This window comes from Legionella sp. D16C41 (assembly GCF_048541585.1).
Classification (GTDB): domain Bacteria; phylum Pseudomonadota; class Gammaproteobacteria; order Legionellales; family Legionellaceae; genus Legionella_C.
The window spans coordinates 843,700-959,042 of record NZ_CP183303.1 but is presented as its reverse complement, the minus strand read 5'-3'; the positions used below and the strand labels follow the sequence as shown (position 1 = coordinate 959,042).

The following is a 115,343-nucleotide window of genomic DNA, read 5'->3' as shown; positions in this document are numbered from 1 at the left end:
TTAAAATAGTATTAAATATTATAACGTTAATGCTCGAGAGCAGCGCACGCCAAAGTCTAAAAATTTATTAGTGCTAAATTGCAAACTACCACTGCTTGAAGCGAAGTTCTTAATCCAAGCAAGACCTTGTGGGCTGCCTGAGCCTTCCTCTATTTACCCTTAAAAATTCTTTTCTCTCATGCAAATTAGACTAATTAGATAAAGTTATTGAATGAGCACCAGTTCTGGTTATTGATCAATTTAAATCAAAGCATCTGCGTTGTGATGTTATTGATTTTACATGACTCAAATTATTTGTTCAGTTATCGTTATTAAATAATTAAAATTTGTATTAAATTTTAATTATTTAATAAAATGTTAATCTTTTTGATTTATACTTTAACTAATTGATTACTTATCAAAGGGAATTTATGAAATATCAAGAATTTAAAGATTGGTTAGAACGATTAAGGGATGAAAATTCAACGAAGCCACACATTTTAAAACTCATTTTGCCTATATTTGAAGAGTTAGATAAAATTTCTCCGAATAACCCTCCGGGCTTGACCACTTGTAATACATTAAAAGATTTATTATATAAATTAGCATATCACGGTCAAAATTGTGAACTTTCTCAACAAGAAATAGTATACCCTGGTATGAGAGGTCTGACCGTATATGCAGTCTTTAATAGTGATCAAGGAAGAGCTGAGTTTATTAATAGTATTACAGAAGAGCCTGAGTTCAATAAGGGTATGAAAAAAGCTGAAATAATAGTTAAGTTAGAGAACTATATTAAGAACTTCAAAGAAGAAGTCGCTAATGCACGTAGCAAACCAGAAAAATACTACAAAGGGTTTTGGGGTAGAGTTACTGGAATGAATGCTAAAGTAAAAATAGATGCGGCGCAAACCTTCTTAGATATTTTAGAAGGAAAGAAAGAACCTAGCGCTTTGACTCCTATAATGTTCCAAGCCCTAAAAGAAGGGAAGTTGGGAGATATTGTTAAGTGCTGTGAAGAGAATAATCTGTTCTCATGGAAGGACTTTACTGCGACACCTAATAGTATAATTGAAATGCTAGATAACCAACGACCAATTCCTATAGAGCGTCCAGGTACTAAATTGCAATAATTTTGGGCGCGTTGCAAATATTATTAAAGATAATATATACATGATTTCAAAACCCATAATTGTAATACAAGCAGTTTTATAGCATAAAATCCTAAAACAAATTGAATAGTGCTATTTGAAATTCTAATGAATTTTTAAAACTCATAGAAATAATCAGTAAAATCAGTAATAATTTTAATCAATTTTTTAAAAAATAGAACAAATAAGTATAAAAATTATTGCCTTACTTTTCATCTTATGTAAGTATTGCGCCAGTATGAATAAGAAGTTAATTTACACAATAAGCATTTTTATTTGCCTTACCTTTTTTCATGTAGGGCTTTACAGTAGAATAAAAGGTCAAACAAAGCCGATAAACATTAAAAATGTAGTGATTGAAGCTCAAGCAATAAAGATTGCTACAGACAGTATTCCAATCAAATTTTCGGCAAAAATTGATCCTGATTCTGCGCGAGCCCCAGACACGATAGTTGCAAAAAAAAGTGCCTTACTTAATCAACCTCCTAAAAAGGTCAAGGTAAAAAACAAAAATCTTTTTTTGACTTATGTGTCTTTTAAAGAGTTACCGGGCTGGGATCAGACGGATATGCAAAAATCTTTATTAGCATTTCAGACATCATGCAAGATGTTTCTAAAAAAATCGCCATTACATCCCATTGGAACTCAAGTTGTTAAGTTAAAAGTTCGTGATTGGTATCCTGCCTGTAGGGCCGCGTTAAAACTAAATGCTGTTTCAAAAGATTATGCAAAAAATTTTTTTGAAAACTGGTTTCGTCCCGTTGAATTTGAGCAAAAGAAAATTGGCCCTGTTTCTAGTGTATTTACCGGTTATTACCTGCCAAAAATACAAGGTAGTTTAAAACAAAATGATAAATACAATACTCCCATTTATGGTTTACCCAATCGGAAATACTTAACCTTATATACGCGAGAGCAAATTGATAAAGGAGCGTTGAAGAAAAAAGCACCCGTGATTGCCTGGGTCCAAAGCCCAGCAGAACGGCTTTTTCTAGAGATAGAAGGCTCTGGTGTAATTCAATTGCCTGATGGTAAAGACCTCTATTTAAGTTATGCTGGTGAGAATGGCGCCCCTTATACCTCTATTGCCGAAGTACTAATTAATAAAGGAATCTTAACACGTGATAAAGCTTCTAAAAATGCTATCTTGCATTATTTACAAAATCATCCTGAAAAGGCAAAAAAAATTATCCATACCAATAAATCTTTTGTTTTTTTCGAAAACACCAATAGACCTGTTGCGCTCGGCGTACAAAATATGACGCTTACACCAGGTTATTCCTTAGCTGTAGATAAAAAATGGATTCCGGTTGGTGCCCCTCTCTGGTTAGATACTACACGTCCTAATATAAAACAACCTAATGAAAAAAAACTACAACGCCTGATGATTGCGCAAGATATTGGTGGCGCCATTCGTGGCTTTATGCGTGGCGATATTTTTTGGGGGTCTGGAAAACTTGCAACATTTTTAGGGGAGCATATGAAAAGTGAAGGCCATTACTGGCTTTTACTGCCAAAGCATATTATATAACCAATGTAACAGCTCTATTATGCTATTAATTAGCAGCATGGCAAAACTATTGATTTACTTGTCTTACCGCAAAAATACAAACTCTGCCAAACATTATTAAACACTTTGAAATCATACTAAAGTTTAAACAAGACCACTTGGAAAGAGGATATATAGAGACATTATGGAAGTTTGTTTTATCAATAAACAAGTCGGGCTTTACCGTTGAGATTTACTCAAGATTTAAATTTTTAAGTTTAATCTTTTCGCAACAAAGCCCTATTCAAGTAGTAAACTAAAGCAAAACCTAGCCGTTTGGTGTGAGGTTACTTTTACCTTGAATTTCTGCCTTACTATCTGCTTTTGACCCACGGGAGAAAAATAAATTGTCACCAGAATGTGTTCTAGCTATAGATAACTGATCCATCTTTTCTTCCAAAGAAACCTCGCAACCTCCAAAAGATTGAGTAGTACGAATAGGAACTTCATAAAGTTTATTAGAATTATTATATACCGTAATTTCTACACCCTTTTTCTCAAAAAGCTCTCTAGCGGCATCAACAACATCTGAAGCACTACTATAAGCATTTACTGTTACTGTAGAGTCCTTAAAAATATCTAATATAGTATTATTTAATAAAAAATTAGGAAAAATTGTTTTAGATGGAAACGTTAAATTAACATCACCATCGTAAACCACTGTTCTAACATCTGAATATTTTTTTTGTATATTTTGTAATATATCTTTTATTAAATTATCCAACTCTTTTAAATAAGTTTCTAAGGCTTCTAAAAAAGACTTCTCTTCTGCTTTAAAATCAAGAGGCTTATCATCAGCATACTTAAAATCTTTTACTTCAATTTCCGCTGACTTAGCATCAAAATCTGCTAATTTTGCTTTTCTAGCTGAGGAAAGTTCAAGTTTCGCTTGACTAAGCAACCTTTTTTCATCAAGTTTAAGGTTGCCAAAGGCTTTTCCATGCGTGATTAGTATACCTAATTTTTTATCTGCTTCATTATAGTAAGTTGCCACAATAACTTTCATTCTTTACTCTAGTAATATACTGCATGATATAAGTATAAATAAGTTTTATTAACAAACTATTAACTAGTGTTTAATTGTTTAAATATTGAACAAATTTAAACATAATGGTACAATAAAAGAACTTTGCTTTCTTAAGGTTTTTTTATGTATCCGATGGAAAATAACAAATCCCTACCCCAAACACAACGCTACTTTATTAAAACAACTATTTACTTTATCACTGGCGAACCGGTACCTGAAGCAGCTTATCAAACCTATTTTACCAAGTCTAAAAATAAGAAGTTTAAAAACTATGTTGAAATTAATGGAGCACTTAGAAAAAACACAAACTAGCAATGAAAATGAGAGTGCGCCTAACCAATCAGACAAGCAAGCTTTACATACAGAGCAAAATATACCTGTACTTAAAATGAATTCTCAGCCTATTATTGCTCAAAAGCGAGCATTAGCCCAGGCATCAGGCACCCCCATCGCCTACTCTAGTCATGAAGTTAGACGTATTATCGATCAAGTCGCATCCGCATCACAGATTGGATTATTTGCACATCACCCAAGAGATAATCATAAGGATAATAGAAAAAGTAAAAAGGGTAAGCTTAATCCTTCTCTTTAATTAAAATACCACTTTTATGGCGAAGTCATTTAAAATAAAAGGCTTGCTAATTCTATAACACTTAAATAACGTAGTAATGGCCTAACTTAAATTGTAATGGTCAAGGAATTTTGGATACTTTTATTAACCTTAAGGAAAGTTATTAATTATTTTATTGTCTTTATTCAGGGAATGAGCTCATCTATTCCATTTGTACTAGTCACAACTACCTTACAAAGTTGGTACATTGCTATGGGTGCCTCCCTGACTACATTAGGATGGCTTGCATTAATAAACCAGGCTTATCTCTTTAAATTTTTATGGGCCAATTATTGTGATATTTATATTCCATTTGGTTACCAATTAAGGAAAAGCTGGATTATCAGTATGCAGCTAATGATTATACTCTTAACAAGTATAATCGCAGCTCTTTCTCCGGTTGAAAATACATTTTTATTAGGATTAATCGCTGCCTTGATTGCCTTATTTTCAGCAACTCAAGATTTAAATATTGATGCTTATCGTAGCGAATTGATTGCACATAAGGGAAGCCAAGAAAAGAGAATTAATACTTTTTACATTGTAGGTTTTCGTTTAGGTTATTTGTTGGCAGGCGCTGGAAGCTTACTCATTGCACAAGGTTATAGTTGGCAAATAGCTTATCAATCGATGGTAATTATTATGATAGTAATTTGCCTTATAACAGTTAAAAGTCATGAAAAGCCATACACTTATCAAGCAGGTAATTTTTCAAAAATTAACGCAATAAAATGCTTATGGTCAAAAAAGAACAGTGGCCTTTTGCTCAGTTTTATTTTCTTTTTTGAATTTGGCGACAGCCTTGTTAATTCAATTTACCCCGCTTATCTCTATCAGGTAAAAAAATACGATTTAGGACAAATTGCACTTTTAATAAAAGCAACCAATATTATGGCATTGAGCCTTAGCCCGCTAATAGCTATTCTTTTATTACGTTTAAATTCTTTTTTTAAAGCTATCTCGTTAGGCCTTATTGGCGAGGCAATTTGTTTAATATTGTTATCGGTAATGAGTGACACTATGTCCCATTTATTTTGGGTACAATTAAGTTTAGGATTATTTGAAGGTCTACTGGGTGTGTTTATTATCATACTTTACACGGATTTAGCTCAAGGCCCATTATGCGCATTTAATTATGCCTTTATTGCTGCTATAGGTGGTTTAAAATCTTTGTTTACACCCGCATTAGCTGTAGGAATGGTTCATTATTTTTCTTGGCAGACTTTATTTAATCTAGGAGCAGTATTAACGCTTCCTAGCTATTTAATAAGTAACTATTTAATAAAACAAGTAAAAAACAATAATTTCCAATATGCCGCAAATCATTTGGCTAAGTGACTTATATTACAAATTTAATTAAACGGAGTTAACTTAATTCAGCTCATCTATATATTTACTATCAGTTAATTATTTATTATTACTAAGTTAATTAACGAACTTACTAACTTACAAAATAGTTGATAAGAATCTCAAAAAACCACCCGGCCTGTTGCAAAAGGTAATTTATATTTAAGCAAGATTAGGAGATTAATAAAAAATAAAAAAACTATCCGTTTAATATTGATAACAATCGCTGCCATGTAAGCTTGTATTTGCACGTTATGAATGCCACGGAAACGTGCTTTTGCTAAGCAATGGTAGTTTTTTAACTCATTCATGACACTTTCAATTTTTGAGAGTCTTTCTACTAGTTTCTGTTTGAATAAGGCTGTCTGCATATCCAATGTAACCTGTTGAAATAAATCAAAATGGGTATGGCGTGCAATCACTCGAATCGCTCGATTTTTTTTCTTAGGCGCCTGACAACTGATAGTGCAGGTCTGACAATGCGTTACCCTAGAATGATAGAGTTTGTAGTCATTGTCTAATAATTTGCCAGGCTTAAGCGCATGATTGGCTGGACAACGGTAAATATCTTTCTCTGCGTCGTAATGAAAGCCAGGTGTTATTGTTCGTTGTGAGACGCCACTACGGGTACTAAATAAAGGAATGTAAGTGGTAATACCCATTGATTTGAGCGTTGAAATAATATGCCCTGAACCGTAAGCACGATCAGCAATGACTTCATTAATATCATGGTTTAAAAGAGATTTAATCGCATTGAGCTGCTCAAGGTAAGGTTGCGAATCATGGACGGCGCCTGTGGTGATTTTAATGTCTAAAATAACGCGACTTTGGCTAGTCGTGCAGACATGCGCTTTATATTTTAAGGCGCGAGGCGTGCCCTTTTTAAAGGCTAAGCTTGCATCTGGATCGGTTTTACTTTGATGAGTCTTGTTAGAGACAGCCCGCTTAGTAGGCTTAACACCGCGCTCGCCTTGTGCAGCCTCTTCATGACCGGATTTAGGTACCAGTGAACTCAGAGAAGCATTGGCTTGGAACAAGGTGCTATCTGTCATAACACTTTTATTGGTAAGCAAGCCTGCGTGTTTACATTGTTTAATGATTGCATTAAAAAAAGATTGAAATACACTAAATGATAAGCGCTTAAAGAAACGACTAAGCGAAGAATGGCTTGGTACAGGTGACTCCAACGCTAACCCGCAAAACCATCGATAACTAATATTGTATTTTACTTCTTCTATCAGACGTCGGTTTGAAGGTATTGAAAATAAATAACCAATAAGCAGCATGTGAAAACAGAGCTCCGGTGATATAGAGGGCCTACCATTATTGGGACTATAGCAAGGTGCAGTTAATTCATTAACAAAGGAAAAATCAACACACCGGTTAACTTTTTTTAATAAATGAGTCGGTGCAATAAGGCTGTTTATCATTGAGTTGTCTGAATTAATCAGTTCATTTCTAAATCGACCTTGCATAAGTTATTACAACTGCGTCAAAAGCCGCTGATTAGATCATGCCAAGCTTAATGGGTAAAGTTTTTTCACCTTTTGCAACAGCCCGGACCCTTTTAATAATAAGCAATATTCTATTTAATGATTATGCTGCACCTACTTATTGCAGGGCTTGCTGCATTAATAGCAGCAAACTGGAGAAAAAGTATAAAAATCTAATAGGTGTATTCAATGAATCCATTAGAGATAGTTAACAAGTACTTGCATAGCATAAGAATCTGGCAGAACACGTAGATTGTAATCACCCCAACCATGTCCTGATGACCAAATAGTCCATCCAGCGAAGCCATGATTTTTATTCTTGCTAGAGTTTTGCTGTAAATACTCCATAAATTGGTTAAGCGCTATAGCACAACTCGATGAATTTTTACCTACACCAAATTCCGTTACTATCGCTTTTAGTTGGTTTTTTTCCAAATATTCGACAAACGGCATTAAGTTAAAGCCTTGTTCACCTTGTGTGGTTAAATCGGTTAGACAATCATTATGGGTGCCGCTATAGTCGCTATCTAAATATTGATGCACATTAATTAAAATTTTATCTAAGTCGGTAATACCTTCTTTATTAAAATTCTCACGCGTAAATAAAGTGGCATTTGAATAAGTTTGGTTGTATTTCCCATTCCATTCTTGACTCCAGGAATGTAATCCTGACCAATTATTACCTTCAACTAGGATATAGCCAGTATAGTGATTAGCTCGTAATAGTTTAATAAGTGAGGTTTGAATGGTAAACACTTTATCATCAGGAACACCTACGGGCTCATTCATTAAATCTAGAAGAATATAATCCTGGTTAATTGCGGGATCATTCTGAATTAATTTAGCAAGCTCTCCCCATACCGCCTTATAAGTGTTTTCATCATCAATTAAAGTACCGTCAGGACAATTACCACTAGGTCCGCAACCTGAATATTGCTCGCCGAATTTAGAATAACGCATGTAAGCATGTAAATCGACAATAGTATGGACTTTTGCGCTAGTTAAGGTTTGTAGCAAAGGTTTAATATAATTGTCATAATAAGCTAAATTTAGCTTACCTTTGCCTGGTCCATCAAGTTGCAGAAAACCCCAACTTACTGGAACGCGAACGGTATTCATACCTGCTTGAATGAATGCTTCGGTATCCTTTAAGTCGGAATATTGTGAACTGCTATCTTCTTGGGATAGGTTAGGAATAACCACAGGATCAATTACCTTGCCAAATTCAAGTCCGGAAAGATTAATACCTGCAAAATCCCAGTATTTGGCAGCTTTAGCATGATTAAGTTGAGTATTAACACTAATAGGGGTATAGACTATTTTTCCCCTAACTTGCCCTAAAGCTGTGATACTCGAATCAATATAACTAATATGGACTCCCTCAGGAGGTGTGTAATTAGCAATAGAATTATTACCTTTGTTACTAATACTAAAGCCAATATATCCTAAATAGGGCTTATTGTTATCACAGCTGTCAAATCTTAGTGCACCACCCGCATAAGAAGGATTGCCAGATGCATCATTTGCGTCAACAGATTGGCCTGGCGCCAGCTTTAACTTAATATTGCCTGTTTTGTCTTGAATACAGATCCAAGGTTTAATTTTACCCTGCGGGCCCACACCTTCTATCTGATTAGTGAGATTAGCAGCAAAGGTTAAGCTAGGTAACATAAGGAACGCTGTAAAAATTTTCATAAAAACCCTTTAAGCTAAAAAATACTTATGATGTATAATATTTAATCTTTAGAGTGGCGAAAACCTGTCATTTCTACTAGGTTTTGAGGAAAATTGATGCAAGAACTGTTTCATCGCTTTGCAAAAGCACAAACAATGGCTGAACTATCGGGGCTTCTCAGCCAGTATTTTACTGAGCAAGGGATTAAGAGCTTGGCAGTTACTTATTATCAACAGCATACAAAATCGGGTAATAATTTAGTCTATGATTGGGCAACGCCGGCATTAGAACCCTGGCATCAATATTATTTAGAGCAGCAATATGCCGATATTGATCGAACCTTAGAATCATCAGAACAAGCTATGCTCCCTATTTTATGGCAAGTTAACGAGCAATTGAAACTCGCTAAAAATAAACGAGAAAAAAGAATGCGGGAAGAGTCCATCCAGTTTGGTATTGATAAAGGTTTAAATATTCCTATCAATGGGCCTAAAGGTGATTTTGTAGTACTAGTCTTGCATCAGCGAAGATATGAGAATGGATTGGAAGATTGGCAAAATAAACAGTATATTTGGTTATCCGTTGCGCATATTTATCTGCATTTTTTAAGACAGTTCTTGCTGCCTAAACAAATTAGCTTAGCTTCCTTAACCAAAAGAGAAAAAGAATGCCTTACTTTAACTGCTCAAGGCATGCGAATGGATTTAATTGCTAAACAATTGCATATTTCCAAACGTACGGTTAATTTTCATCTCCAGAATGCTAATAGAAAATTAGGTGTTAATAATAAGTATTTAGCTGTACTGGCTTGGAAAAGCGGAGTCTAATTATTTAAATTGAATAAAAAATGATTATATTGTACTATTAATAAACATAAATTTATAGGCTATTTATCATGTTCTCAAATAAACCTTTAAGGTATCAAGCATTAACTAGTCAGAAGAAAAAACAGGCAAATAAAGTTTGGGTTTATGCTAATACTTGTACTGCTTATGAAGGGTCATTGAGTCACATTCCTTTTGTAGAAGAAAAAATAAAATGCCAATTTTATAATGATAAATAAATTAATTGTATTAGAGAAGATTGGTCCTGTTGCTCGGGATAATCGAAAAGCACAGGGGTTATATTTTAAACCTATCGATGCTAGTACAGAAAGTCACCCATCAGACGCCTTAAGCTACGCTAGTTTAAGCACGCCTTCAATTAATGCTTTACCGGCCATTTTCGTTGATTCATTTGAAAATAATAACGATAGTAATAATTATGGCTATTCTTCAAACTATTCTGCTCAAACCCAGAGTACTTTTACTTCTGAAGTGGAAGATTATGAAGAAAATTGTCATTTCATAACACCTGCCTCTTCTTCTAACCTTCTTAGTTACAATTCTATTGCACCTTATGACTTTGAGGGCTCTCTTCCTGAAGATATGAATGTTATTTATAAAAATAAAGATGAGGAACCATTATTAACAGAATCAAAGGATTTATTTAATTTTCCTCAAGAAATGATTGACTGTTATGGACAAGATAGTAAAGAACAAGTAGCAAAAAATACTAACAATAACTTAAAACTTGAAAACAAGTCTAAATTAGTACAGGATATATCCCAAAACTCTGCTTCAATCTCTCAAAGCCCAATGTCGCTTTTTTCGAAAAAGAGTAAAAGGCCTAGTGATGAACAAATAGATTCAATTGCTCAATGCCAACTGATAAAACGTTAGAGGAAAATGAAATTAAGAGACCCAAAGTATAAAGCTCTAATACAATGAACGGCATCGATAGCAAGCGTAGGCTGGGCTGAAAAGCCCAGCAAATAAAGAAATAACGTTACAGCTAATTGAACAATAGCAACCCTACTGAATGTTTACATCATATTGCACGCCCTTAGAAATACCGGAAGTACAATTTGAGTAAAGGAAATAGGTAAATTTACCATTCTTGCCAGGCAGTGTTTTATCTATAAAGGTCAGTTGATTGCCTTTCCACATAAGTTTATTTTGCCAATCATTTACCTGGTAGGTTACTATAGTATCTGAATTGGCAGGTTTTGCCCAAGTGAGAGTAATTTGTTTTTTATCCGCCGTATAAGTAGATTTAATATTTGCTGGAGGTAAACAAGTTTTATCAGGGGGTGTATTGCCTGTTTTCACAGAATAAGTTTTTACACTTTGTATATACATACTGGCACTTTTTAAATGCGGACTGGGAGCTCCAGCATAACCACCACCTAATGCCAATGCAGTGATAAAATAAAAGCCACCATTTGGATCATGGAAACCACGAGCAAAAGCATTGGGACCATCTGCAGGCAAGCTATCAGTAGCAAGTGGACCCCAAATCTTCACATTATCGAAATAGCCATTAAGAATCATTCCGCCCTTAGCACTATTTGGATCGGGCTCCCATTCAAATCCCCAGGTATGAAAATTATTATAAAGAGGACCATTGCTAAAGGCAGAAGGTAAGTGGAAACCTACAAACTTACAATCACCATTGCCGCAACGTGGATCATTGCCATTAAAATGTAAAGTAGCTGTTCCTTCACTTAAAGATCTACCCTGTTGATAAGCCTCAAATACATCGATTTCGCCATTCATAGGCCAATCTGTATCATGCGTAGGAAGCAACCAAACTGAAGGCCACAAGCCACGATGATAGGATTCGGGTGCAGCATTATTTTGACATAATCCATCATCACTTACATCACATTTGGGTAATTTCACTCGTGCTTCAATGTAACCATGTTTTATATCATTAGTGGTAAATGGTGTAATTTTTGTTGGAGAATTATAAGGCGCCTGATCCAGGTTGACTCGTGTCATAATCTCCCCAGAATTAAACAAAGTGTTATTAACTCGATTGGCTGTTAATTTAATTTGCCCTGGTAAATTCACATTGTCTGTATAGGGGGTTACTAAATTTGCTTTAAAAACATTGATTTCACCTGAAAAGCGATGATCATAATTCGTTGGGCCATAATAATGCAGACCACTTGGTGATATATCATTTAATATATCTTTGTACAAAGTACAGGTTTTATTTTTATCAAATGTACAAGCTCCATCTAGATTGCCTCCTGTGTCTGATTTAAAGACAAATGGTCCAGTAGGTAAAGGTGTAGAAGGAGAAGATTCAAATTTAACTTTTAAAGGTCTCATACAACTTGGATCTGGTGGCAAGTCTGGAGTCGTTTCTGTTCCACCTATTAAAATAACAGACCCATTTGTTTGACTTGCAATCTGCCAATTTGCCCAGGGCTTACCCCAAATGGTTAAAGGCATAGGAGATGAATAATTAAAACTCAATTCAATATTATGCAAAGAAAGATTTTTTCCAGAAGTATTACAAATGGAAATTGTATTGGTCCAATTTGAGTTATTAGCGCTAATACTAACATTGACTGGAGTGGGGGCGGTATTCACCGTTAAACCACGTGGAGAAGACCGATTATCCGTTTGTAAAACCAACTTTACTGATTTTTTGGGTAACAATTTCTGATCCGTTCTGGATACATTAGCGGCATAAATAATGCTATCTGTATCAACGCCTCTTGGTCTATAGGAGAAATTTAGAACGCTATTATCTTCTGCGTTTTTTATTTCATAAATTTGGCCACTGTAATCAAACTGTAAGCTGATATCTTTTAGATTTAAAGGTTTATTGGAATTGTTGGTAAGAATGATATTATTACCTTGAAAATTTATACCGACATCAGGTATCGATTGCGCATAAACTAAGATGCTTTTTTGCAGTAACAAAAATCCGATAACACTATAGTTTATCGATTTTTTTTTCATAAACATTTCTCCTAAGTTCATCTTGTATTCCCTTCTACTTCAAAAGGTGCAATAGACCTCTTGCCTAACTTGTTTATTTGACGCGATTGCTGTGTCGCAAGGGTTTATCGGGGTTTACTTAATAAAATCGGAGGCTTATGCCTCCGATTTACTTGCATAAAATTGTTAATTACGATACTCCCCCTGTTTTACCGCCAGGACAGAAGGTAATCGTATAATCCACACTGTTTACTTGAGTACCTTGTCTGTCTTTCATTGATTTACACATGAAGGTACTGCTCATGTCATCAAAGGGATAAGTATAAGCAGTAGGACAAGCTTGTTTTATCCACTTCAGACCAGGCATTACATTGGAAACCCAATAATCGTTCTTATTAACACACTGTTTTGTGAAAGGCGCAGGCGGAACATTTACACCCACTTGATCCCAATTCACACAACCACAACAATTATTTTGGGCATTACCTTGATAGCAGGATGGAATGGGAGCACAACCTAGCAATTGAAATACTTTAAATGCATTATTAGGCGCAGGTAACTGTTGTTGGCAATTAAAAGGCGCTCCATAATTTGGTTGAACACCGCAGATTTGGTTTGCGTTCCAATAACCAAGTAACTTTCCGCATGTCTTTTGCAGCAAAGGCGTTTTACCTGGATTAAAACTTAAACCACAAACAGTACCGTTTTGACAATCAGAACTTGCTGTACAAGCAGAGCCACCCGCACGCACCCAATTATATTCGACCAAGTTAGGGTTTAAATTCCAAGTACATGCGCCGACATTTGTAATTGGAGTCGTAGCACCTGGTGCTCCGCAACTGTAAGGATCATTAGGATTGACAGGTGTATTAATCGGAGCCATAGCCACTGGTATATTCAATCCATTTACGGCTTCAATATCATAGTAATCAGAATCTGATACTTGAAATGTAAACTCCGCTTGTGTGGCAGGTTGTTTAAATCCTTTTCCTGCAGGACAGCCGCCCTCTCCACCACCACAATCCCCTGTTTCACATCCAGCAGCGGTGCAATTTGTTCGACCTGCAGCAGCACCACTCCATACTGCTCCATTTGGTAATGTAACAAATGGGATTACTACACTATTAGAGCCACCATTGGGAGCCAGCTTAAAGTTATTATCTGCTGGAACTGGATTAGTCCAGAAACAATGCTTTCCTCCAGCACCTCTGTCAACACACGTATTGTTAGGATGACAATCGGCATCCGTTACACAGGTCTCACCGCCCGCTTTATTTGGTGTTGCTCCGCTTATAAAGCCAAACCAAACAGAGAATGGGCATTGGTTCACAAAATTAATTTTGCGACTTCCAGCATCACCATTGTTAGTTGGCGTATAAGTAATATTTAGATCGGCAGTATTAGGTACTACTAACGGGTTAGGCATAGCTACAAAACTGTACCCCGTTATATTGGATGCAACCTGGTATGTATCTTTTGCCAAATTTAACACTGTACCATTCGTTACAGTTCGAGTAAGCGTTGAGTTTTTTCCTGTCAAGGTCAAAGGAACTTGAGCAGTAGGTGCATTAATAAGATGTACTGTGACTGCTGTCGTTGGTGTAACGTGATAGCTCACCGTAACATTTGTTGTTTGCTGGTTTTGTACTTGAACATTCAGAGGATCGGTTAAATAGGTTTGACCGCCGCCACTAACTGTAGAGCCAGAAACCGTATACGTACCCACAGGTAAGTTAGTAACATCCCAATTAGTTCCCCAATTAAGTGTTTTTTGGAGATTTGTATTGGAACCTGCAACGGTTATAACAGGCTTAGGTAAAGTCCCATCTGGAGCTGCGCCTAAACTAATATGTAGGTTGCCCACTAAAGAGGTATTACCTGTTTCTGCTTTAAAAACAAATGGGCCTGTAGGTGCAGGTGCAGAAGGAGAAGCATTAAATTTTATGGTAAGTGGATTCATACAACCGGGGTCAGATGGAAGCTCTGGAGTATAGGGTGTACCACCTATCAAAACCACTTGATTTCCTGTTTGACTAGCTACTTTCCAATCAGCCCATGGAGATCCCCAGATGTTTTTTGGCATAGGTAGGCTGTAATTGAAATCAAATTCAATATTATTTAGCGGTATACTCTTTCCTGATGTATTACAAATGGAGATGACTTCAACCCAATCTGTATTACGTACTGAAACAGTGACATTTACGGGCTCAGGAGCAAGGAATTGAAAATTGTTAGGAACATCTTTTTTATCAGTCACCAATTTTAATTTCAAAGAGGCGTTGGGAGGTAATATGTTCTTCTGGTTACTATCGAAGGAAATAGTATAAACTTTATTACCGCCACTTTGTCTCATGTCTTGTAATTCAAATTTAACTTCTGAGGCTTTTTGTTGCTCCGTCGTAATTTTAAATACTCGACCAAAATAATTAAACCGCAGTTTAGTCTTATTTAAGTTAATATCCTTATCGGATTTATTGTTAATCACAATTGAATTTTTCTCATATTTTATACTGACTGGAACCGCTTTTTGGGCTACGGCAGCATGTGAAAATGAAACAAGAAAAATACAAAGAGACAAAAGACGAGATATCCATCTATAAGTCATATCATTTCTCTCCCTAGAAAAAATTTAAATATAACTTCTCATCATAAAAAAATTAATTTTTATTTTCAATCACTTATTTTTTATGAATTGAGCACTTTTCCCCTTAGCTAGTTAATTTTAAGGTTTAATTTTATTTAGCCTACCATTAATATAGAAAGTTTCAGTTGAGTTAAAATTATAAAGATGTACTTATCCCTTTACTGGCTTTGGTTAGTGGTATTGTTTATAGTGGTAATAGGCAATGTATATAGCCTATTTAATCTTATTTACCTTTACCGTTCCACTGAGCGCTTAGAAAAGCGCTGTATTAACCATATGCATGTCTGGCCTAAAATATCTATTATTGTTCCTTTTCATAATGAGCAACAAAGTTTAAACAGTGCTATGATATCCTTGTGTTCCTTAGATTACCCTAATTATGAGGTTATTGCTGTAGATGACCGCTCCACAGATTTAAGTTATAAAATAGCAAATCAAATAGCTAACAAAAATCGACATTTAAAATTAATAAAAATAAAAACATTACCCTTTGATTGGTTAGGCAAGCCACATGCCTTGCATGAAGGTCTGAAACATGCAACAGGTGATTATATTGTGTTTACCGATGCTGATGTTAACTTTAAACCCTCTACGCTCAGTAAAGCTATAGATTATATGCTAACTGAAAAGTTAGAGCATTTAACGTTATCACCAAAAATTGAAATAACACATTTGAGCATGAAAATATTTATGCCTTTTTTACTCTATATCATGTTGCTTTCTATGATGCCTTGGCGAATTAAGAGTAAGAACTCTAAAGATGCGGTAGGAATTGGCGCTTTTAATTGTGTAAGTAGAGAGGCACTTAACCTAATTGGCGGAGTAGAGTCTTTAGCCTTAAATCCGATTGATGACGTTGGCCTAGCACGTCAGCTTAAACAGCACTTAATCAAACAAGGCATCGCAAACTCGGAAAGTTTATTAACTCTTCCGTGGTATGAAACAATTAGGGCGTGTAAATTTGGGTTTGAAAAAAATATTTTTGCTTTCTTTGATTTTAGCCTTGTTAAATCAGTGATGGCATTACTTAGTTTTCTGACCTTTATATTTATTCCATTATTGGGCTTAACTTTATCTAGTAATTTAAGTTTATTATTTAGTAGCCTATCGATTATAAGTATGGTTTTTGCAGTCATGCTAAGTTGTCACCAATTAAAGGTGTCAAAAGTCTATGCTCTTTGTTACCCGCTGGCTGCGCTGATAACTTTATATATAGGCATACGTTCTGTCAGTTTATGTATTTTAAGACAAGGGATATATTGGGGCGGAAAGTTTTTTCCATTAAAAAAACTCGTTACTTTTTATAGGTTGCATAAGTAGCAGCATTAGAGTTGAAACTGATACATTTTAACGAATTCCCATGGTCCATCTAAGTATCGCCATAAATTTAAACCAATAATACTTCCCCATAAAGGGGCATTCTGAGTATAAAGTGCTTGATTTAATAATTTAGCTTCTTCTATAGAAACTTTATTTTGTATTGTAACATGAGGTTGCCAAGTTTGTTTATCTTGCAAAATTAACCAACTATCCCATGCTTTACGCAGCTGTAAAAATAACGTTTGGTCAAAGTCTAGAGAATAAGCATTGCCCCTACCTAAAAATTTTATCCCTGATATAGTTACCGGCACACAAACATTAGTCGATGTAATTTCATTGAGCTTGGTATTAATTTTAGCAAAGTGTTTTTCCGGAAGTTGATGAAAAACACTCACATGAGCTGGAACTTTATTTAAATTAGAGGGATAGTACTGCCGGCGTTGTTGCTCAAAAAAATTTTGCAGCACTGAATCCAGTTCTAACGTTAAAATAAATGTCATAGTTATCTTATTAAATAAATGCGTATTTTAGACAGAAAAGTACACTACTTAAGGTAAGATTAGAACAAAAAATAGCACTGTTGCAACACGCCGGAATTTGTAGCGTCTATAAAGACAATCAAAAATACCCTGCAACTAAGATCCTATTTTTATCTGGCATTTATTTCCAATTTGTAAATTTATAATTTCCAAATCTCTAGGTTCCCACCAAACAACATTAGTATTAAAATAGTACTTATTGTTTAAATATTTAATTATTTTTAATGATTTTTTAAAAAGAGATTTTTCTTTATATGCGGTATATCAAAGGATAAAACAGGCTAATGAAAGTGCTCAAAATCACGCAAGGAAAACACACCACAGTATGTAATGTTTTTTTTAGTAATAAATCTAAAATTACTCTACAAAAAGCAGAGGTATCGCTATGAAGCAGTTTATTTTTAATAATTATTTTATTTTACAACAAGAAACTATTTTCGGACATGCCGTTGGGTCTAGAGTAGAATTAAAACCAAGTGGAATTGAGATTGCTATTCGCTTTTATAATCGAAAATATTCTACCAATTTAACTTATCACCACAATTTAGACCTTATAGAATTTGATATAAAACGTTTAAGAAAAAAAATTTTAAACCTTAGAGATTATCGTCAAGCTTTCATTATTAATGAAAAAAGCCTAGGACACCACTCTCTCACTCTTTTATATATTAAAGAAAACAATGAAGAAATACTGTTAGTTATTGACTCTCAAGGTACAGCTAGAAAAAATAAACAATTGAAATTTGTGAAATCATTTTTTAAAGATACGACTATTCCAACCTATGCGGTAGAAGATGCTTTTCAAAGCGATAACTACTCATGTCATACAGCCTCCCTTGTAGTAGCCAAAGATTGTACAGCCAAACATCCTGATGGCACCTATAGATTAGCCAATTTATTAAAATTAATAAAAGAACGCTCAGATTTGCCTAATGAGCAAGGAATGGCCTGGGCGATATTACCCAATGAATTATTAAAAGTACCTCACCTTACTGATTTTATAAGAAAACATACAGAAAATTCACCAAAACCAATTGATACGAAACAATCTAAATCATTGAAGCAATTTCGAACGCAATATAAAGTAAAATTAGAGATAGATGGTCACTCGGTTAAATTTAATGATTATTTAAGACGTAAAGGTATAAATATAAGCAAAAATATTGAAATACAATTTTATCTTGAACAACTTTTTTCAGCCTTTGAAGAACTACCTAACGAATTAAAAACACAATGGCCTATATACTGTGATGAATTTGTTCAAAGCGCCAAATGTATTTTGAAAACTCAAAAAGATGCATCTTTATATCAATTCGCGTCAACTTTTATAGATAGTAAATTTTCTAATAACGAAATATATAGAACTTACCTAGCTAATCTCACACCAGAGCAAGTAAAATTAAAATTAATAAAAGCAGCAGAAGAAGAGGATTTACTACAGGTACAATCACTTATCTCACTAACCACTGCAAACAAACTAGATAGTGAAATTATAGAAGAAGTCGCTAACAAGGCGTTAGCAAATAATCAATGGGACATCATAGAAATCCTAATTAGATTAACGAATGAAATTAAACTTAGCACTACGACAATTACAGCTATTTTAGATAAGGCAAATACTTTCTCTAACTATCAAGTACTGCAGTTTTTGATTCAGATGAAGACTGATAATAAGCCACCAAGAGAGGAATTAGTCAGATTATTATCGGATGCTTCTTTCTTAGGCAATGAAGAACTTGTTGAACTTATTTGTGCAATGACATCAGACAATAGGCCAACTAGCGAAGATATTAAAAAGCTTCTTAGAGAAGATCCTGATGATTTTTTTAATCTTCAACCTGCAATCAAGAATATATTAAAAGAAACATATAAGCGTTTTCTTTTATATGAACAAATTGAATCACTCCAAAATTATGGTGAAGAGCTGAAAGCACAAGGAAATGTAGTCGATGGCAATAAAATAATTATTGCTGCCATAAGACTAAAACAATCAGCAATAGATTACTTTTTAAACCCAACTCCAGCTATGCAGTTAGAGTTTAAGAAACATTTAAAAAGCTGCTTTGCAGAATTAACTATAATTAATAGCCCACAAATATCTATTGTAATAGACATTAAAATCCTAGCTATTAAAGCGGGTTTACTTGTTAAAGCGCCCAAAGTATTAAGACAATTATTTTTTAAAGAGGAAAAAGAGTGGGCAACTAATTTTTCTCCTAAAAGTGCTCTTAATGGTTTAAAATAAACTTTTGTTTTAAAAGACTTAGTACGACCAATAAGTTTTTTATAAATAGATCTAATGAAATAACAGCAAATAATATCCATATTGATAGTGGCGCTAAAATAAACCTAGCTAATGATGGCATCAAAGCGTTAGCAAATAATGTCATTTTGCAAAATATTCAAGTAGACGATAATAAAAATGTAAGTATTCTCCCGTAATATTTTTCAAGCGCTGATCAATAGACTTAGGTAGGCCGTTTAGCTTTAGTAGAAACAAATCTATATCATAGTAGAGAAATAGGTTTACCAACTAGGCTGCCTTCTTTGCTTCGGCTATGCTTGTCTAAGCATCACGTTGGAATCATTATCGTAATACCAGCCTGATTTCGTCCTTGAGAAAATAAAGTTATTTATAATCAATAAATTATCATTGACATTTATTAAATAAAAAGTAAGATGCTCACGTTTTTAATATAATACCAAGAGAAGTAGATGCAAAATAAATGGGAAAATAACTCTGAACAAAACGCCTTGATTTGGAAAGTTTCACATCCAAATACCACTAAAGTTAGCTATTTATTTGGTACAAACCATAAGCTAGACGTAAAGAAAACTAACCCTATAATTAAAAATATTGTAGATTCAAATATATTAAACTCAGTTGACTTAATTTTAACTGAAGTTGGTGATGTAGATAACGACTCTGATAAAATTTTTGAAGGTTCGTCTCTGCTACCAATGAAAGATAAGGTTATAAAAAAATATAAAAAAACGATGGATTACAATTTAACTTCTCTAGGAACTGAACTTGGAATACCTGTTCTTCCTTTAGAAAAAATTGATCAAGGTGTTAACGCATTAGCTGAAGCTCAAGCAAGCAGATTATTCAAACCAAAAAATATTGCAAAAGGTTTAGCAATTACGCTTACCTTTCCTATTGGAATTCCTATTTATGTGATTCAACGAGTAATTAAAAATAAAGCCATGCTACACAGGTCAGAAAAGCATTATTTACATCAAGATATAACGTACGATTACTTTAACCATAAAGAAGTAGATAGGAAACTTATTATAAATAATAGAAATCAATTTTGGTTTAATAATGGTGTAAATAACTTTAATTCTTCTAATAAAAAATTATGTGAGTTATTTAATCAGGAGGATCTTAATGAGAATTGCTTTGCAATAAAAAACTTACTTGATAAATATAATCTATTCATAGCCGTGGGTGCAGGACATTTAATATCAAATGGGTTTGGCCTTATAGAAATTTTAAAAGAAAATGGATATAGTGTTACACCAGTAAATATTATAGAACAACCCGAGCACCATCAGAGTTGTCAAGTTATTTAGCTTGTATTAATAAGATTGGGCTTTATCTTTCAAGATAAAATACAACTTTAAGTGAGAAATATTTTTGATTTTTACCAAATGATATACTTTATATTAAGTTAATCAAAAGGCAATTCTAATTAGCAAATGTTGGTTGCGTTAAAAGCAAATTTTTGACAGGAGCCAAACTAACTCTGGCTCCCAAAATCAATTTAAGTAGGTTATTTATCTCTAGCTAAGAGAATAGGAGTTTGCATAATAAGGATTTGTTGAGTTAGTCCTGAGGAATTTTAGGCAGGCATTAAACCAAATACAGATAATCCTTTTGCATGTTTTGCTATTGATAAATTATCTTCAAAACTTACAACAACTTCGCTAGGAATCTTATCGCCTTCAAGCCCGGCTTGTTTTCTTATAGTTAGCATACTAGATTCAAAATTAGTTATTAATTTTAAAACGTCTCCTAAAAGACATTTTCTGCTTCAAAGACAGTAACGTAAACTCTAGACTTTAAGTCTTCTACCCTCGTATTAGGTTTAGGAACAATGACACTTTCGTCCACTGGAAGTGATATAGGTGCTATCCAGGTTTCAATTGCCTTAGCTAAAGTCTCATCATTATAATGTTTTCTTATAGGGAACCAAGCATCGATCTAAAGATACATATTATCTGCTTTTCCATAAACACTATATGCAAGCGAGTAAGATTTTAACCTATAACTTTGAGACTTTAGCATAGGCTTTTGATTCAATTTCAATAATTGAATCAATGTTTTTATAACCTTCAGCTTTTAAATAATCTTCAATTGATTCAATTGTGACAACATTACTATTTAAATAAATTCTTACTTTCTTATTATCAAGTTTAATCGTGAATTTTAAGGTCATATCTTCACCAAAATTTTAAGATAGCTTGACTAACCAGTCCTTTCCATCAACGAGCCGAGCAATCATCAAGCTACTTACGCTATTACAGATTACATTGATCATAGTCGCTAATGGATCAATAATAATACTTATCGCAGCAATGGCGATTAACACAGATGGTGGAAATCCATAAGCACTTAGAATCAATAACTCTCCAATCATGCCTCCACTTGGAATGGCACCCATAACAGTACCAACCAGTATAGATATACCGATGGCTGTAAGTAACACTGACACACCCGAAAAGCTTATATGAAAAATTCCAAATAAAAAGGCAATTTTAAACATGCCTCCAATAACAGATCCATCTTTATGAATCATCATACCAAGAGGAACAGCTGTCTCATAGATTTCAGGTGAAACATGCATTTTTTTTGTTGCCAACAAATTAGCTGGAATACTGGCAGCACTGCTACAAGTTGCTATTGAGGTAACCATTGGAAGGAAAATGTTACGCCAAAATAACTTTACGCCTTGTTTTCTTCCTGCCAAATAAGCATAAAAGGTAAAAGCAATGAGAAAGTAGAGAAATGCAAAGACGTAATAAAGTATGGTAATTTTTAAGTAACTTTCCATGAGTTTTGGCCCTAGTTCATGGACTAAAACTGCAAAGTACGCAAAAAAACCAAGGGGGGCATAATACATAATGATAGAAAAAACACGCATGAAGACTTCTTCACCTGCTTGTAAAAAAATAGAAAAAGCCGAGCCTTTTTCCGTTGATTTTCCTGTAGCAAGACCTACTAAAATTGAAAATAAAATTAACGCTAAGATGTGTTCGTGTGACAATAATTGGCTAAAATTAGGTACAGTAAAAATTCCGACAATTTGACTTGAAAAACTCACGTTTGATGTTGGTGTAGATAGTGTTAATGGGAGTTGAACATCCTGTGCCGGCGGAAACATTTTTACAATAAATAGAGTGTAGAGAGCTGCTATTAGAGAAGTGAATATAAAAACAATAGCCATGTAAAAAATAATCTTACTTAGTTTTCCTGCGGCGCCACTACGTGAGATTGCAGATGAGATGCTAAAAAAAATGAGTGGAACAATAGCTGTGAAAATTAAATTAAGAAATATTTCCCCTATAGGTTTTAGATAAGATGTATATTCACCGAAGTAGTAGCCTGTTATGCCTCCAAAGACGATGGACATAATTAGGATTATAGGGAAAAAGTAAGCACCTCTCTTTTGCATAAATTGTAACCTTATTTTTGTATCTAAATCCTAGTAGCGCAATTGAAGGAACTATTAATAAATTCTAATTAAAACTTTATTCAACCTATAATAATTTCTTGCGCGGGAGGCCTTAAATTATAGTGTGAACTCATGCTATAACCATAAGCGCCAGCATTTGCAATTAAAAGGACATCGCCCTCATGGGTATAAGGTAATAAGCGGCCGTACCCTAGTGTATCGCCTGATTCACAAATTGGCCCAACAATATGAAATAGTTCTGTCTTAGCTTCCTTAAATCGACTTAAATTAACAATTTCATGATAAGCGCCATATAAAGAAGGCCTAATTAATGAATTCATTCCAGTTTCAATACCTATAAACTTAGTTTTACCTTTTACTTTACATTGAGTCACCTTAGCGAGCACAATGCCGCTTTCGGCCACATAAAATCGTCCCGGTTCCATCCAAAATTGTAGGTGAGGATAATATTTTTTTACTGTTAGCAGTAAAGTGTCTAGTTGAGTAAAATCCATTGGCAGCTGTTCTGGCTTTTCTACAATACCAAGGCCGCCGCCTAAATTAATAAATTGTACTTTTGGAAAGTGTTTGGAGAGCCCGGTAAGCATAGAAGCAGTTTGTTGCCATAATTTAGGAGTTAGAATGCCACTACCTGAATGCGAATGTAAACCCAGCACTTCAATATTATACTTTTTGGTTAAGGCAATAATTTGGCTAATATCATTTTGTGTAATACCAAATTTAGATTCATTGCCACCAGTATGAACGTGTTTATGATGTCCCGCACCTGCACCAGGATCAATACGAACAATAATTTGTCGATTTTTAAATAATTCAGGCCAGTGTTCTAAAGGATAGAGACTGTCGATAGTAATGTGACAATTAAGAGTTAAAGCATACTCATATTCTTGTTTTGGAGCAAAGTTCGGTGTAAATAATATGCGTTTTTGCTCTATATTAGGAAAAAGCTCTACTACTCTATTTAACTCTTGAATGGAAACACACTCAAAACCTATGCCCTTTTGTTCCAATGTCTTAAGAATTACTGGATGGGAATTGGCCTTAATGGCATAAAAAAGCCTATCAATAGCGTTTAAAGCTAATAATTGTTCAGCTTTAGCTTTTTGAATGGAACTATTATATACATAACAAGGAGAGTGCAATGCAGCGATTGTCAGTAAACGCTCACGATCTGCTGCCCACCATGGTGTTGCTTTTATCCTAGTTTCTTTAAGTTTATGGCGTTGCAGCATTTTTTTATCGCGTAAAAACCAATTTAAATCTAAAAAAGCATCATTTCGAACGCCAATTATAATTAAGAATAGCTATATTTGTCAAATTTTTTAACAAATTGTGTGATATATAACTCTAAGTAAACTAGATCTCTTTTTATTTAATTAAATTAAACATCTTAGTTGTTTCATTATTAGCAAATAACGAGTTACTATTTTTGCTTTTTTATCCTGCTTTATTGCTTTAGCCAAACGAAATATCTTAAAAGACGGATAATTTAAATTAACTCCCAATTATTAACAACTGGTAGAGATTCAAATCCTGGTTTTGCAAAATAAAAACCTTGCATTAGGAAGATTTCATTTTCTTTAAACCAACGCGCTTCCTCAGCTGTTTCTATACCTTCTGCAATAATTTTTATATTAAGTGAATTTGCGGTCAAAATAATTCCTTTTATCAACGCTTGTTTTACAGGACTCATATGGATATTACGCACCAATTTAATATCAATTTTGATAAAATCTGGTTGAAAATCGGCAAGCAAGCCTAAACCAGAATAACCTGCTCCAAAGTCATCAATGGCAGTACAAAAGCCTCGTTCTTTATAGTACTTAAAAATAGATAGTAACTTACTAGGGTCTTTAATTTGTTCATTCTCGGTTACTTCAAAAATAATTTTTTCGAGCGGAAAATTAGCGTTTTCGGCAGCAGCGATAGTAGTCCGTAAACAAAGTTCAGGGGAATAAACAGCATTAGGTAAGAAGTTAATCGAAATACATTCATTTATATTTAATTGTTGTGCCTTAGTAATACAGGTTATTCTGCACGCTTGGTCAAATTGGTAACGATTTTTATCATTAACCTTTGCAAGAATTTCCGGCGCACCTTCTCCGTGTAATCCTCTCACTAATGCTTCGTAGGCAAAAATTTCTTTCTTATTAATATCAACAATTGGTTGAAAAGCAAATGTAAAATCAAAATCAAGTTTGATATCACAAAGATTACATCCAATATTCTTTTCCAAGTAAAATCCTTTTCATTAACTTAAGCCTATTTTAAGGATAAATCCACATGACAAGATCGTCAATCATTAGGGCTATGGTACCAATTTCGAGTATAAAGTAGCGTGTATTTCCAATTTAATTATTTATATTAAATTATAAACAAATGTTGTTTTTATCACGCGGCCTCAAATATTATCGTAACATCCTTATGATTTGAAAGACTTTAATATTTTTAGCTTGAGTAAAAGCCTCAGAAGGATTTGATACTCAAGTCTAGCTGTGGAATACCACTTTTTTTCAAATATCTTAACAGGTTATTGTCCGAAAATTGGGACAAGATTAAAGGAGCTATGCTATCAAATCAGCTACTCTTAATCCTATTTAAAATTACTACATATTGCTGGCAATGTTGGCTCAATTTTGAATAATTCTTTAATTTGTTCTACTGAAAATACATTTGAGTCTGTTTCTTGTCCATCCCACAATAACATCGCGCCATCCTCATTACTTTCAGACCAAGCCCATATCCCACTTTTATAATTAGGATCTGGGGTTTCAGAAAACTCAAAGACCAGAGCATCATGAATGAAACTATTTTTTTCATTGCAAACTCCTGCCATAGCTAAAAATAATGAAATAGCAGGATCACTAAGAGGCAAGTTTTGAGTTTCAGAAAATTTAATAGCCTCTTTTCTGTGTTTGAATCGCTCTTTAGATATTATAATATAGATTTCTTTTTCTTGTCCTTCTTGAAATACTAAGTGAAGTTTTTGCTTATCATTTGTTATTACTTTAAACCCGTGTTGATTTAAATCTTCTTCATCTATGCTAAGCCTAGGTATATAGGCAAAAAAAGTATCATTTCTTGATTTCATAGCTTTCCTTATTATTATAATTTAAATCAACTATTTCGCGCCAAATTATATCTTGGAATCATAGTGCGAGAAAGTATTACATTATTGCCTCTCGATACTCATAACTGAATCTTGCTCCGTATAAACTCTTTTTTCCAAAATGGCAATTTTAAGTTTCCAAATTACTATCTTCACAATATTGTTATTTTTTCTAAAATATATCCAACTAGTATTAACTTTAAAAAATTAGATTAATAATTATTCTCTATATTTCAATAAAATTATTAAAATTTAGCCAAAGAATCTAGGCATGTATTAATTGCTATAAAAAATATTATTAATTCTAATTAAATTGTGTAGGAACTCTGATGCAAAGCAAGACTGATAAAAACCTAGCTATTCTTAAACAAATTAATGAGGAAATTAATCAACAGCTTATCTGGACACCTAATCGGTTTGATAGTTTAGAAGAGGTGATGAATTATGTAGAGCATGGCACAGAGCAGTATTTTTTATATCATCTTTATAAACATCTTAATCGATTATTTAAGCAATTTTTACACGACAATAACTGTACCACTACAAGCTTAACACCAGAGCTTAAAGAAACTTTTCAAAGTGAAGTACAACGTAGTGTCAAAAAATTACGGGATGACCTTATCATCCAAAAAAAGTATATTTTTTCAAGTGATAAATTGCCAAAGATGGAAGAAGGAACAGATAAAGATTTCTTTAAAAGAGATCAAGTCATTTTAGAAAAACAGATAGAACAGTACTTTAAGCTAAATTTGTCGACATTATTAGAGACACTCTATTTAGGCCAAGAGTTAGTAATTGAAGATAATGACTTAAATGAACGCTTTAAGCAACAAGAGGCTTTAGCTGATTACCGAGAGCAATATGGCAAGGACTTTCTATCACAACGTGCTTTGGTAAATAGCTTAGATGAGTCTGATATTACCAACCTCAATCGAAAGCTTGCTTATTTCTGCCAGGGTTTGTATTTAGAGCGGATGCATGTACGTGTTGGACAATGTGGTGAACATACAACACTGTCGCTAGTTAAGTTATTGAAAGAAAATCGTTTACCTTGGAACACTGTCATTGAGGCAATTCATAACGATTATTATAATCAAGGCCTTATTGATGACAATCATGTCTTTTTAGCTATTAATCGTGATCCAAACAGTGACTTAGCCGACATTTCAACCTGGGGTGAGGAAGCGATTGTCTTTGACTCCTGGAAAAAAGAAGTCTTTAAAGCAACTGACTATTTATCTCATCGCTATATGGATGGCGGTGAACAAAAAAATTATTCGGCTACAAAATTTAATATTGAAGATGCAGATTTACTACGTAATTTAACTGATAATGATGTTTATTTACAAACAACTGGTAATACGCAACTAGACAAGCTAGTACCGGCACTCATTGAAGAAAATCAATTAATTGCTATGGATGGGGACTACTTTACCCAAACAAACCAATTGCTAAATGATTTAGTGGAAGAAGTAAGGCCTGCTAACTTCGATTTGAAGGTTAGATTTTACCTAACTACAGCTGGAAATCAATTGATTCATACGATAGCAGGCTTTCCTGAACCAACCATTATTCTTCACCGTGAGTTTTTTAACCATACCAATGACAAAGCGTTAATCGCTGAATTACGGTTTGCAATAGCCCAACAATTATTGGTGATTAAACGGTATGGCGTGGGCATTAATAATAATCTAAGTGCTTCCATACACTATGAATTAGACCGCGAAGCCTTAAATCTAACCGGTAATGGTGAAACCGTCATTAACTATCTACGGCGGGCCCAACAATTTCGTGAATTGCATAAAGATGAGGAACCTTCGCAAACGTTACCAGAAATGATGGACCATGTACTAAGACAAAAAGCGTTACCCGCCACATTTGAGCAACGAATTAAAAACCTCATGACTTATTTTGCTTCTGAAACAGCTAACTTAAAGGAGCACGTTTTTTCTGGTACATTAACAGCAGTACGCAATGAATTATCATCTGTTAAGCCATCCTTTTTCTATCTAGATAAGTTTAATCAACAAGATTCTATCATTGCAAAACTTACCTATTTAACTAAGAAACTTGATTCACTTAAAGAACATGAATTATTGCCTTATGAATTAACACATACCCCTAGTGTTCGGGTACGCGAATTTTGTCAACTTTTATATAGCTTAACGATTGATTGGTCTGATGATGCGCAGGTTCAAGCCGTAGATGAACTCATTGCTCACGCTTTTGCATTAAAAGTCCCTGGCTTTGACCGGATTTATTTAGCCATTCAACAGATTCCCTTTCCAATGGTTTTCCGTACGCTTGAAAAAAAATTAAAAGCGTTAGGCCCTTTTAAAGACTTACAAGACAGTGTTAAGAATTTTGGCAATGCTACTAATCTAGCTGCAGCTAAACAACAAGCCAAAATTTTTATAAATCTTTTTAAACAATTGCACCCTCATCTAACTACAATCTGGGCTTCTAAATATATAAAAGCTTACAAAAAAAGTCATCAGGGTAGATTGCCACTCGGAGATGCACGCTTTTTTGGTTCGCAAATTGGACAAAAAATTAAGTGGCAAGGCTTTAATGAAGAACAAGCTTTAGGTATTGATAGGTTTCTACAATGGGCAACAGAAGATAAAGAAGGCGATATTGCTGAATGTTTATGGCATCTAGGGATTAAAACACATCCCCTTATTTTAGCAAATATTTCTGATAATATTAAAGAAGCGGCGCTATCAAAGAATAATATCAATTTAATTAAATTTTCTACGCCTAATCAGCTAAAGCAATATAATCCTCATGCGGGTGAACTAGCCATAGCGGTTATTCAAGACTCTGCAAAACACCATCACCTGGTAGACACCTTTCAGAGCACCGAGCCCTTTGAACAACAATTTATTCAATTTTATGATAATAATATTAAAGCACTGCGCGGTGCTGCTGATTGGTACAATAACAAAGTAAAAATTAATTTAAATAATGATAATCCTACTGTGCGCTGTTTATTAGCTAAATTTACGGAAATTGCTCTAACAGGGACATCAGAAGAGAAAGCCATCGTAAAAAGCTTCTTTTTAGGCCGGGAAGATAAACGTGATTTAAAATCGCTTAACATTTATATGACGTTTAGTGAATTAACGTTAAATTCGCTTTATTATCAGTTTTGTTTTTACCAACGTTATGAAAATCAAACTTTTTCTTTATTTAGCACTGATCAGTTAATTGCTTTAATTAATGAAAAGCGAATTTATGATTTTCCGCCGCATTTATTATGGCACTACCTTGGCTTTCCTGATAAAGAATTTACACTGACGTATTTAGCACCTTTTTTTGAAGAACTAAATAAAAAACAATTAAATGGAGTGGTATTAGGTGTTAATCAAATTATAAAACAGCATCTTCATAATTTCGGCCCCTACCATCTATTTAGTCATGAAACCGCGCAATTACTAGCACTTCAAACTATTAATTCCCGTGTAAATCAAAAAGAAATTTTTAAATCAAGTATTACTCAAACACCCTCTGACTTACTTTTTTCTAAATTAGATATTAACGAGCTAGTAACAATTTATAAAGCTTATGAAGCAAATTTCTTATTTACCTCCTTTACTGAGCAACAGCAATGGGGACAATTACTTTTAACCCAACTAAAAGCAAAGCCAAAGGAGCAACAACTCGAAGCAATTGATGCTTTGTTAAATAGCAAACAATATGGCCGACCATTAACGGATATTGCTTTACGTAATAGTCTCATTAAAATATGGGTGCGTATCCAAAGCGAATTACTAGGTCCTGATGACAATACAGAAATCTATCTCACCAAAATAAAAACTATTATTGTAAGTCTTTCAAAGAAGCTAACTAACGTTGAGTTAGAGCGCTTATTAGCCAAGCTAGCTAAGTCAATTCAATCTCAGCAACAAGTGAGTGAATTGATGGGGATGACACTTTGTCCCGAGCGTTATTCAAAAGATCATGAACAGGAAAATAATCAAATAAATGACCTCATTCTCGCTAATTTAGCGACGACTACTTCTTTTTTAGGTGAAGACAAGCTCACTAAAGAAAACGCACTAGATTTTATTTCAACACCATTGACCCCAGAGTCTGTAAGCAATTTTGCTACTTATTTAGTTGATCACGAAAAAGCAAGTAAGTTATGTGATCTCTATTATGGCTCAGATTATATATTGACAAATAAAGATAGAACTGAACAAATTAGTCAAACCAAGATAGCGCTTAGTCAATTTTATTATCACTTTTGGGATTGTAATTTAACTCAGCGTGCAGTCTTATTGGATCAATTAACGCTTCCTGCCAGTGAGGTGGTGACTGATACGCAAATTACAGCAGCCTATAACGATACCTTTGTTTATACAGCGCATAAACTATTTCCTAAGGCTCATCTTAAAAATTCAGATGATGAATTAGCCTTAGAGTTTTTAAAAACCTATCTTGCTGTTGCTAATAAATATGAACGAAGTATTCTTTTGGCAGGCTTAATTGTAGTCACTAATAAGGCTTCAACTACAACAAACGAAATAAGAATAGGTAAAAAAATAGCGCTACTTTGTGAGCATATGGGACCTGCATATATTAAACTTGCCCAAGCGATTCATAGTCATCCCCAAACGCCTGAATCTATTCGGCAGGATTTACATCACATTAAGGGCCGTGCTAATCCACCAGCCCGCTGGGATTTATGGCGTCTTTTAACGGAAGTCTTACCCGATAATGAAATAGCCAATATCAAACACGTCGGTGCCTTATTAGGTTCAGCCTCTTATAATTTAGCGCTAGATATTGACTATAAATATTTTGGTAATCAGAAAGTACTGATTTTGTTACGTGAACAGGCTAAAGCACAAGCGGAAAAAGGCTTTGACCAACTTAAGGAAACTATTGAGCAATGTGCACATCCTAGAGCACAAGCGATGCGTGATACTTTAAGTACTATGCTAGATGAAGCAAAGCGTTTGTCAGAAGCTGAATTAGATTACCATATCTCTGATAAGCAAAATGCGCTTGCTCATACCATGTATCAGCTACCACTATCAGTAACGCTCCAAAACCAACAATACAATGTTTTGTTAACTTCAGCCACCAATCTCTGCAGCGGGAATGGTTATCGTGTAATTGAGCGGATGTATGGCACTGAATTTAATGATTTACCTGAAGACAGCCAAGAACAATGCACGGCCAAAAAAGTCATTGCTACTGCTATTGTGACTTTGGAATTAATCCATATCTTGCAAGGAAAGCAGTTTGATAGTGACCGCCATGGCAATCAACTGCGAGCGCTTATTGATGAGGAATCGCACACCATTTATTTAGGCTTATATGATTTTGGCGAGCTCTCTCTAGAAGAGCCTAAACCAGAAGAACTACAACAATTAGCCGCCCTAATTAAACAACTGTTAAGTCCAAAAAATTGGTCAAACCCCCAAACCTTGGCGACACAAATTGATAATCTACTGTCAAAAACGATTACTGAAAATATTAAACAACATAAACCTGCCAATTATCTTATGCACATTAAAAAAGGCTTATTGGCTTTGCAAGATTTTCAGAAATATTTAAGTGCCGAAGATTTGCAAGCTATTGTAAACAATATTTTCCAAAACTATCAGGAAAAAATTCATCCAACTTTAAGAGACGAATTAAAAAACTCTTTATTATTAGCAAGTTGGGCTTTCGAAGCACAGCAACGTGCGCATAGAGTCATGGGATTTTTTAAAAGTGCTTTTTTGGATCCAAATGCTGATACACAAGATTCCTTACAAACACTACCCTGTCACAGACTTATTTAGCTATTTATATAATCTAAAAATTAAGTCTTTTAAAGGAAATTTAGCGCTATATAGTTGTCATTTGCAAATAAAATACCGTAATAATTGTCTTGAGTTTTATAAGGGAAAACTCAAGCGGCTTATTAATCCTCTTTTTATAATTCTGGGATATAGATACAGCTACATTTTAATTATGAGGATTTAAGCGACTACTCCAAGTGGTCAAATATAGCTCAAAGATTTATTTATTTATTTATTAAGAAACCTAAAATTAAATACAAGCAATTACGGGAGTTGCGCCAGCCCCGCTAATAGGAACTGGAAAGTTACCAAAGCCTGTAACTACGAGTTGGGTAAGAATTAAAAATTAATCAATTTTATTAATAGGCTAAATAGAGCAACTAGTAGCCTTCTCAACCTAGAAAATTATTGATTATATACTTCTACAGCTCTGGCTATCTTAAATCATTTTTAGAAGCTTCTGAAACTTGCTTTTTGTCATCTTGATCTTTTAAAGCAAATAATCCGCCTTTAGACATATAAGACATTCTAGATCCCTCCGTTGAGCTAGAAGCACCACCATACCACGTGCCATACTCCCCTTTCCCATTTAAATAACTAGCAATTTCTGCCTTCATTGTTTCTTCTGTATGTAGCGCAGTGTTTGTTAATAGTTTAACAACCAATTTTTCTGTTGCTTTCTGTCCATGGTATGAAAATATATCCTTAGCTTTTAAATAATCATAACAAATTGATAATGCTTTACATAAAAGGGGATTATTTTTAATAGGATTAATACACTCCTCATCATATAATTTTTCAGATTTAGAACATAGCATTGCTACAGTTACAGCTTTTGCTTGCTCTGTAGGAATATTTAATTCCCTATATAACTCTACAGCAGGATTATTTAATTCTACCATTAGAAAAATTTTTACTAAGTCTAAATCAGGCCTTAATTGCGGCTTTTTATGCCGCATTAAATTAGCAAGATAATCTACATTCTTATTTCCCTTATTTATATTTTTTAAAATAACTCCTAATGAATAGATATCAGATTTAACAGAGGTTTCCTCATAGTCATCAACTTCAGGTGCCATATAACCAGGAGTACCACAAACTTCATAATAAACAGTGGTATTGCTATTTTCTATCTGTCTTGCTGTTCCAAAGTCAACTAAAGTAACTTTTTCCGCTAGGATTACAAAATTACTTTCCTTTATGTCTCTATGAATCCTTTTATTTCCAGAAGCAGCTATGTACCCTTTATGGAAATTATCTACTTGTATTACACATTGTAAAGCTATATTAAGTCTTTGAGATTCATTTAAATCATTTTGCCTTAGAAAATCTGAAAGATTAGGTCCTAAGTATTTCATAACATGATATTTTTTAGAACTACCCTTTCTATGGATTGGTCGTGCTTTTTCTATTCCTAAGTCTTTTGCTATATCTGCTTCATCCCAGTTAATTTCCTTTGAAATTTTTATAGCAAATAATTCATTATTCTTATTTTTAATAAGTTTGACTCTTCCGTAGCTACCTTCCCCCAAATATTCTCCTGATGCTAACGCATAAATATTGTCTTCAATTTTTATAAAAGAATGTTTAAGCGTCACTTCTTTTTTAGTGTCAGGATGAGTGTATTTTCTTTTCCAATTAGTTCTCTTAATTTTTGTTCCCTCAGGGACCGTTTTTAAATGACGCTCAGCAAATTCCCACTCTTCAGGTGTAATATTTTCTAGAGAGAGCATAATAAGTTTTCCCTCTTAAGCAATAAACAAGAAGCCTTATTGCTATTTATATATACAATAAGTATATATTTAAATCATAAGGAAAACAGTAGGGATTACTATTTCAAAATGCGGAAGTTAAGGTTTAACTGTTATTTAGCCCGCTTGTATCGAAGGTTGATACATTACATCTGACAAATAATCGCTAAAATACAACTAAAATGTACAGGCTTTTCTATAATTAGAATTAACAAAGCTGGAGATTGTTATGAAAAAAGGAATTTTTCAATTGCAAGATGAATGTTTTTTGCTGCTTCTTCAAAGCTCATTGAAGTCAATTCCTTTTAATATTTTTTTATCCACGTTTATTTGGGGCTATCTGTTATATCGTCAGGCTCCAATTAAAGAAGTAACACTTTGGTACGGTTTAATTTGCTTTTTAAGTCTCTATCGCTGGTTTTATAGCCAGCAAAGTATTAATAAACGCTCTTACCTTTTAAAAAAAGACCAAATCAAACTGATTTTTATATTATTAACAGGTTTAATGGGCGGCTTATGGGGAAGCTGTTACATTTGGTTTTATCCTTATTTTTCAGCAATGCATCAAAACGTGATTACACTCGTACTAGGTGGCATGGCATCAGGAGCGCTTGCTTCTCTTTCAATTTATTTACTGGCCTATTATGCTTATCTCCTTCCTATGTTTTTACCCCTTATTTTGTACAATTATTGGCTCGGCGGCATTGATCATACCATTTTAGCTTCTATGTTCTTACTTTTTGTTATCATGTTAATTATGACAGCTAAATTTCCTTCGACTTTATTAAAAGAAACTATTGAACTAACCAAAGAAAAAGATAAGGCATTAGAAGAGGTTCAACGTACAGCTATCACCGATGGGTTAACAGGGCTTTATAACCGCCGCTATTTTGATCAACGGTTCAATGAAGAATTTAGACGAGCCCAAAGAAATAATCATGCATTAAATTTAATTTTAATTGATGTGGATGACTTTAAAAAAATAAATGACCAGCATGGGCACCCTTCAGGTGATTTATGTTTAAAGGATTTAGCAAATACCATAAAAGACTCAGCTGGGCGAGCCAATGATGCCACATTTCGCATTGGCGGCGATGAATTTGCAGTTATATTAAGTAATACTTCGCTTGAAAAGACCATTTCCCTTTGCAACAAAATTCAACAAAAATTTAAACAAGAAGTAGCAATTTCAAAGCCGACTATTAGTATAGGAATTGTTAGCATCCCACCTGTTTGTTCTAATGAAATTGATGAGGTTGTTTCAGTAGCAGACCAAATATTATATGCGGCGAAAAAAGCAGGTAAAAATCAAATATATTCACAACAATTAAAATGTTAACGTTATTATAGCTCTTTATGTTATTACATTTTACAAACCAATATTTTCTGAGACTGCTCAATCTACTGCTAGTGTTATATTTTATTATGATTGAGAAAGGACACTAAATCCTCAAAGCCATTGAGAGCTTCTTTGCTTAATAAAATATATTTCTATAAATGAGAATTATTTGTTCGCCTGCTCTTGCCATTTTGGAAACTCTCGATTTCCAAATTACTAGCTTCTAAATTAGTCTCTTTAAGTATAAAATTAATTCTAATTGTACAACTTTTAATCTATTTGCTATGACAACACCCTTAGACTTATATCAAGCATTAAAGCATACTCCTAAGTGTAGTGGAGGTATATGCTTTGGCTTTGCACTGCGTGCTTTAGAAGCAGGTTTAATTGAAGAACTTGCTCAATTTGATTACAGGAATGATTATGTTGATAGTAAACCAGTTGCAACTTTAGTTAATGAAATCGACTTAGTTAGAAAAAAGGTTAGTGAGCAGGCTAGAGATACTACTGAATCGCCCTTAGAATTAAATGAGCAAGAACGCATGCTTCTTAACATTTTAAGTTTTTATGACAGTTTAAACCTTTATCAAAATGTAAGAAATTGGTGTTTTTTAGTTGGACAAAAGAAACTAATTCAAAGTCACTTTGAAGCAATGTCTACCATTGCCTCGTCAGACGCTATTTTAGCCCGTGGTGGCTTAGTTACCCTCTATTCTGAAGCATTAATAAAAGATGAAGCGGAAATAATTACTTATTTAACTGAGCTAGAACATGAGCTTAAAAGGGCTTGTATTGACAATAAAGCGCCTATCGGTTTTCTTCTCGAAAGTGAAGATCACGCTGTTACCTTAATTTATACGCCGAATGTTGGCTGGTCTTATCGCGATATTAATCAAGATCCTCTTGATGTTGAAGCTAACGATGATCCCCTTGATCATGCTAATAATCTATCAGAACTTGCTGAAGTTATAAGCATGGGATTTAATTTTTCTACTTATGAAGAAATCAATGCTTATACCGCCTTTAATATCAAACTTGTTTTAACAAAGAAGGACCCGCGTTGTAATCTATTAAAAGACATCCTTACAGCGTTCAAACACACGCATATCGTGACAGAAGAACTTGCTTCTCGTCGTGCAAACGGAATTAATTTACTATGGCTTGCTGCGTATTTTGGTCATTTATCTCTTGTTAAAGAGTTAGCCGGTCAAGGTGCTGAAATCAATCTAGTTGATAGTGATGGTGATACCCCCCTTCTTGTGGCTTTAAAAAATCAATATTCAGAAATCGCCAGCTATTTAATATCTATAAAGGCAAATGTGAATTTAGCAAATAACAATGGCATCACTCCGCTTCATATGGCTGTAATTAAAGAATATATAAAAATTAGTAAATACTTAATTCAAGCAGGCGCAGACTTATTTTTAACAACTAAAAAAGGTAATACACCACTTAGCCTGGCAGCAAAAATAGATTTAGCAATCGTTAAATCTCTTATCAAATATTTCGTTGAGATAAAGACTGCAGCTGCTTTAAATTTAACGGCCACTGAATATAAAAGTACATTACTTCATCTAGAAACACACAATGGATATTTGGAGGTTGTTCAAGGTCTGATTCAATCAGGGGCAGACGTAAATGTACAAGATTGCAATGGTATCACCCCGCTATTTATAGCCGCATTTAGAAACCATTTAGTAATTGTTAAGCACTTAATTGAAGCAGGGGCCAACCTAAATTTAGTAAGCATTAATGGCGCGACTCCGCTTTATGTAGCGGCAGAGAAAGGAAATATAGATGTAGTTAAGGCATTGTTAGATGCAGGTGCTGATAGTCGTAAGCCCTGTACAGTAAGTGCTGATAAATTAGCTAAATTAGCAGAGACTAAACCTCAACATATTCAAGCAAGAATAGCGTCTCTTCCAAGAAAAACATCTACAGCTAATACCGTAGTCGTAACACCTTATGAGATAGCAACTATTATGGGTCATACTGATGTTGCAAGTGAAATTGCAAAGAGAGGTCGCCAACTAAGACTAAATGCGCAACTACCTAACCTAAGTTTGTTTCAGCTTAACAACACTCAGTCTAATAAATCTTCTAAAAAAAGAAAACAGCCTGAGTTGGACGTTAAGCAGCTTAAGTTAGGCTAAATTTTAAAGTAAATTAGGATTAATTTTCTATCAGTGCAGAGGATTTTTTTATAGTTGGAGCTAATACCAGCTGCGTTGCAAATACTATTAAAGATAAGAAAAGTTAAATTTTAGATGGATCTCAACTATAAATGCCGAACTGTTTATTTAAGGGTGGAATTGTTCATTACATTACTTACTAACCCGCTTAAACATACGTTTCATAATATGTTTTATTTTTGAAATAGAATTCCTAAAATATTTAATGTATTGATTTGTGTTTCTTTTTCAATAACCCCTAATTTTTTGACAATACGGGTACGATCAATTGCCCTTAATTGATCTAAGGCGATCTGGCCTGCTTGATCTTTAAAGAAAGTCATAACTCTTGTTGGAAAATTATCTTTAATGGTGCTAGTCATTGGTGCAATAATTACCGTCTTTAACCTACTTAAATTCATAGAATCTGGCGATATAATCACCGCAGGACGGGTTTTTTTTATTTCAGAACCAACAGTTGGAGCTAAATTCACCAAAAAGACATCAAACCTTTTGATCTTTACCATGTCCATTCATCCGTATCAAAATCATTGGCTATATATAAAGGAGTTTCTCCCATACTAGCATCGGCAGCAGCATTAAATTGTTCTAGCCATCCTTCTTGTTGATTTTTTATCGGAATTAAAGTTAGAACACCCTTTTCATCCACTTTAATCTCCAATTCTTCCCCTGGAGATAAATGAGCTTCTTTAATAATAGTCGAGGGTATACGTATACCAACAGAATTTCCCCATTTAGTTAAAGTTACAATAGACATGGCTTTCTCATGAAGTATAAACAAAGTATAATTATATAAAGTATATACTTAAAGTCAAGATATGATTTTGAGGACCTCCTTAATTACAGTAATTGTTTTTCATGATTATCAATTTTTATTTTTACTCAGAGTTCATTTTTATTTAAAATATCATTTTTTCATGAACTTAAATAAAAATTATGCCTAAAAAAGGTAAAGCGAAAGTTTTAACAGATAGTGAATTTAAACGCAATGGCAAAGTCGCTTTACATCAAATACTTTACCAAAGTTGTTTAGGAGATTGTATGACAAGGCGGGTTATTATAGGCGCAAGCTCTCACTTAGGACGTCGGATCTTTACTACCAAACTGATTGAACAGGGAGTCAATATTAAAGCGGTATCTCGATTAGCGAGCCATGCTTCCATTGTCACAACCTCTATTTATGTTGATGATAACTTCGATAGGCTCAAATGAATTGTGGCGAACTTAGCTTCAATCTAGGTATATTTTTTCGATAGTCATTTTAATCCAGCTAACAAGCCACGATTAATTTTAATTAACCAGGGATTACACATGAGGATTTTTATGCGTTATTCAGTTTATCTTACAAAGTTGGTTCCTTTAGCTACGATGTTATTAGGTGCTATTTTATTTTTTTACCCTTTACAATTACTAATTCAAAAAAATATTCAACCTTTACAAAAACCAGGTGCCACCATTGCTCTTGCCTCTGGCTGGATTAAAGTTAAAGACTCAATATTACCTACGATTAAATTTAATGAAGGAACATTAGGCGGTGAGAGCGTAACTCGATTAGGAAATACCCTTTATCAATTTTCTAAATATATTTTACCTGTGGGTGTAATAGTGACAATGATATTTAGTATTTTTCTAATATTGGGATGGGAATTGAAAGCATTGCTTGAAAAAAAATTATTGTAAATCATTGACGAATTTTCATTATTATTCCCTAGTTTTGTGAAAGGCCAGGAACATAACATAGGAAAATTAATTATATATATATATCATAAAAACTATTTCAAATTATCTAGGAAATTTTTATTAAAAAAAGCGTTGCTTAAACTTTATTGAATAAATTATTGATGTCTTATAGTTAAGCTGAAATTAAAGCTAACTAATAATTATCACGAGTAAGCTTTTATTTAATATGAAACATGCTTAACCGTCGCATTAACGTGTTACTAACCCCCAGCCAAACCTCTATAGTCTAAACTCTTTGAAGACTCTAGTGAATTTTTGATATCTGTTTTATCAGGTATCTGATATTTGAAAATAGATTGATTTATCAAACTACTAAGAGTAGAGGAAGTATCTTTATCACATTCTGTTGAATCAATCTCTTTAGCTGTGGACGAACATCCTTTTACGATTAGCTGCTTGAAGTTATGAAATCCAATTACAATATGCTCTACTAATTCATCTGGCGATAAACCTTCAATCAAGGCTGGATCAGAAAGTATACAAAGAGGAAGATTATTTTTAGCTAAAAGGAAGTTTAAGAGCTGTTGAGATAACCGTAAGTTGCCATCACTAAAAGGATGAGTTAATGAGAAATAATGCGAAAAAGTTGCACATGCTTTTATAACTTCTCTGGCTGGATCAACTTTACTACTAGCATTAGTAATATCAGAATAATAATTATCTATTAACTCAGTTAGTTTTTTTTCAATTTCATGAGGCTGTGTATATATTTCTAATATAAATGAATCAAGGTAGGCTGATGCTATAATATTATAGCCAGCTCTATGCCTGCCGTTATTGGTTATATTTTCTTTTTCTACCCAATCTAATATGTCATAAAGTCCTAATAAAGAGGTGTTATCTATCAGCATGCCAAATCTTATTGGCTCTTTTCTAAATTCTCCCGGAATTATAGCAAGGCTTCTATTGGCTTGAGGTAAAATGACATCAGTCAAAGCTAACTTATGCATTTCTTTTATAAAATCTGTAGATAATTCGTTATTTTTAGCAAAAATTGTCCGAACAAGTTTGATCATGGCTTGAACTGAGCCAGGTTCTATTTGATTCCATAAACCGATAGGATCATTGGTTTGTGCTTGCTGTGTAAGATCAATAAAATAGCGAGCTAAAATTTCATCTGTGGTATCTAGTAGTAATACAGCTTGATTAGATTGATACTCTTTTACCATTAGGTCTAAGTTACTTGGCAGTATTTCTTTTTGCGTTGTTAGCTTGGATTGTTGTAGGTAAATTTGTTGTATTTCTTTCTGCAGTTCTATTTGTTTTTGAACTAAATGTCCTAAATGATTAGTTTCAGTACAGCGTGTTTTTTCAGGAAATGTTTTAGCTACAATAAGCGATTCTTCTGCCTTATCGAAATTTCCTTTAATAACATAAAGCCAGCTCCTTAACAGATGAAAGTAGAAAAAAGTAAAGTCTTCTTTAGCTCTAAACCATGGTGGAAATCTTATTATCTGTTTACTTAAATTATTTAATAAACAATCGATAGTTTGCTGCCCTGTTTCATCTAAAATAAAAAGTTGATTATTTTTTTTTATATTTAGGAATAAATAATTAAGTTGGAAGCATAGAGAGTGATAATAATCAGTGCAATTCCTTTCACCTGCAATTAATCTTAAGCCTAAGTCAAGCATTGACCTGTATAAACGTATCTTTACTTCTGTTGTCACATTAGCCTCTTTAGGTAAAATAATCTTTATTTACGTCAATTCAAAAGTTAAAATCGTGCATCTTAATGTAACTGGGCTAATGTCACAATTAAAAAATAATATAAATAATTGATAAAATTAAGGTTTTTTAAGTCAAAACTTAATAAAAGAAACTTACCTACAGAATTTAAAATAACTTTCTAAGTGGTTTAATGAAAACGATTGCTCTATTACAAAACAACATTCATTTATAATTTAATTTAAATCGATTAAATAATAGAATCAAAAAAATGCGTTCAACTAAACAAATATCATTCAAATAATATTACTTTCAGAGCGAAGTAAACTTGCAAAGCGTGCATGATTAAGTGACTTACCTATTGTAGATAAATCATTAACTTTTAATTTATTAAAAAATGTTCTTTAAAGGCATATAAATCGACTTTTAGAAACGCTCTATACGATTGAAACCACATGTATAAATGAAAGAATAGGTATTAGGTGTTTATAGTAAAAATTCAGTGAACTTCAAAACTAAAAATATTTTTAATTATAAATTATCTACCTTTTCTTTTGGTAATAGAGTTACATTCTTCTGATGAAGGCTCTTCTGTTTGTTTTCTTTTAGAAAACAATGAAGAGCTTGCCGAAAAACAATGGTCCTGACTTAAGTCATTTTGATTTATAGATTTAAGGTGATCTGTAATAAGGTTAGCAATCTCATTATGCCCCATTATTTTAGCAATATCATATGGCTGCATTTTAATTTGCTCTGAAGATTGTGTTTTTAAAAATTCATGCATGCGTTGACTGATTTCAGGATTCTGTTGCTTTTCTGATTCCTCAGCTGCAAATTTTATCAATTCTTCTTTAGTCGATTCAAAAGGAATTTCAATATTACACCGTTTACTCATTAATAATAATTTAACTACCTCAACATGACCATATTGTGCTGCGATAAATACAGGTGTGGCATTATCTATTAGCGCTTTATCTAAATCTGCATTTGCTTTAATTAAAACCTCAATCACTGCAATATCGCCCCTTTGCGCTGCAATAAATATCGGTGTAGTGCCATCTGCCATGGCTTTATTTACATCAGCTTTTCCTTGAATTAAGGCTGTCATCACCACAGCATCCCCTATTGCCGCAGCAATCATAGCAGGGGTTACACCCTCTTTATCCGCTTGATCTAAATTAGCACCTTTTTCGGCTAAAAGATTGATAACTGGCAGATGACATAACCGCACAGCAACCATCATAGGTGTTACACCATTTTTATCAGGCTTATCTAAATTAGCACCCTTTTCTGCCAAAATATTAATAGCTGAAATATAAGCATATTTTGCCGCCAAAGAAATAGGCGTTACCCCGCTTTCATTACCCTTATTTAAATCAACCCCTTTTTCAACTAAAATCATAATCATTTGAACAAAATCATTTTCTACAGCAATATAAAGAGAGGTTTGACCTTTCGGTGTTGTTCTATTTAAAAACTCTATGTCAACAACATTAACTAAAGCTGCCATAAACGCAGTATCATTTTGTTGAGCAGCTAATAAAGCCAATGTAATACCATCTTCATCTTGCCGCAGAGTAAGCTCTTTTAATGCCTCATTACTTGGCCTTGCAGGAATTAATTTTTTTAATTCAAAATTTGTAATATTATTAGTAGTTAAAATAAAACTTGTATTAAAAGCAACATAGGGTGATGAATTATTTGGATCAAAAGCCTTTATAATCTTATCAACCAAACTATAATCTATAGCTGTCCTTGTCATTATCAGTGTCATTAAAGGCTGATTTATGTCACGAAATAACCAGCCTAAACTAGGTGTATAGCTTAATGAAATAGTATGATTATAACTCGATAATAAAAATCCAATGGGTATATTAGTATCGTTTAAAGTATTACCTATTAAACAGGCTAAATCTTGCAGATAGCTGTAAAGTTCATCTCGAGTGAGAATCTTAGGCTCTGAATAAATTTGTCCTAAATTGCCTTGTGCCTCAATCATAGCAGAGGATGCTACGGGTGAAATAAGCGAAACATCATTTTGATTTAAATTTTGCTCAAATAAGGTAGTATATTTCTCAGGCGAATGAAATAGTTCTAAACTATCAAAAAAAGCAAATATACTAAGTAAAGCGTTATCTTCATCAGTAAGACCTTGCCCTTTTTTAGATTTTGTTTGCTCTATTTTCGCTAATAATATGTCCGGTGGGATGTGCTCAATATTATTCATACGCCATTCAAAGCGTAGAAGCTCTATCTCACCTAAAAAAGTTGCCTCTAACCAGCGCAGCGAAAAACCATGACACAATCCTGCAGATTCTTTTTTATAACCTAATACGTTATGTAAATTTAATAATGCACTGTGCAACGCCATAAATTGATAGTTTATTAATATAATTGTTTTATATTAGCACAAATAGATTAATAAATTATTATTAAAAATATTACATTGAAAATAAAAACTCTTATATGGCACATATATTAAGCAGTTCTTACAAGATGGGAGTATTATATTTTTTAAAGTCTTATATGGTCTGATGGAGAACAACAAATCATTGTCTAACAACTATATTAAACTGTGCCTTTAATTTATAACTGACAAGTCAAAGATATAGAGTTTTATACTCAAATTCAATGTAAAAACGATGAACAGGTAATAGAGAAGTTAGAATTTATTTATTTTTTATTCTAAAATTGAACTCCAGAGTAGCGCGTATGTAAGTCAAATTGACTTCTAGCTAGTTAAATGTGAAACTGTGTAATCAGCCTTAGCTATTATTAGCAGCCATAAGATTAAAGCAGAATAAAATCTATTTTTTTCAAGTATTATATAAATTTAAAACTAATTATATAAAAAATAACACGTAATTCTTAAATAGACTTTAGCCTGGAAATAAAATAAATAGAATCATATTGCACAAGTTTTGACATGAAGACCAATATGTTTGTCAATATGCTCTTGTCTTTCTTGAATGATTTCATTCATTTTTTTAACAAATTGTCTTACTCCATTTATCTTGAAATGACGACAATGCTTTGTGGTATAATTAATAAATTGTAAAGCTATTTCCCTACAATTTTCTGGTGTATATTTTTCATTACCGTTTAGACCCTCTTGATACATGTTTCTCAATGCTTTTTCAATTCGAGGTCCGGTTATCTTCTCCTCTCTTACACGTAAAGCAATCTCTTTAGGATAAATTGCTTTAGTAGTTGGCTCTGCATGTCTCTTAAAAAGAGAGTGTTGGAATATTGTCTTAAGCATACTTCTCTGAGATTGTCTTACTTCCGCATAATGAGTTGCAGCAGTAATTGCAGTTTCAAGCGCTTCTTTGGAAAAAGAAATATTTGTTTTGAGACCATATTCAGCAAATACTTTAGTAACTTCTGGTGAATTTAGTACATCAATCATTTCTGATAAGCTATGAAAACCTGATTTGCAGGTATATGCCAAGAAAGTTTCGATAATATTATCTATATCTTTTTGTAAAGTAGGGCTTTGCAAGTTTTCTTTTACATATTCATTTAACACAGCTGCCAAGGTATAAGCTGTCCCAGAAACTGAGTTAACAAAGGGGATGTCCACATTTTTAGCAGAGTAACCATCTTTAATTGTTCGGTCGATGGAAAAGCTATTTGTAATACCGCCTAATATTGGCTCTTCACTCAGCTCAACTAAAGGTATCGGGCAATTTGCTTTGATGATACCCGGATTTTGTGAATACCCTACATCTTGTAGCATGCGTTGTGCACCCCTGTCTTTAAAATCAGATAATGCATTTTCTTCATGTCGCATCTCTATTATCTTATTTAAAACAACTGCTGTAGCGGTTTCATCTTCACCAAATCCTCTTATTGCAGCAATAACCATTTCTATGTCTTTCAAATTATTAACTTTTTTAAGTTTTGAAAAACCTTTCATTTCTGCATAAAGATTATTGGCCCCAACCATATATTTGGCAAGGCGATCAAGGCTGTCTTGGTGTTCTGTCGTATCAAGGGTTTTCCAGTGTTCAGTAGCCAACTTAGTTTCAAAATATCTTCTACTTTCTACTTGTTCTGGCTTACTGTTTTTAGCCGCTTTTATCGCAGCCTGTTCAAATAACCTTACAATATTTGGCTCATTTAGAATTTTGGCTACTGCAATAAGTTTTTCAATAGCATCAGTGTAATTAATCTTAAGATAATCCATTTTAATTGCTTCTATTGCTTCTAATATTGAGTTTTGAGTTACTAGATGTTTGTTTTTAATTTTTATTATTTCTAGTGCAATTAAAATAAAATCAGAGGTATCAATATCGCCTGTTTCTAACATTTTTTTAAGATTGTGAGATTGGTAAGGCATTTAATTTCCCCTCTATAAGATAAAGTAACTCAGTAAATAAAGCATATTTTATAAATAAATTTTATATACGATTTACCTTATTTTAAAACTTAATGATTAAGGAAAAATTAATTTGAACACTTTTAACCCTTAAACTAGAAGGTTTAATTAGATAAAAAATTTTTGAAAATTTAGGCTATTTTCCACTTGAGCTTTATAATTGGCTAACGGTGAAGATATTTAATCAGAGCTAATCCTTAAAACGGGTAAAAGATTAAAAGGATAATAAAGACCATCTTTTTGAATTAAATTTTAATTAATTGTATAATGAAAAAATCATTTTTTTGGGATTTATGTATAACCGGCTAGAAAATGATAAATCACTTCTCGATTCGCAACGCCATTATAATAAAGCAGCCCTTTGCTTTATTATGGCTGAACCCGTACCCAAAGCTGCTTATTCAACGTTTTTTACAGAATTTACTAAAAAACTACTAACCATATAGTTAACTCTTTATCAGACTTAATAATTTCAAAGAATGTTCTTGGACTGTTCTCTTCTTGTTCCAACTATCTTATTTTTTGCAACATACCTATTTAGGCAATATTTTAAGTAACCTAATAAATCAGTTAATAAAATTTTAATAATTATATTGTACAATAATTATACTACATACTGTCAATGCAGTACGTGCTACATGCTGAAGAACGTAATGCATCAGAGCACACTAGAGCCCTTTCCCCACTCACTTTATCAAATACCTCAGATATTTCTGATAATGGACTACCACAAGAAACTCTATTAACCATGTTAGATATTATTAAAGATGATGTTTATTTTCTTGCGGGCGTAATTGATCCTTTTGATGAAGCGATTGAAGAATCACCTTATCCTAAACACGACGTTGTAACCTCTAGTTATACTAAAAAGGTTAATTTAGATGAAGCAACATCCGGTGAGCAAGACATTATTTTAGATGAGTTAACTTCCTGGCCAGAGGACCTCCTTGCGCAGGATTCAACAGAGGTTACTTTTGAAGAAAGCCGAATACGAGATCATGATAGCGTACCTAGCGCTGAGCTTGAAGAAAGTACCTTACGGTACAAAAACGTGTCTAGTTCATCTTCACTGCAAAGCCTGCCAACCTTTTTTAATTCGACACATAAACGAGCTGCTCGGGAAGAAACTATGGAAAATGACTTTAAGCAAGTACCACAGCCTAAAGTAGCAAAATAATTACTTAGATAGGATCTTAAGAAAGAACCCTCTTTTAATAAATTGGAATTTATTAGGCTAATAAATTTTTGCAACTTAATTTTTCAACGTGCGCTATTTGAAATCAACTAGATTTTATACCTCATCTAATCACTACTTAAATTAACAATATACTATTTCTTTTTTACAACACGTCATAATTTATTATAATACTATTTTAGGTATTATAGTATCATAGCTAGGGATATCATTATTTGTTATCGTTTCAAAAAAATTAGGTGTATATTTTTTATTCGTATAATTATCCTTTTTATCTGAAGTTTCATTAGGTATTGACGATTGATTAAAATAATTATCTAAATTTTGCGTAATATGTATATTAAGTTTTTCTATAGCTCCATTATTCATAACGCCTGTTGAATATAATATAAAACAATCAGGGCTATCTTTTAACAGTAGTGGTATTGATTGTTGTAATGCCATTTTCCCATATTGATGATCAGCAATGTTTGTAAAATTTACTAAGGTAAGCTCAGCATTATGTCGAGATAAATGTTCTGCTAACTGGTAGCATTGTTTACTATCCATTAGGTTTAAATGGATTTGTACAAAAAATAACTTGTTTACTGCCTCTTTACAGGACTGAAATCGCTTTTCATTATGCAAAAAATGATATTTTTCACCTAGAGATGGTATAGAATTGCCTATGCTACCAACCAATAATCCTTCTAGTAGATCTAAAGTTGCAATTGAAGGTAGCTGAGTATTAGTTAACCAAGGTAATTTTTCATTTTCAATTGGATTATTCTTTTTATAGCAAGCAATGAAGTCATAAGAGTCAACTGACTGTTTAAAACAAGTTAGCAAATGTTTATTATGTAAATGCAACCTAGGTTCAATATCAGCAAGTATAACTATGTCGGCACATTTAGCTAATTCAGGAAGAATAGAAAGAAAACGGGACTCACCAAATAGCATAGCCACTCTAATTTTCTCAGTATTTTTAGTATAATTCATATTTAAAGTAGTTAATATTGATTCATAATTATATTCATTCGAAAAAGGATAAAGATCAAATTGTTCACTTAACCCACAATTTATTAAAAATTCTTTTTGCAACAATGTTACAAGGCTTTCTAATTCTTTTTTCTCTTGCATTATATATCCATAGTTTTTACTTGTTTTAAACTACTTTAGACAATCACTAAAGGTATAAAATGGCGTATCTTAAGCAAAATGATTTTATAATGACAGAAAATTATTATAAAAATATAGTTCTTAAATATTCATTACCGATATAATAGCAAACCTACCAAGCATTTTTGTAACGGTAGTCAAAATAGCAACGACAAAAATTTCTTAATTTTAAGAAAATCTAAAATAACGCTATTAAAATTCAGTTAGCTCCGTTGCAAATAAGAATCAACTTAAATATTAAGCTGGTAAATAAAAATTCCAATTTAGTGGATGGGATAGTGCAACATTAGCGCTAATAGACTTTATATTATTGGCAATAACGCCTTATTAGTTACAATAGATTAATAATAAGCTTAACTTTTAAATAATAGCGTCTGCACAATTTCGCTATAAGACTTAGCGTTTCCATGGCTTAAACCATACCTTATTTCATTTAAATTAGTTAATGCTTCACATTGCTTTTGTGACAAGGAAGCATGCCCTTTATTTTCAACATAGCTTTTAATAATTCATAAGTAATTAATAAGTCAAGGTTCTTTTCCTTTGATGTATCTTCAAAACGTTGGCTATGTTCAGCAATTTTTATGTTAGTTACCTACTTTTAGTTTTAGATTTTATTTTGATTAAGAAAGGGGACTAAATCTTCAAGGCCATTGAGATCTTCTTTAGTGAAAATATGCCCTTGCCCCTGATTCTTAGCAAGTAGCTTTTCTTTAACTGCAAATAAGTTTAATCGTAGTAAAGAAGGTATATCCCCATTGCTAGGCAACCCTACTTCTCGACCATAGCAGGCCCGCTTAAGTGGATTTTTTTCAATCAATGCTAAATGACTAGCCTTCGTTAAGCTACTAACGTCGGTTTTCAGTACTTGTAGTACAAGATTACTTGCCAGCGCTTTAATGCCAATATCGCCAATCCGATTCCCGCTTAAGACAACTGTTGTTGCAGTTTTGTTATGTAGAGCAAAGTCTTTAGCCCCACTAGCGTCAATTAGATTCCTGCTTAAATCAACTGTCGTTACAGTTTTGTTATGCAGAGCAAAATCTTTAGCCCCAATATCGCCAATATGATTTCCGCTTAAATTAACTGTCGTTGCAATTGTATTATGCAAAGCAAAGTCTTTAGCCCCACTAGCGCCAATCTGATTCAAGCTTAAATCAACTGTCATTACAGTTTTATTATGTAGAGCAAAGTCTTTAGTCCCAATATCGCCAATCTGATTCAAGCTTAAATCAACTGTCGTTACGGTTTTATTATGTTGCGCAAAGTCTTTAGCCCCCAAAGCCCCAATCCGATTCCAGCTTAAAGCAACTGTCGTTGCGGTTTTATTATGCAGAGCAAAGTCTTTAGCCCCAGTATCGCCAATCTGATTCCCGCTTAAATCAACTGTTGTTACAATTGTATTATACAAAGCAAATTCTTTAGCCCCATTAGCACCAATCCTGTTCGTGCTTAAATTAACTTTCGTTGCGGTTGTATTATAAAAAGCAAAGTCTTTGGCTCCTACAGCACTAATCCCATTCCAGCTTAAATTAACTGTGGTTGCGGTTTTATTATGTCGTGCAAAGTATTTAGCCCCACTATCACCAATTAGATTCCTGCTTAAATCAACTGTGGTTGTGGTTGTATTATGCAAAGCAAAGTCTCTAGCGCCAATAGCACTAATTTGATTATTATTTAGATTAACACGCTTTATTTCAGGATGCTTATTAAGAAAATTAACAATATCTATAATATCTTTATCTTGAACACCTTTATTGCTTAAATTAAGTTCTTCAGAATTAGATAATAAAGATAATAACAATTCTTCTGTAAATTTTCTCATTAAAGATTCCAAAATAAATTTAAGTTGCTTGCTAATTTATCTATTAGGTCTTTAATTTGCAACGGTAATAAAAAATAAAATGATTAACAACATACGGCTATGAGGTAAAAAACAGGGTTTAGCAAGAAGGATCATCCGTATCGTAAAACGACCGCCTCAGAAATTAGAGTCAAGAAAAGCAGAGCTTTATATAGCTTCAGCATGCTATCTTAGCAATTATAAAAAAAGATTATTTAGGGTAATTGTTGACAATATAAAAATAACTTTCAGTCATTATACCGATAATAAAACATCATAAAAATTAAATTATTGTTTAATAACTTAAAGGCTATTTTTTAAACTATTTGTTTGCCAGAAGTTAATGCGCCTTCTTTTTTTTCAGCCTAATACAACGCATTTTATTGGGATTAAGTGAGTGTTAAGGCCCATGAATAAAACACGAGCCAATTTGTCAGTAGAGCTCCATTAGAAACCTGTAGGCATGCTAAGCCTACTAATATCTATCAAGTTTATTATCTAGGCGTTATTGATTAGTTTATCATAATATATCCTAAGATAAATTCCGTTGTTTCTCCTTCGCAATTAATATCTGTAGACGCAAAATGAGACTTGTACTTTTCAGGACTCCAACATCGATAAAGTGCAGTAGTATTAGGTAATTTATCCTTATATAACCAACCTAATGTACGCAAACGAGTGTAACCTGCTTTAGAACAAGTTCCATCAAGAGTAATGACATGATCAATGCCGCCCGACCAGCGGCTAACACATTCTTCTATTGCTAGTGTTTGTGGGGCATTGGTGCCAGTAAGTTTGCGAGACATAAGATAACCTAAGCGACCTAGATATTTAAAAAAGCCAGGTGTAGCTGCTGTTGTAGTCCAAAACTCATTTGGATTAGCAAGAGGATTAATCCAGCGACTTAATTCTATACCGACCTGGGGTATAGAACCATCCGTATTTGGTGTGTTTGTCGTGCTAATATTTACCTTTCGTTTAACAAGATAACGTGAACTAAAATTAGCACCTGGCTCTAAATACATATAAGTCATAATAAACTGGCCATTATTCCATACCCGCCCACCTTCCATAGCGGTTGCAGACAGATAAGCAAAAAGTTCAGTTGAATTTGGTTGACGATTCCAACTTGAATTATCACTAACAAGAATAGGGTCTAATAATTGTGCGAAATTTGTATAATCAGAGGAAAATGAAGCACGCACGCCTTCACTAGCATTAGGAAGGGATAAAAGCATTACATAGTTTTTTTCACGCCACACTGAGGCAGAACCAAATACCTTAAGCGCAGTGGCATTACCTCCTAAACCTGGCGAATTCCAATTACCATTATAATATTTATACCAGGGGCCTGCTGGATTAGTTTTTAAGGCTCTTGCAACTATCGTACGGTAATCACTATTACGTAATAAATATAAGTAATTGTATATATCTTTTCCTGGAACGACGTTACCATCACCCTCTCCAGTAATTTTTCCCGGAGTCGGTACGTCCATTCCTGTTATAATTTGTCCAGTTAAGCTCCACGTTTTGCCATTATCAGTAGACTCAACTAAATTCATGGATTTATGTGTGCTAGAATTGGTGCATGCGGTTTCGGCATGGGCAAAGCCTAATAAATGATTATTATTCCCTGCATCAATTAAAACGTCGTTAATCCAAAGTCCACAATCAGCATAGCCATTAGCAACTGGCCCAATAACAGGCGTTAGCTTACTTTTTTGACATAAAGGATCACTACCTGTCATCTTATAACTATAAGAATTAGCCGTGAAACATAAATAAGAATTATTAGTTAAGCGAATTGAATTAAATAAATTATCTATAATATTAGGTGCTGGCCCCAATGTTATAAAAGGCGCACCTACCCGTACCTTAATTGATTGGATATCAGAGTTAATATCGGCAAAAACTGAGGTTGATAAACATAATAAGAAAAAAATAAGCTTTTTTTTTATCATACACTTCCTTGCTAAAAATAAGTTATCGCACCAAGTTATATTTATTACCTCAAGTCTATAACAAGGTGTTAAATAGATATTAATTTACCCCTAAGCTATCTAAATTTTTATTTAATACTTTTTATTTAATAAAGGTATCGCAAAAATAATTAACCTTTACCAATAATAAAGTAACTTATAACAAACAAATCAAGTTAGTGAAAACTCACTAACTTGAGAATCTTTATAAAGAGGTAACCTAACAGTTATTAACAACTCCATTTGTCGAGCATTGCGATTTAGGCGTACTGCTATTGATAACAGTACCTATAGTGGGGCTGGCCATTGAAGGATCATTCGCTTGAGCAAAGACTTGGCTAGCACCCCCAGTGAAAATAATTTCACCATTAGAAGTCTTAACGCCAGTAGCTAAGCCACCTAGTGTATTTTCTGCGCTAATAAATGAATTGCTAATTTTTATAGTGCCTTCACCCGTATAATCAATTACACCAATGGCTTCATTATCAGAATTGCTCTTTACATAAATTTGAGAGTTACTGATAGTTGAATTAACGGAGTCAACAGCATGCGCTAAACCATTTGCTGTAGTATTGATTATACTATTGTTAATAATAGAATCTTTTCCTGTACTAATACCGAAAGTGTTATCAACTCCACTAACATTAACTAAGGAATAATTAACAACTGCATTATTAACAGCCAGGATACCGTTAGTGTAAGCATTACCATTAACATTGATTATAGAATGATTAACACTAGCATTATTAGCTGCGTAAATGCCGAACACGCCTCCAGAATTTTTATCTGTGTCATTAACTGTTATCTGAGAATTATTTACTCTTACATTAAAAGCAAAAGCGCCTGTTGAGCCGTTTAGGGTAGCTCCTCCGACATTAACTATAGAGTCATTCATATTAAGACTACCAATAGCAAGAATAGCATTATTTTGTTGAGTACCAGTTCCAGTTGATACTATATATGAATTATTTATTACTATATTACCATTATCTGAAACAACTGTGTCTACGTAACCCGTATAGTTTTCCTGACCAATTGCTAATATTTGTGATGAATTAATTAAAATATTGCTGTCCTTGTTATTACTATAGATTGAAAAAATTGCTGTATCAGCAGGACCACCACTTGCTGTTGTAATAACTTGTACATTATTTAAAGTTAAATTGGCTGCAGCACCTACTCCCATGACTGTATCATTGTAGGCATTAGTGATATTTTGAGGGATAATTTGATTAAAATTAATTACTCGAAGATTACTTAATTGGCCACTCCCGTTCCACCATAAGCCTCCTACGATATTAGGTAAATTATTATAGGATGCTGGATTAATAAAATCACCTGTACGTCCCCAAAGCGTTTGCCCATCCGCTAACTGAATAAAGCCATTATTTCCTGTACTAGGCAGCGTATAGGTGCCTGGTGCAAACCATAGTTGAGCTTGAGGAGCTATTGTTGCAATGCCATCCGTTAGGGTTTGGTCTAAGTTTAAGCATGGATTTTCCGCAGTACAATTTAATAAATTTACTGGCATGCCATGCCCTTGATAAGTTCCATTCGGACTAAAAAACCAAATATTATTGGTGATAACTTGAGTAGGTGAAGTAGGCTTAAAACTTTTACGAATAGGCGTTCCTAATCCTTCATATTGACGAGCTAGATGACGAATAATTGGTGCTTGCATACGATTAGATATAGGTTGTATTTGTCCATAATTAAATCCGTCAAAGCTAAAGCGTATCCCTACAGAAAATTTATTTTTATTTTGATTATCATAATTATCTTGAATAATAAGAGCTGCGTTTTCTCTCGCTAGTAATTCAATATTCGCTTCTACACCTGTAATTTCTTTAGCATGATTAAAATGAAAATAGTATACTCCCCCTCGTATCCACCCACCTTGATACCACGGAAAGTAATGACCTAACTCTGCTTCCACACCGGTCCCATATTCATCGGTTAGGGAAACAGGGGTATCAAAATAACTATGACCTTGAACATAATTGAAATGGTTGATATTTTGTGAGCTTTCAAAATTTATTTGTCTAATTTGACTTGCTAAGAGGTTTCGACGATAGGGTTGGCTTGCCTGACTTAAAGGAATATAACCTTGTATTCGTGCTTCATTATACTGACTAAGCAGTTCAATACCTGGATTAGCTATCCAAGCTTGGGTGCGATTAGCTGTTTTTTGATAATCAGCAAAAAAAAATCCACCTAAGGTAATGGGGTCTTGATTGAAGTTAGTGAGCTGTCGAAATCCTGTACCAATACTATAAACTGCATTTTTAGTATGAAAATCACCACTACCACCTAAAATGGAGCCATCTAGAAACCAGAGTTGACTATTGTTTCCTATTAAAGGCTGCATGCCATCAATAAAACCACTTATATGCTGGTTGCCAACTAATCCCTGGCCTGTAAATCTTGTTGGCCATAGAGCTGGGGCTATTGAAAAATTACTGTAGGTTACTTCTGAATACAAAGAAAAAATCGAAAGTGTCATTAAATTTAGACTTAAAATTACTTTTTTCATTTTAACTGCCTTGTTAAATAGCACTAATGCACTGATCAGTAAAAATCTAGTCCAATGCCATGAATATATTTAATATTTTGATTTCTTTACTACCAAATTTAGAGAAAGACTTATTAAGCTAAGTTAATAAGTCTTAATTGGAGATAATTTCAAAATTTACTATTAAAAATCAATTTATAATTTCTTTAGAGTGAAAACAAGAGACAAATTTATCACCACTTATTTTCACCAAATACAAATCATCCGTTAATATTATTAACGAACAAATTATAGTCTCCTGGGGGACCTACAAGAACTTGTGGCTGTCCTGCAGTATCAATATAAACTATCATAGGTACACCAATAATACCTGTATATTGCAAGAAAAATTGCTCATTTATATTAAGGCCTTGTACTGCTGACGGTGTAGGATTGGTAATTGCAGGTATACCACCGCCGCCAATATTTTCTGGTGTATTGACATTAAAATAATCTTCATTATACATCCAAGCGCCAACTGGAGTAGGTGGATAACCAGATCCAACAGGAACTCGACCATCTAAAATTGCCCACGCCTTACCTTGGGAACTATCACTGATAAAATGTGTCAAAATCCAATGGATAGAAATTTGATTACTATCAATATAAGGCTTTATATTCTGATAAAATTCATGACAAATAGGACAATTGGGCTCTACAAAAACGTAAGCTGTTTTTGTCGAATTTCCCTGTAGAAATGAATCTAATGAACCTAAGAGAGAATAAGGAAAATTAGCTGGAAATTGGCCAAGGCTACCATAGCTAGTACCTGGTAAATTATTAGCATACACACTAAATGTAGTTTGAAAACTCGGACCTGTGCCAATAGTTTGACCGCCTACAACAGCATAGCGTAGATCTTTATCAATAAAAATAATTTGATAGTTTGCAGTTTGATAAGCTAAGAGGTTACCAATATCATTTGAAAGAGTAGGATCACTTGAACTAAATGGAATCCTTGTCGAACTATTAATAAGGCGATTAATTTCATTCCCATCTGTTATGATTGTGCCACCAAGAATCATATATTCCCCTCTATCATTGGTTAAACCAGTTTGAGGTGGAAGGGTCAAATTTAAAGGAAAAGTTGCTGTAAAGCGCTGTAAATTAAATAAATAAGGCGTGGTGGTTACCAATGGCGTGGTGTGAAAAGTATGACCAAAAAATAAAAATACGCCAGTGCCTGCGCTACTTAAAGGCGTTAAATGCAGTAAGCTATTGGGACTAGGCTGTGAACATAAAAAAGCATCAGGTTGATTGTTACCAGGTCCTTTAGTTTTACAGATCACAGGCCCACCATGAACACCACTGGGAGGTAAATCACTGCCTTTTGCTTGTAAAGCTAAAGTGCATGATTGCCCAGGAGCAAGTATAAAAGGATTAGAGCAACTTCCTGCCACCATATTTTGCTGTACACCGATAATAGGCACCATGGTTAAAGTTCGTGTTATTTTTGTATTATTAGTTACTTTATAATTAATGTCTGTATTAAAATCTAACGGTACTTGTGTAGTAGTAGGCGTAAGCGGGATTATACTAAACGTTGGTATAGCAGCAGCTTGTAGAAATATACTATGTGTTATTAAAGGTAAAGCTATAATCCAAATTATAAATTTATTGATAAAATTCTTCATTGATTCTTTCCTTAGACTGTATAACTTAGTGAAAACTATAATTGATGAGTATAAAGCTTATTAAGTTGCAACCCTGTTCCAACGGCTTGTAAAAACGCACGACTTAATCTACTTCTCGCCAATCAGCAAATTTATAACCAACACCAACCTGCCAATTAGGATTAAGACTAGGATTAAGGTTGAAAGTATGCTGCTGTACTAAACATAACACTTAACACTAGCTTTTTTAATATTATCCATGCGTAATTCCTTTACATAATAAAATACACTTTAATTTATTCACCAATTTTCTAATTTAACTATTTAATAGTTAACGCTTAACAGATAATATTTAACTGTTAACCAATTAACTGTTATTGGTTAACAGTTAATTGGTAACAATAGTCATTATTAGTAAAAATAAATATTGAAGCAATATTTATTTTTAATTTAGTGATAATAACTAACAGTCAACGTTAAAAAATATTAAAAAAGGATAACTATTCATGAAGAAATTAATAATTAGTTTGTTTGCTTTGGGGGTATTCACCTCTCCCACATCCTTTGCTGAACGCTTAGAAATGCCTTCACCTGTACCTTGTAGCACCTGTTCAAGTCAAATTACTCAAGGTGAGCGATGGAATTATATTTTATCTGCTTCGCCAAAATTTTCTGTCTTAGCTAATGTCTATGATATTGATGGCTTTGATAACAGTGCTGCAACAGTGCAGAAAATACATAATCAAGGTAATAAAGCAATTTGCTATATTAGTGCAGGCACGTGGGAAAATTGGCGGCCAGATGCTAATCAATTCCCTGCTTCAGTTAAAGGAAAAGCAAATGGTTGGCCAGGAGAAAAATGGCTTGATATTCGTCAAACATCTATTCTACTGCCTATTATGCAAGCTCGAATTAATATGTGTAAAGAAAAAGGATTTGATGCAGTAGAATTTGATAATGTTGATGGCTATACCAATAAGACTGGTTTTCCTTTAAATAGCGCCAATCAAGCCTTTTATAATGCATCCTTAGCCAATATGGCGCATCGAGCTGGGCTTGCTGTGGGTTTAAAAAATGATATTGATCAAGTAACCCAATTAGTTCGTTATTTTGATTTTGCTATTAATGAGCAATGTTTTGAATATAATGAATGTGATACATTAAGTCCATTTATTAAAGCCAATAAAGCCGTGCTTAATGTTGAGTATAATTTAAGTACTAGCAAATTTTGTTCTAAAGCAAATTCCATGCGTTTTAGCTCTATTAAAAAAGATATGGAATTAACAGAAAAAGTCACTTTTTGTAACTAGATTTTCAGCCCTGATAACTATTTTATTACCAGGGCTTTCAGTTCTCATGTATTAAGTAGATATAAAAAATAATTACGTAAATGTATGAAAAATTATTATCAGAAAGCATATAAAATTAATTTGCTAATTTCTAAGGCCACTTTCTAACCTTAGAAATTAAATATGAACTTTAAAATAATCGAACACAACGTACACTAAATTGATAATATTTATTTGTATTAAATTGAATACTACCATTATTTGGTGCAAAGTATTGATCCCAAGCTTCAAGTTTAGGATTTCCCGAACTTTCTGTAGAGCTCCAGAAAGCACCCGATAGTAAATTAAGCCCAGAATTATCTACTAGATTAGTTTGAATATTCTGTAGTCTGGGTGGCATCATGCTACAGCCAGAGCCCACATTAGATTGGTCATAACCCATTTCGCAAATTGCTGGCAAATACCAATCAGAGTAATTATCAAAGGTACCTAAACACAGGCCTACTGCATATGAATTAGAACTTGTTGCACCCAAAGCGACTAATCCTGTATTTGAATTGGTTGTATAAAGATTATAAAGCGCTAGTATATTGGCACTATTACATTTGCCATCGACCGCACCATCGCAGGAAAAAAATGAGCTAGAGGAAGGAAAAGGATACGTAGTAGAATTAGAATATGTATTATTGTACGTTAACCTAGCATTATTATAACTTGTATTACTCGTTAAAATCTCGCTAATTTCTGGAATAATATCATAAGTAACATCAATAGGATCGGTGCCACCACTACCGCTACCTGTATTTCCATTCGAACTCCATACAACTCCATTCGGAAACAGAGGAACTCGGTTTGAGGTATTAACTACTTTTCCACCTACACTTGTCGTATTAGCTTTAGTATCATCAAAAGCAAAGACATAGCCACCTTGATAAATACAACCATAATTTAAGATAACGACATTGGTCGACACAGTAGCTGCGTTATCAGCGCTTATTTGAATGACATCAGGAATAGGCACTGTGCCATTTGAACAAGGATTGGTACCATCCGAGGTGGCTGTAGCGCCTGGGGTAATCGTAATCGTGCAACTGCTGCCCGCTGCCAATGTATTAGTACACGTTGTAGCACTCGAAGTCCCTGCGGGCCAGGTTGGTGTACTAACTGCTAAGTTAAACGCGGTATTACTGCCCGTGTTGGTAATGGTAATGAGACGCGCAAGTCCCGAAGAAGGCGTTCCATTAATTCCATACTCAGTTAGTCCAGTGACACTTAAGGCTAACTCACTGAGACTGGTCGTTAAAGTAACTGTATTGGTAACACAACTCACTACAATATTGGTAACAGCCGCCCCAGCCATAATCCCACTACCATTCGTGACGGTGCACGTTTGGCCAACGGGTTGGCTAGCAACCGTGACATTATAAGTCGCGCCTTGAGCTAGGGGTGTAGCAAAGGTAAATGATCCATTGCTATTAATCGCTAGATTATCACCGCCCTTGTCTTGCAAAACAACAGTGCCGGATAATCCAAATACCATACCACCTAGCGTATAGGATGCTGGGCCGCGGGTAATTGCTAAACGATGTAACGGATTAGGTTGATAACATTGATTGATATTGCCATGTTCACACACTATAGGCCCACCCATAATGTTGCCGTTTAAGGCGCTACCATGAACAATGAGAGTTAATAAGCATGATTGTTGATAGCCTAACACAAATATACTTGAACAATGGCCTGGGCTTAAGTCTTGAGTAATCCCAGGAATGTCTCGCATTACCAGCGTGTGTACGCGCTTAGATTGATTGGTCAGTTGATAACTAATGGTGGCAGTGTCATTAGCAGATACTGTCAGTTGCGTAGGCGTTAAGGGTGTAAATGTCCATAATGGGATGCCGGCATGAGCCAAAGTGAGAGAAACCATTCCTATTATTATAACTAAAATTTGAGCTACCCTGCATTTCTCCATTAATAAGTCCTTTAAATAAATGAGATTAATTAACACTCCATTTTATAAAAGTGATTAAACTTTAGCTTATATTGTATTTGTGTTTTGTCATTTTTTGCAACACGGCCAAAAACGTTTTTTTCAGCAAAACCAGAAAAATCTGTTGGCCATTTTAATATTTATAGTAATCCGAGAATTGAAACTAATAATATTCAAGCAAATTTAAAAACTAATATTGCGAAGCCTTAACTAAAATACTTACTTAAATAGAGAATCACTCTAACTAAATAAGAGGATTATTTTTAATACTCAATACTTCTTTCTACTTAGATTAACTTCTTTTTGGCGCTGCTGCAAAAACTGAAGGAGTCTTATAATCATTATATTTACCTGCAATAATGAGCTAAACAATCCCACTGATTTCCTTACTATCAATTTTTAAACCAATATTTGAAATTGAAAATAACAAATAATACAATATGATAAATTTTTAACTCATTCTAAACTAACTATGAATATGTTTGACATAGCTATGACTATGTTTGCACAACGACAGTTATTAAATTTCTGTCATAATAATGAACTTCGTTTAATACAGAAATCTATTACAGATGATCATTTACATGACATTATTCAATTTCTTAATGACCATCCTCATATCACTGCAGTTGATTTAAGCCAAAATGAAATTACTGATGTTGGGGCACAATATTTTGCAATACATAATAAAACCGTAACGACAGTTGATTTAAGCTGGAATCAGGTTGGCGATCTGGGGGCTAAAGACTTTGCACTACACAATAAAGTCGCAACGACGGTTCATCTAGGCAATAATAAGATTGGCGATCTGGGAGTTAAAGACTTTGCAGTATATAATAAAACCGCAATGACAGTTGATTTAAAATGGAATCAGATTAGCGATATTGGAGCTAAAGATTTTGCAATACATAATAAAACCGCAATGACGGTTAATTTAAGCGGGAATGAGCATATAAGTGACAAAGGTATTAAAGCGCTCGCAAGTAATATCATACTTCAAAAGATTGAAATTAATCATTCAACTAATGCAGGTCTTTTAGCTTTAAATGAAAAAGATCCACGCAAGCGTGCTTGCTATGGGAGAGAGGTGGGTATACCCAGCGAGGTTCCCTCGCTACTACGTTTAAGCTTGTTTAGTTTAAAAGGAAAGTTGATGAGTGATAATCCAGATCAACGAAAGGTTTTTAATAAAAATGATTTAAATGGTCTTGAAGACTTAATGCCACTGCTTAATCAAAATAAAATTTAAGTAGATAACAATGAATAATATTAAATGCTATTAATTTAGTATTAGACTTGACTCAAAAAACGACCCTTTCTTATATTTGTCGAAAGGAAGGAAGATTTTTATTACTTATTTCTTGAATTGCTTCACTTAGATGGCTAATGTCTTCAGGAAATTTTTGAAGCCCTATAAATAAAGAGATAAAATCCGTCCAACTGGGGAAAGCCCCTTTTGCACTAACGTAAAGAAGAGCTTGTTGAAAATTTTTATCAGTAATTTCTTTCTCACAAAGAGAAAACCTTGAATTAAATTTCTCAAAGGAATATTGGAACCTATCACAAAAATCTGGCCGAACATTCTCAAAAACCTTCAAGGCTTTCTCATCAAGCCTATACAAGCATGCTTTAAAAAAGTCATCGGGTGATAAAGAGCGCGGTAATTTATCCAAATTATTTTTTATACCTACTAGTATTTTTCTGGCCTCATATAAATCAGGATCTATTTTTTCGAAATAGTTAGTTAGAAAACTCAATCCGCTATTAGAGTTTCCCATAATTTTATCTAGTCCTTCTATCTCTTCAGCAATCTTAACGGACCAGTACTCACAAAAATAGTTAAATAAGTAAGGTTTAATTTTTTCATAAGTAATGGTTAAATCATTCCAACTAACATCACTACCATGATTAGGAATATTAAATATCTCATTTGGCATAAACAATGATGACTCATCAAAATCATAAATAGGACTATTAGCTTCAGGAATTAATACAAGAAAACGAGACAACTGCTCTATCATAGAGCTTAAGGCGCCAGGGCCTGAAGTTTGCAGAGTGGTAAGATATCTGGTATCTCCTCCTACTAAAAGATTCGGATTCCTCAGATTATTATTTCGATGAGCATCTAATAATCGACTTTTCTGATATAAATTTTTATAATTATTGAGTATTGTCTGCCGATACTCTCCGATAATAGTGCCTTTAGGAATACTAGCTATTAAGTCATTATTTAATCTATTTTGCCCACAATCATGAAAAGCAAAGCCAAATTTTAATTTAAAATCTTGAGGTATAGGCGCATTTGGAAACATATCTTTGGCATCGATATAGATTCCTCCATATTTGTATAAGATTTCTGCCCTTAGAATATCTGAGGCAGCAGCTAGATTACGATATTCGCCACTTATTTCATCATCAAAAAATTGTTTACCAGGCATTGCTAAGTAAAGTTCTTGCTCACCTACTAAATTATCCTTACTAGCTTCTTTTGGTAATGAAATATCGCAAATAATAACTTTATTTTCTTTAGCCCATTTAAGCAGTTTAGGAAGATCGTTTAACCTTTCGTCTTCTGTGTAGGTGCTTGAATCAATCCAAAGTCTTGCATCAAAAGTTGGGTTTTTTACTTTCCAGTCCCGAACATTATTTAAAACGTCGGATGAAGGTGGTTTGCCTAACCACACAGCGTGAATTGCATTTGGAATAGGTAAGAAGCCTGGCTGCATTAATCTACTCTTTAAAATCTTATTTTATAAGTATAGGCGAGAGACTATGAATAATTAGTAGAGCCCTATTTCTTTTTAACGCCTTAAGCAAGCCTGGATGAAACAACGTGAAACCCGGGTTTCGGCCCGCAGGCCTACACTCAGGCTACAGCTGCTGAAGTTATACCCTTTAGGTTCGTAACGCCGGTATAACTCTAACTTATGTATTCCTTTTGTTATCTGAAAAATTAACTGTTAAGTGATTTACGCTATGAATTGTTTCAACATAACAGCCACTTGTGCTACTTATTGGAACACCGGTTATAAAAGTAATTGTGTCAAAAGGACCTGTTGATGTCATACTACGTTTAGTATCAAGATAAAAATCACAACCAGAATTACCGTTAATGTAACGGAAGTGCTGCATACCTACCTCTGTTGGAACACTCAATACGACTGAGCCATAGGCTGGTATGAACTTGGCCTCTTTTGGGATTAAGTTTGAATTAGTTGTAATCTCCCTATTCGCTTGATTATTTAAACTAATGCGAACATAACCCTGATATTCATCGCTTGGACCAGCATTTATCATGGAAATATTTGCGTGGCTTAAACATGAAAATAGCACGCCTAGAATTAAATAATGAATTTTCATAATAATAGTCCTAAGTTAGTTTAGTTTCTAAATTTACTAGCATGATTATTTATTTTAATCATCTTGAAACGCTAAAATATCTCCTGGCTCACAACTTAAATACTTGCATATTGCGTTTAAAGTTGAAAAACGAATGGCTTTTGCTTTCCCTGTTTTTAATAACGATAAATTTTGCTCTGTAATACCGATAGCCTCTGCTAATTCTTTAGAACGAATTTTGCGCTTAGCAAGCATTACATCTAAATTGATAATGATTGACATGGTTGTTTCATCATACAGTAAGTTGGTGTTCTTCTTGAAGTTGATAAGCTTTCATCATAATCCAAGAATTAATTATAATTAAGAATGCCAAGAACATCATTTCAATACGATCAACACCAATTCCAACCTCTGTAAGAGAAGAAGTAATCAATTTATATAAAGGAATAAATAGTTGCTCAGCTAATAAAATGTAGCCAATATTGCGAATAAACTTCACGTTATAAAGGGTGAAAAAACTGTTTTTCTTATAGGAATCAAATAACCGAATAAGAAAAAATAAAATCAATAAATTTGCTAATGTGGATATTAATCCTATAGGAAAATTAACCCAAGGCTTTTCTAATTGAGTAATGCCCATATAAACTGCTAACCAACTAACGATAAATACCCCGCCTAGTAAAAAAGAACTGATTATAAAAATTGTTTTGAAAATTGAGCTTATACGTTGAATTTTATTCATAAATAAGTACCTTAAACATAAAAAATACAGTCTGTTAGTGGCAAATAATATATCATTAATTATCGTTTTTCAATAATTAATAAATAAATTATAATAAAAAATTATCATAGCAGCTTAGCAAACACATTCATTGCAAAAACACAGCAGCTAACACCTTAGGTTGTTATACTATGAGGTTAAAGCAATTTCTAGATAAGTTAGTGTTAACTAATCTAGACTTAACATTTAACCGCTTAAAACCTTTAACCACCGCCGAATTCTGTGATTACGTGCTACATGCTGAAGAAAACAATGCCTTAGAGCACACTAGAGCTCCTTCCTCAAGGGCTTTATCAAATACCTCATATTTCGATAATAATGAACTACCTCAAGAAACACTATTAACCCTGTTGAATAATATCATGGAAGAAGATGTTTATTTTCTTGCGAGCGTAGTTGATCTCTTTGAGGAGACTATTGAAGAATCACCCTATCTTGAACATGAAGACGCAGCCTTTAGCTCTACGAAAGAGGTTACTTTAGAGCAAGCAACATCCAGTGAAGACGTTGATGATTTAGAAACGTTAATCTCCTGGCCAGAGGACCTCCTTGCCCAAGATTCCACGGATGTGTCTTTTGAAGAAAGCCCAACAGTAAATCAAGATAGCGTACCTAGCGTTGAGGCTGAAGGAAGAAGTACACCATAGCATAAAAACGCTACTAATTCATCTTGAATTCAAAACCTGCCGACCTTTTTTAATTTGAAAGGTAAACGCTCTGTCCCGGAAGAAACTATGGAAGATGGCTTTAAGCAAGTATAGCAGACTAAAATAGCAAAATAATCGCTTAATTTTTTAACGCATAGGCATTACCACAATACCCTACTGATACTATAATTTTATTGCTGCAGCCTGCCTGTTAATTTAACCTTAATAATTAAATGCTACCCTCTGTGATCCAAAATATACCTAATTGTAATGTAGCATGACAAAAGTAACCCATCAAGACTTAATAATATTAGGCAAAACACTTGGTTATAACAATATAAATAAAGGGGTATGCCGGGGGTTTAGCTGCATGTGGGCGCAAGCTGTATTGGCCGGTGATGAAGCTAGTTTTTTTAACAGGCTTGAATTGATAGAGTCTTATCATCGCAACTTTGACCAATTAAAGCGAGACATTGACCAAGTTAAAGCACAGGTAAAAGCACGTGCCGTGCTTGGTGAACGCGCTAAAGCCTTACTGCAAATCCTTGCTTTTTTTGATGGCATAGCACTTTATTTAACTCCACCAAATTATAGAGACCTATTTTCCGGTCGTTATGTTTCTCAATTGAATTTAACCACCATTTATCCTACTACTCAGCCTGAACAACTTAAGCAGGCTGAACTTGAAGTCTTGCTTAATAAGCCCTTTGTGTTTAAATCATATGAATTAGCACTGTACTTAATAGAGATAGACAACTTATTAAGTCAGGCTCCTTTAAGATATCCAATCTTATTAGGTAATAATAATCATAGCGTTTGCCTAACGTATGACAAAGAAACAGATATGTGGGATTACCTCGATACCAATGATTTTGCGAGATACCCTTCCCATCCTCACTATATACGCAAGCTCAGTTGCGCCGAAACCGTTGCCAGTATCTTTAATTCTTTAGACGGCGATAGCCACGTGGCTTTAGAAATAACCTTGCTTACAGCAAGCAACCGTAAGTCAGTAACGCTAAAAGAAGAGCTTGCAAAGCTTGACAAGCAATACGACGTTATCTCACCGGAGTTAGCAATTCGATATAATAAATGGGGTACGGGCTTATTACACCTTGCATGTTACGGTGGCCACCAAACAATGGTGCAAACCTTGTTACAGTACCCAGAAACTGCAGTTAATCAAAAAGAAAGAAAAAATGGTACTACACCCCTTTATAGAGCTTGCCAAAATGGCCATCAAGAGATAGTTGACATCTTATTAAAATACGGGCAGATTGCAGTTAACCAAGCAGATAATAATGGTGTCACATCCCTTTATGGCGCTTGCTTCCATGGCCATAAAGGGACGGTAGAAATCTTATTAAAACACCAACAGATTGCAGTTAACCAAGCAGATAATAAGGGTAGCACACCCCTTCATGTCGCTTGCCAGAATGGCCATCAAGAGACGGTAGAGATCTTATTAAAACACCAACAGATTGCAGTTAATCAAGCAAATAATAAGGGTGTCACACCCCTTCATGTCGCTTGCCAGAATGGCCATCAAGGGACGGTAGAGATCTTATTAAAACACCAACAGATTGCAGTTAATCAAGCAGATAATGATGGTAGCACACCCCTTCATAGCGCTTGCCAGAATGGCCATCAAGGGATAATAGAGATCTTATTAAAACACCAACAGATTGCAGTTAATCAAGCAACTAATAAGGGTGTTACACCCCTTCATATCGCTTGCCTCCATGGCCATCAAGGGACGGTAGACATCTTATTAAAACACCAACAGATTGCAGTTAATCAGGCAGATAATAAGGGTATCACGCCCCTTTATAGCGCTTGCGAAAATGGCCATCAAGGGATGGTGGATGTCTTATTAAAACACCAACAGATTGCAGTTAATCAAGCAACTAATACGGGTGTTACACCCCTTCATATTGCTTGCGAAAATGGCCATGAAGAAACGGTAGACATCTTATTAAAACACCAACAGATTGCGGTTAATCAAGTAGATAATGATGGTAGCACACCCCTTCATGTCGCTTGCGAAAATGGCCATGAAGAAACGGTAGAAATCTTATTAAAACACCAACAGATTGCGGTTAATCAAGCAGATAATGATGGTAGCACACCCCTTCATATCGCTTGTATCATCGGCATTAAAGAAACGGTAGAGATCTTGTTAGGACACCAACAGATTGCGGTTAATCAAGCAGATAATAATGGTGCTACACCCCTACATATCGCTTGCGAAAATGGCTACCAAGAAACGGTGGATGTCTTATTAAAACACCAGCAGATTGCGGTTAATCAAGCAGATAATAATGGTGCTACACCCCTTCATATCGCTTGCCATAATGGAAGAGACACCATTGTTGATTTGCTAGTCAACCGTGAAGAAATAGTGGTTGATGCCATAAGATTTCATGGCTATACGCCACTACAAGTCGCTTGCTTATCACCTCATACGCATGACAAACCCACGATATTTCAATCATTATTAAATAAACATGCAAGCCTTACTCATCAAAATGAGTTTGGCCAGTGCGCCCTAGACATTGCCCTTGCACAAAACAATGCTGCAGCAATAACCACCTTATTAACCTTTATCTATAACCAGACACTTAATGTGGATTATCTGATGTCTAAGGCCTCTTTAAAAAGGGCTATTGAGTGGTCAAGGCAAACGTTGCCTGACGTTCATCACTACTTAGTGCAAAGCCAATTTAAACAACAAAACACCGCAGAGGGTAACCTGAAAAAACATAAAGTATCTCAAGAAAGTATTTTCTCGGTAAAGAAAAATAAGCTTAATAGTCCACTTGAACACTTAGAGCCGCCCAGACTTTTAAGATTTTAGAGATTGATTTAGCGTTAAAGGTCAAACCTAAGGGTTTTATAGTTACTAATCTCAATAAAGGACTGTTTCCGAGAATCTATATTTATTTATGCTATTGATGAACAAGGTAATATGTTTGATTTTTATCTATCTCATTAACCTAATAGCAAAACTGCAAAATAATTTTTAAAAAAGCCTCAGAAATAACTCCACCTTCGTGTTTTTAATTTTTTAATGGCGTCGTTGTAAGCTGGATTTTTATTGTTATTAATGACACCAATACCGCAGGTCAGATTGTTCCTTATTAAATTTTTTTAGAAACCATTTCGCGGCTTGGCCCTACATCAATGGGACAAGTAAAAATCAATGGTATTAGCACCTTCATCCATTTAAGGACTTAAAGTCATGAGTATGTTTTGAAAAAGATAATTTAATATTGGGATGCAGGCTAAGCAAAAGAAGTCTCTTTAACAATCAGTTAGTTCACGGTTACAGCTGAAATCTATCCTAAGTTTATGTTTATGCGACTTTCATAGCGTTTACAACGATACCTAAAATTTACATTTAAATTATATTATAAACAAATTGTATATTTTTATACCAAACCATGTTACTATGGAATTAGTTTTATGATGACATGGTTTAATAGATGAAAGCAAAAATAGTTTATATCAAAGATACCTTAGCAGAAAAATATGGCGCTGATTTAGGTATTTATAAAGAAACGATACAAAAATTTTGTGACCACGCTAGTATCAGTGGCCTTAACTTTGAAAAACTACATGGCAGTCGTCATGCGCCAGCCCAATACAGCATTCGCCATGATAAAGTGCAACGCCTTATATTAAGTTCGGTTAAAAACGGACAAGGTGAACAAGTTTGGGTAGTCACCGATATACTTGAAAAACATGAGTATGACCAGCTTAAGTTTGAAAAAAAATCAGATGACTTTTTGCTGGTAGATGTCGATGTGGAAGAAGAGATAACGGATAGCAAAACTGGCAAAGAAGAGCGCACAGCTGTCGAGATAGTCATCACTGATGGTCTAGAATATTTAGAAGGCCGTTATATTTTGCTTGATGATATACAAGCAGGCCTAAAGGCTGCCTCACTACCCTTAATTATCAGGGGGGCACCGGGCTCGGGCAAATCAAGTACGCTGTTGGCAATCATTAAACATCAAATTTTGCAATGGGCAGCGCAAGCTACTCAAGCGAAACCACCTACCTTCTTAATTATTGCTCAGTCCCCTTTTTTAGTGGCGCAGTTACAGAAAGAGTGGGCAGCAATGAGTGAGCATGAGTTTAAAGACTTAAAAATTGACCCTAACGTTGTGACCTTTCAAACACCGGAAATGCTCTATCAAGCCGCACATCCGGGCGACGCGTTTGTTTTCCAAGGCGGGGCGGAGTTTAGCACTTGGTATAATGACTATGCGGTTAGATATAATAAGTCAAAAGCTCAGAATGAGCCTTTACTACCTATTGCTTCTAAAAAGACTAAAACTAATCAAGATATCACCCATTTAATTTATCAAGAATTTTATACGATGTCAGGTTATGAGACCTATGCCGACTATTGTACCCAAGTGGGCGATAAGTTTTCACTCTTTAGCGAGCCTAACTTGCGCAGTAAATTATGGACTGTTTTTAATGATTATAAGGCGTTCCTCAATAAAAATGGTTACCTTGATTTAGCTTTTATCCCCCTGGCTATCACTGAAGACTACACTTTTTTAGGGGTGGATGAATCGCCCGATTTATCACGCCTGCAATTGCGCTCTGTAGTTTATGCTAAAGAGCGTCTGAACCCTAATGTTATCTTTTGTGTAGGCGACCATCAACGTTTGTTTGGTACTGAAAAAACGCTGCCTTTTTTACGCTCCCTTTATTGGGAGAGTGGGCAAAAAGAGGTTACTGAGGTCTGTTTAACGGCAAGTTATCGCTGTGCTCGGGCTGTTGTGACGCTCGCTAACGCAATTATTGACACCAAATACCAAGTAATAGGACACGCATTTAAAGATAAAAATGAACTGGCCACTATCAGCGCTGTTGAAACTACTGACGCCGGCAGCCGGCAGCCTGCAGTGGCTTGAAACGGAAAAAGACATCGATGGTATCAGGCACACTTATCAAGAAGACGTTAACTTTATCGTGATTACTAGTCCTGATAACCTAGCAGAGGCCATTGCCTTATTCGGTGCCAGTCGGGTTTTTACGACCGAACAAATGAAAGGGTTGCAAGCACCCACTGTCTTATTATACCGCTTTTTTGAGCAACCGGGATTTAACGCGGTTAGTAAGAACATGGATAATTCATCTCGTGTAGCTGATGATAATCAACGTCTTTGTCATAGCAACACCTTTAACGATCTTTTCGTGGCTTCTACCCGTGCCCAAACGACCTTAATGATTTATCAACCACCTAATCGAGCGCTAGCCGCCATCACTGACCCTTTAAAGCACGTGGTCCTGGAGACAACACAAAAGCAGAGCGCCCCAGTTAAGCCTGCCGCACCTGTTGTTTCTTCAAAAGCAGCGTGGCTTGAACAAGCGCAAGTATTGCGCACTCAAGGCAACCTTTTACAAGCACAAGCCATTGAAGCGCAATGGGGTGAGTCGCTTGCGACATCAACGCCTCCAAATCAAGCGGTCGCTACCAAGCCTGCAGCCTCCATTAAAGCCACTAAAACTAATAAAAGAACTAAAACTAAAAAAAAGAACAAAAAAAACGCTTCTATGTCGGGTTTAGCTGCGCTCGCTGAAGAGGCTGAGAAACAAAGCCCCCTAGTTGTTTCTTCCGAAGAAGAGCAGCTCGATAGGCTGTGTTCAGCTATTCTTAACGGCCAAAAAACAGCTTTAGAGGCACTGTTAAACTTTCCCTTTACAACCCTTAAAACCTATAGTGAGCTCACCCCAAACCAATGCCTTGCTAAAAATCTACCCGCTGTTACGCTGTTTACTTATCTCACGAAACAACAGCAACAAACTCTAAACTTGCCAGCGCCCTTTTTAGCGCTGCTAGTAGACTATGCCCGCCACCTGCATAATAGGGTAGCGATAAAACAAGATGCCTTTATTGCTCTCCTAAACTATCGCCCTACACCTACCACGGTACCATTAGCCCTCCCCCTCTTAAGAGCATTGAATAAAGAAGAAAACGCCTATGATATTATTAAAAACTACAAGCAACAACGACGCAATAAATTAAGTCTCCTCTTAAGCGAAGGACAATTAAGCGCTCTGGCTATATTAATGCAATTAGATCTTATTAATATACCCGACCACGATGGTAATACCCCACTTCATATCGCGGCGGCATGTGGACATAGTGACATGGTGCAACTGCTGCTCGCTAACGGTGTCGATACCAATGTAGTAAACAATGAAGGTATAACACCCTTGCATGTGGCTGCATACAAGGGACATATAAATATTGTTCAAATGCTTCTAAACACAGGTACCGATCTCAATGTTGCAAATCAAACAGGTGATACGCCACTTCATTTGGCTGCAGCAGAAGGACATGAGGAAATTGTCAAAATGCTCCTTGCTAAAGATATCGATGTTAATGTTAGCAATAAAAAAAATGCAACACCACTTCTTTGGGCTGTAAAAAATGGACATGTAAATATTGTTCAAATGCTCCTAAACAAAGGGGCGAACCCCAATATTGCAATTCAGGGCGGTATGACACCCTTGCATGTGGCTGCAGAAGCAGGACAGGATGAAATTGTCAAGATGCTGCTCCTTGCTAAAGATATCGACATTAATGTTAGCAATGAAAAAAATGTAACACCACTTTTTTGGGCTATAGAAAATGGACATGTAAATATTGTTCAAATGCTCCTAAACAAAGGTGCGAACCCCAATATTGCATTTCAGGGCAGTGTAACACCTTTACATTGGGCTGCAATAAAAGGACATGTAGATATTGTTCAAATGTTGCTAGACAATGGCGCCGATCCCACTGTTGCGACCCCAAAGGGTGCTACACCACTTCATTTCGCTGCAGAAGCAGGACATGATGAAATTGTCAAAATGTTCCTTGCTAAAGATATCGATGTTAATGTTAGCAGTGAAGAAAACGTAACACCACTTTTTTTAGCTGCACAAAATGGACATGAAAGTACTGTGCAAAGGCTTCTAAACAACGGTGCCGATCCCACTATTGCAAATCAAGCAGGTGATACCCCACTCCATCTCGCTGCAAAAAAAGGACATATAAATATTGTTCAAATACTTCTTGATAAAGACGCTAATCCCAATGTTGCAAATCAAGCAGGTGAAACACCCCTTTCTTTAGCTGAACAAGAGAAAAATAAAAAAATTATTCAAATGCTTCTTGCCAGGAATTCTAATGCTAATTCTACAATTAAAGAAAGTACTGTGCCACTTCATCTTACTGAGAAAAAAGAGGCTAATGATATTGATAAAACGAGCGCCGTACACAATAAAGGGCTTACTGATAATGTACATTCCTTTTATGGTATTAGTAAAAAACCCAAGCAATCAAGTCAAGAACAGCAGCGAAATACAGCTAGTAATAAAGCTGGATAAAACATAGCGCTTGAAATAAATGCTATCAAAAATAGTTAAGGTTGTCTTTTTGTTTCATAATTATAATATATACTACGACATCTTACTAACATGACAGCTAACAAATTGAAGCATTTACTTTTAGCAAATGACATAAATGTTAACAAGGAAACTTTATTAGCTCACTTATCAATTATCTTTTAGAACATTTATGACTTATATCAACTCTTAAATATCTATAGAAATAACTCCTAAAAATCTTAAAAGTAATTATAATGAAATTCCAACTTATGTCGAAATACCACTAGTTCGACAATCCGATAGTGTAGAATGACTTCATCATGAAAGTGACGCCATCTAAAGGCAGTAGGTTTTGTTGATTGCATCTTATTAAGTGCTTAATTTGGATAAAGTCAATTTAACTTATAAACTAATATCCATTTTTGCAACACCATCTAAAAAAACTATAATAAGGTTAAATTAATTCAAAAAAATAGGCCAATAAATACCATAATAATTTCGCCCAATAATTTTTTAGTACACCCTCAACATTTAAATCACATTCTTTATATCAGCTGACGACTATAAGTTTTCATTAATCAATAAATCTTGCAAATAAAGCTACCATTAATCCTTGCGATAGTTAAAACAAATAGAATCAATAAAATTAATTGATTTTATTAATCAAAAAATATTTTTTATTATTAGAGCATATAGATAAATTAATAAACAAGCGGTATGAATTATGAGAAGTAAAATTATATATGCTTATCAAAAAGCTTTAGATAACTATATAAATAGAGCTGAGCGTGGGTATAAAATGGGATTATTTTCTTATTTTAGACATAGCTTTTCTAAAACCCCTAAAATTGCTTACCTGGAAAGTCAATTAATAACAAGTTTAAATGACGAGGATACTTTAACTATTATTATTAATCATCTGTTATCTAAGTCGGCTACTTTTAATAATCACTCTTTTAATAGTTACTTAATCGACGCGCTAAAAGAGTCATTACCCGCAATAGACTGGAATTGTTTTACGCCTAATGCCATTAAAAAGTATCAAGGCGTAATCTATAGAGGAACGAGCCAACCACCTGAAAAACTATTTAATATAGGAATACATGAACTCAAATTTTCAGATAAAATAGAAGATTATTTAAAATTTAGAAATGGTAGTGTAGGTATTTCAACCTCTAAAGACTTTGAGTGTGCGCTTGAATATGCCAATAATAGTAACCGCTCTGGCCGTCAAAGATACATTTATAGTATAAATTATAGAGGTAATGAAGGTTATGATGTCCTTGAAACCGGAAAAGCACGAGGCTTAAGTTTTCATTCTTTATTTCATAAAAATCGCTTTTTAGGTTGGAAAAAACGTGAAGTTAATATTAAAACGAGTATCGATAATACCGATATTATTGGTGCTTGGAGTATATCAAAAGGATTGTTAACCTGGATTGATAATCCTAACTATCAATTAAATAAAAATACAAACAGTGTCGTTGCAAAAATGGGTAGTTATCAGGTATAAAAATCAATCTAGACTAGTTAATTTTTCTTTGATTCATTATGTAATGTAAGAAAACAATCCTATTAGAATGACAAAATGATTGAGAAAAAATTTTAGTTTGTCCTAAAGCCTTAATATATATCCTTTTTAAGATGCTAGGAAGCCCTAATAAATGAGTTTGGCTCTTCTCTTCACCTAATCGATTACCTTTTAGAGGCTCATCATGATAGTCTGGTATTTTTCGAACTTGATAAACACCTAATTATTCTATTGAATCAATCCAAATTATATATTCTGGTATTTTTTGTAAATCTTTTTGAGCCTGTTTAGAAAGCGCTATAACACTTAACGCTTTCAATACTTAGTCTTAACCTTATTTAATCGTATTAATTTTACAAAAAAATGTGTAAAAGACAGTAAATACAGTTTAATGAAATATTTTGCAATAATCTTAAAAAACTACTATTTATGATAAAGAATTTGTGATTGTAATGAAGGTTATTAGATTTTCCTCTCCTTTTTTCAGCCGTCTTGTTTTTAAAAGATAACCACTTGCAGCAATTTATTAAAATCGCTTTAATTAATCATTTAATATACCGTTAATACTTATATTGTATAATAATTGTACTAAAACAATCCTAAGGCAGGATAACATGGCTGGTCAAGATATAGCCCGTAAAAAGTTCGAAGCGCTTACTTTCCGCGAACTACATGGTATAATTAGACAGAGTGAGAGCATAGTTAAAGCAGCTAAAGAAGTAGGTATAGGTAAAACGACCTTAGAAAAATACCTTAAACAACTACCCTACTGTCAAATACCTTTCACGTATGGCTCAGTAAAAAAGATTAAACCTGCTGATTTAGAGAAGTCTTTTCTCGGTAATTGTGATGCCAAACTTACCTTGGACCAAACGCCGTTAACGAAGCGTACTTTTAAATCGCTTCATGAAACAATTTTAACTAGCGATAACATATACACTGCCGCTTCTCGCTTAGGCGTTAATGACAAAACGTTACGTTCTTATCTAAGTAAGTTGCCTCATATTGAGCAATCGTTAACGTTTCAACTATTAAAAAGTAAATCTGAACAGGAGATAAAAAATTTTTATCCCGGTGACTATGAGGCCATTCCAACGCTTATTAAAATACCGTTAAAACAGCGTACCTTCAAAGAGATTCATCAAGCAATCCGTGCTAGTAGCGGTATTACAGATGCAGCAAGTTGCTTAGGTGTTGAGATTGAGGCATTCCAATCTTACTTAAATCAATTACCTTTTATAAACGAGCCGTTAACGTATAACTTGTATGACTTACTTAAAAACACCGAGGAAAAAGATATCATGACCATTTATCTCGGTGACTATGAGGCTATTCCAACCCTAAATAAAATACCCTTAAATCAGCGTACCTTTAAAGAGATTCATCAAGCCATTCGTGCTAATGATGGTATTTCAGAGGCGGCGCATCGCTTAGGCGTGGGGCGTGAGGCATTCAAACTCTACTTAAACCAATTACCTTTTATAAACGAGCCATTGACTTACAAACGACTTCAAGACACCGAGGAAAAAGATATCATGACGATTTATCCCGGTGACTATGAAGCTATTCCAACCTTTATTAAAGTACCGTTAAATCAGCGTACCTTTAAAGAGATTCATCAAGCCATTCGTGCTAGTAGTGGTATTTCAGAGGCGGTAATTCTCTTAGGTGTAGGGCATCAGACATTCGATGTTTACTTAAATCAATTGCCTTTTATAATCGAACCATTGACTTATGATAAACTCCAAAGAACCGAGGAAAAAGATATCACGACGATTTATCCCGGTGACTATGAGGCTATTCCAACCCTAAATAAAATACCCTTAAATCAGCGTACCTTTAAAGAGATTCATCAAGCCATTCGTGCTAGCAATAGTATACTTGACGCTGCCGCGAAACTAGGTACCTATAAAAACTCTTTAGCAGTCTATCTTAGTCGTTTACCTCATGTAGACAAGCCGTTAACCTATGACCTATTAAAAGAGAAGGCGGAGAGTGAGATAGGTGATATTTACCCTGATGCCTATGAAGCAGTACCCGTGATTGACAGGCTAGTTTTTCGAGAACTCGCGTTAGAAAAAATTCACAATGCTATAAAAAATTCTCCTGATGTCACAACAGCTGCAAGTAAGTTAGGCTGTCATTATAAATCAATAAAGCGCTTTCTAGACAAGTTATTGGTAGTTGACTCCGTTTTAACATTTGACTACTTAAAATCTTTATCTACGACCGAATTTTGTAATTATGTACTCCATGCTAAAGAAAATAATGCATCAGCGCGCCGTAGAGCACCCTCCTCACGCGCTTTATCAAATGCCTCAGATTTTGATGATAATGAACTACCGCAAGAAACCCTATTAGCCATGTTAGATATCATTGAAGATGATATCTATTTTCTTGCGGGCGTAGTTGATCCCTTTGAGGAAACTATTGAAGAATCACCTTATCCCAAACATGATGCAGTATCCTCTAGTTTTCCTACAGAAGTTAATCATAAAAACGCAAGCTTAGCTCAAAGGAATTTAATGGTAAATCCTGATGATTTAACCATTGAAAATAGTAATCCTATGGTACTGGAAGACCATACGGATTTACCCCTAGACTTTATTAATTCTTTTAGCGAAGCCATTGAAGAATCGCCCTATCCTGAACACGACGATGTAGCTTCTACTGAAGCGGTTACTTTAGAGAAAGTAACCGCCTGTAAAGAAGATGTTAATTTAGACGAGTTAACATCCTGGCCAGCTGACCTCATTGTGCAGGATTCAACGGCGGTTTCTTGTGAAGAAAGCGCAACAGAAGCTCACGATAGTGGGCCTAGCGTTGAGATTGAAGAAAGTGCCTCACAACGTAAAAGCACGACTAATTCATCATCACTTCAAAGCCTGCCAACCTTTTTTAATTTACGAGGTAAAAGAGCTGCCCCGGAAGAAACCATTGATAAAAACCATGAGCAAGTATGCAAGCCTAAAGTAGCGAAAGGTTAACTTAAATTGGGTCTTAAAAAACGACCAATAACTGCTATTATATTTTACTTCTTTGATAAGGCACCCGTTTGAGTGTATTAAAATAAATACACTGCTATCAATCTATACATTTTATTAGCCTCTATTCACTTTAGACGTATTGGTTTAATCACTTTTAACTATTAGTTATTGTTAGTGGAATCAAATTGGTAATAACTTTCTTGCTCAAATACTTGATTGTTAGGATGTTTTTGCGGTTTTGGAAATAAGCCATACATGGATAGGGTTTCATAAGCCGGATACTTTGTATTGGTAGGCTGCCTTGGCGCCTCTGCCCTTTGTGGTTGTATACGCGTTGAAGGATAAGAAAAATGCGCTAAATAGACTTGATCTGTTCTGCGTAAAAGGAGTAGCTTGGTATTGCGCTTGTTTCATATAGTCTACCATATTGGTCTGAAAGTAAGGGGATAGAACAGAGTTTATTATTATCAATAAATGTTAGGCTATAACTTTCTAGCTTATTAGAACAATACAGGGAGGAGTCATACCTAGTTAGGTTAGGTATTTCCTCGTCTATTGCTGCTGTATTCGGTATGGTATAGGAATACGAAGGTATAGTATAGGATGGGGTAATATTTTGAGAAGTCGAAGTAGTCCCTCTTAACTCTTTTAATAAGTCATCTAATTCTTTATCGTCGTAATCTGTCCTGAAAGTCGACATCTCCACTTCCATAAGCCAATCTAATAAGCTCCCTACATTTCCTAAGCCATGGAGTAAAATTGATGATCGCTTAATTAGGGGCGCTTTAAATTGAGACCTAGGTATTAATTCGTCTCCACGTTCCCAGCATTGTTTATAGCTAGGCCCAAATCTTTTTTCCAATTCTTGCTCTGAGGCTGCTTGTAATTTGTCAAAATCTAAGTCTGTGTTACTACGGAAAAAGTCATTTAAATAAGTATATAGAGTCGCGTTCGATATATTTAGTTTAGCAGCGGCTCCTCGCATGCTTTTATGACATTTGATAGCATTATGAATAACATTAAATGGGTAATCTTCTGGCCTGCTTTTTGGAAGTATTTCTAAATATTTGTCATACGCTTGACCATATCTTTCCCTCATGGCGCGAGGCGATAATTTTTTAATCTCGCCATAGCGCAAATTTGCACGATTTAGGCTGTCGAACGAGACGTCTCTTAAGTACTCCTTAAGTGCATTATGACGCACCTTTAGCTTCTCTGCAGCATCAACTAAATTAGAGCTCTCTATAATGACCTTATGAATAGTAGAAAATTTAAAGCCTTTTAATTTGGATGGGGGCGTAACCGTAACTCTAAAATATATGTATAATATTTTAACAATTAATATATATTTAAGTCAATATAATTATATTTGAAGGGCAATACGGAGCGCTAAATTTGTGTCTTTAAAATAGCAGGGTCTCAAAAATGACCCTTAAGTAACTTACTGTTCTAATTTCAATTTTCTCCAAATTGATTTTAATTATTCATGGTAATAAGATAATTAGCTTTTAGCTTATTTAGAGTTGTTGTGGTTAATTTCACTGAGCAAAAATTATTATCTTTATGTCCTAATTCCCAAAGAACTTAATTTAAACCACAAAGATGTTAGTTATTTCATATCTATAACTGAACTACGCCCTATTGAGTGTTTTGTAACACTACCCCTAGTACCTCATTTAATATAAATTTAATAATTATTCTGTATAATAATTATACTACATGTTATTAAGGCGGGATAATATGGCTGGTCGAGATATAGTTCGTAAAAAATTCGAGGCACTTACTTTCCGCGAACTACATAATTTAATTAGAAACAGCAAGGACCCAGTTCAAGCTGCTAAAGAATTAACTACAAATCAAAACACCCTACAAAAATACCTTAAACAACTACCCTACTATCAAAAACCTTTCACGTATGGCTCAATAAAAAAGATTAAACCCGCTGATTTAGAAAAATCTTTTCCCGGTGATTGTGATGCCAAACTTACATTTGACCAAACGCCGTTAGCGAAGCGTACTTTTAAATCGCTTCATGAAACAATTTTAACCAGCGATAACATAAACACTGCCGCTTCTCGCTTAGGCGTTAATGACAAAACGTTAAGTTCTTATCTAAGTAAGTTGCCTCATATTGAGCAATCGTTAACGTTTCAACTATTAAAAAGTAAATCTGAACAGGAGATAAAAAATTTTTATCTCGGTGACTATGAGTCCATTCCAACGCTTATTAAAATACCGTTAAAACAGCGTACCTTTAAAGAGATTCATCAAGCAATCCGTGCTAATGGGGCTAGTGCGACTATTTCAGAGGCGGCAAGTCGCTTAGGCGTTCAGACTAAAACACTCACAGCTTACTTAAGCCAATTACCTTTTATAAACGAGCCACTGACCTACAAACGACTTAAAGAAACCAAGGAAAAAGATATCATGACCATTTATCCTGGTGACTATGAGGCTACTCCAATCTTTGTTAAAATACCCTTAAAACAACGTACCTTTAAAGCAATTCATCAAGTCATTCGTGCTAGTAGTGGTATTTCAGATGCGGCAAGTTGCTTAGGCGTAATGCCTGAAACATTCCAATCTTACTTAAATCAATTGCCTTTTATAAACGAGCCGTTGACTTACAAACGACTTCAAGACACCGAGGAAAAAGATATCATGACGATTTATCCTGGTGACTATGAAGCTATTCCAACCCTACGTAAAATACCATTAAAACAGCGTACCTTCAAAGAGATTCATCAAATAATTCTTGCTAGCAATGATATAGCTGATGCTGCCACTAAGTTAAGTACTTATAAGCAAATTTTAGCTATTTATATTACTCGGTTACCTCACCTAGGAATACCTTTAACCTATCAATTGTTAAAGGATACACCAAGCAATGAAATAAGCACTATTTATCCGGGTGTATATGAAGAAGCGCCTATGATTGAGAAGCTAGTTTTTCGAGAGCTCGCGTTAGAAAAAATTCACAATGCTATAAAAAATTCTCCTGATGTCACAACAGCTGCAAGTAAGCTAGGCTGTCGTTATAAAGCAGTAAAGCACTTTCTAGACAAGTTATTGGTAGTTGACTCCGTTTTAACATTTGACTACTTAAAATCTTTATCTACGACCGAATTTTGTAATTATGTACTCCATGCTAAAGAAAATAATGCATCAGCGCGCCGTAGAGCACCCTCCTCACGCGCTTTATCAAATGCCTCAGATTTTGATGATAATGAACTACCGCAAGAAACCCTATTAGCCATGTTAGATATCATTGAAGATGATATCTATTTTCTTGCGGGCGTAGTTGATCCCTTTGAGGAAACTATTGAAGAATCACCTTATCCCAAACATGATGCAGTATCCTCTAGTTTTCCTACAGAAGTTAATCATAAAAACGCAAGCTTAGCTCAAAGGAATTTAATGGTAAATCCTGATGATTTAACCATTGAAAATAGTAATCCTATGGTACTGGAAGACCATACGGATTTACCCCTAGACTTTATTAATTCTTTTAGCGAAGCCATTGAAGAATCGCCCTATCCTGAACACGACGATGTAGCTTCTACTGAAGTGGTTACTTTAGAGGAAGCAACATTCAGTGAAGACATTAATTTAGACGAGCTAACATCCTGGCCAGCTGACCTCATTGCGCAAGAGTCAACGGCGGTTTCTTGTGAAGAAAGCACAACAGAAGTTCAAGATAGCGGGCCTAGCGTTGAGATTGAAGAAAGTGCTTTACAATATAAAAGCGCGACTAATTCATCGTCACTTCAAAGCCTGCCAACTTTTTTTAATTTACAAGGTAAAAGAGCTGCCCCGGAAGAAGCCATCGAGGATGGGTTTAAGCAAGTACCACAGCCTAAAGTAGCAAAATAGTCGCTTAGATAAGGTCTCAAGAAAGGACCGTTTTTGAGTCTGTTTGAATGCTTAAAATGCAAGTTGCTTTCACTAAAGTTATTTATGCTAAAATAGTTAACCCTTTATCAGCTATTAAATTTAATAATTTTAAAGAGGTACCTCTTGGATGTTTTTCCCCCTGTTCCCATTGGCGAACAGTTGATGGCGATGTATTTAAATATTTAGCAAAAACAACTTGACTGACATGCTCTTTTAGACGCAAAGTTTTAATTTCTTGCGCTGTAAAAGACTTAATTGGAGGCAAACATAATGCATCAAATTCATGCATTGTAGTAGCGTCTACAATACCAGCATCATAAAGACCTTTAGCAGACCCATGCACAACATCTAAAATTGATTTTTTCATTTTTCACCTACTCTAATTAGATTGCCAGAATCTAATGCATTCATAATTTCTATATCTGATAAAGAAAAATAAAGTTTGGCTAATTTTTTTAAGGCCTTAAGTTCCTTATCAGTAATATTAGATTTTTTATTTTTTGCAAAACTATATATAAAAAAAAGCTTTATTATTAAATTTAAAGGCAACTATAGTCCTTGCGCCGCCTCGCTTACCTTTATTATCTAGTAGAATTCTTTTTTTATAAACATTACCGCCCAGATTAGCATCAAAAAAACCATTATTCATTTCTAAGACTGCATTTATAAGCACCTGATCAGAAACCTTGTACTCTTCTCTTGAGCCCACTCAGAAAAAGCATTGATTTTATATATTTCCAAATTTTTCTCTTTTAAATAATTATATCACCTAGTGTTATAATTACAAATAGTTATTAATGCTTAATGGCTGTGGTTTAAAATAAAATTTTTTTAGGATGCAGCTCCTCTATAGATTTCAAAAAAAGAAAATGTAAGTCTTGAAAAACGAAGTTTTTTGAGACTCTATAAAGTTATAATACCAGCGCACGCACTCCAAAATGACTTCACCATGAAAATGACACCATTTAAAATCAGATTGATTTTTTAAACTTATACAAATAACCACCTAAATTCGATTAGTACACAACAAGTTTATTTTTACAACTTGCCTCTAATTTGCAATCAAGACAAAGATTGGTATAATATTAGTACATTAAATTTCATTTAAAAACAAATCGATTTAAATAAGAAATAAATATAAAATCCCCAAAAATTTGTGAAATCACACATTAACTTTATGCAGTTATAATCACTTTAATAATTAATTGTAGAGCCTTGGTTTATGAAACGACGTTTTTTAATTACCTGTAGTACAGGTGATATTGGTACCGAATTATGTTTATATTTAGCAAAAAAAGGACATGATTTAATTATTACAGGACGTGACTTGGAAAAACTAAAAAATCTCTCTGTAAAAATTACAACATCTTATCCAGACGTACATGTTAATTTCTATTGTGCTGATCTGGGTGTTCCTGAAACAATGAATGAACTAATAGCACAAACTAAGCTACAGGGTATTGATGGTATTGTATTGATGCCGCCAAGACCACCTGTGTTACCAGATGATCCCATTCAACAATTTCACACTTTAAATAAGGTTATGCAGGATTGTTTTACAGGACCTCGCTTTTTGCTTCAACAGCTATTGCCATGTATGGAGGAAAGTAGTTTAAAATCGGTCATACTAATTTCCGGTACTTCAAGTAAGCAACCAATTTCCAATCCAAATTGGGAGGCTTTTAATGATATCCGTACCACTTGGGCTGGTTGTTTAAAAACATTTGCTGATACTTACGGCCCTAAGGGAGTTCGATTTAATGCAATTTCACCAGGACAAGTAGCTACACAAACATACAATAAAAAACTCGAGATCGAAGCGCAAGCAAAGTCAAAGCTATTTACAGAGGTATTACGCGAAAAAACTTCAACCGCACCTTTAGGAAAATTAGCCAGTGTACATGGGGTTGTGAAAACTATTTACTTTTTTCTAAAATCCAGTGGTTCTAATGAAATAACAGCAAATAATATTCATATTGATGGTGGCACTATACGTCCTTATTATTAAAAAAATAATAAAGCTAAATAATTTGCTTTGCATAATACGTCAGAAATAACCATTATTCAATTGAGCTGAAATAACTTTAACGATGTAATGACTAAATATCCTGTTGCTCTCTACTTGTTTAATCGGCACAAAGTGCATTGATAGGCGGCTTGCTGCTTCAACTATTCCTTCTGCATCATTAGTATCATTTTTATTGGTCTTAACAAAAGGTTTAACAAACTGAGAGCTAATTAATTTTACAGTATGGACGTATCTTTAAAAACCCGCCTAGTAATTTGACCCACCATATGACTACATTACAATAGTACAAGATGGTAAATTAGCAATATATTCAGTTAATTTAGTGCACTCAACTCGCTTTTTTAATAGCCTATCCACTCCATGTAATTGAAAAATATTCTTGGCTATATTTACCCCTAATACGCTAATATTCATGCTTGAACCTCCCACTTAGTTTAAAATTTTCCAATTTTTATACTAAGCTGATAACACATGTTTGCCAACTCAGTAGGTGGGATGGTTCATTACATTACCAGCTTTTGTCTTGAGCTTGTTTTCCTTTCTTTGATCTTTTATTTTTCATTATGCTCCAATATAAAAGAAATCATCATCAATTATTATAGCCTCACTATTAAAAATCATAGTTTATAACTGAAATTGTTCAACCAATTGGAGCCATAGTACACTCATTTTTGCATTTTTATGAGCTTGAGCTTACTGTCTTGGTATCGGTCACGATTTTTATCAATTAAAGTAATATGTCCAACCTTACGCTTAGGATGCGATTTTTTGCCATAATCATGATAATGGAGACCCGGTATCTCAAGGCACGATTGGATGGGGAACATCTTGCCAAGACAGTTGACTAAAAAGCAATTACTCATAAGCTCCGTAAGGCCTAAAGGTAGAGAAAAAATTGCACGTAAATGATTTTCAAACTGACTGGTTATTGCTCCTTCAATGGTTAGATGCCCCGAATTATGGACTCTAGGAGCAATTTCATTGACTATTAGTTCGCCATTATTGTGAAAAAATTCGATGGTTATGACGCCGATATAGTCCAAACAATCTATAATCGTTTTAGCAATATTTTGAGCTTTTTGTTGCAATAAATGATTATCTAACGGGGCTTCGGACCATTGAAGGATGCCCTGATGATGTTGATTTCTAATAAGGGGATAAAATTGAATCTCTTCATGCTGATTTCTCACCGCAATAAGCGATACCTCCTCTTCAAAAGGAACAAACTGTTCCAAAATCAAATCACAAGAAGTCATCAATTCCCAGGCTCTTGCTAAGTCAGACAACTGATGAAGAATATACTGTCCTTTGCCATCATAGCCTAACCGTCTTGTTTTCAAGATAGCAGAGCTATTCCAGCTTATAAAGGTATCCTGCAGTTCCTCTTGCGTTTCAATCGCAGTAAAACGAGCTGTTTTTATTTTTAATGAGTTTAAAAATGCTTTTTCCAAAAATCGATCTTGAGTTATTCGGAGCGCTTTAGTCGTGGGATAAAATGGAACTTTTTTGGCAATGAATTCAGCACAAGCTAAGGGTATATTTTCCGTTTCAAAAGTGACGCAATCGACTTCATTGCAAAACGCAGTAAGTGCTTTCTCATCACTAAATGATGCTGAAACCAGACGAGTTAAATGCCGCACACAGGGATTGGGATCAGGTGAAAAGCATAGGGTACGAATTCCTAAGGAGTGCGCAGCCAAAACCAACATTCTTGCAAGTTGTCCACCACCTAAAATACCGAGTTTCATAAGGACTCCAATTGGGGTTTATTGTTATCAAGAACCTTTTGGGTTTGTTGCGCTCGGTATTGCTCTAAGCGTTCACAGACTTCCGTGTTATTGTTAGCAAGGATTGCGGCTGCTAAAAGTGCTGCATTAATTGCGCCTGATGTGCCGACTGCTAAAGTGCCAACCGGTACTCCTGCTGGCATTTGTACTATGGACAGTAGGGAGTCCAAACCATTAAGTAAGGAAGAAGGAATTGGAACACCCAAAACAGGAAGTCTGGTCATTGCTGAGATCATTCCAGGAAGATGTGCTGCACCTCCAGCACCAGCAATAATAATCTGTATTCCGCGTTCTGCTGCGTTTTGTGCATAGTCATAGAGTTTGTTAGGTGTTCGATGTGCTGATACAATTTCGGCATCAAAAGAAATTTTTAAGTCCTTTAAAATTTTTGCGCTTTCACAAAGTATTGGCCAATCGCTTTGAGATCCCATAATAATGCCAACCAACGGTTTTTCTTGCATTTCAATATACTCCTACTTGGGTTAAGGATTACAATAATCACAATATTGGGTTAAATTACAGAAATGGGGCAAATACAAACTGAAATTCTCTTTTTGAAAAAAGTTAGAGCGGCATTGAGTAAACTATAATTTGTTTGCCCTCATAATTATCATGCCTCACATAGATCATGCCAGCTTTTACTAATATATTAATCGATGCTTTGTTTTCCGGGTATGCAAATGCTATTAAAGGAAATGGGATATTAACTTTTCCCCAGGCAAGCAATGCTTTTAATACTTCAGTCGCAAATCCATTGCTCCAATATTTTGGTAGAAATTTAAAACCTGCTTCGACCTCGTTAGTTTCCATCCAACCCGTCCCGCAAAATCACTCGTACTTTTTAAAAACATAGCCCATTTACTAAAACCATACTTCTGTTGGTGTATTATATCATCTTCTAGATTAAGCAATGTTTCAGCCATTGTTTGTATTCCACAGGGAATATATTGCATTACCTGTGGATTAGAATGCAGTTTAAATGTGATTCTTTAAATAATTAAATAAGTCAATTATTATACACTTTAATATGCTTCTTTATCACTCTCAATTCTTTATCAAGAAACGACCGTTTATGATACTAGTATAGTATTTATACATAGTACTGAACCAATTCTAAAATATAGGATTACTAAGATAAAATCCTATACACTAATTCACAATAACTATGCGCCTTGAGCAAGTCGATATTCATTAAAGATTTCCTTTAATTTGAATTGAGGTTTTAAGCTAAATTCATTGGATATGGGTCACGTTACTTTTTTCTGAACACTTTAGTTTCAGGAAAAGTACATTGCTCTTCAAATATATTTGAATAAAGCTTACTCCAGTTTTCAGATTCAGCGGTTTTTAAAGTAGAGTGATAACATTTAATACCGGGATATCTAAGGTTTCTTTCTACAAGAGAAGGAAAAAATGCTGCACTAATTTTATCTTTTGACCTATAGGAACTTAGAATAGTTCTATCATACTCGTCTTGTTTTGCTTGAGTTGTATTGGGATAGGCTTTTTCATAATATTTTACAAATTCATTATATGCGCTACTAATGCCTACACCATTAGCCTTAAAAAATTCTTCTAATTTAATTCCATGAAATTCAATATTAAAAGAATCCAGCACATAAATTTCATTATTTTTTTGCCATAATACAATAGCATGATCTTCACTAAATTTTTTATTATTGTCTGTGGTTGCAATGCCTTCTTTATAAGTAGTCGCTTTAACATAGGCCCATTTGATATCCAAGACTCCAGCAACTTGTAGCCCGTAAGCAAAAAGAGCATTCGCTGCTCTGCAATCTGCAAACCGTTGCTCGATATTTATTTCAGTTGTCATAAAGGGATATGATTCAGGATTAAGAATATCTTTTAAACTAGCTGACAAAAGTTTTTTTTGAATTTCTACATAATTTTTAACTTCTTTATTAGCATAAAGCGGATGTTGGACATGGTTATAATCCCCTCCATGGACCTTCTTGCCATCTATTGTGCTCACTGGGAGATTAACCAGTTGTACTACCAAAAGATGGACACGATTAATTTTTTCAACTTCACTAAGGCGGCTTTCTCTTATAGCAACACAAATATCTCTAAAAGATTTTTCTACCTCATTATCATTTTTGAAAGGATGAGGTAATTTTCCACTTCCTGTTACTGCCCAATGGGGATATTTTCCCTTATGTGGCCAACTACCAACAAAAGCTATCACTTCATTTTCATTAGTAGGAATTTCTTTCGCATTATCAAACCATTCTTTACTTTTTATTTCATTAAACTTTTTATTTTTTGAGAAGGGCATAGTTAATTCCTCCTCTTTTGCTTTTATAATTTATGTTTTGTGATGTCTCTAAATTGGTATTTTCCTCATTTATACTGTTTCCTAGCGCTGATATGTAAATGGTTAATGTCTCATCAAATAAGCAAAAATTAACATTTTCACGACAAAGGTGGGTACACGCTTTAAGCATGACATACTCCTCATTATGCGTTCATACAAGTGTTAATTATGAAATTTGATTTTAATTTATTTTTATTAAGAGAGTATTAATAAACAATCAAATTGATTAGTTTTATATCTAAAATGAGAAGTTACAGCAAAAATTTAGACTTAGAAGGGCTCTGTTGCAAGAAATTTTTAATTTGCAAAATATTAATTTTTGGGTCGATCGCAGCTGTATAGCCCAAATTGTTCATTAATAAACGACACTTCGTTACGTGTTCCTAAATCCAATGATTGAATTGTCCTTTCTTAAACATCAACATCATTTCAAATCCTTTGATAGTTGCATAGGCTGTTTTCATGGATTGAAATCCAAGCGTAGGCTTAATAAGCCGCTTTAGTTTTCCATGATCGGATTCAAGTCGATTGTTAAGATATTTAATTTGGTGATGTTCAACTCGCTTAGATAAATTCCCTACCTGTTTCAATTCTCTAATGGCTTGATTGTAGGCTGGATTTTTATCCGTATTAATCACGCTAACATCACAGGTAGGATTATTCTTTACCAGTTTATTAAGAAACCGTTTAGCCGCTTTGGCATTGCGACGATGAGACAGATAAAAATCAATCATATGGCCAGACTCATCAATAGCGCGATATAAATATTTCCATTCCCCTTTGACTTTGACATAAGTTTCATCGAGATGCCATCTCCTAGAGTAACGTTGGTTATACCAATCTAATCGTTTTTTAAGCTCCGGCGCATAGTACTGAACCCAGCGATAAATTGTCGTGTGATCGACTGATAAGCCACGCTCCGTCATCATTTCCTCTAAATCTCGATAGCTGATCCCATATTTACAATAACAGCGTATACATTGCAGGATGACTTCGCCATGAAAATGGCGCCACTTGAAATCAACAGGGTTTTTAAAGCTCATCAGATCGTTATACAAAATTAATTAGTATACTACAGCCTTGTTTTTGCAACAGGGCCGTATACAACCATCTTATTTTTGCAACACGCCCTCCTTTATAATACTTGGCGATAAATTATTGCTTTATGAACATTAAAAGTTTTAGCAATTTCACTGACTAACCTATCTTCTTGTAATAGCCGTATTTTATTATTAAATAGCTTTATTTTAAGCAGCAGAAATTTCAACGTGCATAGGTATATTGTACTGGTTTAATGAATCTTGTAAGGCAAGCCGAACAAATTGTTTATCAGAATAGCCAAGTTTATCTGCAAAGGATTTAGCTTTCTTAGCACTCACTATTTTACGATCATGCTCTAAGTCACAAAGATACTGAACAGAAATGCCTAACCTTTTAGCAAAATGAGTTTGGCTTTCCTCTTCACCTAATCGAATAGCACGAAGGGTTTTACCTAAACTTAAAGGACCTACTTGTTTTTCTAGATATTCACGTGCATTAATAGTCATGTTTATTTACCTCTTCGATTGTAATAAGCTCCATATTGCCGTTTGATGTCATCGTATAGATAGCTCGGTAACCTTTAGAAAGACGTATAGAACGCTAACCTAGTCGGTTACCCTTTAAAGGTTCATCATGATAACCTGGTATTTTTCGAACTTGATAAATACCTAATTGCTCTACTGAATCAATCCAAACTAATAATTTAGTTTTTATATATTCTGGTATTTTTTGTAAATCTTTTTGAGCCCGTTTAGAAAGCTCTATAATATTTAACGCTTTCAACGCCTGGTCTTATAATTTATTTAATAATATTTATTTTACACAAAATAAGTGTAAAAAGCTAGTAAATATAATTCAATGATATTTACTTCATGACTCTCAAAAAACGACCATTTTGAGACTACTCCCACTCTATTTTTCATTACCAAAAAGCCTTACTCATCCTGCTTTTTACATTGCTATTTTTCTTATATTTTCATATCATAATCAAAGTATTATAAACTTATTAAAAATAATAATAATTGAGAAATTTGATGTCACGATTAATTGGTTATGCCCGAGTTAGTACACTTGAGCAAAATTTAAATTTACAGGTGGATGCCCTCCTCAAAGCAGGTTGTCAGAAAAATCTTATTTTTAAAGATAAAGTTTCGGGCTCTAAAACTGACCGACCTGGTCTAACGCAATGTTTAGAAAAATTAGAAGCAGGTGATGTCTTAGTCGTTTGGCGTCTTGACCGCTTAGGCCGCTCAATGGTGCATTTAGTAACCCTTATTGAAACCTTGCGAGAAAAAGGCGTGGGGTTTAAATCGCTATGTGATGGAGCGATTGATACAACCACTGCTTCCGGTGAATTGGTTTTTAATATTTTCTCGTCCATGGCTCAGTTCGAACGCAGACTTATCCAAGAGAGAACACAAGCAGGTCTTTCTGCTGCTCGTGCTCGCGGCAAAAAAGGTGGCCGGCCTAAGGTGGATGCCTCTAAAATTCAAGCTGCTAAGCGTATGCATCAGGATAAAGCATTAGCGATTGCCGATATTTGCAAAGTACTTAATATTTCTAAGCCTACACTTTATCGATATTTAACATCATAGGTACGATAAGGTTTTCACTAAAGAGTAAATAGCAATCCTAAAGAACTGATTATTATTGGAGTTATTGCGCTAGAATAGCGTAAAAAAGCACTTAAACTGCATACCGAACCAGATAGGTAGGCTTTGCCCTGGTTAATTTCCTTTAAGAAATTTAATCTTTAAGAAAACTGTAAAAAAGAGAGTCTTTTTATGTGCCTTAGCTCGCTCCAAAATTAGCCACTAATTCCTTCAAAGGGAACGATTATATTCGGTACTTTTGTGATAATGAATGTTATAAGGCGTGGAGAGAGCAAACTCAGAAATGGCTGGATGATAATAAATGACTATGACAGACAAGAAAATGGGTAATAAAACGAGACATCAACTATAATGAAATTTTATGTTGCTTCTGATACAGAATCTATATCGCTAGCGATTGATTAAGGGCATGAGATAAAATAATGTAGAAAATGCTCAAAGAAAGCGATGATAGAAATTAGCTTTATAAATCCTCTGTTATGTACTATTGCAGAGATAAGTATTTCATAGGAAGGAGACTTATCATGGCTAAAGCAAATTTAATTGGCATTAACCACATTGCACTTGAAGTAGGTGATGTAGAAAAAGCGTTAGAATTCTATAGTCATATCTTTAATTTTACGTTACGAAGTAAGAGTAACGAGCATGCATTTATTGATTTAGGCGACCAATTTATTGCGCTTATGAAAAGTGCAACTCCTCATAGAGATACGATTCGTCATTTTGGCTTGGTCGTTGATGACCGTTCTAAGGTTAAGGAATTGGCAATAAAAGCTGGAGCAGAATTAATAGGAGACAGATTTTTTGATTTTTTAGACCCTTGGGGTAATTTTATTCAAGTAGTTGAATACGCTGATATTCAATTTACTAAAGCCCCTGAAGTATTAGCTGGGATGAAATTGAATGTTCAAAAAAATGAAGCAGCATTGCAGGAGCTTGCTAATAAAGGAATGGCACCTCAATAATAATATAAAAGTGAATTTAACTGGTTACCTCTTATGAAGTTAAAAAATACATATATCGATATCTAGCAGTCTGACTTTATTTAAATTTTATCTAGGGAATTTGCAGAGAAAAGATATATTTTTAAGTGTTAATTTCACCATACAAAAATTCTTATATAGTGAAATATATATACTTACCATTTATTTGCATATTGGATTTGAAAAAAACTATTACTAGCTAAAATAGTCGGACACTGCTTTCATATTTTTTCGCATTAGCTCTACAAAGATTGTCGAAGTCATCCAGACAAGGGATAGGTGGATAGTAAACATTGAATGCAGTTAAGGATGAATTTTCATTTCTTTCTAACGCGGCCTTAATTTCTAAAAAGCCATCATTATTAATATTACTATTTGTTAAATCAATTTCTCGAATCCAATTGTTATGTTCAAGCAAATCAGCAATAGGATCAGCTATATCAAAAAGATTACTATTAAGGTCAAGGCTAGTTACTGTATCATTATTCTTTAATCCATTAATAATATGGACAATGTCTTTATTATTTATCTCGTTGCTACCTAACTGAAGATCTTCAATCGTGTGATTTTTTTCTAACATCGAGCCTAGCGCTATAGCTGCTTCATCACTTGAATTATTACCTAAAAACTTGAGCGTAATAACTTTATTGTTACTTTCTAATGCCTTAAAAATTTCTCTAGACTGTATTGAGCTTAAGTTCGCTTGTCTAAAATCAACCACGGTAAGGCTAGAATCATTTTGAATTAATTTTGTAAGGATTTCCTCGTACTTAAATTTCACTCACTACTCCTAATAAACTTTTAATTACTAGTTCGATATTGACTAATTTATCTACCCTTTGCTTAATTTGAAAATATAGTTCCTACTGGATACTTTAATGCATAGAAACAACGACCTTAATGTGCTTAAGCTTGTCTTGTCGTCTATCATCAACGTACCTTTGAGCGTAATTTGCCTTCACGTCCAATAACCTAAGCATATATGAATAAAGATTAGATTACGATTCAGCTCCGTACTAATTAGCGAATTATGGACACTTATTTCATCTGATTCTATTATATCAAAAGTTGCACTCATCTGTTGAATCCAAGCTGAGTTAATATATAATAGTTTAAATTCATTAACTTGTTGATTTAAAATGCTAAAATCACCACCTTTTACAGATAAGGGACTAGGTTTTACTGAGATTCAATCACTTTCTATAGAAATTAAAGAATTAGTAAACAAACTCCAACGTAGCCCTAATCCTCTTTTATTGAAACAAATAGAAATTAAAGTAGAGCTAGCTAGGAATTATTTTCAAAATTTAAAGCCAAACTCGCAAGCTTGGGCATATGGTGAGCGCTTTAAAGGCTATATTTATTTATGTGAAGCAATGGGGATAATTAATACTTTATTTGCAGAAGCTCAGTTAATCATGCTTCCTTATCAATCAATTAATAATAAAGCCTTAGAAACTAGTTATACAGAGGAGTTATCGAAACTTATAAAAGAAATGTCACAATTACGCAATGAATGTGTTTTACTATTAAACGAAGCTAAGCAAGCGGCAATACCTCAAGCATTAGAAGAGCGAATAAAAAAACTTGAAGAAAAAGTAGGCACTTTACAAGAAATAGAAAAACCTAAGCAGAATAATGAACTTAAAAATGAAAAATCAAACTCTACTACATTTTTTTCACCTGTTTTTTAGGATTGATGCTGCAAAAAAGATTAAACTTAAAGTCTTAAATTTTAGGTAGAGCTCAACTCTAAAGCCCAAATTTTTCATTTAAGCACTTTTTTACATAAATGACCGGTTATTATGTGGAATCACCCCTAATCTACTCCAAGAAAGCGAGAAATCAGCCAATTAAGTGGTCATTTAACTAGGGTTACATAAAGATTAATTTACTTTTATTTAAATGACCAAAGACAATCCAACTAGAGCTCAGTCAGGAAATAGTCTTAATTTAAGATTTGTATTACCAAAATATTCTATAAGCTTTTCTGTACGAGCTATCAAGAAGAGTGTCCTTACTTAAATTAGTTTTTGTAAAGATGCTTCTAGGAAATTTCTTTTCTTAGATACAATTTAGCCATATAGATAACCAATAGACTTTAAGAGATAAGCTTATCTAGTTTTAAAATTAACTAGTCATTTTGCTTGATATAGCTAATGTACCAAAATTTGTAACTATTTTGTGAGTTACATTTCTATTATCTAGCTTAGCGGTTTAAGTCGTATGTAGTTTAATTATCCGTGACTTTTATATAAATATCACACAGCCTTATCCACAGAAATTGTGAATAACATATTGCAACGCAAAATAATTTACTCATTATTAGAAAGTATAAGAACAAACGGCACTGTACCTTTCTTTTACTCTATAGCTACCCGCTGTGGATACGATTAGTATCGCGATAATCCTCTAGAACAGGTACAAAAAATATTTGCAAATGACATAAATAGAATTTATTTAGGAGCAGATACGGATTATTTAATAACTACTGATGAATTAAATATTTAATAATTGTTAAAGAAACTAAAATTTTTCATAATGAAAATCCAAAAGAACTTAATTTATTTTCACCTTTATTATTCATTGCTATTTCATCAAGTCGCTTACCATAATTAGATAAAAAATCTTTAATTTTATGTGATACATTTCCTTTTAAAAAATAAGAATCACTAAGTAATTTTTTTGCTAATATAGAAGCATCATCAGGATTAGTACAATTTATTAAAGCTAACTTTAATTCCACTAACTTATCTTTTTTGTAATTTTTTCTATTCCTGAACAAAGTAATTGAACTTAAATCTTTTTCATACCCTTTAATTAAAGTATTTATTTGTGTAATAAAGTTATTTTTTTCTTTTAAAAATACTAAATTTTTCTCCTTTTCTATCAATAAAGCTGAGTTGCCATTTTCTTTTCTAATACTCTCTATTTCTGATTCTAATTCATTTATTTGCTTAATTACTTGTCCATTAAAATAAAACTCTGGGCGTTTATCTAAATCAGCACGAACGTTACTGGTCTCAAATAAGTTTATCTCTGTTTTAATACGATATATTTTGTCGCTTAACGATTTATATTCTGAGCTATTGTTTAACTCCGTCGCTCTTTTTCTCTTTTCTTCTCGCTCATTTCTAAGCGCTTGCATCTGATCTTTCCTATCTTTATAATCCGGGTAATCTTTAAACAACTGTCTTTCTTCCTTATCTAATTCCACCAAGCGGTTTCGTAGAGAAAGTAATTCTTGATCATATTGTTGTATTTGCTCTTTTAATGCCCTAAGTTGAGTTAAAGTTTTTTTACAAATTGATTGGCCAAAAATAATTAACTTACCTTTTTTATTATCTACACCTATACTAATATTTGATACTTTAGTATTAGAAATAGTATTAGTTAAGGCTCTTACTTCAATGTTATATCCTTGTTCAAAAAGTAATTGAGCCACTTTTGAAGCAAAGCAAACGTTATTTAACATAAATCCAATTTCACAACCAATTAGATCAATTTCCTTAACACTAGAAGGTAAGCGGCAAGTATTAACCAGATAGTATACAAAGGCTTCTGGCGTATAATAGTGATTGTCTGGATCACCAAAAAAACCGTTATGGGCATGAGCAACAAAGGTTACTCGCGAATGATTATGTGTTAACGTGTCATAACCTATTTGTTTATGAAAAGTTGATGAATCAAAGTCAGGCTCAATAATATCATCTGGATAATTTTCTTGTAAAAAAGTTGTTAACGCAGTAATAGCTGAATCTTTTTTTACTACCACTATTATGCTTTTCATTAACTATGATTCCTTAATTAATTCGACTTATTTGTAATATTTTAACTCGTTTATATTAAGAAATTATGAAAGACGAGATATTGCTAAATTATTGCAGACTTAGTGAAAATGTACCTTTAGAAAGATCCTTAATAATTTGCTTCAGCTAAAAATCCAATTCATTTCTTTAGACTATTCTTGATGAATTTTCTTTCCAATTTGGAAATAGATAGTTTCCAAATTACTGGATTCTCATAACGTATTTTTTGCATTAAAATTGTACAGTATGTAAATAAGACTTGGTTAAAATCTATGAAACAAAATGCAACCAATGCACCTAAAGATGCAACTAAAGAAGACGATGATAAAAAACCAGACTACCATTTTGAAAACGAAATTGAAAAATTTTTTACAGAGCATGAAAAAAATTGCTATGAAATATTAGGCGTTCCACCGACAGCAGAACCTTCAGAAATTAAAGATCAATATCGCAAATTAGCTCGTCAATACCATCCTGATAGAAACCCGGGTGGTGACGAAAAGTTCAAAGAGATTAGCGCTGCATATGACATTCTAAGTAACAAAGAAAAGAAAGCATATTATGATAGATTATTAGCCACCAAACTTGCTGCACAGCCTACAGTTAAAAATCATGGTTTTGCACCATCTAAAAAAGAAATTGTTGGCTTAATTAAAGTTCGGAAAATCCCTGTTACTTCAAGTAACTTCATAGATGGTGTATTAGAGCTTCTTTTTGTCAATTCAAGAGCAGCACAAGCTTTCGTAGAGGAATGGAATGAGCGTTATGCGAATGGCTTAGTTCATCATAAGTTTGTGAGCTTAGGGCAGCTATGTGTTTCATTTTTGGAACCTGGTAATAAAACACAACAGCAACGACAGCATATAGCTAAGCTTTTAGCTGAGCATAATGGGATACTTAATACGCTAGAAGAATATTATATTATTGCTCCAGATACGATTGAGTACATAGACCCATTTGTGCCATCTCAAAGGCCTACACCAAAAAAATCGCCGGAACCAACTAAAGGCGCTGATGCAACATCTTCAATGCCACAACCTGAGTTTGTTGCTGGCAATCGTAGGAGCATTGATGGATTATGCAGTATCAAAAAGAAGGATAATGTAGCTGAAGACCGATCTCATCTAAAGTATGTAAGTCTTAAATTTAATAGCTCCGTGCAAGCAAAACAATTTGTAGCAGTATGGAATAGAAATTATGCAAAAGATAGTTTGCTTCAGCTGATTACTCTAGATCATGACGATGTAACTGCCATGGTAATACTCGATAGAGGGTTTGTTGAAAAATATAATGCCGAGCTTAATGCTACTAAAACGAATGCTTGTGACATTATTACTTCACTTATGCAACAATATTTTAACATTGATAAATTCGTTGACGTGAAAGCAGCTCAAACGGAAGCTGCTAAAACGACAACTACGCCATCACCTACGCCTGCTAAACCAGCTAAGGCATCGTTCACGCCTACTAAACCAACTAAAGTTTCTACAAGTTTCTTTCATACTACACCACCTTCTACAAGTGCATCTTTAGATTGCATCCCTATCCCTGGATTAGAAAAAATAATTAAACTTGACACCAACCCTAATGCTGATAATGGTTTTTTGTTGTTGAAATTTAAGAGTTCTACAGAAGCGCAAAATTTTAGAGATGTATGGTGGAGAAAATATGCTGAAGAAAATTGTTTTGAATTTATATCGTTAAATAATGAATGCTGTGTGAATAAATTATATGGTTTTAATGAGCATAATATTTATCCTATAAAAGTCCAAAAACAGTCTATTTATGAAATTGTACTTAGTCGACTTCAATCAAAATACTATATTCCAAGTAATATCATTTCAGATGATAACTTAGATAAGCAATCTACTTCTGTTAACAAACCAATGTAAGTCATGGAGAAGAATGCCTTATCCTGCAATAATAATATTCTTCTATATTAGGAAAGATGAATATTAGAACACCAACAGGCACTATTACGATACATCGTAAATCTTTTGGATATTGATTAAAAATTATAATTAGTCTTTTTTTTGTAACTTAGCTTCTGGCAGTTGTTGTTCCTCATCTAGTGCTCTTTTTTCTGGTTGAGAAGCAAATAAACTATGTCTTGTATCTGCTACTCGACTATCAAATTTATTCTCAACTTTTTGTGTAACCATTTCATCAATTACGGCTACAACCTCGTGATGACCCATAATCATTGCAATATCATATGGTGTAATACTGATTTTATCATTATTTAATTGCTCTGTTAAAAATTTAGTTAAACATTCCTCAACCATAGGCTCTTTATCTTTAATAAGAGATTGTAAATAGACTTTATTAACGACACAGGGTTCTTTAACATTAACTTTATGTAGAATTAATTCTTTAACAACATTAGCATGACCATGTTGTGCCGCAGTAAAAATAGGTGTTATCCCTTTTTTTGTTGCTATATTTAAGCTAGCATTAAATTTAGCAAGTATTTTAATAACTTCAACAAATCCATTATCCGAAGCTATGTAAGCAGGCGTTAATCCATCTTCCGTTTGAAAATTTAAATTAGCTTTAAATTTTCCTAATTGCTCAATGGCATTACAGCTGCCAAACTCAGCAGCAACATACGCTGGGGCAAAACCATTTCCGTTGATTTTATCTAAATTAACCTGCCAAGCCCCTAACTTTTCAATATAATCTCCTAAATTATATAGAGCAGCAAAAAAACTTAAATTAATAGTTTCTGTTTCACGAGAAGCTATCTCCTTAGTCAAAGGCCGTTTAAGTTTAAACTGTTTAAACCTTTCTTGTAACATCTCATAACGTTTATCATTACCTGTAACAATTAACTGTATACTAAAAGCTGTATAATGGCTTTCGCTATCTATATTTTTCTTTTTTTTAAAACTATAAACTATATCTGAAGTAACAAATGCTATATTTTTTTCATAGTCCTCTTCAATATCATCAATATCATCATTGCTATCAAAATCATCTGACTCATCACCGGGATCTGCATTACTTAAGCCGGTAACGGACCCTTCTAAATCAGCCTTATCCATATTAGCTTCAGCATCTGTGCTGTCTATACTAGCAGCTATATCAGGCGAATCTAGGTTATCTTCTAAATTTTTAATATCTCTGTATGTAAATTTTTCTTGTACTGGATCATAAGCTAAAGCAACCGTGTGTTCGTCATCCGATAATAAAAAGCCTATAGGCTCTTTGTAATCATCTAAATTCTTATCTAGAAACTGTTTTAATTCATGTAAATAAATTTCAATTTCATCCGTAGTTGCAATTAGTAAATCTAACCCAACTTCTTTTAAACCGCCTGCTTTCTCAATTTCAACTGATGATGCATAAGCAGAAACAACTTCAAACTGCTCTTGATTAATGTACCCTAGATTGTTAAATAAGGATGGGTAATTTTCTGGGGTTTGGTATAAGCTTAAGCTATCAAAAAAGGCTAGTATTTCAATTAATTCGTAGTCGTTAGAGGTTAAATTTTGTCCATTTTTAGCTAAGGTTTTATTTATCTGTTGAATTAAAAGATCAGTAGGTGTTGAAAGAATATATTTAATGCGATTTTCGAAACGTTCTAATTCTAAACGTCCTAATAGAGCAGCCTCCAGCCAGCGTAATGAAAATCCATGGCACAAACCTTCCTCTTTGGGGTATTTTAATTGTTGATGTAACGCTAATAAGGCAGTTACTTTTAATGGATTTAATGTATCTTGCTCATTATTAATTGGCATTAAAAATATCCAAACAATTAATTACTAATTATAGTTTAATTTGTGCAAATATTTTGCTTCTACCAGATAAGCATCCTTGTTATTTCCTGCCTACGTCCTGTAACTTCTTTGCGGGTCCGCGCTCAATTAAATCACTGGATCCCGTGGACAAGCCACGGGACGTAGTCAGAAGGATCAGAATAATAGCTTAAAAGCCATCATGGAAAACTTAAGTAACTTAATTAGCAAAAAACTTTGTTTCTGTCACATAATTACTGCTTGAAAAATAGTATATTTTATACCCTATATAATTTTCAATTACTAACTCTCTAGTGCCTTTGCTAAACTGACAACAAGTAGCAGGTGATGTTTCAAAATAAATATCGTTATAATTTATCGAGTAATCATGATGAACGTGTCCTGAAATTATTAAATCTATTTCAGATTGACCAATAACCGCAAAAAAACTTTCTTTATTCTCAAGTATATATTTATCGATTAAGGGGGTATTAACTTCTATTGGATGATGATGCATTACTAAGGCAACAGGTTTATTTCGCTCTTTTTTAAGCTCTAAATTAAGGAATTCAAGCTCATCGTCTAATAAAAATCCTGACTCTTTTCCATCTTGTTTAGTATTTAAAAAAATAAAATCCCATAAATGAGTAGCTAAAAAGTTTCCTTTAATAAAATTTTTTTTCTTAGCAAATACTTGGTGCATATTAGTAATAGAATCGTGATTTCCTGGAATCCAGAATATTTCGTTATTAAACTCCTTTAATGAATCTACAATTATTTCATAGGATTCTATACTTTCGTCTTGAGATAAATCGCCAGTTAAAAAAATAGCGTCTGTATCAGCAAGATCAGCCTGCATATTTTTTATTACTTTTTTAAATGCCAAATTAGTATTGATATTAAATACCGTTGAATTATCTCTAACCAGATGAGTATCTGTAATCTGTATTATTTTTATTTTTTCTTTGTTCAAATTCATATCTATTTTCGCTAGACTCTACAGTTGAAAAAATTTTAAACGAAAGAAGAGTAATTTTGAGTTATAAATCGCCATAATTCTAGGAATTGGGAAGGTCATTTTATTAATGTAGATTTTTACATTTAAGCACGATATACACAACTTCTAAACCTGCATCTTGGATGCTTAAGATTAAATAATTTAGTCTTGTAAACGCTATTGAAATTTTTTAGGCCATTAAATTGAGCTTTCTGTTCATGGCTAAGTTCAACTTGCGTTTTAATTTAAATTATTAGTTTGGAATTAGTAAGACCTAAAACTCACGCTTTAACTTTCCTTTTTTGAATTTTATATGTCCATAGAAGCACTATTTACTGAATATCTGTTTGAATAAATGTATATCTTTTTTACAGCAGAGCCCTCTTTGTTAATTTTTTATTAATCATTGTGTGCAATAATACTATATTATGGTTTTAATTTATCTATTCATTACACGAGGATTTAAGATGCCAGAAATTCCTAAAAAAATTCATATTGTATGGGTAAGTAAACCAATACCGAAAGACTATCTATTAAGTATTGTAAATTTAGCCCACTTAGCAAAAAAAAGTGGATTTGATTTCAATCTGTGGATGGATAAAGATAGCGATTTTCATAACACCGTTGCTAACCAGGATATTTTTATCCCTCAAGGTCTAATTAATATAAGAAATATTCAAACACTTTTGATAAACGCAAGAAATGATCCTTTTTATAAAACATCAGAAATCCAAAATTTAGGTGGTGAAAAACAACTGGAATCTTGTTTAGGAAGGGAAGCGGTAGGTAACGCCAACCCTGCAGCACGTAAAGATTTATTGATTCCTGAAATTCTGCGGCAAGAAGGCGGATATTTTTTTGATGCCGATACCATTTTTTTAATTCACTATATTGATTTTCCAGCTGTACAACCACAATTACAATCAGATGATGCTGAGCATGGTTTTAAAGCCGGCGTTGTTGTTTTTGATGAGTTAGGTAAATCTTTTTCAGGAGGTAATGACATTCTCGGTTCTATTGAGAATCATGAAATATTAAAACAACTTATTATAGAGATACTTACTACCTATAAACAATTTGATAAGCACCCTTCCTTGCTTTCATTTTATGGAGCTTTAGATGAAAAAAATGATTTAAAAAAACACCAACTAACATTGATGGATAAAAAGAGAAAAACTCAGGAAGAACCGCCTGAACCCGGCTATTTTACCGAAGACCGGTTTAACCTTACTATAAAAGGCTCTGGTCCTGAAGCTTTATGTAATACTCTCCAAAAATATTCTAAAGAACATCATATTGATAACCTTCAAACATTTACTTTTCCTATCGCAAGAGTAGATGGAAAACGCCGTTTGCGAGGTAAAAGTCAAGGTGGCGGTAAATGTTTTGAGGTGATGGGTATAAAAGTTCAATCAAATTCTGATAAAAATTGGATAAAGCAAGAGCCTGAAGAGTCTTGTAGCGCAAATAAACAAACTAACTTTGAATATCATACATCGCCGTCATTTTTTTCAAAAAATAGCGCTAAAGATAATGAACAACCTCCAGCTAAGAAATTAAAACAGACCTTTAATGCGTCGTAGCAAGATTTAATTTTAAAATGCTAATTTTAAAGTAGTGTCTATTAGATAGAGCAGATTTAATTAGTAGATAGTTTCATCAGGAACTATATGGGAAAAAGCATTGGTTTTAAATCATGGTGTAATGTTACAATTGATACAACTACTTCTAGTAAATTAGTTTTTAATATTCTCTTATTCATAGCCAATCTGAAGTATTATATTTCTATAGACAACTTAAAAGGAAATTAGCCATAAAAAATGAGTAAAGTGGAACTGTTAGCAAACCATAGATAGCGATTTTAGCTGCTAGTGATATATTTAGCTCTATGGGTTAAGCTATAATTTAATGACTTATGTATTTGTAAGATTTAGTACTCAATAAGATGCCACAACTTATTACGCAAAAAACCAAAACTCTAAAAATAAGACCCAATGGCCGTTCAGCAGACTTTATTACACCTAACTTTATCTATGGTTGTGCTGGAGGATGTCGTAACAGTTACTGTTATGTCATGCGTCATAATTTTAACAATATTTATATTAATGAAAATGTTGATGAGATTCTAGGCATTATTAACAATCATTTAATAAATCTTCCTACTAAAATACCGAATCAAACAGATGATAAATACTGGACTTATGATATTGGCTGCTCAACCGATGTTAGTCTACACTGGAAGCATACTGATTGGCTTAAAATATTTGCATTCTTTAAACAGCATCCCAAAGGCAAAGCGACCTTTGCAACTAAGTATGTCAATTCAAAACTGCTAGAATTTAATCCTCAAAAAAAAGTTAGAATACGATTTAGCATCATGCCCCAACAGATTAGCTCTACTTTAGAGCCTAAAACAACACCTATTACAGAACGTATAAATGCTGTTAACGTCTTTATAGAAGCAGGCTACGATGTGCATCTTAATTTCTCGCCAATTATTGTTTATGAAGGATGGTTAGATGAATACCGCGATTTATTTATCCTAATTAATGAAACAATTGAAAATAAATATAAACCCCAAGTTAAAGCTGAATGCATTTTTTTAACACACAATGCAAAACAACATGAAAGAAATATTGAATTAAAACGATTTGACAGTGAGTCTTTAATTTGGCGTCCAGATTTTCAAGAAAGTAAAGTCAGTCAATATGGTGGAGAAGCGGTACGATATAAATTAGGCCTTAAGAAAAACCTGATTCAACAGTGGCTTGCTCTGCACAATCAATATCTAGCCTGGAATACTATTCGCTATATTTTCTAATTAGATTTCAAGTAAATGACCTATGAAATTTTAGTATCCACTAAATAAGCAAATGGTTAAAAAGAATAATTCAATTGTTGGGTGGCCAAAATACCTAGCGAAGTGTCGTTTCGCTTATTAATGAATAACTTAAGCCTTACAGCTGAGATCCGCCCAAAAATTCATATTTTACAAATTAAAATTTCTTACAACATAGTCGCAATTCTTAGGGTTATGCAAAGAGCCTTATCTAGCTAAGAACTACTAATTAAGGAGAGTTGCATTTTTTAATAAATTGAATAATAATAGATTATTTTGTATAAATTGCTCCAAACATGAGTGATACTATTCCACAAAAAATGGTTAAATGGTTATTTCATGATACTGATTCCCTTTCGTTTAGATTTGGAGGCTGGATAAAATTATTGTGGGCAATGATTTTTAAAGCAAGCTCTTCATTTACAGTGCAATTTTTTAATGCTTTAAAAGAAAAAATCGCAGCAACCTTTGGTGATAAAACGCTAAGCGCCGCAAAAAAAGAAATTATTTGTTATAATGCGTTATCTTATTTAGCATTTGCGCACCCCCAAGAAGGTAGCCAGCTTGATATAAATGGAATCACTTATACTATTCATAAAATCAAATTGACATCAGGGTGGTTTAGCTCCCCTTACTATGCCTATGGTTTAACGAGTAAGGCATCCTCAATACTTATTTTTCCAGGCACAACAGTTCCTAGTGACCGTGGTTTTATTGCGGGGATTTTGGGTGATACTATGCCTGGCGGTGCTGTTGGTACTTTCCTTTATAGCCGCGGTAAAAAGCAGATTCAATCATGGATTAATAGTGAATATCAGCGAACTGGCCGTCCCGTGATATGCACAGGACAAAGTTTAGGTGGGGCGATGAGTATGCACTGTCATGTTCACCAACCAACGAAAGTAGATTTTTATGTATTTAATCCCCCTACTTTAACCTCACGTGAAGCTAGAATTTATGAACGAAATAAGAGTATCTCTAGTGATAAATCTGAAAGAACGTTAAAAGTAATTACCCATCATAGCGATCCTGTTTTCCGTATGGGTAGTTATTACTTACCACCCGGCACAAAAATTTTTCGACATGGTTCGAAAAATGAAAATAGTCTCACAGCCCATGCAAAAGCACCTAATTTTAAGAATCATACCCCAGAAATACCTGATACATTTGTCGATTATGAGCGTCAACAATTAAAAACTCGGATTTGGAAATTACAAAAAGTGTGTCTATTTATGGGCGCATTATTATGTCAAATGATTTGCTTATTGCCACGATTCATTATTCATACAGCCTATCATATTAAGCAATTTCACCACATGATTAAGCGCATAATTAAAAACCTAAGCGAGCATATAATTCATCAACAATTACCACCTAAAATGTCCATTAGAGGACTATCTAAAGCATCTGAATATATTGAAAGTTCTCGCTTAATTTTAAGTCTTATAGGACCTAATGCAGCTTCGTTTAATAATTATAAATCCAATACTAGAGCATTAGGGACTTGGGATAAATTAGAGTATCCTACTTGTATTAATTATAAGAAGGAAGATAGTCCGCCTATCTTTGTTAAAAAAAACAATGTTAGCAGGCATTTAAATGCTCAAGATGAAAAGGCGTCATTTTTGAATAATTGTAGTTTTACAACTTCTGTCTTATAAAAGCTATTTCGCAATAACTCAACCCCTTTTAAAATAATATAATTTGTACTTTAGACTGTTTCAGTAGGAATCTTTTATTTCGAACGATGCAGTCCCTTTGATGAATAGGTATCAAAAACAATAAATTTTTTGCCATCTCTTTCCACTGTTTTGCCAAAGAGGCGTTGTTTGCCGCTTACTTTGGCCTCCCAAGTATCAGCACCTAAATATTTAATTCCTGATTGGCCAAATTCACGACAAATCTCTCCTTCTAATGCAGCTTTTTTTAACTTTTTATATAAAACAAAGTTCGTTTTTTTAAGCTTATTAAAATCTGAAATATCTTTTTTAATAACAGGAAAAAAGCTTGAATTATCTTTAGCGATAAAGTGTCCTTTAATCTGGGCGCCAACTTTACCATCTGGAAAAGTTGGTACATCTATAGCTTCCATACTGTCAACATCTTTTTTACTATCTTTAACCTCTTTTTCTTCTTGTACATCAGTCTCTTTAGCTTTTGATTTTTTCTTTTTTGATGTCGATGAAGAAGGGAAAAATGATTGAGTTTGAGTGAATTTTTGTTTTAATACTTGCTGTTTATCGTTAATAGATATTTGTAATTTTTTAATATTGTCTTGATAATTTGCTGATTGCTCGCTGATTTGGGGATGCTGAAGTATTTCCTCACAAATTTTGCTAGCACCTTTTAAATTATTATGAGCTATATAATGTTCAATTAATTGATGTTTCGCTACGAAAAGATCTTGATATAATACAGCAAGCTCAAGTGTATTTAAGTCTCCTAAGTAAGTATGATTATCAATAAGCTCTTCGATTAAAAGTACCTTAGCGCTAACTTTCTCTGTTTTCTCAACTAATTTTCTCAGAACCTCATTGGCTTTTTTGACATATTCTTTTGTATTATCAAGGTCTATCTCCATCAAACTATTATAGCAATCAAGCGCTGCAACAAATTTTTTATTTGCTTTATTATTTGTTGCAAGCATATTATAACTAGTGCGCATTACAGACAGGTAATCATTTGGCTTATGGTCTACCGACCCTAATGACAAAGTATAGTAAGCGGCACACTTATCTGCAGCAATTGCAATTATACTCAAATTGGGACTTGGTTGAGTTATCAACGTTCTAAGAAGCAGAAAATTTAGGTCAGCAATAATTTGAGGACGAATAAATTTTGATGGCAATCTATTCGCAATAGAAATTAATTCTTCACCTATTTCAAGCGCTAGCCCATCTTGACTATTAATTAATTGTAAAACTAATGAACTCATCATTGAATTCACGAGCTCTTCATTGCCTGTTTTTAATAGAGATCTTATATATGTTACAATATCCGATAGACTTTTTTGTAGCGTACCCTCTGATTTGAGGGTTTTTTGTAAATGATTTATTAAATATTTATCTATAACCTTAGCAATTTTAATAATATTTTCTTTATCGCTAGAGCCAAGTTTGTTACTTGTAAAGAATATAGCTGCCTCTATAGCCAAATCAATATTATCCCTTTGGCTAGCATCTTCTATTGCTTTGAGCCAAAAATCTGTTATTCCCTTATAAAACCCTTCTCTTCTCTCTGAAGGTATATTTAATTTCTGCATTTTAACATATATTTCCTTGGTACCTGCCAATAATTGTTTAAATGCAGAACGGTTTGCCGCACTAAAATCACCAAAAAATGATGTGTTAGTTTGACTTAAAAAAACGAGCCCTAAAGCAGCTTCTTCTATTGTTTTTGTGTTTGTTGTATTACTTTCTGCTGATTTTAATGCTTTTGAAATAGCTTTAACTAATGAGCTAGCTACCTTTTCTCTGTCGTGTTGCAGGACAGTTTTGGATATGAAAAGTCCTAGATAGAAAAATAATGGAGCTTGTGCAGGTGGATGTGATTCAATAAGAGCTATAGTAGACGACAAATTGTTATCAATTTTTTCAGCTATAGTCTTAAAATTATTATCTGAAATATTTGCCTTTGTTAAGATTTTATTTGAAAGAACTTCAATATCCTTAAGATAAAAATTGAGTGAATTAAAATTAAATGATTGCCGCTCTTCTTCTGTACTTTGCAAAAACATTGCCTTTTCGGTAGCATTAAGTTTTTCAATAAAAAAATAAATTCCTTGTGTTATTTTCCTTGGATCTACCGCTGGTAGTTTTATACTCCTCAGGGCTGAAGCCATATTATACATTACATTATGAAGTCGCATCAGATCTTTTTTATTATTTGTAATTTGTAATACAAACCAAAATTTTTCCGTATCAGTTTGTATTTTCTGAAGCGCTTGATCTGTTAATTTCGTCGTGATCCGTACTTGCGATATTATTAGATTATTAAGGTTTGGATTAGGCTTATTTGCATCTCGATAATACATTTCAAGTAAACCACCAATTTCTCTTATTCGAGTTTTATAGTTATAGCGAATAACATTTTTAACGAATGATGGATCACTTTCTAACCGAAAAACCTTGGTGATTAAATTTAAGAATTCTATATCATTTGTTGGCTGTGCACTTTGAATAAATTCTTTTTCGATATTATCCAAATCAGTAAAAACTTTTAAAAAGCTATCGTTCATATTCTTCATTATTGACAAGGTTTGATTTTTTTCTTTAACCTTTCCTAAAAAACTATTAGAAGCAATAAATAATTCACGTGATAATTGAGAATCTATGTTATCTAAGTTACGGCCAATATTCTGAAGATTTTTAGCGAGCCTAAACTTTTCAGTATCGCCTATACTATCAGAGTTAACACCTTTAATAATCATGAGAGATATTTTCTGAATTATTTCAGGATGGATAGATTTATTATCTTTAGAGTAAATACTAAGAAAATCTAAAATTCGTATCACTTGCTCAGCCGTCAGAGCATTTTTTACAAGCTTGTTATTTATTGTATCCAAAATAGATAGGCTGTTTAGATCATTTAATTTTATAAGTTCAATAAATGACTCGTATATTGCCTCTTGTTCAAATAATATGCTTGTAGGATCTTGCGAGCTAGAACTTGCGAATGCACTTAATGATAACTCTAAACTTTCTGCAGCTTGTTTAATATTGCCATGATGTAACTGATATCTAAATAAACGCCAATTTAGGGGGCCATTAATAGCCGCCATAGTCGATGTATTAGCCGAATATTTTTTGGGGTCAGTCATACCTTGAGCTTTTTGAAAATAAAATTGGCTAAGGTCGTTATCATTTTTAGCTTGATAATAATCTGCTAAACTATAGGCTAATAATGCATATTTTGACTTATCAGCATTGGAAGTTTTATCAGTTTCTTTCCAGTTATCTACCCATAATTTTACCGGATTTAAGACTTTTGCAATTATTTCAGGTTTATCTTGTGCGTAATCTAATATGGTTTTCCTAGTCCTAAGTCCTCCTTTGCTTACATCAGCACCGCTTTTTAATAAAGCTTCTACCAACTCAACGTTGCCTATTCTGCACGCTTCAGCGAGCGGTGTTTGTTTATAATTAGAGCTTAAATTATCCACATAAATACTTTTATCTTTAGGCTCATCTTCTTGTAAAAAGGCTATTATTTCAGCAAATTTATTTTGTTGTATCCATTCGTGAATAATTCCAGGAGATACATCTGATTTTGGCATAACTCCACCATAAAATTGATAAGTCTATTAAATTATAGAGCATATTTATCAATTTACGGCCTATTTCTTAATATCCTATCCCTATACTTAATCCTACCAATAAGATGCTTTTATGCTCTGATGAAGGGCATTTTGTGAAGCATTTAACATGCAAGAAAGTAAATAATCCTATAATTTTGATTGCGCTTCGCTATATTAATGCTGCCTTAGCTAGCTTTGGAATTTAGAAATTTTTAAAAGATATTATTTAATACTTATTTGAACGTTTAGCAAATACAATTCGATTCAATAAAAAAGTTAGAGGTAATAGAATAATTATTACCAATAGTGGAGCAAAAGTTATTGAAAACCCAAACCAAACTAGAAGTTGTAATGCTGCCGCACCTAACAAATATTGCAGTAAATAGATTAAGGGAAATTTTAAAAAAGTATGTACCGATATGGGCCTTTTAAATACAGCACTATTCATAAAATATAGTGCAATGATTGAAATACAATAAGCTATTAAATAAGCATATTGGTAATTTATAACCTTATATAAACATACATAAAGAATAAACATTATCAATGTACTTAATAATCCTGCCACAGCGAAACCAAACATTTGTTTTTTCACGGCTGGCTTAATAAATTTCATTTTTACAACTCTCAAATTATTTGTTAAAACACTAAATATTTTATTCATTAAATCGAGTAGTTAAGCTTTATAAATTACTATTTAGTAATAAAGAGAAGCCTTTTAATTTCTTAATTTTTTTACAAAAGAAATTCTACTTTTTAGAACTCTAAAATTATAACTGGAGGCATAAATTCAAGAGAAAGTTAGTAGAATAGCATAATCACTTGTGACATCCATACTATAAGACTTTCGATAGTTAGAATTTTTATTTTTAGTATGCGCCTAAATAAAAGAAGCAAAAGTAATAAAGGCTAGTATTATCAAGTTATCAAGTTAAATCTATTAAAATTGCTAATGTGCTAAATATAATGTCTATTCCAATAGCCCCATAAACATAATTAAGTTTAACCTATTAACATTTGAGTTACTAAAAAATGAGCCATTTTCTAAAAATACCACCTACACATCTAAAAAATTATGAATATCGTTTTAAAAACTTTAGGCCATAAGGAATTATCTTTGTTCTACAGAAATAATCTCACCGCTATTGCCATAGTTCAACTTAGACTTATACTAAGATTTCATTTCAATAGTAGTTAGCTATTAAATAAATCTAATAATTTGGCGACTTTAAATACCTACTTAAAAAGCCTAAACATACTAGTTTTACATTATAAACCTAAGTTTACAGCAGTAATCTCATTATGTTTTTCCGGCGTATTGCTTAATAATGCCGGTGGTGTTATCGAATATTTATGGCAATAAGCTAGAATATCGGCTTTAGCTCCCATTTTATAATGACCTTTACCATCTGAAAAAGCATAATTATCACAGCCGCTTTGTTTAAATAAAAACGCATAACCAGCATTTGCTTGCTGTTGAAAAAATTTATTAGCTTTTACATTTTGTTCGTCGTTCGGAAAATGTAAAGATTGATTATGAATATTATTCTCACCAAACTCTTTAGCAAAATTTTCAAATATCTGATGATATATAGCTTGAACTTCAAACGGTTTAGGAGCTGGTTTATACATATTTTGTAAAATATCTACTGCAGGAAGCTCATCTAAACCTTCTTCATCAATTAGCCTCATCTGAAGCTTTTCCAATTCATTCTGCTCTTTAAAACTTAATTGCTGCTGCCGCGCTTTTATTAACAAAGCCGCTTCTTGTTCATTAATAATTTTTCTTAACTCTTCAAGTGTTTTTGCCATACTAACTTTTAATGTAAATGAATAAGATTATACTAAAAAAATGCATAAGTTTTAATTGATCCTTGTTTATTATTTTCATTATTTTTACAGTTATATAAATAAACTGTATTTATAGTAAACGATTTTTTTATTACATTTTAAGAACATTAATATATTTTTTAGCAAATTCCTCACGATCATTAAGATCAAGCATTGTCTGTTCTCGATTATTAATTCGTTCTGAATAATTAATCCTACCGCTTACATCAAACTTTCTACTTTCTTGGAAAAATAGATAGGGTTCAATCGTATTTTTATTTATTTTAAACACTAAATCTTTAAAAAATTTTTTATGCTCTGGGTATTTTGCAGCCATAATTTGTAGCGCTTTTGTAAGCTGTTGTTCAAAGAGACCTGGATTTTTAGCAGTAATGAAGCGTTCAAGGATATATTGATTATTAATTTGATAATTATTGCTCTCAATCTCTCCATGCTTAAATCGCTGTACTTGTACTAAATGAAATGTTTGCGCAATAATTGTAAAAAATTGCTTCTGATTTTGTTCAAATGGGGTATTAGGGAATTTTGTAGCTAGTTCATTTAATAAAATTAAACACTCATTAGCTATTTGTTCTAATTTTTTTGTTAACTCGGGGTTTCTAAATGCATTCTTAAGGCTTTTAGCAAGCCAAAATTCATACCACTTTGACTGCCTTTTTTTATTATTATTTAGGTATTGAAAAGCTTTTTCAAATTCAGCAATTACTTCAGATAATACGGCCATACTACTTCTTTATTGAAATCATATATCATAACTTAGCCACAAAAAAATTTATACATTGTAAGAAAAATTCTATTCATTCAAATTAAGATGTAACTTACAAAAAATTATAGGTTAATAAATTGACTTTAATTAACCCGTAATTCATTAAGGCTATACTAGCTGAAAATATTATAGTAAGCATATTAAATCATTTTAGTGAAGCACTCTTATTAGCTATCAGAAAAAATTAATAATCCAGGAAAATGAAAAAGAATAATTTACCGTCTCAAACTATTATACGATTCTGGAGTTTCACTATCTGCAATATTTGCTAATTCAAAGAAATTAAATTCTTTTGGTTCTAAAGTTAAGTAAGACTCCTTAAAACCTATTAGATCATGACTTATGTTTGGCCCTCCGGCATACCAGCGACCCTGGTTATCCAAGTAAAACGTATGTGAAGTGGCGGTAATGATGTTAATGATTTTATTTGAGTTGGGTAAATTTATAGGGTGAAAAATTTTACTATATTCCCACGCTCTTGTAACAGGGCGCCTAGTATCATTTGCTTGATATCGGATATAAGCTCCAGAAAAATACCATTGATTTTGCTTATCGCATGCAAAAACATGATAATCACCCACTATAAGTTTCTCAATTGGAAGATTATCTAGCGTTTTATATTCAAAAATAGAATACTGCGAAACAATATCACTAGCTCCTAATTGGTTACGACTATTTTGACCGTAAGCAAACCATCGGCCGCTACTTCCCTTTAGAAAAGTATTTTCTTTCCCAAGCTTAACATCCAAGATTGCTTCTTCGTTGGGTAATGTGATAAGCACAGGCTCATAGACTTCTTCTTCAGCACCAAAAAACTCACCTTTACCAAATCCATACCACCTACCATCATTATCGCGCAAACAAGTATGCTTATCTTTACTAACTATATGGGTGATATTTTTACCTTGCTCCTGAAGATAATCTAATGATGCTTGATGTGGCCCTGAAGAATGCCACTTACCATTGTTATCACACATAAAATAGTTGTAATCACCTGTCACAACTTTAGTAATAATACTATCTTTAAGCTGTAGCTTTCTTATTTGTTCGGCATAGGTGGGAAGTGCAGTTAAAGAGAGATGTTTACCAAATTCAAAATAATTATTTTTCCCATCACTAAAAATAGCATATTCACTGCCAACATGGATGGTACGTATCGAAACATTACCAGGTATAGGAATTTGCTCTATAGTTTCTTTTAAACCGCTATAGGGTCGTCCAACAGCAAAAACTTTTCCTCTCCACAAATAAAAGCTGCCAAATGCATGGACTGCAATAGCTAATCTTTTATTATTCATTATATTGTTTAATTCATCATCTAAACCAAATTTTTTGGAGGTTAATCTTAATGAAAAAATACTTTGTAGAGAAAGGTAATTAGAGGCTAATACGCCAATAACATCCTTAGGCACATCTAAAAGCGTTGTTTTGTTTAGAGCAGTTTGACTTGATAAAATAGTTTTTTCTTCTGGCATAAAAATATCCCTTTAATGTCATTAGGATGTAGTTCAAACTTGGTTGCCAATTTTTAATTAGAAAAAATTTTTGATGCCATCAAGTTTAAGCAAACAAATTTTGATTTAAAGCTGTTTACCATCAATAAATATCTGCATTGGGCTCGTCCATAATACATATTATTTTGATGAAGACGTCTATTATTATGATAATAAATTCATTCGTCTAGCTATATTTGTAGCACACTGATAATAATATAAATTTTTCATAAATAGATATTGATTTGCAGCATCACATTAAGGTTAACATTAGCTAAACTCACCAAATACTTACTCAAGCAAGCGATTAAGCTACAAGCACATAAGTTTACGATAAAATTGCTATGCAATTAGAAAGGATTTGCCATTTTAATCGGGTCTACTAATTTATCAAATTGTTCTGCAGTTAAATAATTAAGTTGCAAAGCAGCTTCTTTGATAGTGATATTTTCTTTAAGCGCCTTAACAGCAACTTCACTTGCCTTATCATAACCAATATGAAAATTAAGTGCAGTTACCAAACTTAAAGACTTCGCCAACTTTTCTTTAATGACGTCTCTATTTACATCAATTTTAGCAATACAATTTTTATTAAAACTATTAATACCATCCTCTAATATCCGAATAGATTGCAATAGATTGTATATTATAACTGGATTCCAATTACAAAATTCAAAATTACCATTTGAGCCGGCAATCGTAATGGTTTGATGGTTACCCATTACTTGTGCACATATTTGAATCATCATTTCTGACTGAGTTGGGTTGACTTTTCCAGGCATACTAGAAGAAGTTAATCCATCAATAGGTAAAAGAATTTCGTTAATGCCACAGCGTGGCCCAGAAGCGCCCCAACGTATATCATTTGCTATTTTCATCATGCTAGTGGCAATAACATTTAAGGTACCTGATAACTCAACTAAAGCGTCATGCGCTGACATACCTTCATTCTTTACTTTAAGTGACGAAAAAGTATACCCGGTTAACTCATTTAGATTTTTAATAAATTTTTCTGGAAAATGGGGATGCATATTTAAACCTGAGCCTGCAGCAGTACCACCTTGTGGCAGTTCTCGTACCCGCTTTAATGAATCTTTAAGTCTATCAATATTATGTTCACATTGTTTTGTATAAACTTCAAAATTCATTGTGAGATTAACTGGCACTGCATCCATGAGATGAGTTCTTGCAATTTTAACAATTCCTTGGAATTGGGTAGCTTTTACTGTTAATGATGCTTTTAGCGATTGGAGTGCTGGAATAAGGGATGCTATAACTGCATGATAAGCTACAATTCGCATGACCGTTGGAAACGTATCATTTGATGACTGGCCTAAATTAACATGGTTATTTGGGTGCACTGGTGATTTTGTTCCTTTTTCATGCCCCAAAATTTCATTAGCACGATTGGCAATGATTTCATTTGCATTCATATTTGTTTGGGTGCCTGAACCAGTTTGCCAGATAGTTAACGGAAATTGGTCATCATATTGGCCAGATATAAGCTCATCAATAGCCATAAGCATTGCCTTTGTAATTTTCTTATCAATGAAGCCAAGCTCAATATTACTTAAAGCGGCTGCTTTTTTCTGAATACCAAGCATATGAATTAATTCATGCGGAAATTTTTCACAGCTAACTTGGAATATTTCACTAGCTCGTTGAGTTGAGCTGCCCCAATAAGCTGATTGCGGAACTTTAACCTCTCCAAAGCCATCATGTTCAATTCTATTTACTTCACTGCTCATATTCATTCTCCTTTAAGAGAGTTGGCCGGAGATTCTAACGAAAACAATTATTTTTAAGAATAATTTTAGTACAAATTGCATTTTATATGCTTAAATTGGCTCGTGTTTAAGATTTTATTTACTAAAATAAAAGTATTTTTTATTAGGCCAGAATAGGATTGGTTTTTTGCATGATTTAGCGAGCCTAATCATGCAATGAATAGGATAATCAGTTTAACAAACTAAACGTCCTTAACTGTAAATTAGATTATCGAGGGTCTGATAGTTAATTATTTGTTCCCTTGTGATGAAAGATTTTTGTAAATAGTATGCGATGTATATATTCCATAATTGGCGTAAAATATCGTTCAATTAAAGGAGTTAAATAAATTACAAAGCCGACTGACACTAGTGCAACAACTACGCCACCTATCATATCAAATGGAAAGTGAATGCCTACATAAATTCGTGCCCAAGCAACCAAAACCGTTGCAAGAAGCAATAAACTAGTTATTAGTTTTTTAGGTTCTCGCCATAAAAAAACAAGACTAATAGCACACAAAGCTGCCACATGATTGCTAGGAAATGAACTATCAGGGGCATGAATAAGATAGGTATGTCCTATCCCTATCATAAAGGGGCGTGGATGAAACCAGAAAAGACCAATTATCCAATTTATAAATAGTGCAAGGCAATTTGCACTAAATGCCTGCATAAGCACACTGCGATCCCTTTTGGAACCCCATAACCATAGTGCAAATAAGAATAAAACAACAAAAATAACAAGGTATTTTGCCGTAAAGATGGCCAACCACAATGGATACCCGCTTAAATCTGCGCCTGCATTGATTTCAGAAAATAAAGCCAAGTTTAATTGATTCATATCATGTCAAATTTAATTTATTAATACTATCGTAAAAGCTATAAACCCTAAGCGTCAATAATCTATTACATTTTAATTCACAAACGTTTGATAAATAACAAATAAAATTGTTTCATTTCAGCTAATAAGTTATCTTAAAAGATTAGATAATTTATTTTGAGTAAAGTATGGTCTTAGCAAAGGATTTATCGAGATCAACGGCACTAAAATTTGTTATTTTTCTTGGTGTAGTCAGTCTATTTGCTGATATGACCTATGAAGGGGCTCGAAGTATTACCGGCCCTTATTTAGCAGTCTTAGGTGCAAATGCTGCAATAGTGGGATTTGTTGCCGGATTTGGCGAATTTATAGGCTATGCACTGCGTCTTGTTTCAGGTTATCTTGCCGATAAAACTGGTAAGTATTGGGGGCTTACAATCTTTGGCTATGCTTGCAATTTACTAGTTGTACCTTTGTTAGCCTTAGCAGAGCATTGGTGGGTAGCAGCTACATTGATTATTGCTGAGCGTGCGGGCAGAGCAATTCGTATACCTTCGCGTGATGCTATGTTGTCTCATGCTGGGCAAAAAATGGGGATGGGCTGGGTATTTGGGCTGCATGAAGCTATTGATCAAATTGGCGCGATGCTAGGACCTTTAATAGTTGCTAGCGTATTATATTTTAAAGGCAGTTATCAAGAAAGTTTTGCAATCCTTTTAATTCCAGCTTTACTTGCCTTATCAACCCTTTTATTTGCTCGCTGGCTTTACCCTAAGCCACATGAATTAGAAGTACCACAAAGCAGCTTAGAAGCTCAGGGAATGAACTCTTCTTTTTGGATTTATCTTCTAGGTGCCTCCCTGATAGCTGCGGGATTCGCGGATTTTCCATTAATTGCTTATCATCTTCAAAAAACAGCCCTTTTATCTCCCGTATGGATTCCAGTTTTTTATGCTATTGCTGTTGGTCTTAATTCTTTAACAGCACCTCTTTTTGGCCACTTTTATGATAGACGCGGTTTTTTAATTTTAATTCTTGTTTCTGTTTTTTCTTGCTTTTTTGCACCCCTGGTGTTTTTAGGTAATTTTTATCAAGTGCTAATCGGTATTATATTATGGAGCACCGGTGTCGGTGCGCATGAATCCCTAATGAGAGCTATTGTAGCAAATATGGTACCTAAGGAGAAACGTGGCTCTGCTTATGGCATCTTTAACACCGGATTTGGATTATTTTGGTTTTTAGGGAGTTTTTTAATGGGTATCCTTTATGATTTATCCATTCCCGTTTTAGTTGCTTTTTCAGTATTTATTCAATTATTAGCATTACCACCGTTATGGTTAGTTATGAAAAAACTAAAAACTAACTCAACAGTAAATAAATCTTCTCTCTAGATAATTACTCAAAATAAAGTGTTGCTTAAAAAAGAATAAACAAAGAATGTTATAATTAGTACATAAGGAAATTAAAAATATTATAGCTGAGGCATGCTTATGAAGCATCTGAAAAAAAGAAAGAATCAACGATTACAGAAAAATGATTTGCATTCTCCCAAAACCGCTGAAGAAATCATAGACGAAACATTAGAAGAAACTTTTCCAGCTAGCGATGCGCCTTCCTGGTATGGCGGAAAAGATAGCAAAAAAACAATTCAGCCTTTAAAAAAATAATCTCCACCTATTTTGTGCTTGCCTAAAGACAAACACATACTGATAAATTATTTTACAATTTTAATTATTTTTATTATCGCTATTTATATTAATCACTTAAGGCAACACCATAACCTAAAGCTATGATAGCTTAGATTATACTGACTAAGCTCTATTTACCCTGCGTCATCAATGACTTAATATCAAGATAGTTAAATTCTTGTCTTATGTTAGGCGCCTCATCTAGATAAGCTACTTGAAAAAAGGGTTTATCAGCTTGCGATATTAAACTTGCATCTTCTGGATATTCTAACAAGAGTGGAAATAATACAGCACCTCCCACTACTGCGCGTCTATCGCTTGAACGAGGTGTTAGGCCCCAAAGATTCTGATAAGTCATAGCCATTAAGGTTGAAGGCTTGTTAGGATTAAGGACCTTACCAATATATAAAACTACATGACCACCAATGTAGATAATAGTCATAAAAGGTCTACCTTGGTTTAATAAGTAATCAAGTCTTTGTTTTGCTGACAGAGGGCTTAAATCTACTTGCTTACCCATTTCGACTTGATGAGACGAATGCCTTGGCAGCCAAATACCAAAAGGGGTAAATAAACTTTTTAATTCAGCAGAACAATCATTATAAAAATAAGCGCCGCCCCAACCATAAGGCCGTCCAATCAAGTTATGCATGACTTTAGCAAAATTATGTGGTGTTGCTTTAAGTGGCATTAGCGCTGCCTGTTTTGTAGACGCATATGCCTGCGCTATTGAAGCATGGTGATTACGATCAGCAATTGGCACAAGTAAGTGAATTTCTCCATTAACCTGGCGCGCTGGAAATACAGCGCCTACATAACTTGTAATTAATAAATGGCCTTTTTTATCAAGCAATTGGGTTTGGGGACGAATAATAGCTGCCATTTTTTCTTGAGCTTGTGCTTTCCATTTGCTGACAAAATCATTGCTGCTACGAGCAATGCCTTTACTCTTAACCCAAGCAATATACTCAGGTGTTAACACAAGCGACCAGGCATGATCTTTACTTTGTGCCAAAATATAGACAGGTGTACCTGCCCATAGAGCTGATTGTTGTAAATTATCAAAAGGATAGCCTTGGCCAGGAATTTTATAATGATAAAAGTGAACATCGGTGGTTGGTAAAGCACGTGCTGCTAAATTTTCAATAACAATACCACGATTTTTATCTTGATAAGTTAGGTTATCTAATTGAGCAAAATCAATATTTTCTGCAATATGCATTACCCATTTTTTAGGGTAAGGTCTAAAATTTTCGCCATAGCCAATGTGGTTATTGTCTTTACCTTCATTACTGAACCCATCTAATGTACTTTTTTCAAAAGCTTGAAGATTATAAGGTGCTGGTTGCTGTAATAATCGGTTAACAAAATCGGCACTCCACGGTGACGCCTTACCAAAATAATGGTCAAAAAACTCAGCTATTCGTTGCTCTTGAATAGTTTGGCTTAGCAAAGGTTGATTATAATTTGGATCGGTCGGTTTAATCCAATGGGAGACATTCTGATTATAA

Annotated in this window: 88 protein-coding genes and 3 pseudogenes (1 of these 91 running past the window's edge); 37 read left to right on the top strand and 54 right to left on the bottom strand. The window is 33.8% G+C overall.

Going from position 1 to position 115,343, the window contains the following annotated elements; all coding sequences use genetic code 11:
• The first annotated feature begins 410 nt into the window (after positions 1 to 410).
• Together ACNVED_RS04210 and ACNVED_RS04205 are read left to right on the top strand one after the other, a co-directional pair.
• A complete protein-coding gene (locus tag ACNVED_RS04210) occupies positions 411 to 1,112 on the top strand; it encodes a hypothetical protein (protein ID WP_419420511.1) in 702 nt (233 codons plus the stop codon).
• 256 nt (positions 1,113 to 1,368) lie between these two features.
• Positions 1,369 to 2,661, top strand: coding sequence for a murein transglycosylase A (locus ACNVED_RS04205; protein ID WP_419420510.1), 1,293 nt, complete (start codon positions 1,369 to 1,371; stop codon positions 2,659 to 2,661).
• Between the two features lie 286 nt (positions 2,662 to 2,947).
• On the opposite strand, the gene ACNVED_RS04200 is transcribed toward ACNVED_RS04205, so the two are convergent.
• A complete protein-coding gene (locus ACNVED_RS04200) occupies positions 2,948 to 3,685 on the bottom strand; it encodes a hypothetical protein (RefSeq protein WP_419420509.1) in 738 nt (245 codons plus the stop codon).
• A 144-nt stretch (positions 3,686 to 3,829) separates the two neighbouring features.
• Between ACNVED_RS04200 and ACNVED_RS04195 the strand changes: the two genes are divergently transcribed.
• The 3 genes from ACNVED_RS04195 to ACNVED_RS04185 all read left to right on the top strand — a co-directional run bounded on the left by ACNVED_RS04195 (position 3,830) and on the right by ACNVED_RS04185 (position 5,654).
• Positions 3,830 to 4,018 (top strand): hypothetical protein, encoded by a 189-nt coding sequence (locus ACNVED_RS04195; protein ID WP_419420508.1) that lies wholly within the window; start codon positions 3,830 to 3,832, stop codon positions 4,016 to 4,018.
• Positions 3,978 to 4,298: a hypothetical protein gene (locus tag ACNVED_RS04190; protein WP_419420507.1), complete on the top strand. Its 321-nt coding sequence runs from the start codon at positions 3,978 to 3,980 to the stop codon at positions 4,296 to 4,298. Before ACNVED_RS04195 ends, ACNVED_RS04190 begins: the two co-directional genes overlap by 41 nt.
• Positions 4,299 to 4,394: 96 nt before the next feature.
• Complete coding sequence (locus tag ACNVED_RS04185) at positions 4,395 to 5,654, top strand: MFS transporter (RefSeq protein ID WP_419420506.1); 1,260 nt, start codon at positions 4,395 to 4,397, stop codon at positions 5,652 to 5,654.
• 131 nt (positions 5,655 to 5,785) lie between these two features.
• On the opposite strand, the gene ACNVED_RS04180 is transcribed toward ACNVED_RS04185, so the two are convergent.
• The gene (locus ACNVED_RS04180) at positions 5,786 to 7,138 is read right to left on the bottom strand and encodes a transposase (RefSeq protein ID WP_419420505.1); all 1,353 of its coding nucleotides are present in this window, start codon (positions 7,136 to 7,138) and stop codon (positions 5,786 to 5,788) included.
• A 216-nt stretch (positions 7,139 to 7,354) separates the two neighbouring features.
• Positions 7,355 to 8,851, bottom strand: coding sequence for a glycoside hydrolase family 5 protein (locus tag ACNVED_RS04175; RefSeq protein ID WP_419420504.1), 1,497 nt, complete (start codon positions 8,849 to 8,851; stop codon positions 7,355 to 7,357).
• 96 nt (positions 8,852 to 8,947) lie between these two features.
• Between ACNVED_RS04175 and ACNVED_RS04170 the strand changes: the two genes are divergently transcribed.
• The 3 genes from ACNVED_RS04170 (at position 8,948) to ACNVED_RS04160 (ending at position 10,552) form a co-directional block, all read left to right on the top strand.
• Positions 8,948 to 9,658, top strand: a complete 711-nt coding sequence (locus ACNVED_RS04170; protein WP_419420503.1) for a helix-turn-helix transcriptional regulator — start codon at positions 8,948 to 8,950, stop codon at positions 9,656 to 9,658.
• A gap of 68 nt (positions 9,659 to 9,726) precedes the next feature.
• Complete coding sequence (locus tag ACNVED_RS04165; RefSeq protein WP_419420502.1) at positions 9,727 to 9,894, top strand: hypothetical protein; 168 nt, start codon at positions 9,727 to 9,729, stop codon at positions 9,892 to 9,894.
• A complete protein-coding gene (locus ACNVED_RS04160) occupies positions 9,884 to 10,552 on the top strand; it encodes a hypothetical protein (RefSeq protein WP_419420501.1) in 669 nt (222 codons plus the stop codon). The genes ACNVED_RS04165 and ACNVED_RS04160 overlap by 11 nt, the downstream gene beginning before the upstream one ends.
• Before the next feature lie 132 nt (positions 10,553 to 10,684).
• On the opposite strand, the gene ACNVED_RS04155 is transcribed toward ACNVED_RS04160, so the two are convergent.
• Together ACNVED_RS04155 and ACNVED_RS04150 are read right to left on the bottom strand one after the other, a co-directional pair.
• Positions 10,685 to 12,628, bottom strand: a complete 1,944-nt coding sequence (locus ACNVED_RS04155; RefSeq protein ID WP_419420500.1) for a glycoside hydrolase family 16 protein — start codon at positions 12,626 to 12,628, stop codon at positions 10,685 to 10,687.
• Between the two features lie 169 nt (positions 12,629 to 12,797).
• Positions 12,798 to 15,212 (bottom strand): thaumatin family protein, encoded by a 2,415-nt coding sequence (locus tag ACNVED_RS04150; RefSeq protein ID WP_419420499.1) that lies wholly within the window; start codon positions 15,210 to 15,212, stop codon positions 12,798 to 12,800.
• Positions 15,213 to 15,395: 183 nt separating this feature from the next.
• Between ACNVED_RS04150 and ACNVED_RS04145 the strand changes: the two genes are divergently transcribed.
• Complete coding sequence (locus tag ACNVED_RS04145; RefSeq protein WP_419420498.1) at positions 15,396 to 16,571, top strand: glycosyltransferase; 1,176 nt, start codon at positions 15,396 to 15,398, stop codon at positions 16,569 to 16,571.
• Between the two features lie 5 nt (positions 16,572 to 16,576).
• Here ACNVED_RS04145 and ACNVED_RS04140 read toward each other — a convergent pair whose 3' ends face one another.
• Entirely contained in the window at positions 16,577 to 17,071 is a 495-nt protein-coding gene (locus ACNVED_RS04140) for a 2'-5' RNA ligase family protein (RefSeq protein ID WP_419420497.1), read from the bottom strand.
• 424 nt (positions 17,072 to 17,495) lie between these two features.
• Here ACNVED_RS04140 and ACNVED_RS04135 point away from each other — a divergent pair, with 424 nt between their 5' ends.
• Together ACNVED_RS04135 and ACNVED_RS04130 are read left to right on the top strand one after the other, a co-directional pair.
• Positions 17,496 to 19,355 (top strand): hypothetical protein, encoded by a 1,860-nt coding sequence (locus ACNVED_RS04135; RefSeq protein WP_419420496.1) that lies wholly within the window; start codon positions 17,496 to 17,498, stop codon positions 19,353 to 19,355.
• A gap of 470 nt (positions 19,356 to 19,825) precedes the next feature.
• Entirely contained in the window at positions 19,826 to 20,686 is an 861-nt protein-coding gene (locus ACNVED_RS04130) for a hypothetical protein (protein ID WP_419420495.1), read from the top strand.
• A gap of 269 nt (positions 20,687 to 20,955) precedes the next feature.
• Here the strand turns inward: ACNVED_RS04130 and ACNVED_RS04125 are convergent, their stop codons facing one another.
• From ACNVED_RS04125 to ACNVED_RS04100, 6 genes and pseudogenes are all read right to left on the bottom strand, one after another.
• A complete protein-coding gene (locus ACNVED_RS04125; protein ID WP_419420494.1) occupies positions 20,956 to 21,090 on the bottom strand; it encodes a hypothetical protein in 135 nt (44 codons plus the stop codon).
• Positions 21,091 to 21,378: 288 nt separating this feature from the next.
• Positions 21,379 to 21,552, bottom strand: a complete 174-nt coding sequence (locus tag ACNVED_RS04120; protein WP_419420493.1) for a hypothetical protein — start codon at positions 21,550 to 21,552, stop codon at positions 21,379 to 21,381.
• Positions 21,553 to 21,567: 15 nt separating this feature from the next.
• A complete protein-coding gene (locus tag ACNVED_RS04115) occupies positions 21,568 to 22,788 on the bottom strand; it encodes a dicarboxylate/amino acid:cation symporter (protein WP_419420492.1) in 1,221 nt (406 codons plus the stop codon).
• A gap of 80 nt (positions 22,789 to 22,868) precedes the next feature.
• A pseudogene (gene lysA, locus ACNVED_RS04110) lies at positions 22,869 to 24,008 on the bottom strand (diaminopimelate decarboxylase); the annotation flags it as partial.
• Positions 24,009 to 24,298: 290 nt separating this feature from the next.
• Positions 24,299 to 25,045 carry an EAL domain-containing protein gene (locus ACNVED_RS04105; protein ID WP_419420491.1) on the bottom strand — a complete coding sequence of 249 codons (747 nt, stop codon included), beginning with the start codon at positions 25,043 to 25,045 and terminating at the stop codon, positions 24,299 to 24,301.
• A gap of 357 nt (positions 25,046 to 25,402) precedes the next feature.
• Positions 25,403 to 25,900 carry a hypothetical protein gene (locus tag ACNVED_RS04100; protein WP_419420490.1) on the bottom strand — a complete coding sequence of 166 codons (498 nt, stop codon included), beginning with the start codon at positions 25,898 to 25,900 and terminating at the stop codon, positions 25,403 to 25,405.
• A 347-nt stretch (positions 25,901 to 26,247) separates the two neighbouring features.
• Between ACNVED_RS04100 and ACNVED_RS04095 the strand changes: the two genes are divergently transcribed.
• Entirely contained in the window at positions 26,248 to 31,716 is a 5,469-nt protein-coding gene (locus ACNVED_RS04095; RefSeq protein WP_419420489.1) for a hypothetical protein, read from the top strand.
• 434 nt (positions 31,717 to 32,150) lie between these two features.
• Here ACNVED_RS04095 and ACNVED_RS04090 read toward each other — a convergent pair whose 3' ends face one another.
• Positions 32,151 to 33,449 (bottom strand): protein kinase domain-containing protein, encoded by a 1,299-nt coding sequence (locus ACNVED_RS04090; protein WP_419420488.1) that lies wholly within the window; start codon positions 33,447 to 33,449, stop codon positions 32,151 to 32,153.
• Positions 33,450 to 33,696: 247 nt separating this feature from the next.
• Here ACNVED_RS04090 and ACNVED_RS04085 point away from each other — a divergent pair, with 247 nt between their 5' ends.
• Both ACNVED_RS04085 and ACNVED_RS04080 read left to right on the top strand, forming a co-directional pair.
• Positions 33,697 to 34,806: a GGDEF domain-containing protein gene (locus tag ACNVED_RS04085; RefSeq protein ID WP_419420487.1), complete on the top strand. Its 1,110-nt coding sequence runs from the start codon at positions 33,697 to 33,699 to the stop codon at positions 34,804 to 34,806.
• A gap of 284 nt (positions 34,807 to 35,090) precedes the next feature.
• A complete protein-coding gene (locus ACNVED_RS04080; protein WP_419420486.1) occupies positions 35,091 to 36,959 on the top strand; it encodes an ankyrin repeat domain-containing protein in 1,869 nt (622 codons plus the stop codon).
• A gap of 212 nt (positions 36,960 to 37,171) precedes the next feature.
• Here the strand turns inward: ACNVED_RS04080 and ACNVED_RS04075 are convergent, their stop codons facing one another.
• Together ACNVED_RS04075 and ACNVED_RS04070 are read right to left on the bottom strand one after the other, a co-directional pair.
• Entirely contained in the window at positions 37,172 to 37,504 is a 333-nt protein-coding gene (locus tag ACNVED_RS04075; RefSeq protein WP_419420485.1) for a type II toxin-antitoxin system PemK/MazF family toxin, read from the bottom strand.
• Positions 37,498 to 37,755, bottom strand: a complete 258-nt coding sequence (locus ACNVED_RS04070; protein WP_419420484.1) for an AbrB/MazE/SpoVT family DNA-binding domain-containing protein — start codon at positions 37,753 to 37,755, stop codon at positions 37,498 to 37,500. Before ACNVED_RS04070 ends, ACNVED_RS04075 begins: the two co-directional genes overlap by 7 nt.
• 179 nt (positions 37,756 to 37,934) lie before the next feature.
• Here ACNVED_RS04070 and ACNVED_RS04065 point away from each other — a divergent pair, with 179 nt between their 5' ends.
• Both ACNVED_RS04065 and ACNVED_RS04060 read left to right on the top strand, forming a co-directional pair.
• Complete coding sequence (locus ACNVED_RS04065) at positions 37,935 to 38,210, top strand: tyrosine-type recombinase/integrase (protein WP_419420483.1); 276 nt, start codon at positions 37,935 to 37,937, stop codon at positions 38,208 to 38,210.
• 111 nt (positions 38,211 to 38,321) lie between these two features.
• Positions 38,322 to 38,678 carry a hypothetical protein gene (locus tag ACNVED_RS04060; protein ID WP_419420482.1) on the top strand — a complete coding sequence of 119 codons (357 nt, stop codon included), beginning with the start codon at positions 38,322 to 38,324 and terminating at the stop codon, positions 38,676 to 38,678.
• Between the two features lie 260 nt (positions 38,679 to 38,938).
• Here ACNVED_RS04060 and ACNVED_RS04055 read toward each other — a convergent pair whose 3' ends face one another.
• From ACNVED_RS04055 to ACNVED_RS04045, 3 genes are all read right to left on the bottom strand, one after another.
• Positions 38,939 to 40,408: a Fic family protein gene (locus ACNVED_RS04055; RefSeq protein WP_419420481.1), complete on the bottom strand. Its 1,470-nt coding sequence runs from the start codon at positions 40,406 to 40,408 to the stop codon at positions 38,939 to 38,941.
• A 536-nt stretch (positions 40,409 to 40,944) separates the two neighbouring features.
• On the bottom strand, positions 40,945 to 42,777 hold the full coding sequence (locus ACNVED_RS04050) for an ankyrin repeat domain-containing protein (RefSeq protein WP_419420480.1): 1,833 nt from the start codon (positions 42,775 to 42,777) through the stop codon (positions 40,945 to 40,947).
• Between the two features lie 534 nt (positions 42,778 to 43,311).
• On the bottom strand, positions 43,312 to 44,748 hold the full coding sequence (locus ACNVED_RS04045; protein WP_419420479.1) for a hypothetical protein: 1,437 nt from the start codon (positions 44,746 to 44,748) through the stop codon (positions 43,312 to 43,314).
• Positions 44,749 to 45,080: 332 nt separating this feature from the next.
• On the opposite strand from ACNVED_RS04045, the gene ACNVED_RS04040 reads away from it, so the two are divergent.
• Both ACNVED_RS04040 and ACNVED_RS04035 read left to right on the top strand, forming a co-directional pair.
• Entirely contained in the window at positions 45,081 to 45,233 is a 153-nt protein-coding gene (locus ACNVED_RS04040; protein WP_419420478.1) for a hypothetical protein, read from the top strand.
• A 185-nt stretch (positions 45,234 to 45,418) separates the two neighbouring features.
• A complete protein-coding gene (locus tag ACNVED_RS04035) occupies positions 45,419 to 45,964 on the top strand; it encodes a hypothetical protein (protein WP_419420477.1) in 546 nt (181 codons plus the stop codon).
• Positions 45,965 to 46,147: 183 nt separating this feature from the next.
• On the opposite strand, the gene ACNVED_RS04030 is transcribed toward ACNVED_RS04035, so the two are convergent.
• From ACNVED_RS04030 to ACNVED_RS04010, 5 genes are all read right to left on the bottom strand, one after another.
• Positions 46,148 to 47,101, bottom strand: a complete 954-nt coding sequence (locus tag ACNVED_RS04030) for a hypothetical protein (protein WP_419420476.1) — start codon at positions 47,099 to 47,101, stop codon at positions 46,148 to 46,150.
• 646 nt (positions 47,102 to 47,747) lie between these two features.
• A complete protein-coding gene (locus ACNVED_RS04025; protein WP_419420475.1) occupies positions 47,748 to 48,965 on the bottom strand; it encodes a hypothetical protein in 1,218 nt (405 codons plus the stop codon).
• 530 nt (positions 48,966 to 49,495) lie between these two features.
• A complete protein-coding gene (locus ACNVED_RS04020) occupies positions 49,496 to 50,944 on the bottom strand; it encodes a hypothetical protein (RefSeq protein ID WP_419420474.1) in 1,449 nt (482 codons plus the stop codon).
• Between the two features lie 238 nt (positions 50,945 to 51,182).
• Positions 51,183 to 53,495, bottom strand: a complete 2,313-nt coding sequence (locus ACNVED_RS04015; protein WP_419420473.1) for a hypothetical protein — start codon at positions 53,493 to 53,495, stop codon at positions 51,183 to 51,185.
• Positions 53,496 to 53,734: 239 nt separating this feature from the next.
• A complete protein-coding gene (locus ACNVED_RS04010; protein ID WP_419420472.1) occupies positions 53,735 to 55,147 on the bottom strand; it encodes a hypothetical protein in 1,413 nt (470 codons plus the stop codon).
• A gap of 485 nt (positions 55,148 to 55,632) precedes the next feature.
• On the opposite strand from ACNVED_RS04010, the gene ACNVED_RS04005 reads away from it, so the two are divergent.
• On the top strand, positions 55,633 to 56,436 hold the full coding sequence (locus ACNVED_RS04005) for an endo alpha-1,4 polygalactosaminidase (RefSeq protein ID WP_419420471.1): 804 nt from the start codon (positions 55,633 to 55,635) through the stop codon (positions 56,434 to 56,436).
• A 169-nt stretch (positions 56,437 to 56,605) separates the two neighbouring features.
• On the opposite strand, the gene ACNVED_RS04000 is transcribed toward ACNVED_RS04005, so the two are convergent.
• Positions 56,606 to 58,387: a hypothetical protein gene (locus tag ACNVED_RS04000; protein WP_419420470.1), complete on the bottom strand. Its 1,782-nt coding sequence runs from the start codon at positions 58,385 to 58,387 to the stop codon at positions 56,606 to 56,608.
• Between the two features lie 511 nt (positions 58,388 to 58,898).
• Here ACNVED_RS04000 and ACNVED_RS03995 point away from each other — a divergent pair.
• Positions 58,899 to 59,654: a hypothetical protein gene (locus ACNVED_RS03995; RefSeq protein ID WP_419420469.1), complete on the top strand. Its 756-nt coding sequence runs from the start codon at positions 58,899 to 58,901 to the stop codon at positions 59,652 to 59,654.
• A 70-nt stretch (positions 59,655 to 59,724) separates the two neighbouring features.
• On the opposite strand, the gene ACNVED_RS03990 is transcribed toward ACNVED_RS03995, so the two are convergent.
• From ACNVED_RS03990 to ACNVED_RS03975, 4 genes are all read right to left on the bottom strand, one after another.
• Complete coding sequence (locus ACNVED_RS03990) at positions 59,725 to 61,131, bottom strand: TcdA/TcdB catalytic glycosyltransferase domain-containing protein (RefSeq protein ID WP_419420468.1); 1,407 nt, start codon at positions 61,129 to 61,131, stop codon at positions 59,725 to 59,727.
• A 199-nt stretch (positions 61,132 to 61,330) separates the two neighbouring features.
• Complete coding sequence (locus ACNVED_RS03985) at positions 61,331 to 61,765, bottom strand: hypothetical protein (RefSeq protein WP_419420467.1); 435 nt, start codon at positions 61,763 to 61,765, stop codon at positions 61,331 to 61,333.
• Positions 61,766 to 61,819: 54 nt separating this feature from the next.
• Positions 61,820 to 62,026 (bottom strand): helix-turn-helix domain-containing protein, encoded by a 207-nt coding sequence (locus tag ACNVED_RS03980; protein WP_419420466.1) that lies wholly within the window; start codon positions 62,024 to 62,026, stop codon positions 61,820 to 61,822.
• Positions 62,027 to 62,036: 10 nt separating this feature from the next.
• Positions 62,037 to 62,486 carry a DUF2975 domain-containing protein gene (locus ACNVED_RS03975; RefSeq protein WP_419420465.1) on the bottom strand — a complete coding sequence of 150 codons (450 nt, stop codon included), beginning with the start codon at positions 62,484 to 62,486 and terminating at the stop codon, positions 62,037 to 62,039.
• 170 nt (positions 62,487 to 62,656) lie between these two features.
• On the opposite strand from ACNVED_RS03975, the gene ACNVED_RS03970 reads away from it, so the two are divergent.
• The 6 genes from ACNVED_RS03970 to ACNVED_RS03945 all read left to right on the top strand — a co-directional run bounded on the left by ACNVED_RS03970 (position 62,657) and on the right by ACNVED_RS03945 (position 75,085).
• Positions 62,657 to 63,172, top strand: coding sequence for a hypothetical protein (locus ACNVED_RS03970; RefSeq protein WP_419420464.1), 516 nt, complete (start codon positions 62,657 to 62,659; stop codon positions 63,170 to 63,172).
• Positions 63,173 to 63,449: 277 nt separating this feature from the next.
• Entirely contained in the window at positions 63,450 to 66,029 is a 2,580-nt protein-coding gene (locus ACNVED_RS03965; protein WP_419420463.1) for an ankyrin repeat domain-containing protein, read from the top strand.
• A 628-nt stretch (positions 66,030 to 66,657) separates the two neighbouring features.
• Positions 66,658 to 68,103 (top strand): hypothetical protein, encoded by a 1,446-nt coding sequence (locus tag ACNVED_RS03960; protein WP_419420462.1) that lies wholly within the window; start codon positions 66,658 to 66,660, stop codon positions 68,101 to 68,103.
• On the top strand, positions 68,036 to 70,567 hold the full coding sequence (locus tag ACNVED_RS03955; RefSeq protein ID WP_419420461.1) for an ankyrin repeat domain-containing protein: 2,532 nt from the start codon (positions 68,036 to 68,038) through the stop codon (positions 70,565 to 70,567). Before ACNVED_RS03960 ends, ACNVED_RS03955 begins: the two co-directional genes overlap by 68 nt.
• A gap of 724 nt (positions 70,568 to 71,291) precedes the next feature.
• Positions 71,292 to 72,080 (top strand): hypothetical protein, encoded by a 789-nt coding sequence (locus ACNVED_RS03950; RefSeq protein ID WP_419420460.1) that lies wholly within the window; start codon positions 71,292 to 71,294, stop codon positions 72,078 to 72,080.
• 632 nt (positions 72,081 to 72,712) lie between these two features.
• Positions 72,713 to 75,085 carry a hypothetical protein gene (locus ACNVED_RS03945; protein WP_419420459.1) on the top strand — a complete coding sequence of 791 codons (2,373 nt, stop codon included), beginning with the start codon at positions 72,713 to 72,715 and terminating at the stop codon, positions 75,083 to 75,085.
• Positions 75,086 to 75,440: 355 nt separating this feature from the next.
• Here the strand turns inward: ACNVED_RS03945 and ACNVED_RS03940 are convergent, their stop codons facing one another.
• The gene (locus ACNVED_RS03940; RefSeq protein WP_419420458.1) at positions 75,441 to 76,289 is read right to left on the bottom strand and encodes a hypothetical protein; all 849 of its coding nucleotides are present in this window, start codon (positions 76,287 to 76,289) and stop codon (positions 75,441 to 75,443) included.
• Positions 76,290 to 76,825: 536 nt separating this feature from the next.
• Between ACNVED_RS03940 and ACNVED_RS03935 the strand changes: the two genes are divergently transcribed.
• Entirely contained in the window at positions 76,826 to 78,958 is a 2,133-nt protein-coding gene (locus ACNVED_RS03935; protein WP_419420457.1) for a hypothetical protein, read from the top strand.
• Positions 78,959 to 79,040: 82 nt separating this feature from the next.
• Here ACNVED_RS03935 and ACNVED_RS03930 read toward each other — a convergent pair whose 3' ends face one another.
• From ACNVED_RS03930 to ACNVED_RS03920, 3 genes are read right to left on the bottom strand one after another with little or no spacing between them, the layout of a single operon-like run.
• Positions 79,041 to 79,346, bottom strand: a complete 306-nt coding sequence (locus ACNVED_RS03930; protein WP_115304370.1) for a helix-turn-helix domain-containing protein — start codon at positions 79,344 to 79,346, stop codon at positions 79,041 to 79,043.
• The gene (locus tag ACNVED_RS03925) at positions 79,343 to 79,528 is read right to left on the bottom strand and encodes a type II toxin-antitoxin system RelE/ParE family toxin (RefSeq protein ID WP_419420456.1); all 186 of its coding nucleotides are present in this window, start codon (positions 79,526 to 79,528) and stop codon (positions 79,343 to 79,345) included. The genes ACNVED_RS03930 and ACNVED_RS03925 overlap by 4 nt, the downstream gene beginning before the upstream one ends.
• Positions 79,488 to 79,628, bottom strand: a complete 141-nt coding sequence (locus ACNVED_RS03920) for a type II toxin-antitoxin system RelE/ParE family toxin (RefSeq protein ID WP_419421142.1) — start codon at positions 79,626 to 79,628, stop codon at positions 79,488 to 79,490. Before ACNVED_RS03920 ends, ACNVED_RS03925 begins: the two co-directional genes overlap by 41 nt.
• A 573-nt stretch (positions 79,629 to 80,201) precedes the next feature.
• Between ACNVED_RS03920 and ACNVED_RS03915 the strand changes: the two genes are divergently transcribed.
• The gene (locus ACNVED_RS03915) at positions 80,202 to 80,987 is read left to right on the top strand and encodes an SDR family oxidoreductase (RefSeq protein WP_419420455.1); all 786 of its coding nucleotides are present in this window, start codon (positions 80,202 to 80,204) and stop codon (positions 80,985 to 80,987) included.
• 90 nt (positions 80,988 to 81,077) lie between these two features.
• On the opposite strand, the pseudogene ACNVED_RS03910 reads toward ACNVED_RS03915, so the two are convergent.
• The 10 genes and pseudogenes from ACNVED_RS03910 to ACNVED_RS03865 form a co-directional block, all read right to left on the bottom strand.
• Positions 81,078 to 81,233 (bottom strand): annotated as a pseudogene (locus ACNVED_RS03910) (IS110 family transposase); the annotation flags it as partial.
• Positions 81,234 to 81,278: 45 nt separating this feature from the next.
• On the bottom strand, positions 81,279 to 81,422 hold the full coding sequence (locus tag ACNVED_RS03905; protein ID WP_419420454.1) for a hypothetical protein: 144 nt from the start codon (positions 81,420 to 81,422) through the stop codon (positions 81,279 to 81,281).
• 251 nt (positions 81,423 to 81,673) lie between these two features.
• Complete coding sequence (locus tag ACNVED_RS03900) at positions 81,674 to 82,756, bottom strand: 5-(carboxyamino)imidazole ribonucleotide synthase (RefSeq protein ID WP_419420453.1); 1,083 nt, start codon at positions 82,754 to 82,756, stop codon at positions 81,674 to 81,676.
• The gene (gene purE / locus ACNVED_RS03895; RefSeq protein ID WP_419420452.1) at positions 82,753 to 83,256 is read right to left on the bottom strand and encodes a 5-(carboxyamino)imidazole ribonucleotide mutase; all 504 of its coding nucleotides are present in this window, start codon (positions 83,254 to 83,256) and stop codon (positions 82,753 to 82,755) included. The genes ACNVED_RS03900 and purE overlap by 4 nt, the downstream gene beginning before the upstream one ends.
• A gap of 103 nt (positions 83,257 to 83,359) precedes the next feature.
• Positions 83,360 to 83,608: pseudogene (locus ACNVED_RS03890) on the bottom strand (GNAT family N-acetyltransferase); the annotation flags it as partial.
• Between the two features lie 439 nt (positions 83,609 to 84,047).
• The gene (locus tag ACNVED_RS03885; protein ID WP_419420451.1) at positions 84,048 to 85,091 is read right to left on the bottom strand and encodes a hypothetical protein; all 1,044 of its coding nucleotides are present in this window, start codon (positions 85,089 to 85,091) and stop codon (positions 84,048 to 84,050) included.
• On the bottom strand, positions 85,072 to 85,260 hold the full coding sequence (locus ACNVED_RS03880) for a hypothetical protein (RefSeq protein WP_419420450.1): 189 nt from the start codon (positions 85,258 to 85,260) through the stop codon (positions 85,072 to 85,074). Before ACNVED_RS03880 ends, ACNVED_RS03885 begins: the two co-directional genes overlap by 20 nt.
• A 253-nt stretch (positions 85,261 to 85,513) precedes the next feature.
• Entirely contained in the window at positions 85,514 to 86,173 is a 660-nt protein-coding gene (locus tag ACNVED_RS03875) for an IS6 family transposase (protein ID WP_419420449.1), read from the bottom strand.
• A gap of 204 nt (positions 86,174 to 86,377) precedes the next feature.
• On the bottom strand, positions 86,378 to 86,677 hold the full coding sequence (locus ACNVED_RS03870) for a helix-turn-helix domain-containing protein (RefSeq protein WP_419420448.1): 300 nt from the start codon (positions 86,675 to 86,677) through the stop codon (positions 86,378 to 86,380).
• A 94-nt stretch (positions 86,678 to 86,771) separates the two neighbouring features.
• Positions 86,772 to 86,954 (bottom strand): type II toxin-antitoxin system RelE family toxin, encoded by a 183-nt coding sequence (locus tag ACNVED_RS03865; RefSeq protein WP_419420447.1) that lies wholly within the window; start codon positions 86,952 to 86,954, stop codon positions 86,772 to 86,774.
• Positions 86,955 to 87,205: 251 nt separating this feature from the next.
• On the opposite strand from ACNVED_RS03865, the gene ACNVED_RS03860 reads away from it, so the two are divergent.
• Together ACNVED_RS03860 and ACNVED_RS03855 are read left to right on the top strand one after the other, a co-directional pair.
• Positions 87,206 to 87,766 (top strand): recombinase family protein, encoded by a 561-nt coding sequence (locus tag ACNVED_RS03860; RefSeq protein ID WP_419420446.1) that lies wholly within the window; start codon positions 87,206 to 87,208, stop codon positions 87,764 to 87,766.
• A gap of 542 nt (positions 87,767 to 88,308) precedes the next feature.
• Positions 88,309 to 88,749, top strand: coding sequence for a VOC family protein (locus ACNVED_RS03855; protein ID WP_419420445.1), 441 nt, complete (start codon positions 88,309 to 88,311; stop codon positions 88,747 to 88,749).
• 217 nt (positions 88,750 to 88,966) lie between these two features.
• Here the strand turns inward: ACNVED_RS03855 and ACNVED_RS03850 are convergent, their stop codons facing one another.
• Positions 88,967 to 89,548, bottom strand: coding sequence for a hypothetical protein (locus ACNVED_RS03850; protein ID WP_419420444.1), 582 nt, complete (start codon positions 89,546 to 89,548; stop codon positions 88,967 to 88,969).
• A 358-nt stretch (positions 89,549 to 89,906) separates the two neighbouring features.
• On the opposite strand from ACNVED_RS03850, the gene ACNVED_RS03845 reads away from it, so the two are divergent.
• A complete protein-coding gene (locus ACNVED_RS03845) occupies positions 89,907 to 90,461 on the top strand; it encodes a hypothetical protein (protein WP_419420443.1) in 555 nt (184 codons plus the stop codon).
• A gap of 842 nt (positions 90,462 to 91,303) precedes the next feature.
• On the opposite strand, the gene ACNVED_RS03840 is transcribed toward ACNVED_RS03845, so the two are convergent.
• A complete protein-coding gene (locus ACNVED_RS03840) occupies positions 91,304 to 92,557 on the bottom strand; it encodes a hypothetical protein (protein WP_419420442.1) in 1,254 nt (417 codons plus the stop codon).
• Between the two features lie 291 nt (positions 92,558 to 92,848).
• Here ACNVED_RS03840 and ACNVED_RS03835 point away from each other — a divergent pair, with 291 nt between their 5' ends.
• Entirely contained in the window at positions 92,849 to 94,468 is a 1,620-nt protein-coding gene (locus ACNVED_RS03835; RefSeq protein WP_419420441.1) for a J domain-containing protein, read from the top strand.
• A gap of 129 nt (positions 94,469 to 94,597) precedes the next feature.
• On the opposite strand, the gene ACNVED_RS03830 is transcribed toward ACNVED_RS03835, so the two are convergent.
• Together ACNVED_RS03830 and ACNVED_RS03825 are read right to left on the bottom strand one after the other, a co-directional pair.
• Positions 94,598 to 96,316, bottom strand: a complete 1,719-nt coding sequence (locus ACNVED_RS03830) for an ankyrin repeat domain-containing protein (RefSeq protein WP_419420440.1) — start codon at positions 96,314 to 96,316, stop codon at positions 94,598 to 94,600.
• Positions 96,317 to 96,533: 217 nt separating this feature from the next.
• Positions 96,534 to 97,286, bottom strand: a complete 753-nt coding sequence (locus tag ACNVED_RS03825) for a metallophosphoesterase (protein ID WP_419420439.1) — start codon at positions 97,284 to 97,286, stop codon at positions 96,534 to 96,536.
• Positions 97,287 to 97,777: 491 nt separating this feature from the next.
• Here ACNVED_RS03825 and ACNVED_RS03820 point away from each other — a divergent pair, with 491 nt between their 5' ends.
• The 3 genes from ACNVED_RS03820 to ACNVED_RS03810 all read left to right on the top strand — a co-directional run bounded on the left by ACNVED_RS03820 (position 97,778) and on the right by ACNVED_RS03810 (position 101,810).
• A complete protein-coding gene (locus ACNVED_RS03820) occupies positions 97,778 to 98,893 on the top strand; it encodes a hypothetical protein (protein ID WP_419420438.1) in 1,116 nt (371 codons plus the stop codon).
• A 362-nt stretch (positions 98,894 to 99,255) separates the two neighbouring features.
• Positions 99,256 to 100,131 (top strand): radical SAM protein, encoded by an 876-nt coding sequence (locus ACNVED_RS03815; protein ID WP_419420437.1) that lies wholly within the window; start codon positions 99,256 to 99,258, stop codon positions 100,129 to 100,131.
• Between the two features lie 314 nt (positions 100,132 to 100,445).
• Entirely contained in the window at positions 100,446 to 101,810 is a 1,365-nt protein-coding gene (locus ACNVED_RS03810) for a hypothetical protein (protein WP_419420436.1), read from the top strand.
• A gap of 74 nt (positions 101,811 to 101,884) precedes the next feature.
• Here ACNVED_RS03810 and ACNVED_RS03805 read toward each other — a convergent pair whose 3' ends face one another.
• The 7 genes from ACNVED_RS03805 to ACNVED_RS03775 form a co-directional block, all read right to left on the bottom strand.
• On the bottom strand, positions 101,885 to 105,424 hold the full coding sequence (locus ACNVED_RS03805) for a hypothetical protein (protein WP_419420435.1): 3,540 nt from the start codon (positions 105,422 to 105,424) through the stop codon (positions 101,885 to 101,887).
• A gap of 247 nt (positions 105,425 to 105,671) precedes the next feature.
• Positions 105,672 to 106,061 carry a GtrA family protein gene (locus tag ACNVED_RS03800; RefSeq protein ID WP_419420434.1) on the bottom strand — a complete coding sequence of 130 codons (390 nt, stop codon included), beginning with the start codon at positions 106,059 to 106,061 and terminating at the stop codon, positions 105,672 to 105,674.
• A gap of 653 nt (positions 106,062 to 106,714) precedes the next feature.
• A complete protein-coding gene (locus ACNVED_RS03795; RefSeq protein ID WP_419420433.1) occupies positions 106,715 to 107,257 on the bottom strand; it encodes a hypothetical protein in 543 nt (180 codons plus the stop codon).
• Between the two features lie 130 nt (positions 107,258 to 107,387).
• Positions 107,388 to 108,020, bottom strand: coding sequence for a hypothetical protein (locus ACNVED_RS03790; protein ID WP_419420432.1), 633 nt, complete (start codon positions 108,018 to 108,020; stop codon positions 107,388 to 107,390).
• 257 nt (positions 108,021 to 108,277) lie between these two features.
• The gene (locus tag ACNVED_RS03785; RefSeq protein WP_419420431.1) at positions 108,278 to 109,537 is read right to left on the bottom strand and encodes a hypothetical protein; all 1,260 of its coding nucleotides are present in this window, start codon (positions 109,535 to 109,537) and stop codon (positions 108,278 to 108,280) included.
• Positions 109,538 to 109,905: 368 nt separating this feature from the next.
• Positions 109,906 to 111,303: a class II fumarate hydratase gene (locus ACNVED_RS03780; protein ID WP_419420430.1), complete on the bottom strand. Its 1,398-nt coding sequence runs from the start codon at positions 111,301 to 111,303 to the stop codon at positions 109,906 to 109,908.
• A gap of 265 nt (positions 111,304 to 111,568) precedes the next feature.
• A complete protein-coding gene (locus tag ACNVED_RS03775) occupies positions 111,569 to 112,165 on the bottom strand; it encodes an undecaprenyl-diphosphatase (RefSeq protein ID WP_419420429.1) in 597 nt (198 codons plus the stop codon).
• A gap of 167 nt (positions 112,166 to 112,332) precedes the next feature.
• On the opposite strand from ACNVED_RS03775, the gene ACNVED_RS03770 reads away from it, so the two are divergent.
• Together ACNVED_RS03770 and ACNVED_RS03765 are read left to right on the top strand one after the other, a co-directional pair.
• On the top strand, positions 112,333 to 113,535 hold the full coding sequence (locus ACNVED_RS03770; RefSeq protein WP_419420428.1) for an MFS transporter: 1,203 nt from the start codon (positions 112,333 to 112,335) through the stop codon (positions 113,533 to 113,535).
• A gap of 99 nt (positions 113,536 to 113,634) precedes the next feature.
• Positions 113,635 to 113,811, top strand: coding sequence for a hypothetical protein (locus tag ACNVED_RS03765; protein WP_419420427.1), 177 nt, complete (start codon positions 113,635 to 113,637; stop codon positions 113,809 to 113,811).
• A gap of 151 nt (positions 113,812 to 113,962) precedes the next feature.
• Here ACNVED_RS03765 and ACNVED_RS03760 read toward each other — a convergent pair whose 3' ends face one another.
• Positions 113,963 to 115,343: the 3' portion of an SH3 domain-containing protein gene (locus tag ACNVED_RS03760; protein ID WP_419420426.1), read on the bottom strand. Its footprint extends 107 nt past the window's final position; 1,381 of the gene's 1,488 nt are visible here — the last part of the coding sequence; its start codon lies off the right edge, out of view — the gene reads right to left on this strand; its stop codon occupies positions 113,963 to 113,965.

Coding starts and splice junctions, on each gene's coding strand:
- ACNVED_RS04210 (WP_419420511.1), top strand. CDS start 411: ATGAAATATCAAGAATTTAAAGATTGGTTAGAACGATTAAGGGATGAA.
- ACNVED_RS04205 (WP_419420510.1), top strand. CDS start 1,369: ATGAATAAGAAGTTAATTTACACAATAAGCATTTTTATTTGCCTTACC.
- ACNVED_RS04200 (WP_419420509.1), bottom strand. CDS start 3,685: ATGAAAGTTATTGTGGCAACTTACTATAATGAAGCAGATAAAAAATTA.
- ACNVED_RS04195 (WP_419420508.1), top strand. CDS start 3,830: ATGTATCCGATGGAAAATAACAAATCCCTACCCCAAACACAACGCTAC.
- ACNVED_RS04190 (WP_419420507.1), top strand. CDS start 3,978: ATGTTGAAATTAATGGAGCACTTAGAAAAAACACAAACTAGCAATGAA.
- ACNVED_RS04185 (WP_419420506.1), top strand. CDS start 4,395: ATGGTCAAGGAATTTTGGATACTTTTATTAACCTTAAGGAAAGTTATT.
- ACNVED_RS04180 (WP_419420505.1), bottom strand. CDS start 7,138: ATGCAAGGTCGATTTAGAAATGAACTGATTAATTCAGACAACTCAATG.
- ACNVED_RS04175 (WP_419420504.1), bottom strand. CDS start 8,851: ATGAAAATTTTTACAGCGTTCCTTATGTTACCTAGCTTAACCTTTGCT.
- ACNVED_RS04170 (WP_419420503.1), top strand. CDS start 8,948: ATGCAAGAACTGTTTCATCGCTTTGCAAAAGCACAAACAATGGCTGAA.
- ACNVED_RS04165 (WP_419420502.1), top strand. CDS start 9,727: ATGTTCTCAAATAAACCTTTAAGGTATCAAGCATTAACTAGTCAGAAG.
- ACNVED_RS04160 (WP_419420501.1), top strand. CDS start 9,884: ATGATAAATAAATTAATTGTATTAGAGAAGATTGGTCCTGTTGCTCGG.
- ACNVED_RS04155 (WP_419420500.1), bottom strand. CDS start 12,628: ATGAAAAAAAAATCGATAAACTATAGTGTTATCGGATTTTTGTTACTG.
- ACNVED_RS04150 (WP_419420499.1), bottom strand. CDS start 15,212: ATGACTTATAGATGGATATCTCGTCTTTTGTCTCTTTGTATTTTTCTT.
- ACNVED_RS04145 (WP_419420498.1), top strand. CDS start 15,396: ATGTACTTATCCCTTTACTGGCTTTGGTTAGTGGTATTGTTTATAGTG.
- ACNVED_RS04140 (WP_419420497.1), bottom strand. CDS start 17,071: ATGACATTTATTTTAACGTTAGAACTGGATTCAGTGCTGCAAAATTTT.
- ACNVED_RS04135 (WP_419420496.1), top strand. CDS start 17,496: ATGAAGCAGTTTATTTTTAATAATTATTTTATTTTACAACAAGAAACT.
- ACNVED_RS04130 (WP_419420495.1), top strand. CDS start 19,826: ATGCAAAATAAATGGGAAAATAACTCTGAACAAAACGCCTTGATTTGG.
- ACNVED_RS04125 (WP_419420494.1), bottom strand. CDS start 21,090: ATGCTAACTATAAGAAAACAAGCCGGGCTTGAAGGCGATAAGATTCCT.
- ACNVED_RS04120 (WP_419420493.1), bottom strand. CDS start 21,552: ATGACCTTAAAATTCACGATTAAACTTGATAATAAGAAAGTAAGAATT.
- ACNVED_RS04115 (WP_419420492.1), bottom strand. CDS start 22,788: ATGCAAAAGAGAGGTGCTTACTTTTTCCCTATAATCCTAATTATGTCC.
- ACNVED_RS04100 (WP_419420490.1), bottom strand. CDS start 25,900: ATGAAATCAAGAAATGATACTTTTTTTGCCTATATACCTAGGCTTAGC.
- ACNVED_RS04095 (WP_419420489.1), top strand. CDS start 26,248: ATGCAAAGCAAGACTGATAAAAACCTAGCTATTCTTAAACAAATTAAT.
- ACNVED_RS04090 (WP_419420488.1), bottom strand. CDS start 33,449: ATGCTCTCTCTAGAAAATATTACACCTGAAGAGTGGGAATTTGCTGAG.
- ACNVED_RS04085 (WP_419420487.1), top strand. CDS start 33,697: ATGAAAAAAGGAATTTTTCAATTGCAAGATGAATGTTTTTTGCTGCTT.
- ACNVED_RS04080 (WP_419420486.1), top strand. CDS start 35,091: ATGACAACACCCTTAGACTTATATCAAGCATTAAAGCATACTCCTAAG.
- ACNVED_RS04075 (WP_419420485.1), bottom strand. CDS start 37,504: ATGGTAAAGATCAAAAGGTTTGATGTCTTTTTGGTGAATTTAGCTCCA.
- ACNVED_RS04070 (WP_419420484.1), bottom strand. CDS start 37,755: ATGTCTATTGTAACTTTAACTAAATGGGGAAATTCTGTTGGTATACGT.
- ACNVED_RS04065 (WP_419420483.1), top strand. CDS start 37,935: ATGCCTAAAAAAGGTAAAGCGAAAGTTTTAACAGATAGTGAATTTAAA.
- ACNVED_RS04060 (WP_419420482.1), top strand. CDS start 38,322: ATGCGTTATTCAGTTTATCTTACAAAGTTGGTTCCTTTAGCTACGATG.
- ACNVED_RS04050 (WP_419420480.1), bottom strand. CDS start 42,777: ATGGCGTTGCACAGTGCATTATTAAATTTACATAACGTATTAGGTTAT.
- ACNVED_RS04045 (WP_419420479.1), bottom strand. CDS start 44,748: ATGCCTTACCAATCTCACAATCTTAAAAAAATGTTAGAAACAGGCGAT.
- ACNVED_RS04040 (WP_419420478.1), top strand. CDS start 45,081: ATGTATAACCGGCTAGAAAATGATAAATCACTTCTCGATTCGCAACGC.
- ACNVED_RS04030 (WP_419420476.1), bottom strand. CDS start 47,101: ATGCAAGAGAAAAAAGAATTAGAAAGCCTTGTAACATTGTTGCAAAAA.
- ACNVED_RS04025 (WP_419420475.1), bottom strand. CDS start 48,965: ATGAGAAAATTTACAGAAGAATTGTTATTATCTTTATTATCTAATTCT.
- ACNVED_RS04020 (WP_419420474.1), bottom strand. CDS start 50,944: ATGATAAAAAAAAAGCTTATTTTTTTCTTATTATGTTTATCAACCTCA.
- ACNVED_RS04015 (WP_419420473.1), bottom strand. CDS start 53,495: ATGAAAAAAGTAATTTTAAGTCTAAATTTAATGACACTTTCGATTTTT.
- ACNVED_RS04010 (WP_419420472.1), bottom strand. CDS start 55,147: ATGAAGAATTTTATCAATAAATTTATAATTTGGATTATAGCTTTACCT.
- ACNVED_RS04005 (WP_419420471.1), top strand. CDS start 55,633: ATGAAGAAATTAATAATTAGTTTGTTTGCTTTGGGGGTATTCACCTCT.
- ACNVED_RS04000 (WP_419420470.1), bottom strand. CDS start 58,387: ATGGAGAAATGCAGGGTAGCTCAAATTTTAGTTATAATAATAGGAATG.
- ACNVED_RS03995 (WP_419420469.1), top strand. CDS start 58,899: ATGACTATGTTTGCACAACGACAGTTATTAAATTTCTGTCATAATAAT.
- ACNVED_RS03990 (WP_419420468.1), bottom strand. CDS start 61,131: ATGCAGCCAGGCTTCTTACCTATTCCAAATGCAATTCACGCTGTGTGG.
- ACNVED_RS03985 (WP_419420467.1), bottom strand. CDS start 61,765: ATGAAAATTCATTATTTAATTCTAGGCGTGCTATTTTCATGTTTAAGC.
- ACNVED_RS03980 (WP_419420466.1), bottom strand. CDS start 62,026: ATGTCAATCATTATCAATTTAGATGTAATGCTTGCTAAGCGCAAAATT.
- ACNVED_RS03975 (WP_419420465.1), bottom strand. CDS start 62,486: ATGAATAAAATTCAACGTATAAGCTCAATTTTCAAAACAATTTTTATA.
- ACNVED_RS03970 (WP_419420464.1), top strand. CDS start 62,657: ATGAGGTTAAAGCAATTTCTAGATAAGTTAGTGTTAACTAATCTAGAC.
- ACNVED_RS03965 (WP_419420463.1), top strand. CDS start 63,450: ATGACAAAAGTAACCCATCAAGACTTAATAATATTAGGCAAAACACTT.
- ACNVED_RS03960 (WP_419420462.1), top strand. CDS start 66,658: ATGAAAGCAAAAATAGTTTATATCAAAGATACCTTAGCAGAAAAATAT.
- ACNVED_RS03955 (WP_419420461.1), top strand. CDS start 68,036: ATGAACTGGCCACTATCAGCGCTGTTGAAACTACTGACGCCGGCAGCC.
- ACNVED_RS03950 (WP_419420460.1), top strand. CDS start 71,292: ATGAGAAGTAAAATTATATATGCTTATCAAAAAGCTTTAGATAACTAT.
- ACNVED_RS03945 (WP_419420459.1), top strand. CDS start 72,713: ATGGCTGGTCAAGATATAGCCCGTAAAAAGTTCGAAGCGCTTACTTTC.
- ACNVED_RS03935 (WP_419420457.1), top strand. CDS start 76,826: ATGGCTGGTCGAGATATAGTTCGTAAAAAATTCGAGGCACTTACTTTC.
- ACNVED_RS03930 (WP_115304370.1), bottom strand. CDS start 79,346: ATGAAAAAATCAATTTTAGATGTTGTGCATGGGTCTGCTAAAGGTCTT.
- ACNVED_RS03920 (WP_419421142.1), bottom strand. CDS start 79,628: ATGAATAATGGTTTTTTTGATGCTAATCTGGGCGGTAATGTTTATAAA.
- ACNVED_RS03915 (WP_419420455.1), top strand. CDS start 80,202: ATGAAACGACGTTTTTTAATTACCTGTAGTACAGGTGATATTGGTACC.
- ACNVED_RS03905 (WP_419420454.1), bottom strand. CDS start 81,422: ATGAATATTAGCGTATTAGGGGTAAATATAGCCAAGAATATTTTTCAA.
- ACNVED_RS03900 (WP_419420453.1), bottom strand. CDS start 82,756: ATGAAACTCGGTATTTTAGGTGGTGGACAACTTGCAAGAATGTTGGTT.
- purE (WP_419420452.1), bottom strand. CDS start 83,256: ATGCAAGAAAAACCGTTGGTTGGCATTATTATGGGATCTCAAAGCGAT.
- ACNVED_RS03885 (WP_419420451.1), bottom strand. CDS start 85,091: ATGCCCTTCTCAAAAAATAAAAAGTTTAATGAAATAAAAAGTAAAGAA.
- ACNVED_RS03880 (WP_419420450.1), bottom strand. CDS start 85,260: ATGCTTAAAGCGTGTACCCACCTTTGTCGTGAAAATGTTAATTTTTGC.
- ACNVED_RS03875 (WP_419420449.1), bottom strand. CDS start 86,173: ATGAGCTTTAAAAACCCTGTTGATTTCAAGTGGCGCCATTTTCATGGC.
- ACNVED_RS03870 (WP_419420448.1), bottom strand. CDS start 86,677: ATGACTATTAATGCACGTGAATATCTAGAAAAACAAGTAGGTCCTTTA.
- ACNVED_RS03860 (WP_419420446.1), top strand. CDS start 87,206: ATGTCACGATTAATTGGTTATGCCCGAGTTAGTACACTTGAGCAAAAT.
- ACNVED_RS03855 (WP_419420445.1), top strand. CDS start 88,309: ATGGCTAAAGCAAATTTAATTGGCATTAACCACATTGCACTTGAAGTA.
- ACNVED_RS03845 (WP_419420443.1), top strand. CDS start 89,907: ATGCTAAAATCACCACCTTTTACAGATAAGGGACTAGGTTTTACTGAG.
- ACNVED_RS03840 (WP_419420442.1), bottom strand. CDS start 92,557: ATGAAAAGCATAATAGTGGTAGTAAAAAAAGATTCAGCTATTACTGCG.
- ACNVED_RS03835 (WP_419420441.1), top strand. CDS start 92,849: ATGAAACAAAATGCAACCAATGCACCTAAAGATGCAACTAAAGAAGAC.
- ACNVED_RS03830 (WP_419420440.1), bottom strand. CDS start 96,316: ATGCCAATTAATAATGAGCAAGATACATTAAATCCATTAAAAGTAACT.
- ACNVED_RS03820 (WP_419420438.1), top strand. CDS start 97,778: ATGCCAGAAATTCCTAAAAAAATTCATATTGTATGGGTAAGTAAACCA.
- ACNVED_RS03815 (WP_419420437.1), top strand. CDS start 99,256: ATGCCACAACTTATTACGCAAAAAACCAAAACTCTAAAAATAAGACCC.
- ACNVED_RS03810 (WP_419420436.1), top strand. CDS start 100,446: ATGAGTGATACTATTCCACAAAAAATGGTTAAATGGTTATTTCATGAT.
- ACNVED_RS03805 (WP_419420435.1), bottom strand. CDS start 105,424: ATGCCAAAATCAGATGTATCTCCTGGAATTATTCACGAATGGATACAA.
- ACNVED_RS03800 (WP_419420434.1), bottom strand. CDS start 106,061: ATGAAATTTATTAAGCCAGCCGTGAAAAAACAAATGTTTGGTTTCGCT.
- ACNVED_RS03795 (WP_419420433.1), bottom strand. CDS start 107,257: ATGGCAAAAACACTTGAAGAGTTAAGAAAAATTATTAATGAACAAGAA.
- ACNVED_RS03790 (WP_419420432.1), bottom strand. CDS start 108,020: ATGGCCGTATTATCTGAAGTAATTGCTGAATTTGAAAAAGCTTTTCAA.
- ACNVED_RS03785 (WP_419420431.1), bottom strand. CDS start 109,537: ATGCCAGAAGAAAAAACTATTTTATCAAGTCAAACTGCTCTAAACAAA.
- ACNVED_RS03780 (WP_419420430.1), bottom strand. CDS start 111,303: ATGAGCAGTGAAGTAAATAGAATTGAACATGATGGCTTTGGAGAGGTT.
- ACNVED_RS03775 (WP_419420429.1), bottom strand. CDS start 112,165: ATGAATCAATTAAACTTGGCTTTATTTTCTGAAATCAATGCAGGCGCA.
- ACNVED_RS03770 (WP_419420428.1), top strand. CDS start 112,333: ATGGTCTTAGCAAAGGATTTATCGAGATCAACGGCACTAAAATTTGTT.
- ACNVED_RS03765 (WP_419420427.1), top strand. CDS start 113,635: ATGAAGCATCTGAAAAAAAGAAAGAATCAACGATTACAGAAAAATGAT.